Genomic DNA, 115343 nt, shown 5'->3' with positions numbered 1-115343 from the left:
GCGCGCGATGGCCGAGGCGTACCGCCAGCGCGACGCGATGCACCAGGTGCACGTCGATCCCCCGACCATCCCGTGGCGCGCGGTGGCCACCCGTGCCGCGTTGCTGCTCAACCAGCACGAGCTCGCGCTCGAACTGGCCGCCGAGCAGCTGGAGGTGGCGCGCAAGTGGGGTGCGGCGACCGAGGTCGGCGCCGCGCTGCGGTTGCTCGCGCACGCGGACCCGGACGCCCGGCTGGACCTGCTCACCGAGTCCGTGTCCGCGCTGCGGGAGTCGCCGTCCCGCCTGGAACTGGCCCGTTCGCTCGTCGACCTGGGCGAGGCGCTGCGGGTCGCGCGCCGCCGGACGGACGCGCGCGAGCCGTTGCACCAGGCGATCGACCTGGCCGAGAAGTGCGGCTCGGCGGTGCTGCGGACCCGCGCGGTCGAGGCGTTGGAGGCACTCGGCGACCGGCCGCGCCGACAGGTCGTGGTGGGGGCCGAGGCGCTGACCGCCTCCGAACGGCGGGTGGCCGACCTGGCCGCGGCGGGCCGGGCGAACCGGGAGATCGCGCAGGAGCTGTTCGTGACGCCGAAGACGGTCGAGAACCACCTCGGCCGGATCTACACGAAGCTCGGAATCGCAGGTCGCAAGGACCTGGCCGCCGTACTCGCCTAGAACAGAGCGACGTGGGGGTGTGCCTGATACACCCAACTTTCCCGCATGAGGGTTGAGGGATCTCCCCTCATGCCTTTGGGGGTCCGCCTCGACGAATCTTGTGTCACCGCAGGGGAAACACAGGAACTCGAAGGGGACACCGAAATGATCCGCAACGCTCTGATCGCCGCCGCCGCCCTGACCGCCGTCGTCGCCCCCGCCACCGCGGTGGCCGACCCGATCATCGGCACCCCGCCCCCGTGCGTCGGCGCCGCCGACCTGGTGGGCCCGGACTTCAACGTCAAGAAGTGCGGCGTCAGCGACGTGGACCAGCACCGCGCCGGCCTGGACAACAACGGCAACGCGTACTGCGGCCCGGCGTCGCTCTACAACGTCCTGCACTACTGGGGCCACGAGAAGGACGCGCCGGTCGGCTGGCTGACCACCAAGGTCGGCAACCTGAACCCGAAGGATCCCGCCGACTACAGCGTCATCACCAACTCGATCGGACGCATCGGCGTCGACGCGAAGTACGACGGCGGCACCAACCTCACGAACCTGCGCAAGGCGTGGGACATCGCCACCGCGCCGGCCCGCAACGCCGGGTGGACCACCTCCGCCGGTGCCGTGAGCACGCACGAGAACCCGGACTTCGCCGGCAACCTCGCGAAGAAGCTCAACGAGGGCCCGATCCAGCTCGTGTACGGCCGCTACAAGGCGGGCCCCACGACCGGTTCCCTGCAGCGCAGCGGTGGCCACATCGTCACGGTCGTGTCCGCGACCGGCTCGTTCGGCGGCAACACGATCCAGCTGAAGCTCGCCGACCCGGGCCGCGCGGGCGACAGCGGCGAGGGCAACTACCTCTACACCCAGTCCGCGTACGAGTCGCTCGACGTCACCCTGACCAAGCGTTCGATCAAGGAGTACGTGCCGGTCAAGGACGACGAGAACACCCGTGAGGACGAGTCGCTCGAGCCCGGCACCTACCGGACCGTGACGCGCTGGGAGCTCACCGGCCCGCGCTACGTCAGCGACACCACCCGTCAGATGGTCGAGGCCTTCAACTGGTTCGACATGGCCAAGTGAATCCTCGGTTAGGGAAGGGCCGCACCTCTTCAGGGGTGCGGCCCTTCGCCATAACCTGGTCCCATGCACAGCCGCGATCGGGAACGCACCCGCCGCCGGTTGCTGGACGCCGCGTTCGTCGAGTTCGCCGCCCACGGGATCGCCGGGGCGCGGATGGAGCGCATCGCCCGCATCGCCCGGTGCTCCGCGGGCCTCGCCTACAACTACTACGGCGGCAAGGACGAGTTGTTCGACGCCGTGCAGTCCGAGGTGGTGGGGGCGGCGGTGGTGGAGTTCGACGCCCGCGACCTGCCCGGCTACGCGGCCCGCCTGTACGACCTGCAGCACCGGCACCCCGAGTTCGCGCGGCTCGCGACGTGGCAACGGCTGGAGCGGCGCGGGTCGGTCAGCCGGGTCGCCGACGTCGAGGCGATCCGGGCGGCGCAGGAGGCGGGGACGGTGTCGGCGCGGTTCTCTGCCGAGCAGGTGTTGCAGCTGGTGCTGTCGGTGGCGGGGATGTGGTCCGGTGGGAGTGGGGCCGACCACCGGGAGCGGCGGCGGTGCGTGGAGGACGCGGTGCGGCGGCTGGTGGAGCCGTAGCCCGGTTCGATCACCGGAGCACCCGCTCACACGAGGTTAACCTGGACCTATGCGTGTTCTCGTGGTCGCCGCTCCCCTCCTGGGTCACGTCTTCCCGCTGGTCCCCCTGGCCCTGGCACTGCGCGAGCAGGGCCACGAGGTCGTGGTCGCGACCGGCGGCGAGGCGCTGCGGGTCCGCGAGTCCGGCCTGCCGGTCGAGGACGTCGTGCCGTCGAACGTCCGCTTCGGACCGATCGCCCTGCGCATCATGCTCGCGCATCCGTTGGTGGCCAAGAGGGAGCTGCGCGGCAGCGGCAGGCTCGACTTCGTGTCGCGGATGTTCAGTGCGGTCGGGGACGCGATGACCGCGCCGTTGCAGGCCTTCGCGCGGACGTGGCGGCCGGACGTCGTGGTGCACGAACCGCTCGCCGTCGCCGGGTCGACGCTGGGGGTGCCGTCGATCGTCCACGACGTGTCGGTCTTCGACGGACTGGTGCTGACGGCCGCGGTCGGTGCGCGGATGAAGGCCGAAGTGCGTTCTCCCGCAACGGTTCTGCGGACGGCGCCGGGCTCGCTCGCGCGGTTTCCCGGCGGGGTGCCGCTGCGGTTCGTGCCCTACAGCGGGGGCGGGGAGGTGCCGGGGTGGCTCGCGGAGCCGTCCGGCCGGCCGCGGATCCTCGTCAGCCGCAGCACCGCGCCCGGTCCCGGGTCCGGACGGATGATGGCGGCCGTGGTGGAGGTGGCCGAGCAGGTCGACGCCGAGTTCGTGCTCGTGCGGCCCGAGCGGGAGAGCGGGCTGCCGTCCAACGTCCGCGCGGTCGGGTGGGTGCCGATCCCGCGGGTGCTGCCGTTCTGCGACGGGATCGTGCACCACGGTGGCGCGGGGACGCTGCTCGGCTCGCTCGCGGCCGGGGTGCCCCAGCTCGTCGAGCCGGGACCCGGTGACCGGACCACGCACGCGACGGTGCTCACGGCGCGCGGGGCCGGGCTGCGGGCCGCGCCCCGCGAGATCACGGCGGCGCTGCTCACGCGGCTGATCGAGGACTCGGCGCTGCAGCGGGCCGCCGGCGAGGTGCGGGCCGAGATCGCGGCGATGCCGTCACCCGCCGAGGTGGCGGAACAGTGGGAAAGTCTCCCGCAAGAATAGAAGAAGACCTAATGTGGCCGGGTGCGCATTCTCTTCTCGAGCCTAGGCTCACACGGACACGTTTACCCGATACTTCCGCTCGCGATCGCCGCGCGAGCGCAAGGACATGACGTTCTCTACGCCGTCGACCCGGGATTCCACGCGACCGTGGAAAAGCTCGGGCTCACCGTGGTCGACGCGGGCATCAGCATCTGGGAGGCGTTCCGCCAGGCGAACGCCCTGCACGGCACGGCGGAGTTCCGCAGGGACATGCTGCGCCAGACCGCCGTGGACGCGTTCGGATCCGTGCTGCCCAGGGCCTTCGTGAACGATCTGGAACCGGTGCTCGAGCGGGACAAGCCGGACCTCGTCGTCTTCGAGCTCATCAACCCCGGCGCGGGCCTCGCGGCCATGCGGGCGGGCATCCCGGCGGTGTGCCACGGGTTCGGCAAGATGGACGAATCGCTTGTTCCGGAAGCCATGAGCGAACTGCTCCTCGAGTACGTCGCGGAACTCGGTATCACTTTGCCCGATGGGCACCATTACGGACTCGGATCGCCGTATATCGACGTCTTCCCGCCTTCTTTGCAGAACCTCGACTTTCTCTCGGACGTCGAGCGAATTCCGCTGCGGCCGGTTCCGTTCGCCGAACCGGACGAATTGCCCGAGTGGGTCGTCCGGCACGAGAAGCCGCTCGTCTACCTCACGTTCGGCACCGCGTTCTCGAACCCGGACGTGCTGCGGACCGCGGTCACCGGCCTGTCCGGGGTGGACGCCGAGGTGCTCGTCGCGACCGGGCCGCAGGTCGACCCGTCCGCGCTGACCGACGTGCCGGGCAACGTGCACGTGCTCCCGTGGGTGCCCCAGGCGGATCTGCTCGCGCACGCAGATCTCGTCGTGCACCACGGCGGCGCGGGCACGACGGTCGCCGCGATGACGAACGCCGTGCCCCAGCTCGTGCTGCCGCAGGGCGCCGACCAGTTCCGCAACGCCGAGATCGTCGAGGACACCCGGCTCGGCGGACGGCTCGTCGGCGAGGACTTCACCGCCGACGCGTTGCAGGAGCTGGCACGGAAGTTGTTGCAGGACAACGAGGTTCAGGCCGCCAACGCGAGGATCGCCGCCGAGATCGCGGCCATGCCGTCCCCGGACGACGTGGTGCCGAAGCTCGTCGAACTGGCCGGCTGACGGACGTGCGGACCGGTGCCTACTCGCTGGGCACCGGTTTGAGCGCCGCGACCGCCTCGTCGACGGAGTCGTAGAGCGCGAGGACGTCGGCCACACCGGTGACCTGCAACGGCCTCCTGACGGCCCGCTGCGGCGCCACGACGTGCAGCTTCTTGCCGCGCTCGTCGGCCATCTCGTGGGCGGAGATCAACGTGGAGATGCCGGTCGACCCGAAGAAGCTGACCAGCGTCAGGTCGGCGACCAGCGCGGGCCCCGCGGTGGTGAACCCGGCGCGCACGGCGTCCAGCACCTCGTCGGCCGTGTCGACGTCGATCTCCCCCTCGACCTCGACGACCACCACTCCGGCGACCTCGGCGGCACGCACCGTGAGCAGCGGCGATTCCTTGAACTCTTCTTCGTTCACCAGCACTCCCCGGTGGCCGAAGCGCACGAGACTCGGACTCCGAGCACGCTGCTGAACCCGGCTACATCCCCGACGTTACGGCCGTTGCTTCCACGCCACAACCTACCTGCTCGCCTACCTCCGGACGGCGGCGACCAGTCCGGTGACCCGGCAGGGGAAGGGGTGGTCCACAGTGGACACCGACGGTGACCGGGCGGCGCCGCTGGGCGCACTACGCCGTCAGCTCGCACCAGACCACCTTCTGACCAGCCAGTTCGACGACTCCCCAGCGGTCTGCGAGAACGGCGGCGAGGCGGCGGTGCGCCCGCGGCTCGGACCGCGCGTCGTCCACGACCTCGACGCGCACCCGATCGGTACCGGCCCGCAGGCGCACGACCGGGCGGCCGCCGTGCCGGACGGCGTCCGCGGCGAGCTCGTCGACGACCAGCACGACGTCCTCGTGACTGCCGCGGTAGCCGCAGGTGAGGACGGTGCGTCTGGCGAAGTCGCGGGCGAGGGCCACCCCGCCGCTCCGGTCGGTCTCCGGGAGGGAGAACACCGCTTCGGTGAGCGCGCTCGTGGCCACCGGACCACCGTGCCGCAGCGGAGGCCGTCGGGCAACCTCGGCGCCGGTCGTCAGCCGACGGCGTAGCGGAAGTTCCGCGCCCGCCCGACCACGAACGGGCGCACCGCGTCGAACACCTCTTCGTGCTGCTCCGCGACGCCGAGCCGCGGTGAGATGAGCTTGAGCAGGTGGGTGGCGCCGGCGCCCAGCGCTCCGCCGAGGGGCAGCAGTCCCAGGAAGGTCTCGGAGCTCTCCGCGATCTCCCTGGCCCGCTGCAGGGCGTCCAGCGGCAGCCCGTCCAGCAGCACGTTGTCGCCCTGGTAGGCGTGCGGCGGCAACGGCCTGCCCGCGGCCTGCGCGAACGGCTTCACGCCGAACTCCTCCTTCAGCACGGGCGCGACGCGGAGGTGCCCGATCTCGAACGGCCTGGTGCTCGCGAACGTGACGCGGACGACGTCGCCGAGGGTGGTGAGCGCCGGCGTGACGTGGCCGGGCAGGTCCCAGTCGTGGAACGCCGCGAAGACCGCCTCCGCGTGCCGGGCCTCGAAGAACATCTCGCCCGCGTGCACCTCGGGGATCGGCAGGAGCTCGAACTCCAGCGCGGTGATCACGTCACCGACCTGCTCGGTCCTGCGCACGCGGTCGCTCGCGAGGCCGAACTCCCTGGCCAGCACGCTGTACCCGCCACCGAGGGTGTAGCCGACCACGCCGACGTCGCTCGCGTCGCCGCTCAGCGGGGCGAGGCCGTGCGGCGCGGCCTGCTCGACCACCTGCTGCCACACCGCGCCCGCCTCGGCCCGTGCGGTGCGGGTCGAGGCGTCGACCTCGACCCCGTTGAGGCGCCGGGTGGAGATGAGGACGCCGGTGGTGGCGGTGGTGAGGCCGTGACCGGTGGCCTGTACGGCGTGGTCGAGGCCGCGGGCCTCGGCGTACTCGACGGCCTCCTCGACGTCCTGGACGCTCTCGACGGCGAAGACCACCTGCGGTTCGTGGCGGAGCCCGGTCTGGAAACCGCTGCGTTCCTCGTCGTAACCGGCGTCTCCGGGGCGGAAGATCTGCATGACTCCAGGGTCGTTCGCCTGCGGCTATATGTCCAAGATCTAGTTGTGCTCGTTCCTATAATCGTTGGTTATGGAGCTTCGGCAGCTGGAGTACTTCGTCGCGGTCGCGGAGTCGGGGTCGTTCACGCGGGCGGCGGAACGGGTGCACGTCGCGCAGCCCGGCGTCAGCGCGCAGGTCCGGCGGCTGGAGCGCGAGCTCGGGCACGACCTGCTGGACCGCTCCGGCCGCACCGTGACGCTGACCGACGTCGGCGCGGCGGTGCTGCCGCTCGCCCGCGCGGCGCTCGGGTCGGTGGAGTCGGCGCGGCGGACCGTGGAGGAGATGGCCGGTCTGGTGCGCGGCGCCGTGCGCGTCGGGATGGTCGTGTCGTGCGGGATCATGGACATGCCCGAGCTGCTGGCGGCGTTCCACGAGAGGTTCCCTGCCGTCGAGATCACGTTGGCGGAGGCCAACTCCGATGAGCTTGCCGCGTCCCTTGTGGACGGTTCACTGGACCTGGCGCTGATCGGGTACGCGGGTGCGGCACCGGCCGGGCTGGCCGTGCGCGTGCTGGCCGACGAACCGCTCGTGGCCGCTGTGACCGACACAGATCCCTGGCACGGCAGGGAGTCCGTGTCCGTGGACGAACTGCTGGAGCGCGGGCTGATCAGCCTGCCGCCGGGCACGGGCCTGCGCGGCGCGCTCGACGCCGCCTGCGGTGCCCGCCGGCCGCGGATCGCGTTCGAGGCGTCCGCACCCCCGATGGTGATCACGCTGGCGCGGCGCGGGCTCGGGCCGGCGGTCCTCGCGCTGTCCATGACCGAGGGCCTGCACGCCGTCCGGATCACCGACCCGGTCCCGCACAGCCGGCTCGCGTTCGCGTGGCGCGCCGAGGGTCCGCACAGCCCGGCCGCGCGGGCGTTGATCGGGCTCGCGGAAAACCGGGTGACAACGGTCTAGACCGCCTGTCACGATCGACGCATGTTCCTGACGGCTGAGCTCGACACGCACGCGGGTGTTCCCGCGGGTGCGCTCGCCGTCGCCTCGGCACAGCCGGCCGGCGCCCGACTCTGACCCTTCTCCAGTCCATCCTTCAGGACCGCTGGAGGAGGGTGGTAGCGGTCCGCGGTTCTGAGCCCTCCGCTGTTCCTCAGAGGAAATGGACATGAAGCAAGAGTTCGTGCGTGCCAAGCCGCACCTCAACATCGGCACCATGGGGCACGTCGACCACGGCAAGACCACGCTGACCGCGGCCATCACCAAGGTCCTGTCCGAAAAGGACCCTTCGGGCACGACCTTCACGGCGTTCGACCGGATCGACCGGGCGCCGGAGGAGCTGGCCCGCGGCATCACGATCAACATCGCGCACGTCGAGTACGAGACGCCGACGCGGCACTACGCGCACGTCGACATGCCCGGCCACGCCGACTACGTGAAGAACATGATCACGGGTGCGGCGCAGCTGGACGGCGCGATCCTCGTGGTGTCCGCGGAGGACGGCACGATGCCGCAGACGCGCGAGCACGTGGTGCTGGCGCACCGAGTGGGCGTGCCGCACGTGGTGGTGGCGCTGAACAAGGCCGACGCGGTGCACGACCCGGAGCTGCTCGACCTGGTGGAGCTGGAGATCCGCGACCTGCTCTCGCAGTACGGCTTCGACGGCGACGCCACCCCGGTCGTGCGGGTGTCCGGCCTGCGCGCGCTGCAGGGCGACCCGCGGTGGACGCAGTCGGTGGTCGACCTGCTCGACGCCGTGGACGCGCACGTCCCGGTGCCGGAGCGGGACGTCGCCGGCCCGTTCCTGATGCCGATCGAGAACGTGCTGACCATCACCGGTCGCGGCACGGTCGTGACCGGCGCGGTGGAGCGCGGCGTGCTCGGCCTCGGCGACACGGTCGAGGTGCTCGGTCTCGGTGCCACGGTCACCTCGGTGGCCACCGGCATCGAGACGTTCGGCAAGCCCATGCAGCAGGCCCGGGCGGGAGACAACGCCGCGATCCTGCTGCGCGGGGTGAAGCGCGGCGACGTCCGGCGCGGCCAGGTCCTGGCCCTGCCGGGCAGCGTCGCGCCGCACACCCGGTTCCGCGCGTCCGTGTACCTGCTCTCGCACGCCGAGGGCGGCAGGCACACGGGGATCGCGTCGAACTACCGCCCGCAGTTCCACTTCCGCACCGGCGACGTCGTCGGCGTGGTGGAGCTCGACAGGCCGCTGGCGCTGCCAGGTGACACCGTCGAGGTCGTGGTGGAGCTGGGCAAGGCGGTGGCGATGGACACCGGGCTGGGCTTCGCGATCCGCGAGGGCGGCAAGACCGTGGGTGCCGGCACGGTCGGCGAGATCCTCGCCTAGGCGGCGGTGACGGCCCGAGAAGGTGGTCGCGCTGCCTTGATGGGCGCGGCGGGACAACCCCTTTGTCCCGCCGCGCTCCGCTGTCCTAACCGGACCTGTCGCTCACCGAGTGCGGCGCGCCGACCGGCTTCGACTCGGGCGACCCGCGCTGCCGCAGGTACACGCTGAGGATCGCCATCGACGCGATCGCCAGGAACTCCGACTGCCAGTTCTGCAGCGACCGGTTCCAGAAGTCCGCGCTCAGGAAGTAGTCGAACAGCCCCATCTTCTCGGCCAGCGGGTCGGAGTTGTTGGCGTACCAGCCCGCGACCCACTGCATCGACCACGAGAAGAGGAACAGCACGAGCATCGCGAGCCCGAGCGACTTCGAGTAGAACGCGGTGCGCCAGCCGCCCGCCTTGGCCCACTTCGGCGAGTCCGGCTTCACGTACGCGCCGACCTGCTGTTCGCGATCGGTCTCCCGGCCGGCCTTCTCCGCGGGCTTCGACTCGGTCGAGCCGCGCTGGATCAGCCAGACGGTGGCGGTGACGTACAGGAAGAACTGCAGGTACTCGGACTGCCAGTTCTCCACCACATCGACCAGGAAGTCGGCGGAGAACAGGTACGACCCCAGGGACATCAGCGGCTGCCCCAGTGCGGCCTGACGCTCGTTGTAGTCGGCGTGGCCCGCGAAGAACTGGCCCACCAACGCCGCGAGGAACAACCCGCCGAAGACGAGCGTCAGGCTGTGCTCGCGCAGGAATCTCCTCATAGGAGCGGTTGCCCTGCGCGACAAGCATCAAACATCGATCAGCGGCACGACTTCCTTGGCCCAGAAGTCGAAGAACTCCTGCTGGTTCGGGCCGATCTGCTGCACGTAGACCTCGTCGAAGCCGGCGTCCGCGAACTCCTTGACCTTCTCCGCGTACTGCTCCGGGTCGGGGCCGCACGGCATCGACTTCCGGATCATCTCCGGCGTCACCAGCTCCGACGCCTGCTCGAAGTGCTTCGGCGTCGGCAGCACCTGGGCGAGCTCGCCGGGCAGGCCGTCGTTGGGCCACAACCGGTGCGCGGTCGCGACGGCCTCCTCCTCGGACTTCGCGTAGCAGACCTTCAGGCCGCTCTGCGCGGGGCCGCGGCCGCCCTCGGCGCGGTACTTCTCCACCAGCTCGCCGGCCGGGCCGACGCTCACGTAGCCGTCGCCGCAGCGGGCCGCGAGGCGCACCGCCTTCGGGCCGAACGCCGAGACGTAGATCGGCACCGGGCGTTCGGGCACGGTGTAGATGCGGGCGTTCTCGACGGTGTAGTGCTTGCCGTGGTGGGTGACCTCGTCGCCCTGGTGCAGGGTGCGGATGAGGCCGATCGCCTCCTCCAGCATCTCGAGCCGCACGTCGGCGGACGGCCAGCGGTCGCCCAGCACGTGCTCGTTCAGCGCCTCGCCGCTGCCGACGCCGAGCACGAACCTGCCCTCGGTCTGCACGGCGGCGGTGGCGGCGGCCTGCGCGATGACGGCCGGGTGGATCCGGACGGTCGGGCAGGTCACGGCCGTGGTGATCGGCAGCGAGACGGCCTCCGACAGCGCGCCGATCGTGCCCCACACGAACGGCGACTGGCCCTGCTCGCCGTTCCACGGGTGGAAGTGGTCGGAGATCCACAACGCCTCGAAGCCCTGTTCCTGGGCCATCCGAGCGTTCTCGACGAGCTCGCGCGGCCCGTGTTCTTCCGAGGAAAGGAAATAGCCCAGTTTCACGGCAGCAACTCCTGGATCTTGGTCTGCAGTCCGCGGCGCAACACGTCCCACGCGTCCGGATCGCCGCGCAGCACCGCCTCGGTCATGTCCTTGATCTGCTCGAACGTCGCGTGCGGCGGGATCGGCGGCACGTTCGGGTCGCAGTGCACGTCGAGCACCGTCGAGCCGTCGAACGCGAGCGCGGTCTCCCACGCGGTGGCGAGCTGTGCCGGGTCGTTGACCTCGATGCCCTGCAGGCCGATCGACCGCGCGAACGCCGCGTACGAGATGTCCGGCAGCGTCTGCGACTCCTCGAACTTCGGGGCGCCGCCCATCGCACGCAGCTCCCACGTGACCTGGTTGAGGTCGTTGTTGTGGAACACGCAGACGACGCAGCGGATGCCGTACCGCCGCAGCGTCAGCAGCTCCGCCATGCCGTTCATCTGCATCGCGCCGTCGCCGACCAGCGCGATCAGCGGCCGGTCCGGTTGCGCGAACGCGGCGCCCAGCGCGTACGGGACCGCGCAGCCCATCGTGGCGAGCGTGCCGGAGAGCGAGGACCGGACGTTGCCCCGGATCTTGAGCAGCCGCGCGTACCAGTTCGTCGCGGAACCGGAGTCCGCCGTGACGATCGCGTTGTGCGGCAGGCGTTTCGACAGCTCCGAGACGATCCGCATCGGGTTGACCGGGTCGGCCGGCACCTGCGCCTGCCGTTCGACGACCTCCCACCAGCGCTCGACGTCCGCCTCGATCTTCGCCCGCCACGAGCGGTCGGTCTTGTGCTCCAGCAACGGGATCAGCGCCCGCAGCGTCTCCCGCGCGTCGCCGACGAGGTTGACCTCGGTCGGGTAGCGCATGCCGATCGACCGGCCGTCGACGTCGATCTGGACACCCCGCGCCTTGCCGTACTGCGGCAGGAACTGCGAGTACGGGAAGTTCGAGCCGATGATCAGCAACCGGTCGCAGTCACGCATCATCTCGTAGGACGGCCTGGTGCCGAGCAGCCCGATCGACCCCGTCACGTACGGCAGGTCGTCCGCCAGCACGTCCTTGCCCAGCAACGCCTTCGCGACCCCGGCGCCGAGCAGCTCGGCGACGGCGTGCACCTCCTCGGCGGCCTCACGGGCGCCCTGCCCGATCAGGATCGCGACCTTCTCGCCGCTGTTGAGCACCTCGGCCGCGCGCCGCACGTCGTCCAGCGCCGGGACGACCGAGGAGGACGGGCGGGACGGCGGGCTCGACGGGATGTACTTGAACTCGTGCTTGGGTGCGGAGTACTCCTGCTCCTGCACGTCGTTCGGAATGATCACCACGGCCGGCGCGCGTTCGGCCTGGGCCGTGCGCATCGCCCGGTCCAGCGCGTTCGGCAACTGCTCGGGCACCGTGACGTCGATCAGGAACGAGGCGACGTCGCGGAACAGCGAGTGCAGGTCGACCTCCTGCTGGAAGCTGCCGCCCTGCGCGGTGCGGGCGGTCTGGCCCACGATCGCGACGACCGGCACGTGGTCGAGCTTCGCGTCGTAGAGGCCGTTGAGCAGGTGGATCGCCCCCGGCCCCGACGTCGCCAGGCAGACCCCCACGTCGCCGCTGAACTTGGCGAAGCCGACGGCGGCGAACGCGGCCATCTCCTCGTGGCGGGTCTGGATGAACCTCGGGTCGTTGTCGGCCTTGCCGAACGCCGCCACGATGCCGTTGATGCCGTCACCGGGGTAGGCGAAGACCTGCTTGACGCCCCAGTCGCGCAGGCGTTGGACGACGAAGTCCCCGACGGTCATCAGGATTTCCCTTCCAGCACGTAGACCGTGTAGGCGGAACGGATGATCGGCTGCGCGACGTTGCGGACCCGCACTCCACCGGGCGTCAGGCCCTGCTCGGTGCCGAAGTGCGCGTGCCCGTGCACCGCGAGGTCCGTGCCGGTGGCGTCGATGGCCTCGCCCAGCAGGTAGGAGCCGAGGAACGGGTAGATCTCCGGCGGCTCGCCGCGCAACGTGTCGGGCACCGGCGCGTAGTGCGTCAGCGCGACCTTGATGTCGGTGTCCAGTTCGGACAACGCGCCCTGGAGGTTCTCGGCGATGTCGCAGGTGTGCTGGATGAACGCCTTCATCTCGCGCTCGCCGAACGCGCTCCCGCACTTGCCCGCGAACCCGCCTCCGAAGCCCTTCACACCGGCGACGCCGATCGAGCAGCCGTTGACGCGGTGCGTGAACGTCGTGCCTTCCAGCACGTGGATGCCCTTGTCCTGCAACGTCTTCGTGACTTCGAGCGGCTTGTCGTCCTGGTGGTCGTGGTTGCCCAGCACGGCGACCACGGGCACCGGCAGGTCCGCGAACTCGTCCGCGACCACCTCGGCCTCGACGACCGTGCCGTGCCTCGTCAGGTCACCCGCCAGCAACAGGACGTCCGCGTGCTCGCCGACCTTCTCCAACGCCGGCCGCAGGTGCCCGCGCATGTCCTCGCCGAGGTGGATGTCCCCGACCGCCGCGACTCGGATCATCGCAGGTCCTCCTCACCCTCCGGTTCGCCCGCAGGTGTCACGCGCACGTCGTTGAAGATCGTTAGCTCGGGGGCGGCCTCGTGCAGGACCTCCTCCAGCGCGGCCCGGCGTTCGGCGCACGCCACGTCGCCGGAGAGCATCACGTGGTCACCGCGCACGGTGACGCGGACGCCCAGTTCGGCGGTGCGCGGGTCCTCCGCCACCGCCCTACGCAGATTTGCCGCCAGGTACTGCTCGGAACTCATGGCCCCTCCCGATGATGTCCAGGCGTTCGACGAGCATCAGGAACGCTTCCGCGTAGGGGGAGTTCTTGGTCTCCTCGCGCACCTGGTCCCAGTCGATCTGTTCTCGCAACGCGCGCGCGAACGGCAGCAGCTCGCTGAAGTCGCAGCGGTGGCCGTCCAGCACGAGCAGCTTGCTGCTCAGCACGAACGTCGCCGGCATGACCGGCAGCATGACCGAGCCGACGGGCATCTCCTCGGCCATCGCGAGGGTCTCGTCGGTCACCGGCCGCTCGTTGGGCCGGAACAGCAGGTCCACCAGCGAGTCGCCGTCGTAGACCTTCAGCAGCCAGTCCTCCGGCGGCTCGGCGCCGCGCAGTCCCGCGTCCACCAGCACCCGCACGGCCTCGGTGACGTCCTCCTCCTTCACCAGGAGGTCGACGTCGTGCTCACTCACGGGGCCGCCGCGCGCATAACCGGCGCACCCACCGGTCAGGGCGAACGGGATCTCCGCTCCGCGTAAGACCTTGGCGACCTTGGTCAACGTCATCAGCAGTTCGGCCTGCACGTCGCTCATGCACTCCGGGCTACCCGTCGGAACCCGGAGTGAACCTCAGTCCGTGGCGAGTCGCGCGTGGGTCTCGGTGTCGTAGCGGACGCCGTCGTAGAGCAGCCGGGCTCGTTCGACGCCCTCGACCGCGAACCCGGCGGCCTTCGCGACGCGGCAGGAGGCGATGTTGTCCGTGCGGTGCGCCAGTTCCAGGCGGAAGAGGCCGAGCTCGGCGAACGCGAACTCGCTGACGGCCCGGCAGGCCTGCGTCGCGAGGCCCTTGCCCCGCGCCTGCTCGCGCACCCAGTACGAGATCCACCCGGTCAGGTGGCGGCGTTCGACGCTCGACACGGCCACGTTGCCCACCGGCACGCCCTCGTGCAGCACGGCGAACGAGTAGGCGGTGTCGTCCTCGCGGCGGCCGGCGAGCAGCGCGATCCACTCCTGCGCGGCGTCGAGCGAGTCGATCCGGGTGGTGAACTGGCGGGCCATCATGCCCTCGCCCGCGGCCGCCAGGATGACCGGCGCGTCGTCGAGGGTCCAGGGTCGCAGCAGGGTCTCCACCCCCTCCACCTTCCGAATTCAGGTGGCGGACCGCAACTCGGAGGGCATCCCGCACGTCAGAAGGACAACGGACCTAGGGAGAGCAGATGGTGATCTTCGGCTGGCGGACGACGATCGAGCAGCTGCGGATGCTGACGCTGGTGTGCGGGCACTGCCACCACCAGTCGGCGCACAACCTGTTCCGGCGCTACACGAAGCCGACCATCTTCTTCATCCCGCTGTTCACGATCAGCAGCAGGTACGGGCTGCAGTGCACGTTCTGCGGCGTGTCCTACGACATCAGCAAGATGCACGCGCATCAGCTGGTCTGACAGGCGGCGCAGCCGGGCGCGTCCTCGTCGGTGGTGACGCGCCCGCACTCGGGGCAGATCAGCTCGAGAAGGCAGGCTGGCTCAGCTTCAGGGACACGACCGACGTCCACAGCCAGCCGATCGTCGCGACCACGTACAGCAGCACCGTGCCGCCGGGGTCGCCCAGGAACGCCATCGGCACCATCAGGAGCACGCCCGTCAGGCCGCTCATCACCGCGAGCCACCCTCCGAGCCTACGCGCGAACACGAAGCACGCCCCGATCCAGCCGATCATCGCGAGCCCGAACGCGGCGGCGTGCAGCGCGCCGTGCCACGACATCGAGGTAGGGGGCCCCTCGGGCGCGCCGGCCGGGAAGCCCATCGCCGGGTCGGCCACGAAGACGCCACCGAGGATCATCCCGACGCCCATCAGGCCGATCAGCCGCGCGCCCCACCTCGTGTGCCGGGCCATGCCCGTGGCCGCCACCAGGAACAGCGCGCCGCTGACCACGAAGTTCGCGATCTGGATCCAGCCGAGCGAGCCGAGGCTGAGCATGCTGAACGGGTGCCGCGCGAGGTCGAAGCCCTCGCGGGTGAACGCCTGGGCGTACCCGACGACCAGGTAGAGCGGACCGGCGACGACGCCGCAGACGATGCGGGACATGGGTTCCTCCAGGGGTTCGGGGTGTGGCGAGAACGGAACCACCGACAAGTTTTTTTGTCAAGACGAGTTGTGCTGTCTTGACGAAGAGATTCGTCGGGAGCAGGATGGGACCATCCACGCACCAGAACGGGAGAACTGATGGGCCACGAGTTCAAGAGCACCGACGAGATCGAGGTGCCCGCGTCCGTCGAGGACGTCTGGACGGCCATCGCGACCGGGCCCGGCATCGACTCGTGGTTCATGGGCCGCAACGAGGTGGCGGACGGCCAGGTCAGGATGGCGTTCGGCGGCTACCAGCCGACGAGCGAGATCACCGCGTCGGACCCGCTGCGCCGCTTCGCCCACGACAGCGGCAAGGCTCCCGACGGCCGGTTCATCGCCTACGAGTTCCTCGTCGAGGGCCGCGAGCACGCGAGCACGGTGCTGCGGATGGTCACCAGCGGCTTCCTGCCCGGCGACGACTGGGCCGACGAGTTCGAGGCGATGACGCTGGGCGGCGCGTTGTTCCGCGCCACGCTGGCCGAGTACCTCACCCACTTCGCCGGCCGCACGGCCCGTCCGCTCACGGTCTTCGGTCCGATGGTCACCGACTGGGACCAGGCCTGGAAGAAGCTCGACGCGGCGATCGCCGAGAGGCTGCCGGGCGCCGTCGAGTTCCACCGCAACGCCCACACGGTCGGCCTGCGCACCGAGCGCGGGATGTACCGGTTCATGCGAGGGTTCTCCGGGCCGGTCATCGCGGCACACCACGTCTTCGAGGGCGACGAGTCCGAACAGGACTGGCAGGACTTCCTCGACACCACCCTGGGAGAGCAGAAATGACCCGCTTCACGACTTCCGCCGACGGCACCGAGGTCGCCTACTCGATCACCGGTTCCGGCCCCGCGCTGGTCATCGTGGACGGCGCGATGTGCCACCGCATGTTCGGCCCGAGCACCGAACTCGCGTCCGTGCTGGACAAGAACTTCACGGTCTACACCTACGACCGGCGCGGCCGCGGCGAGACCGGCGACGGCGCGACGCCGTGGTCGCTGGAGCACGAGGTCGAGGACATCGACGCGGTGATCAAGGAGGCCGGCGGGTCGGCGTTCGTCTTCGGCGTCTCCTCCGGCGCGGTGCTGGCCCTCGAGGCCGCGTCCCGCCTGCCGGGGATCAGCCGGCTCGCGATCTACGAGGCACCGTTCGTCGTGGACGACACCTACCAGCCTCGTCCCGCCGACATCGTGCGGCAGATGGACGACATGCTGGCGCGCGGCGACCGCTCCGGGATGCTCTCGACGTTCATGAAGATGGTCGGCGTGCCCGGCTTCGGCCTCGCGATCATGAAGCTGACGCCGGTGTGGAAGAAGCTGAAGCCGGTCGCGCACACGCTGCGGTGGGACCTGCGCATCCTCGGTGACGACGGCCGGGGCACGCCGCTGCCGACCGACCGCTGGAAGGTCGAGGTGCCGACGCTCGCGATGGACGGCGGTAAGTCGCCCGAGTACCTCCGCAACGCGATGAAGAACGTCGCGCAGGTCGTGGGCGCCGACCACCGGACGCTGCCCGGTCAGACGCACATGTACAAGTCGTCGGTCATGGCGCCGGAGCTGGTGGAGTTCTTCTCGCGGGCCCAGCGCACGGCAGGCCCCATCGCGTAACCGGCGACCACGAAGAGCCCGCCGACCGCGAGCCACCCGACGGCACCCCAGCCGAGCACGACGGTGGTGAGCAGGGCGGGGCCGACCATGCGCGCGACAGCCGTTCCGGTCGCGAAGAAGCCCTGGTACTGGCCCTGCCGGTCGGCGGGCGCGAGGGAGAAGCTGATCTCCCACGCCCCGGAGGCGAGCATCATCTCGCCGAGGACCTGCAGCGCGGCGGCGGCGATCAGCAGTGCCGCCGCCGGCCAGGCGCCGAGGCCGAACGCCGTGGCGGCGAAGACCGCGCAGGACGCGAGCATGACCAGCCCGGCGTGCTCGACCAGCTTCGAGGCCTGCCGCAGGCCGGTGGCGCGGCGGGCGATCCGGACCTGGAACAGCACGACCGCCGCCGTGTTGAGGACCAGCAGGGCGGCCGCGAGCCACGTCGGCGCCTCGGTCCGCTGCACGATCCACAGCGGGATGATCAGGCTGAGCAGCGGCATGTAGAGCAGCATCACGGCGTTGATCAGCGTGATCAGGGCGTACGGGCGGTCCTTGAGCACGTCGAACCTGCCCTTCGCCTTCGTCATCGCGGTCTCCGGCAGTGTCGTCAGCACGGCCGCGGCGACGAGGAACGCCACGACGTCAAGGACGAACACGGCCGTGTAGGCGGCCTCGGTGCCGAGGTGCAGCGCGAACCCGCCCGCCGCGGCGCCGATCGCGATGCCCGCGTTGGCCGCCGACTGGATGCGCGCACGGGCCCGCGTGCGTTCGTCGGGCGTGGTGAGACCCGCGAGCAGCGCTTGCCGGGACGCCTGCAGGCCGCTCTGGAAGCTCGCGTACAGGCACATGACCACCACGAACGCGGCGAAGTTCCGGGTGAGGAGCAGGACGCCGATGCTCGCGGCCGTGGCGGTGGCGAGCACGACGGCGGTGGTGCGCGGGCCCAGCCGGTCGGCGAGGTGGCCGAGCCCGACGCCGGCGACCGCGCCGACACCCCACGCCAGGGTCAGCGCCAGGCCGACCCGCGCCGCGCTCAGGCCGACGACCTGCGTGAAGTAGAGCGCCGAGACGACGAGGAAGCCGCCGTCACCAATCGAGTTCGTCAGCTGCGCGTACGCGAGTCGCCTGGTCATGCTCTGACCGTAGGGCGGCGATTGGCCCTAACCTTGGGCCAAGGAAGTACTGCGTTTCTGGGCCAATTTCCCGCCGACCCAGGACACCGCGAAGGCCAGCAGCACGAAGACCACCGCGACGAACAGGCAGGTCAGGAACACGCTGCCGTACCCGCCCCGGCGCGGGTCGAGGAACGGGTACGGGTACCAGCCCACGATCGGCCCCCTGACCAGCGAGTACACCAGGTAGGCCAGCGGGAAGGCGAGCCAGGTCCACCACCGCCTGGTGCGCTCCGGCGCGAGCAACCACTCCGCGACGACGAGGATCGGCACGATGATGTGCAGCACCCAGTTCGCGTAGGCGGGCGTCTGCACGTCGATGCCCTGCAGCAGGAACGAGTACACGAGCCCGGTGGTGGCCATGTAGACCACCGCCGCACCCCTGAGCTGCGCCGACACCGGCCGGAAGACGCCGATCAGCGCCACCACCGCCGCGAACAGGTTCGAGAGGATGGTGAAGAAGCTGTAGTGGTTGGCCGGCTGGAACCGGTCCCCCAGCACGACCACCAGGTAGATCTCCGCTGAAAGAACCAGCAGGAACACGGCCATCCGGAGCAGCTTGATCACCAGGGAATTAGAACCCGGTTTCGTCAGGGGTGCATCCGGGCGCCCTTGAAGATCTTGTCGACGGCGTTCTTCTGGCCGTGCACCGCGATGCCGACCAGGTCGAGATCCGGCGTGTGCACCTTGCGGACGGCCGCGCGGTTGTCTGCGTCGTTGCCCGTGGCGAACAGGTCGGCGGTGAAGATCGCCATCACCTGGTCGCGGTTGAGGGCGCGTTCGTGGGCCTTCTTGAGCAGAGCGGCGTCGCCCTGGAGGACGACGACGGGCTGGCCGAACATCGGGAGGTAGCGCACGTCGTCGGCGTCCACGTAGGGCTCGCCCCGCAGCACCTCCGGGAGGCCGCTGACGAGGAAGGCGGTGACGTTCAGCGCCTGCCAGCCGGCCAGGTCGTCCCGCAGCAGCACAGCGATCTTGGTGTCGAACATGGACACCACGATCGTGGGCGACCGGGTGCACCGTCTTGTACGTTCCTGACATGAGCGTCACCGCGTGGAGACCGGCGGTGGACGGCATCAAGGAGGCCTTCCACGCGTCGTTCACCACGCACGTCTACCCGACGCACACGCACGACGCTTGGACGTTGATGGTGCTCGACACCGGTGCCGTCCGGTACGAGCTGGACCGCCACGAGCACGGCGCGCTCGTCTCCGGCGTCACGCTGTTGCCGCCGCACGTGCCGCACGACGGCCGGTCCGCGTACCCGACGGGGTTCCGCAAGCGCGTGCTGTACCTCGACGACTCCGCGCTGCCCGCCGAGCTGATCGGCAAGGCCGTCGACACACCGATGCTGCCCGATCCCCTGCTGCGCCAACGGATCCACCAGCTGCACCTGGTGCTGGACGAGCCGTTCGAAGCCGCCAGCCGGCTGTCGTTGATCACCGAACGGCTGCGGCACCACTTCGCGGGGACCTCGCCGGCCGTGCACGCCGACCCGACGCTCGCCGACCGGCTGCGGCAGCTGCTGGACGCGTCGCTGCCGTCCGGGATCACGCTGACCGAGGCCGCGGCCGAGCTGCGCACCAGTCCGACGCACCTCGTGCGGGCGTTCAGCCGCCGGTTCGGCTTCCCGCCGCACAAGTACCTGACCGCGCGCCGGGTGGACCTCGCGCGCGGCTTCCTGGTCGAGGGGCGGCCCGCGGCGGAGGCGGCGGTGCTGGCCGGGTTCCACGACCAGTCCCACCTCACGCGCCATTTCCGCCGTGTCCTGGGTACGAGTCCCGGACGCTTCGTACGCTGACACCGTGCAGGTCGGCATCCTCGGGCCCGTTGAGGCGCACTCCCCGGACGGCAAGATCGCGGTGGGTGGCCCGCGGCCGCGCACCCTGCTGGCACTGCTGGCGATCCGGGTGGGCGACATCGTCCCGCTCGACCGGCTGGTCGACGAGCTCTACGGCGCCGAGCCGCCGTCCGACGCCGCGAACGCCCTGCAGGGCCAGGTCTCCCGGCTGCGCCGGGCGCTCGGGGACGCGTCGCTGGTCGAGTTCCACCCGGCCGGGTACCGGCTCGCGCTGACCGCGGCCGACGTCGACGCGCACCGGTTCGCCGCACTGGCGGCGGAGGGCGGGCAGGCGCTGGAGCAGGGCGACCCGCGGGCGGCGGAATCCCTTCTGTCCGAAGCACTCGGGCTGTGGCGCGGCCCCGCGCTCGCCGACGTCGCCCTGCCCGGTCACGCGACCCGACTGGAACAGCAGCGGTCGGCGGCGTCGAGCTCGCTGGTCGCCGCGCGGATCCGGTTGGGCCGGGCCGACGTGGACGAGGTGCGGGAGCTCGTGCGGCAGCACCCGTTGGACGAACGGCTGCGCGGCTACCTGATGGAGGCGCTGCACCAGCAGGGCCGCCGGGCCGAGGCGTTGCAGGCGTTCGAGGACGCCCGCGAGGTGCTGGCCGACGAGCTGGGCACCGACCCATCGGCCGACCTGCGCGCGGTGCACCTGCGGATCCTGCGCGGCAGGGCACACCGCGAGCCGCCGGCGCAGCTGACGAGTTTCGTGGGCAGGGAACGGGAACTCGCGCGGATCGCCGCGCTCTCGGCCCGGCTCGTCACCCTCACCGGCCCCGGTGGCGCGGGCAAGACGAGGCTCGCGCTGCAGGCCGCCGGTCCGGGCGCGGTCTTCGTCGACCTGGCGCCCGCCAAGGACGTGGCCGCGGCGACGCTGCAGGCGTTGGGGCTGAAGGAGACCGTGCTGGAGCCGGAGGACCGGCTGACGCTGGCGTTGCGCGAGCGCGACGCGTTGCTGGTGCTGGACAACTGCGAGCACCTGGTGGAGCAGGCCGCCCGGCTGGCGCAGCACCTGCTGAGCACGTGCCCGTCCGTGCGCATCCTCGCCACGAGCCGGGAACCGCTCGGGATCACCGGCGAGACGCTGTGCCCGGTACCTCCGCTCGACCCGGAGCAGAGCGTGGCGTTGTTCACCGACCGCGCGCGGCTGGTCAACCCGGCGTTCGCGCGCGACCCGCACACCGTCGAGATCTGTCGCGAGCTCGACGGCCTGCCGCTCGCGATCGAACTGGCCGCCGCCCGCACCCGCACGTTGACGACGGCGGAGATCGCGGACCGCCTGAGCGACCGCTTCCGCCTGCTCACCAAGGGAAACCGCGCCGCCGCACCGCGCCACCAGACGTTGCGGGCGGTCGTGGAGTGGAGCTGGGACCTGCTGTCGCCGGAGGAACGCGACCTGGCCGCGTGTCTCGCGACGTTCAGCGGCGGCGCGACCCTGGAGGCCGTCGAGGAGGTCTGCGGACACGACCTCGAGACGCTGGACGCGTTGGTGGACAAGTCCTTGGTCGAGGCGGCGGACGGTCGCTACCGGATGCTGGCGACCATCCGCGAGTTCTGCGCGCGGCACAAGCGGGTCGACGCGGCCCACGCCACGTACTTCCGGGACCTGGCCCGCCGCGCGGATCCCGAGCTGCGCCAACGGGACCAGGTGCGGTGGTTCGACCGCCTGACCGCCGAGCACGCGAACCTGATGCAGGCGCTCGACTGGACCACGTCGCACGAGCCGGAGCAGGCGCTGCGGCTGGTGAGTGACCTGGCCTGGTACTGGTACGTGAAGGGCAGCCGCACGGAAGTCCAAGGCGTGGCGCGGAAACTGCTGGACGTCGTGACCGAACAGTCCACAGAGGAGTACGTCGTCCTGCTGGCACTGGCCGAACCCGAACGCGTGCCCGGCCGGTTCGCCGACCTGCGCGGCCCGATCAGGCAGCCGTTCGTGCTCATCGCGTGGGCCATGCTCTCCGGCCCGCCGGACCCGGCGAGCCCGCGCACCCCGTTGCAGGACGAGGTGGAGCGCAGCGACGACCCGTGGATCCAGGGCCTGATCGGCTTCAGCAACGCCTACCTGGCCTGGACCGCCGACGGCGACCGCGCGCGGGCGTTGCGGGAGTCGCGCAAGGCGTTGCGGCTGTTCGAGAATCTGGGCGAGCGCTGGGGATCGGCGCAGGTGCTGGACGTGCTGGCCACCCTGACAGAGGACCCGGCCGAGTCGCTCGCGCTGACCGACCAGGCACTGCGGGCCGTGGCCGAACTCGGGGCGCAGGAGGAGCTGGCGGAGCTGCGCGGCCGGCGTGCCGACCGGTTGCTCGACGTCGACGAGGCGCAGGCCGAGAGGGACTACCTGCAGGCGTTGGAACTGGCGACGCGGGCGGGGTTGTCCGCGACTCGGGCGCTCGCCCGCGTGGGGCTGGCCGAGATCGCGCGGCGGCGCGGGGAGCGTGGGCGGGCCGAGGAGTTGCTGCTGGAGGCGCGGGCGGAGCTCGGGTTCGGGTGGATGCACTCGTCGGCGAAGGAGCAGGTGGAGGCGGCGTTGCGCGACCTCGCGCGCGACGGGTGAGGTGGGGCGGGCGCTCGGGTTCCGGCGCGGGCCAGGCGCCTGGGCAGGACAGGCGCCTGGGCTCTGGGGCGATGCGGCGGTGTCGGGCCGCCGGCGCGGGCCGAGCGCCGCGGGCTCAGGTGCGGAGCGGGCGGTGCCGGGCACCGGTGCGGGCCGAGCGGTGCCCGGGCTCCGGTTTAGCGCGGGGGAGGTGTCCGGTGTGGACCGAGCGGTGTCCGGTGCGGTGCGGGTGGTGTCGGGACTCCGCCGCCGAAGCCCCGCCTTCCCACACCGCCGGCCGCACCAGCACAGCAGCCGGGCCGGCGCACCGGCCGAACCCGCGCACCAGCAGCGCCACCACCGACGGCAGCGGCGCCCTCCCGGTCCAGGCGGCGCCTACGACCCGCCCATCACCTTCAGCATCTGCTCGACCTGACCCTGCCGGGTGGTGGTCACCCGTTCCGCATAGGCCACGGTCTCCGGGTTCATGCCGTCCTTCTTCTCCGTCAGGGCCATCGCGACCCCGGCGCCCTGATGCCCGGCCATCAGGTTGAGGAACACGAGGTCGAACTCCGCCCCGCTCTTGTCCTTGGTCTCGTTGATGACCTTGTCGTCGAGCAGCGGCTGACCACCGTGCGCGGCGTGCAGGTCCGCGCCGCCGGTCTCCGGCTTGCCCCAGAGCTTGAGCCACGACTTGAGCATCGTGAGCTCCTCGCGCTGGGTCGAGTCGATCGCGGCCGCGAGGTCCTTCGCCTCCTGTTTGGTCGCCTTCGCCAGGCCCACCTGCGACAGGCTGATGCCCAGCTGCAGGTGGTCCACCATCATCTGCACGAACGTCACGTCCGCGTCGTTGAACCTCGCACTGGCGGCCGGAACGGGTGGTGCGGCGGTAGAAGCGCCGTGGCCGTGGGCTCCTTGGCCCTCCGGCACGACCGCCTCTCCGCCGCACCCCGCCAGCGCCAGGACCGCGACCGCGATCACCAGGCGCTTCATCGGATCAGATCTTCTCCCAGAGCGCCGCCACGTTCGGCGGTTCCCAGCCGGTCAGCGACGTGTGCGCCTGACGGCAGCGGTAGGTCGACCCGCCGTAGGTGACGGTCGAGCCGACCGCGTACGACGTGTTCGCCGCCCACGTGCCACCGGCCGGCGGCTGCTGCGGGGAGGTCGTGGTCGTCGTCGTGACCGGAGGGGGCGTCGTGGTCGAGCTGGTGGGCGGCGGAGTCGTGCCGCCGCCACCGGTGATGTTGAGGTCGATGCACGAGTAGAACGCGTTCACCGTGTCGCCGATGTTCCAGATCGCGTACAGCTTCTGGCGACCGGAGAACCCGCCGAGGTTGATGGTGTGCGTGGTCGGGTTGTTCGGCTGCGCGTTGTTGCCGGACACGTAACCGACGCGCGTGCCGCCGATGAAGTACTCGTAGTCGCGCGTCACGTGCCGGGCGGTGAAGGTCCACGTCAGAGACAGGGTCTGACCGGTGTTGGTGACCTTCCACGGCAGGCCGTCGTTGTCGAGCGGGGCGAACGCGCCGTTCGCACCGCTGCAGTTCTTCAGGCCCTTGGGGCCTTCGGCGCTCTGCGGCTCGTACTTGGCCTGGCCGCAGAGGTCGACGGAGACATCTCCCCTGGCGCACTGCGCCGAGCGGCTGGCGGGCGAGGACACGTAGCCGTGCGCACTCGCCGAACCCACCGGCGTGATCATGACGATCGCGGGGACAGCGGCCAGGACGAGCGCCGCCTTACGCATGATTTTCATTCGGTCCGAACTCCTTGGATCGTTCCCAAACGGGTGTGACCCGTAGGCAGGGGGCGGGAACCGGGAGCGTTCGCAATGCCGCTCGCCGATCCAGTTTCGGTCTGTGGTCTAGACCATAAACCGGTGTTCAGAAAGTGGTCAAGTGACCACTTAACACCAACGGAAATCGAGGCGCACCAACAAGTCCACTCACCCGCACTGGTATTACCCCTCCGCCATTCGGGTCACTGGACCAGACCAATCAGCCCACTGATTTGGAGTCGGCACACTCTGGGTAACCCCTGCGGTATGCGTGATTTCGACGAGCCCAGCAGGGCTTCCGGTCCCGGTGTCGTCGCCGACGGACCCGCCGGTGCCACCACAGTCCTCGTGATCGATCCAGCGGGCGAGGCCATCCACGACGAGATCCCCGCGACCTGGCGTCCGCTCACCGAACACGTGCGGATCGTGTGGCTGCGCGTGCCCGCCGCGCCGGGCTGGAAGTCCACAGTGGACGCCCTTCTCGCGCGACACCAGGACGACACCCGGACTGTGCTCGACGTCGTCACGAGCGGTCCCGTCGCCGCCGACGTCATCGATGTCGTGGCGGCCCACCCCGACCTCGTGCGCTCGGTCCTGCTGGTGGATCCCGAGGTGCCGGTGGAGGCCACGTTCGCGCAGGTCATCCACCACACCAACGACACGCCGGCGCCGTTGCCGCTCGGTCATCCCGACGTGGTCGGCGGCGTGCTGGCGGCACTGGAGCGGCACCGAACCAGTTAGGTTGCGAAACTTTCGCTGAACCGGACATCTCGGCCACCCGTATCCCTCGGCAGGGAACTCGTGACGGGAGGCTTCATGCGAGCGCGTCTGCTCATCATCGTGCTAGGGCTGCTTGCGCTGGCGGGCTGTTCGTCCGTCGGCGGCGGGAGCGGTTCCGCGGAACCGGCGGCCAACGAGGCGGACGCGACTTTCTCGTTGCGGATGATCCCGCACCACCGGCAGACGATCGAGATCGCCAAGGTCGCCGTGCAGAAGTCCAAGGACGAGTTCGTGGTCAACGTCGCCGAGAAGATCGCAACCGCCGAGGCGGGCGAGATCGAGCAGATGGCCACCTACCTGCGCAGCTGGAACATCCAGGTGCCCGGTGACGACGCCGGCGCCACGCACAAGATGGCCGGCATGATGACCGCCAAGGACGTCGAGGCGCTGAAGTCCGCCACGGGCAAGCAGTACGACGACCTCTTCCTCGCCACCCTCTCGCGCCACCTCCGCAGCGGCGTGGACATGGCGAAGGACGCCCAGGCCAAGGGCGAGCACATCGGCTCGAAGGCGCTGGCCGGCAAGATCATCGTGTCGCAGACCGAGGTGCTCGACCAGATCGCCGCCAAGCAGAAGTCCTGACACCGCATCAGTACCAGTCCCCGCACTACGCTCGCGCGCATGTACCCACAGGTGGAGCCTTACGCGCAGGGCATGCTCGACGTCGGCGACGGCCAGCTCGTGCACTGGGAAGCGAGCGGCAACCCCGAGGGCGAACCGGCCTGCGTCTTCCACGGCGGGCCGGGCTCCGGGTCCACGCCGCGCTGGCGGGAGGACTTCGACCCGGACCACTGGAACCTGGTGCTGTGGGACCAGCGCGGCGTCGGCCGGAGCACTCCGCCGGTCGCGGACCCGGCGACCAGCATGGAGCACAACACCACTCAGCACCTGATCGACGACGCCGAGAAGCTCCGCGAGCACCTCGGCATCGAGAAGTGGTTGCTGGTGGGCGGTTCCTGGGGCTCGACCCTGATCCTCGCCTACGCCGTCCAGCACCCCGAGAGGGTGAGCGGGATCATCATCCCCGCCGTGACGACGGGCCGTCCGGCGGAACTGGAGTGGATCACCCGCGGGCTCGCGATGTTCTTCCCCGACCACTTCGAGGCCTTCGTCGCCGGTGTCCCGGAGGCCGACCGCGACGGCAACCTCGCCTTGGCCTACAACAGGTTGCTCAACTCCCCCGACCCGGCGGTCCGCGAGAAGGCCGCCTGGGACTGGAGCAAGTGGGACCTGGCCACGATCACCGGCGGCGACAACGACTTCACCGGCACCCGGTACGCCGACCCGGTCACGCGCTACCGGCTCGCCCGGACCGTGACGCACTACTGGGGCAACGGGTGTTTCCTGGAGCCCGACCACATCCTCGACAACCTCCACCGGTTGCGGGACATCCCGGCCGTGCTCATCCACGGCCGCAACGACCTCGGCGGCCCGCTGCACACGGCGTGGGAGGTGGCGCGGCGGTGGCCCGGCGCCGAACTGGTCGTCCTGAACGACGCCGGGCACGTGATCATGGAGGGCAACAGCATGGACCGGGCCATCGCCGCTGCCGTCCAGAAGTTCCGCTAGGGAGCAGTGGGTCCGGATCGGTAGAGGTCCTCACCCGCCCAGCGGATCCGGTCGCTGAAGCCGAACCCCGGCGCCGCGGTGAAGTTCGCGGCGTCGTCGATCGAACCGGAGCCGGTGTACTTCGCGCGCAACGGGTACGGGAACACCGGCCGCGTGCGCACGACGTTGCCGTCCTGGTCCCGGCCCGTGGCGATGATCTTCGACGGCGCCTTCCCGCCCTCCACCCACGACACGAGTGCCTGCACCGGGTCGAAGTCGGTCAGGGTGTCGCCACCCGCGCAGTGCCACATCGACGGCACGACGAAAAGCCTTGCCCACGACGGGTTCTTGCCCCCGGTGAGGCGCTGCCAGTAGTCGAGCGTGCCCTCGAACGGGATGCCCTGGTCGCCCGCGCCGTGCCAGATGACGAGCTTGCCGCCGGCCCGCTGGAACGCCCGCAGGTCGAGCGAGAGCGAGTTCGCCTTGACGGTCTCCGGCACGAGGCGCCGGAACTCGCGGACGGTGAACTCGAACGACTCGAGCGACGAGTGCGGCCTGCCGATCGGGTAGACGAGGTGCTTCAGCGCGTTGTCCGCGAGCTCGGGAGCGACACCGCGGCCGAGACCGGGTGTCGGGTTGAGCCAGAACGTCCACGAGATCTCGGACCCGTACGGCTGCCCGCCGGGGTACAGGCGCACCCCGCCGTCGGACGGACCGGCGTAGAGGCGCCGCACGCGGGCGATCTCGTCGTCGGTCAGCTGTCCCGCGAGGGTGCCGGGGTCGAACCGGCACAGCCGCGGGTCCTCGATCTGGCCGTCCACCAGGCCGTCCAGCCCGTCGCACGCCGCCATCACCGCGTTGTGCAGCAGGAAGATCTTGTCGTTCGGGACGGTGTTGCGCGCGATCCACGCCTGGTAGCCGATCAGCGCGGTGTAGTAGGCACCCGGTGCGGCCGCGACGACGCCGTCGAAGTCGTGCGGGTAGCGCTGGGCGAGCAGCAGGCCCTCGCGGCCGCCGTTGGAGCAGCCGGAGAAGTACGACTTCGCCGGTGCTGTGCCGTAGAAGACCGAGATGATGTGCTTGGACACCTTCGACAGCGCGTGCGGCGCGTGGAAGAAGTAGTCGTCGCGGGCCTTCTGGTCGGAGATGGCCCACGTCGTGTCGAACGGGTTATCCGGCGGGGCCTGGTGCCCGTCGTCGGTCGCGGCCACGGCGGCGTCGCCGAAAGCGGGACCGCACCCGGCCGGGAAGGCCGGATCGCCGATGATTCCACAGAATCCGCCACAGCCGTACTGGACGTAGCGACCCTGATAACCGCGCACCGGCAGCTTCAGCTGGAAACCGATGTTCGGTTCGATCGTGCCGCGGACGTCGCAGAACTCCTTGTCACCGGCCACGACCGCCGCCGACGTCACGTGCGTGCGGGCGTCCGGGACGTCGAAGGTGCGCACCAGGTCGGCACACGAGCGGACCGGCCGGGACCCGGTGGTGGCGGTGGCGGGCGAGATCCCCGCCGCCACCGTCCCCAGAACCACCAAGAACAACAACAACTTTCGGTGCATGGCGTCCTTCCCCCTGATAGTCGGACGTACGGGGGAAGTCTTCCAGCTAACCGACGTGCACGCGTGGCCGTCGGGTCGGATCCGGCTCAGCCGAGCGGATGATCTCGCGTACGACCGGGGGTGTGTCGCCGCGTCCGAGGATCAGGTAGCGGAAGAGGTGTCCGAGCGGATTGCCCTCCGACCACTCGAAGTGCGCGTGCGGGATCACGCCGGTCGAGTCGCGCAACGCCAGCAGGATCGCCGCGATCGCGTTCGGCGCGGCCGGGGCCGAGGCGCGCAGGACGCGGTGGCCGTCGACCTCGACACCGGTCACGCACAGCACGTCGCTGAACGCCGACGGGTCGACGATGTCGATCTCCAGGAAGATCACGTCCGCCGTGCCCGGCACCGGGTTCATGCCGCGCTGCTCGGTCTCCTTCTCGTCGTACTCCGCCTTGTCACCTGCCTGGCGGCGGTTCGCGATCAACGTGATCCGGCCGTCGTTCGCGATCGTGTCGGTGATGAACCGGCGCGCGTTCTCGTCGAACTCCATCCGGTCGACGCGCAGCTCGGTGGTGCGCGAGATCCGCGACACCAGCGAGATCACCACGATGCCGAGGATGAAGCCGAACGAGATCGTGATGCCGTCCGGCTTCTCGATCACGTTCTCCACCAGCGCGTACAGCAGCACCAGCGTCAGCACGGCGAACCCGGTGCCGGCGCCGCGCTGCCTCTTGCGCCACGCGGACACCGTCACCGCGAACGACCCGGACACCATCATCGCGAGGATGCCGGTGGCGTACGCGCCGGCCTGCGCGTTCACGTCGGCGTCGAAGATGATCGTGATCACGATGCAGATGACCGTGTAGACGATCACGACCGGGCGGACGGCGCGACCCCACTCCGGCGCCATGCCGTACGACGGCAGGTAGCGCGGCACGATGTTGATCAGGCCGGCCATCGCGGAGGCGCCGGCGAACCACAGGATCAGGATGCTGCTGATGTCGTAGAGCGTCCCGAACACCTCGCCGAGCAGCTCGTGCGCCAGGTACGCGAGCGCGCGGCCGTTCGCGGGGCCACCGGGCGCGAACTTGTCCTGCGGCACCAGCACCGTCGTGATGAACGACGTCGCGACCAGGTAGACCGACATGATCAACGCGGCGGTCGTCAGCAGCTTGCGGGTGTTGCGCACCCGGCTCTCCAGGCGCTGCTCCGGCGTCTTCCCGTCCGCCGCGACCAGCGGCATCATGCTCACGCCGGTCTCGAACCCGGACAGACCGAGCACCAGCAACGGGAACGCGAGGATCGCCGGCCCGACCACCCCGAAGAACCCGTCGCCGTGCGCGCCGAGGGCGGCGATCCACCGGTCGAGCGCGTCGGGCGTCGCGAAGACCTCCACGAGGCCCACCACGGCCACGACGGCGTTCAGGGCGAGGAACACCGCCACCAACGGGATCGCGACGCCCACGGCCTCGCTGAAGCCCAGCAGGAACACGCCGCCGAGGATCAGCAGCAGCACGATCGTCACCCAGAGCTCGGCGCCGTGCAGCGCCTCGGGGACGTACGGGTTCTCCAGCGCGTGCACCGAGGCGTCGGCCGCGGACAGCGTGATCGTGATGATCCACGACGTCGCCACGAACCCGAGCAGCACCAGCACGAAGATCTTGCCGCGCCAGAACGGCAGCAGGTTCTCGAGCATCGCCACGGAGCCCTGTCCGTTCGGGCTCTCCTTCGCCACCCGCCGGTACATCGGCAGCATGCCGAGCAGCGTCAGCGCCACGATGAGCAACGTCGCGAGCGGGGAGAGCGCTCCCGCGGCCAGCGCGGCGATGCCCGGCAGGTACGACAGCGTGGAGAAGTAGTCGACGCCCGTGAGCGTCATGACCTTCCACCACGCGTGCGGCTTGGCGTGCGACTCGTGGCTCTCGGGGCCGGAGGGCGCCACGCGGTCCGCGAGCAGCCACCTGCCCAGCGAGCCGCCGGGCGGGTCCGGGCGTTCCGGACTCGGGACCTCGGCGGGGACGGCGAACTCCGTGCTCATGCGCGAAGCATGGCACGGTCAGTCCATCAAGGACGGAAGTCCGCCGGGAAACCGGCCTCCTGAATGGACAAACCGGACGGACGGAGCGTTCCGATGCTGCCCTGCGTGTGCAGGTCGAGGAACATGTCCACAACGTCCGGATCGAACTGTTCGCCCCGTCCTGCCCACAGTTCGCGTCGCGCGCGGTTCTCGTCCAGCGCTGTCTGATGTGGACGGTTCGACCGCATCGCGGCCCACGCCACGCACACCGACAGGATGCGCGCCTCCGGCCGGATGTCCGCGCCGCGCAACCCGTCCGGGTACCCGGCGCCGTCGTAGCGCTCGTGCTGCTGCCGGATCACGTGCGCCACGCCCGCGAACCCCGGCACCATCCGCGCGAGCCGGTAGCCGAAGTCGGGGTGCTGGCGCAGCAGCCGCCACTCCTCCTCGTTCAACGCGCCGGGCTTGGTCAGCACCACCTCGGGGATGATGACCTTGCCGATGTCGTGCAGGCGGCCGGCGAGCTGGGTGACCCTGATCGTGGGCGCGTCGAGCCCGAACTCCCCCGCGGCCACACCTGCCCAGCGCGACACCGAACGGCTGTGGTCGTAGCGGTGCAGCCAGCCGTCCACCCGGTCCGCGACCTGGCAGAGGAACTCCGCCATCGCGCCGTCGGTGTCCGGGTCGACCGCGGGCAGCGGCTCCGGGCCGACCGCGATCCTGTTGCGCCCCGCGGCTTTCGCCGCGTAGAGCGCGCGGTCCGCGATCACCACGATGTCGTCGGGACCGTCGCCGTGCGTCGGGAAGCTCGCCGAGCCCACCGACACCGTGACGAACAACGGGATGTCGTCGTTGCCCGCGTTGACCGGGATGGGTTTCTCGGCGACGCGTTCGCGCAGCCGGTTCGCGATCACGGACAGCCGGCCGGGACCGGCGTCCGGCACCAGCAGCGCGAACTCCTCGCCGCCGTACCGGGCGAGCACCTCACCGGCGCGGGACGCCGCGCGCAGCCGGGCGGCGACCTCCATCAGCACGTCGTCGCCCGCGGGGTGGCCGTAGTTGTCGTTGATCGACTTGAAGCGGTCGACGTCGATGATGAACACCGCGACCGACCCGTCGTTGCGGCGCGCCCGGGAGATCTCCAGCGGCAGCTGGGCCTCGAAGAACCGGCGGGTGTGCAGTCCGGTGAGGCTGTCCGTGATCGCGAGCTTGCGCTGGTCCGCGACCAGTCCGGCGAGGCGCGCGATGATCAGCAACGACAGCACGGCGCTGCCCACGGCGATCACCAGGACGTCCTGCGACGACTGGCCGACGTCGTGCACCAGCATCAGGACCGGCGCGGCGAGCACGGCGGAGCACAGCGCGATGATCCGGCCGCGGCTCAGGCCGACGTCCTTGACGTGCGCGCGGTCCACGAGCCGCGCCATCGTCGGGTGCAGCGCCGCCGCGCCCATGCACAGGTTCGCCGACAGCCAGATGGCGTCGAGGAAGTTGCCCGCGTGGTAGCTGCCGTCGAGCCGCTGCAGCACGTAGATCGTGTCCGCGGTCAGGATGCCGAGCAGGTTGCACGTCAGCAGGACGAACGCGCGCGGCCGGGGTCCGGCGCCGAAGATCAGCCGCAGCGCCACCACGAACAGCGCCAGGTCCATCATCGGGTAGCCGAGCGAGGCGATCTTCACCAGGACCGGTGAGGTGAGGCGCGCCTGCGGGCCGATCACGTAGAGCCACGACGCCATGCCCGCGACGACCGCGAGCACCGCGGCGTCGAGCAGGCTCGGCAGGTCGAGGCCCGGAGTGCGGCGCCGGATCAGCAGGATCACGCCCGCGACCATCAACGGGTAATGGCCGAGGTAGAAGATGTCGGCGTACGAGGGGTAAACCGTGTGGTCGAAGATGTAGTGCGATGCGTAGAACGTCAGGTCGGCGATCGCGTAAACGACCTGGCTGAGTGCGAGGAAGAGCCACGGCCGCCTCCACTGGGGACGGTTGCGCTTGACACCGGCGAATGTCGCGATGGCGGCGGAAGCGCTGATCGTGCAGTAGAGCACCACCCGTACCGTTTGCCCCGTTGTCCCGGCAGGGCTCACCGGGATCAGGTAGTAGAGACCCAGCAGCAGGTGACCTGCCACCAGGTACATCCACCACGCTCCGGTGCGGCCGGCACGGAAGATGGTCACACGAGACCCCTCGTTCTACGACATCGGTCGAGCCAGGTGATGATGCCCGACTCGGGATGATCGCGGCACCGTCGTTACTCCAATGAGGTGACCCACCATTACGGACGTCACCGGAAATCCCTGTTCTGTTTTCCACCCACCGCGACAGGTGGTGCCCCGCTCGATTTTCGCACGACTTTTCCCTGCTCGACGTCGATTCGTGCACCTTGTGCCACTGATATTTCCGACCTGCTGGTCGGCAAACAGGTTGCTCGACGTTCGTCGTTGACCGTTGCTGGTGTGCAAGTTGCGTGTGGATCAACGGACTATCGTGAGGTGGTGAACGACGTCCGGTTCGGGGTGCTGGGCCCGTTGCTCGTCACGCACGGGGGTCGCGAGGTCCGCGTTCCCGCAGGCCAGCCCCAGCAGGTGCTGGTGCTGCTGCTCCTGCACACCGGTCAGACCGTCAGCGTCGAGCACCTGATGTCGGTCCTGTGGGACGGCGATCCGCCGCTCAGCGCGCGCAAGGCCGTGCAGGTGCACGTGTCGCAGCTCCGCCGGGCACTGAAGGACCTGCCCGGCGTGTCGCTCGAGTGGGCGCGGCACGGGTACCGGCTCGACGTCCCCGCGCTGTCGCTCGACCTGCACCGCTTCCGCGCCGCCCGCGACCCCGACGAGGCGCTGGCGTGCTGGCGGGGACCGGCGCTGGCCGAGCTCACGACCGACACGCAGCTCGCGAGCCGGCTCGAGGAGGAGCGGCTGGGCGCGGTCGAGCGGAGCGTCGACAAGGCGATCAGGGCGGGCCGGCACCACGAGGTCCTCGGTGAGCTGACCGGGTACGTCGCCCAGCACCCGACCAGGGAACGGCTGCGCGGCGCGCTGATGGTCGCCCTGCACCGCAGCGGGCGCCAGGCGGACGCGCTGCGGTGCTACGACGAGGGCCGCCGGCTGCTGGCCGACGAGCTCGGGCTCGACCCGGGCCAGGAGCTCAGGGACCTGCACGCCGCGATCCTGCAGGGCGACGTCCCCGCCGTGCCGCGGGAGCTGCCCGCGACCCCCGACCCGTTCGTGGGACGGCGTGCGGAGATCGCGGCGATCACCGGCGCGCCGGACACCGTGATCGCCGTGCACGGACCGGGCGGTCAGGGCAAGAGCGCGCTCGCCGTCGCCGCCGCACACGAGATGGCCGAACTCTTCCCGGACGGACAGCTGTACGTCGACCTGCACGGCGCCACGCCCGGCCGTGCGCCGCTCTCCCCCGCCGAGGTGGTCCGCCGCTTCCTGCGCGCGCTCGGCACGCCGCCGCTGGCCGTGCCCACCGACGTCAGCGAGGCCGCCGCGCTCTACCGGTCGGCGCTCGCGCGGCGGAAAGTGCTGGTGCTGCTGGACAACGCGGTGGACGCGGCGCAGGTCGGCCCGCTGCTGCCGGGCGAACCGGGCTCCACCGTGCTCGTCACGAGCCGGCGGATGCTCGCGACGCTGAGCGCCCGGCACGTGCGGCTCGACCCGTTGCCCGAGGCCGACGCGCTGCGGGTGCTGGGCGACGACGGCGAGGCGGCGAAGCAGGTCGCGCGGGCGTGCGACCACCTGCCGCTCGCGCTCACGATCGCCGCCGCGCGGTTGCGGTCGCGGCCGGACTGGACGACGGAGACGTTGGCGAAGCGGCTGGCGGACCAGCGGCACCGCCTGGACGAGCTGGACTTCGACGACCTGGGGGTGCGGTCGAGCTTCCAGGTGGGCTTCGAGGGTCTCGGCGTCGCCTCCACCCGCGCGTTCACCCTGCTGTGCTGCCTGGCCGTGCCGACGGTCGGCGAGCCGGTGGCGCGGGCGTTGCTGGGCCAGGACGACGTGGACCGCGCACTGGACCCGTTGGTGGACGCGAGACTCGTGGAACCGTGCGGGCCGGAGCGGTACCGGGTGCACGACCTGCTGCGGTTGTTCGGCGCGGAGCAGGTCGACGGTGGGCGGCAGGAAGCACTCGTCCGCGCGTTCACGCACTACCGCTCCACACTCGCCGCGGCGTTGAAGAAGCTGCGCCCGCACGCTTACGGCGCGCTCACCCACTCGCCCGCCGGCGATGTCGACGAACCGTTGCGGTGGCTGACGGACGAGGCCGAGAACCTGCTGGCGGCAGCGCGGTCCGCCGTCGCCGACCCGGCGCTGGCCGAGCACGGGCTGGCCATCGCGCACATGCTCTACCCGCACCTGTTCAAGCAGGACAGAGTGGCGGACCTGGTGGAACTGGGCCGGATCGCGGACGAGGCCGCGCGCACGATCGGCACGTCGGACGCGGTCCAGACGGCGTTGCTCGTGCGGTCGGCCGCGAACCGGCGGATCGGGGCGTTCGAGATCGCCCTCGCCCAGTTGGAGGAGGTGCTGGAGGCTCGCGCGGCCGACCCGTTCGGACAGGGCCGCGCGCTCTCCGGCATCGGCACGATCCAGCGCGAACTGGGCGAGCTGGACGCCGCCACGGCGACGTTGACGCGGGCCGTGGAGCTGACCTCGGAGCACGGACCCGCTGGCGCGCAACGGGTTCCGCTGTCCGCCCTGGCCCAGGTGCACCAGGTCGCCGGACGGTACGAGCAGGCGCTCGACGCCGCGTCCGCGAGCCTCGCGCACGCCCGTGAGCACGGCGACGCGGCCGGGACGGCGTACGCGCTGGCGTCGCGGGGACAGGCGCTGTTCCAGCTCGGACGGCTGGCCGAGGCCGAGACCGCGCTGAGCGAGTGCATCGAGCTGTGCCGGGCGACGGGCGAGCACAACGACGAGTGGCAGGCGTTGCTGTGCCGCGCGGAAGTGTTGCTGGCTCTGGGAGAACCGGGTCTGGCCACAAAGGACGCCGAGCGCTGCCTGGAGATCACGAGCGCCCGTGGTGACCGTTACGGCGAAGGCGTCGCACACCTCGTGCTCGCCAAGGTGGACCCGGGAAAGCACGCGGACCGGGCGGCCGAACTGCTCGGCACACCCGGTCTGCGGAGGGACACCCTGCTGGACGGCCTGATCAGCTAGCTCAGCCGCAGTGCTCGAAGGCGCTGGTGTAGGTCGAGGTGCCGACCATGCCGCCCCACTTGACGCACTTGCCGGGCGCCTTCTTCTTCACGGGGCCGGCGTAGTAGCCGTAGTCACCGCGGTCGGTCGTGCGGGTCTCGCCCTGCACCTCGAGGAACGCGCCGACGTCGGACGCCGCGCCGATCTTGGTGGTCTTGATGGTGACGACGCAGTTGTAGCCGTTGGACGCGTTGTACAGCAGCGAGACGCGGCCGCCGGTCACGTTGGCGCCGTCGATCACCTTGTAGCCGTCGCCGCAGGCCTCTTCGGGGGTGTACGGGTTGGTGGTGCCACCGCCGCCGCACTTGTTGTTGGACTTGTAGTCCTTGGTGCCGTAGTAGAGGATCGTCGTCCCGGAGAACTTGATCTTCTGCGGCGTCCCGTTCAGCAGCTGCTCGAAGTGCAGGTGCGCACCGGTCGAGCCACCCGTGTTGCCGACGTTGCCGATGGTCTGGCCCTGCGCGACGCTCTGGCCGACCGAGACGCGCTGCGCGGACAGGTGGGCGTAGCGGGTGGTCCAGCCGCTGCCGTGGTCGATCTCGATCCAGCGGCCGTAGCTCGTGCTGCCCTCGTTGCGGACCTTGCTGACCGTGCCGGACGCGGACGCCACGACGGCGTCACCCTCGTCGGCGCTGCGGTTCAGGTCGATGGCGAGCTGCGGGCTGTGCCCGGTGCGGGTCTGGCCCGACCAGGTCTGGCCGCACGGGAACGGCAGCTCGAAGTTGGTGGCGGCGCTGGCCTGCGGACCGCCCAGCACGAGCACACCCAGGCCGATCGCGAGACCGGCGACCCCCGAGACGATTCTCTTGACGTTCATGGTTTTCCCCTCGTCATCCGAAGATCCGGTGGACCTTCGTGCACTGCGTTGCGTGAGTTCACTGATCCGAATGCTCGTGCCGTCACGTGGCGGCGAGGCTTCGAGAACCTTGGTGTCGCCCGAACAGAGGACGACATGCGTGGTCGAGTCGGCGCTCGTTCCCGGGTCAGTCGGTGATGTAGCCGGTCACGGTGTGTCCCCTCGACGAGCGCTCGACTTCATGGCACCGACTCTGCTCACCGCCGCTCACAGCGACCTGACAGGCGGAGTCGGTCAGGTGTCAGCGCGGTGTCAGGGCGGCAGGGCATCACGCGCGTCAGCGATCGGTGCGCGAGCGGTCAGCGGGGCCGGTCACGCTGGCGCCATGACGTGGTTGCGCAGGCCCTGGGTGGGCCCGTTGGCGTTCGTGGTGGTGGCGTTCGTGGCGTTCTCGCTGCCGCCCTACCTGACCGGTGATCGGCTGCAGGCCCGCGTGCAGTCGGACTGGGGACCGCACTACCCCCTGCTCGTGGTGCACGTCGTGTGCTCGTCGATCGCGATCGTCACTTGCGTGGTGCAGATCTGGCCGTGGTTCCGCTCCCGGTTCCCCGCGTGGCACCGCCGCCTCGGCCGCGTCTACGTGCTGGCGGGCGTGCTGCCCGCGGGCCTGTCCGGTCTGGTGATCGGCTGGATGACGCCGTTCGGCCCGGTGGCGATGGTCAGCAACGTGCTGCTCGCCGTGCTGTGGCTCGTCTTCACCGGGCTGGCGTGGCGTGCGGCGCGGCGGCGGCAGTTCCGCGACCACCGCAAGTGGATGATCCGCAGCTTCGTGCTGACCGTCTCGATCATCACGAACCGGATCTGGGGCGTGCTGGCGTTCGTGCTGCTGGCGGACCGGGTGCCGGAGGCGGAACTGCCCAACACGATCGCGGGGATCTCGACGTGGACGGGGTGGGTGGTGCCGTTGCTGCTGTCGCAGTGGTGGCTGGAGCGCAAGCCTCGGCGGAAGGCGCCGGCGACGTCACCGCGCGAGGCCGTCAGCGTGGGCTGACAAGCTGTTACGCGGCGACTACGGTCGGTCCGCATGAGGCTACTGCTCGCCGTCCTGATGATGGTCGTCCTCGCCCCGGTCGCCCACGCCGCACCGGCCACGCCGACTGCCCGCTGCGAGTTCGTCCCGACGCCGGAGAACCCGGCCGCCCGTCCCGTCCAGCCGCCGAACGCCGTGGTGCCCGCCCGCGGCACGGTCAAGGTCACCATCGTGACGAACTACGGCGTGGTGCTCGCGGACCTCGACCGCGCCAACGCCCCGTGCGGCGTCGAGAACTTCGCCCACCTGGCGCGGAGCTGGTTCTACACGATGACGCAGTGCTGGCGGCTGACCGACACCACGCGCCTCGGCGTGCTGCAGTGCGGTGACATCTACCGCGCCGAGGAGGGCGGGCCGGGGTACCGGTTCGCCGACGAGGTCACCGGCCGGGAGACCTACCCGCGCGGCACCATCGCGTACGGGAACCAGGGGCCGGGCACGAACGGCAGCGAGTTCTTCATCGTGCACTCGTTCGCCAACATCAAGCCGGTCTACACGGTCATGGGGCACGTCACGCACGGCATGGACACGCTCGACCGGATCGTGAAGGCCGGCATCGTGCCGCAGCCGGATGGGCTGCTCGACGGTGCGCCGAAGAAGCCGGTCCGAATCCTGCACGTGCTCGCGCGCTAGTTGCTCGTTTTCCGAATGGTCGCCGTTTTGTTGAAACGGCGACCATTTTGCTGTGCCGAAATTCCGGCGGGCGATCTCGATCACACGTCCTACCAGCGGATATTACCCCGAATGCACCATCATGAATTAAGGCGGATTTGATTCTCGCTGTGATCCCGCTCGCCCTCCGCAATCAATTCCGCAGCTCTCGCGCCTTCATCGCCTGAATGGCGGCTGTACCGCTCAGTAGCCTGATTTCCGGTCAAAGGAGGCACTGGAAGTGGTACCCGAGTTCGAGCCGGCTCGACTGGACGACGTCGACGACCTGCTCCGGCTCTACCGGCGGGCGCACGGCGCGAACTACCCCATCGCGATGGGCACCGATCCCGACGTCATGGCCCGCGAGATCGAGTGCGCGGACACCACGTGGCTGGTGTGGCGCCGGGGCGGCGAGGTCGTCGCGTCGATCACCGGGCACGTCGAGAGCGCGGACCGGCTCGGCAAGATCGCCGGGCTGGTCGTCGACCCCGCCGCGCAGGGCGGTGGCATCGCGCACCACGCGGTCGGGCAGATCACCGGCCTGATGCTCGCGAGCGGCGACGTCGACTCGGTCTACGGCACCGCACGCACGGTCCACCTCGCGCCGCAGCGGGTGTGCCTGCGCAACGGCTTCCGCCCGCTCGGGCTCGTGCCGAACCTGTTCCGGCACGCGCGGCGCGAGACGATGACGTTGCTGGCCAGGCACCGCGACGGCGTCCTGGAGCAGCGGGCCGAGGTGCACAAGGTGCCCGCGAGCCTGGAGAAGCTCGTCACGGCGATCGGCCTGCCGACGCTGCCGGAGTTCGTCGAGGACAACGGGTTCAGCGCGCGCGAGTCGTCACGGCTGGAGGTCGTCGAGGCGCCCCGGTTCGTCCAGCGGCACTTCGAGCGCACGATCAACGACCCGGCGCGGCGGTTCTACCCGTTGCACCGGCCGAACGTCCTGCTGGCCGACGAACGCGGCGAGCACCAGATCTACGGCCACCTCAACCGGCACGACGGCTACTGCACGATCTTCGGCGCCACGCCGAGTCCCCAGGCGCTGCTCCCGCACCTCGGCAGCGTGATCGACGCGCTGGCCGGGCTGGGCGCGCCGCACGTCGAGACGCTGGTGCCGCTGCACGAGTTCGACGAGCTGAGCGCGTTGCTGACGTTCGGTTTCCTGCCGGTGGCGCTGTACCCGGCGATGCGCAAGGACGGCGAGGTCTACCACGACTACGTCGTCATGGTGCACACCCCGCAGCCGCCGGACTTCCGCGGCCTCGCGATCGACGAGGCGTTCCGGCCGTTCACCGAGCAGTACATCGAGCTGTGGACGCAGAAGTTCCTCAACACCAACGGAGTCTTTCGAGCATGAACCCGCACTTAGGTCCGGCAACGGTGCCTGACCGATCGCTGCGCGCGGTCCAGGCGCTCTGCGACATCGCGGCGCCGTACGACCACGGCGACACCGACCTGTTCCTGGAGGCCATGAACGAGTCGAACCGCTGGCACGCGCAGCGCAACGAGTTCTTCCGCAGCCTGTGGAACGGCAAGCCGATCAAGGACATCACCGAGCAGCCGTTCGTGCACGCCAACTTCTTCAAGCTGCACGAGGTGTTGTCGGTGCCGCGCGGCGAGGTCGTCGTGCACGCCACCTCGTCCGGCACGACCGGGCAGAAGTCGCAGATGTTCTGGGACGCGTGGACCGTGCGGGCCGGTCAGCGGATGGTCGCGCGGATCTACGACCACAACGGGTTCATCACCCGCGAACCCGCGCACTACCTGATCAACCTGAACCAGCCGGCGCCGTCCGTTCAGCTCGGCAGCTCGTTCACCGGGCAGTTCATGACCGACTTCGCCCCGGTGGAGTCCGTGGACTACGGCCTCGCGCACACCGGCGCGGGCCACGAGTTCGACGCGTTCGGCAGCGTCCGCGCCCTGCGCCGGTTCGCGGAGAGCGGGCGCCCGGTGCGGATCTTCGGCTTCCCGGCGTTCCTGAGCTTCACCCTCGACCGGATGCGGGCGATGGGCGTGGAACCACTGCGCCTCAACGAACGGTCGATGGTGTGGTTCGGCGGCGGCTGGAAGGGCAACGCGGACAAGCAGATCTCCAAGGCCGAACTGCGCGCCAAGGTCACCGGGATGCTCGGCATCCCCGACGTGCGGATCCGCGACAGCTACGGCTCGGTCGAGCACTCGGTGCCGTACGTCGAGTGTGAGCGCCACAACCTGCACGTGCCGACGTGGTCGCGGGCGATCGTCCGGGACGTGCGGACGCTGGAACCGTTGCCGCACGGCGAGTCCGGCTACCTCCAGTTCCTCTCGCCCTACATCACCTCGTCCCCCGCGCAGAGCGTGCTGATGGGCGACCTCGCCGCGCTGCACGCGCCGCAGGAGTGCGGGTGCGGCACCGAGACCCCGTGGTTCGAGGTCCTCGGCCGCGCCGGCGTCTCCCGCAACCGCTCCTGCGCGATCGCCGCCGCGGAACTCCTGAAGGGCAAGGCATGAACCGGCACCTCTGGCAGGGCTCGTGGATCGACGACGCCGCCGCCGGTCCGCGCCTGGAGGCGTTGGACGACCTCACCCAGCAGATCATCTCCGGGCCGCCCCTCACCCCGCTCGTCGTGCTCGCGGCCGCCGAGAAGCTCGACCTCGAACGGCACCGCGCCGCACTGGTCGCCTGGGGGCTCGACTCGGCCGAGGTCGACGAGACGCTGGACGCCTTGCGCGACGCCCTGAGCCGGCCCGCGCTGGAACGCAAGCTCCTGCGCGAGCTCGGCTCGCTCGACCCGGCGCGGATGGTGCGCTTCGACTTCCGCACGCCGGTGTACGAGGCGTGGGTGCCGCTCGGCCTGCTCGCGCACGTCACGGCGGGCAACGCCCCGGCCGCCGGTGTGCTGAGCGCCGTCGAGGGCCTGCTGTCGGGCAACCTGAACGTCGTCAAGGTCGCGTCGGACGACTCGGGGTTCACGGCCGAGGTGCTGGCCCAGCTGGCGTCGCACGACGAGACGGGCCAGATCGCCGCACGGCTCGTCGTGCTGCACTTCTCGTCCTCGCGCACGGACTGGATGTCCCTCGTGCTCGGCGCGGCCGACGCCGTCGCGGTCTGGGGCGGCGAGGAGGCGATCGCCGGCGTCACCGAGCTGGCCAAGCCCGGCTCACGGGTGATCGACTGGGGACCGAAGCTGTCGTTCGCCTACCTGACGCGCGACTCGTGGTCCGATGTGGACGCTCTGAACGCGCTGGCGGTGGACGTCTGCCGGGTGGAGCAGCAGGCCTGTTCGAGCCCGCAGGTGGTCTACCTGGACACCGAGGACCCGGCGCAGGTCTTCGCGTTCGCCGAGCGCTTCGCCGCGGTGCTGGAACGCACCGGTCCGCCGACCCGCGAGCCGTCCCAGGCCGAGTGGGCGGAGATCACGAACACCGTGCTCGTCACGCGGCTGGAGGAGCACCTCGGGTTCACCAAGGTGCACTCCGGCGCGAACTGGCGTGTGCTGGCGGACGTGCGGTTCGCGCCGCGCACCTCCCCGCTGTTCCGGACGGTGTGGGTGAAGCCGTTGCCGCGCAAGCAGATCACCTCGGTGCTGCGGCCGATGCGGCGCTACCTGCAGACCGCGGGCCTCGCGGCGGACCGTCCCGACACCGCCGCCCTGGCGCGGGCGTTCGTGTCGGTCGGCGTGCAGCGGATCACGACGCTGGGCTCGATGCTCGGCGGCTACAGCGGCGAGCCGCACGACGGCGTGTACGCGTTGCAGCGCTACAGCAACAGGGTCTCCGTGCGGCTCGACGACAGGTTCGCCGAGGACGCCGCGCTGGACGACCTGACCGAGTCCCGGCAGCTCCCGGTCCCGCCGGTGCCGGTGACGCCCAAGTCGGACTTCGAGGTGCTGCAGGACCGCCCGGCGGACGTGTACTTCCGCAGCGGGGGCAGCTCCGGCGCCCCCAAGCTGTCCGCGTACACCTGGGAGGACTGGGACGAGCAGATGTGGGCAGGCGCGGAGGCGTTGCTCGCCACCGGGCTCGACCCGCGCCGCGACCGGATCATGAACCTGTTCTTCAACGGGCACATGTACGCGAGCTTCGTCAGCTTCTTCGCCGCGCTGGAGCGGATGAACGCGGTGCAGTTCCCGATGGGCGGCGAGTGGGGTCACCTCGACGCGATCGCCCAGGCCATCGTGGACAACCGCGTCGACACCCTGCTGACCGCGCCGTCGTTCGTGCAGCGGCTCTTCGCCGAGCACGGGCCGTTGCTGAAGGAGTACGGCGGTATCCGCAAGATCTTCTACGCGGGCGAGCACTTCGGGGAGGCCGCGGTCGCGCGGCTGCGGAACGAGTTCGGCATCGAGGTCATCCGTTCGGCGGCCTACGCGACCGTCGACGCCGGACCGGTCGGCTACCAGTGCCTCGCGTCGACCGGCAGGGTGCACCACCTGCTCACCGGCCTGCACACGCTGGAGATCCTCGACGAGGCGGACTCCCCCGCCGCGTCGGGCCGGTTGGTCGTCACCACGCACACCCGACGTGGTCAGCGGCTGGAGCGCTACGAGATCGGCGACCTGGGCCGCTGGGTGCCCGGCGACTGCCCGTGCGGCCGTCAGACCCCGCGGTTCGAGCTGCTCGGACGCACCGGTGACGTGTTCCGGGTCGCCGCGCAGACGTTGAACCACCGGCGGTTCCTCGCGATCTTGGAGGACGAGGGCTACTCGGGCGCGGTGCAGATCGAGCTGAACGAGAACCCGTCGGGCGAGGAACTGGTCCTGCGGCTGGAGCAGACGGCCACCTCCACGGCGGCCGCGGTGCTCGCGCGGTACCCCGAGGTCGCGGAGGCGGTCGAGAAGGACCGGCTGCTGACCGTGCGCGTCGAGACCGTCCCGCTCGCGGACTTCGCGCGCACCCGCAGCAGCGGCAAGCTGATCGCCGTCGTCGACCGCCGCGGCAGCAGGAGCGTGTGACCGATGTCCGTGCTCGACCTGATCTGCTACGCCCGCACGCACTCGCCGTTCTACCGGGACCTCTACCGCGGCTACGACTCCGCGACGCCGCTGGCCGGACTGCCGGTGGTCGACCAGGCCGCGTTCTGGGCCGCCAACACCGTCCGCGACAACCAGGTCCTGACCCGCGCCCACACCGACGGCGTGATCTTCAAGACCGGTGGCACCACCAAGGCGCCGCGCGTCTCGTTCTACACCAACGAGGAATGGGACGCGATGTGCCGCACGTACGCGGAGACCCTTCCCGCGGCGGGTCTGCGGCACGGCGACCGCATCGCGAACCTCTTCGCCGCCGGCGAGCTGTACTCGAGCTTCATCTTCGCGCTGAACTCGTTGCAGCACTCACCGATCGACCTGGTCCAGCTGCCGATCACCGGCAGCGCGCCGGTCGAGTTCACGCTCACCACCATGCAGGACTTCGACGCCACCGTCGTCGCGGGCTTCCCGACCACGCTCTGCCGCCTGGCCTCGCACGTCGTGTCCTCGACCGGCGCGCTGCCCTCCGTGCGGCTGGTCCTGTTCAGCGGTGAGGCCCTGTACGACGACCAGCGCGCGTTGCTCGCCGAGGCGTTCCCCGGCGCCGAGTTCCGGTCGTTCGTCTACGGCAGCGTCGACGGCGGCATCATCGGCACGGCGGTGCTGGGCAACGACGACCCGAGGGTGTTCAGATCCTTTGTGGACAGCTCGGTGCTGGAGATCGTCGACGCCGAGACCGGTGAGCCGATCACCGCGTCCGGCCGGCCGGGCCGGCTGCTGCAGACCGACCTCACCCGCAGGCTCCAGCCGATGATCCGCTACCCGGTCGGCGACCTGGCCGAGTGGGTCGACGCCGAGGACGGCATCTTCCGCCTGCTCGGCCGCGCCGACGAGGGCGCGCGGGTCGGCCCCGTGACGCTGCATCTGGACCACCTCCGCGCCGCCGTCGACCGCGCGGGCGTGCGCCACCGCGGCGTGCAGGTGGTGATCCGCCGGGTCGACGCCCGCGACCAGCTGGTGCTGCGCGTCGCCGGCCCCGAGCAGGACGTCACGGCGCTGCGGGACGAGGTGCACGTGATCAGTCCGCGCTTCGAGCTGCAGGTGGCGCGCGGTGTGGTCGCGCCGCTCGCCGTGGAGTGGGTCCCCGCGCTGGAGGTGAGCCCCCGCACAGGCAAGACCGTGCGGCTCCTCGACGAGCGCCCCCTGTAGTTAGTGTGGGCCGGTGCGAAAGATCCTGGTCATCGGTATCGGCGCGGGCAACCCCGACCACCTGACGGTGCAGGCCGTCAAGGCGCTGCAGACGGTCGACGTGTACTTCGTGCTGGACAAGGGTTCCGTGAAGCAGGAGCTCGTCGACCTGCGCGCGTCGATCCTGGCCGAGCACGTCACGCGCCCGTACCGCTGGGTCGAGGGCCGCGACCCCGACCGCGACCGGACCCCCGCCGACTACCGGGCGACGATCGACCAGTGGCGCCGCGACCGCGCGGACGTCGTCCAGGGCCTGCTCGCGGAACTGGGTCCCGACGAGGTCGGCGCCTTCCTGGTCTGGGGCGATCCGTCGCTCTACGACTCGACGCTGGCGATCCTCGACGACCTGCTGGCCCGCGGCGAGTCGTTCTCCGTCGAGGTCGTCCCCGGCGTGACGTCGGTGGCCGCCCTGACGGCGGGCCACCGCGTGGCGCTCAACCAGGTGGGCAAGCCGGTGCAGATCACGACCGGCCGCCGCCTGGCCGCCGGGTGGCCGTCCGATGTGGACGACGTGGCCGTGATGCTCGACGCCACGTACTCGTTCGAGGGCGTCGACGCGGACACGTGGATCTACTGGGGCGCGTACCTCGGGATGCCGGACGAGATCCTGGTGTCGGGCCGCGTCGGGGACGTGGCGGCGCAGATCCGCGAGGTGCGCGACGAGGCCCGTGCGCGCAAGGGCTGGATCATGGACACCTACCTGCTGCGCAGGCCCTGACCACTACTCCGCGATCAGCCGCTCGACCGAGCGGACGACGAGGTCGCGGTTCGCGTTCGGGGTGCTGAACCCCAGGATCGACATGTGCACGACCAGGTCCAGCAGGTCGGTGGCGTTGAACGCGACGGTGATCTTGCCGTCCAGCTGCGCCTGCCCGATGGCCTCGACCTTGTGCCGATGCGCCTCGACCTCCGGCTCGGGAACCGACTCGAAGCCGTTCTCCAGCCGGTGATAGGCCGCGAGCCGGAGCAGCCTCGGCTCCTCCTGGTACGCGTCGAACAGCCTGCCCGCGTAGCCCGGCAGGTCGTCCGGCGTGATCGGCACCGACCTGACGACGCGGTCGATCTGGATCTTCAGCAGCTCGTCGAACAGCCCCTCCTTGCTGTCGAAGTAGGCGTAGATCATCGCCTTGTTGCAGCCCGCCTTGGCCGCGATCCGGTCGACGCGCGCACCGGCGATGCCGTACTCGGCGAACTCGTCCAGTGCCGCTTCGAGCAGCTTCGCCTTGGTCGCCTCTTTGTCCCTCGCCACTCCCCCATCCTAACCAACCAGTTGGTCATAGCAACCAACCGTTTAGTTGACAGGCGGCCGCGAACGTGGTTGCCTGAGTCCTGTCAACCAAACAGTTAGTTAGTCCAGCCAACCGGTCAGTCAGGAGCAGGTCATGAAGGTCGCACTGGTCACGGGCGCGTCGTCGGGCATCGGCGAGTCGACGGCGGTCGCGCTGCACGAAGCGGGCTACACCGTCTACGCCGCGGCCCGGCGGGTGCAGCGGATGGAGGGCCTGGCCGCGCGGGGCATCCGGGTGCTGGAGATGGACGTGACGCGCGACGAGTCGATGGCCGAGGGCGTCAAGAAGATCGTCGCGGAGGCCGGGCGGATCGACGTGCTGGTCAACAACGCCGGCTACGGCTCGTACGGCGCGGTCGAGGACGTGCCGCTGGACGAGGCTCGCTACCAGTTCGAGGTCAACGTGTTCGGGTTGGCGCGACTGGTCCAGCTGGTGTCGCCGCACATGCGCGAGACCGGGAGCGGGCGGATCATCAACGTCTCGTCGATCGGCGGGCGGATCTACGAACCGCTCGGGGCCTGGTACCACTCGACGAAGTTCGCGGTGGAGGGGCTGAGCGACTCGCTGCGCCTCGAGCTGAAGCCGTTCGGCATCGACGTCGTGGTGATCCAGCCCGGCGGGATCAAGACCGAGTGGGGCGGCATCGCGGTCGAGAACCTGAAGAAGACGTCCGGCGGCGGCGCGTACGCGGGGCAGGTCAAGCAGCTGGCGGGGTTCTTCTCACAGATGGAGCGCGCGAGCGAGCCCAAGGTGATCGCGGACGTCATCGTGAAGGCCGCGCAGGCCCGCCGGCCGCGCACGCGGTACGCCGCCGGGTTCGGGGCGCGGCCGATCCTGTTCGCGCGCAGGGTGTTGTCCGACCGGGCGTTCGACGCGATGTTCCTCGGCGCGATGCGCCGGTTCGCCTAACGCCGGTTCCTACCGTCTGACCAGGTACCTTCGGTTCAGAACCACCGAGGGGAGTCGTGTGCACGAGGGGCTGTCGCCGGAAGCGGAGAAGCTCTACCTGGCGCTGCTGCGCGGAGACGCCGACAACGGGGCCGGCGGGGCGCGCGAGGAGCTCGAACGGCTCGGACTGATCCGCAACGACGACGTGCGCCCGCCCCGGTCGGCGCTGGTCGCGATCGCCACGAGCCACGAGGCCGCGGCCGTGCGGGCGCGCGAGACCGCGGAGGTGCTGGCCGCCGCGTACGCCGAGCGCGGCGCAAGGGAGGTCGACTTCGTCGAGGTCCTCAAGGACGCGGACGAGGTGATCAGCGCGTTCGAGCAGATGCAGAGCCAGGCGAAGTCCGAGATCCGGGCGCTCGACCCCGGTTCGTACCTGAGCCCGCAGCCGGAGGCGAGTCCCGCGCAGCCTCCGGCGCTGGCCCGCGGCATCGCCTACCGGGTGGTCTACGAGTCGGCGTTGCTGCAGACCGAACGCGGGCTCGCGTCGGTGCAGGAGAGCATCGCGGTCGGCGAGCAGGCGCGGACGTTCCCCGGTGTGCCGCTCAAGCTCGTGATCGCCGACTCGGACCGGGCGTTGATCGCGGTGCCGACCGTCACGGGCGGGAACGTGGTGGCGCTTCTCATTCACCCGTCCGTGCTACTGAGTGCGTTGATCGAGTTGTTCGAGGCGTTCTGGCGGATGGCGGTGTCGATCACGCCCGGCGGCCAGCAGGACACGCACCAGGAGCCGACCACGGCGACGCGCCGGTTGATGGCGCTGCTCAGCGCCGGTCTGACGGACGAGTCGATCGCGCGCGAGCTCGGCGTCAGCGAGCGCACGGTGCACCGCAGGGTCAGCCGGCTGCAGCAGTTGCTGGGTGCGCAGACCCGGTTCCAGCTCGGTGTCCAGGCATCACGCCGAGGTTGGCTCTAATCACGCCTGGTAATTGAGACGCTGATCTTCATCACTCTGTGAGCACGATCGGTGACGGTTTCCAGACATGGCGACTTTCTGCCATCACCCAGGAGTGTTAAACGCGGAGTTTTCCCCTTCTCCTTTGTCGCAAGCGCGGTCTCACCCAGGCCGTGCGGGGGCAGGAAGGGATCCACAGTGCGGAAGTACTTCAGAGGCGGCATCGCCGCGGTCACAGGGGCGTTGATCGCAACGAGCATCGTGCTCACGCCGGCGGCGAACGCGGCCGCCAAGCAGGACCCGGACACGCAGGCTCTGGCCGGCGCGCTCGCGACGCAGAAGGTCACCTGGGAGGAGTGCACCTTCCCCGGCGTCGCACCGGAGACCGTCGCCAAGTTCAAGACCGTCAAGGGCCTCGCCTGCGCGACCATCCAGGTCCCGCGCGACTGGCACAACCCGGCCGACGGCAACACGATCGGCATCCGCGTCTCGAAGACCGAGACCGCCTACAAGGGCACCAGCCGCCAGGGCATCGCGCTGGTCAACCCCGGTGGCCCCGGCGGCTCCGGCCTGCCGTGGGGTGCCGCCATGGCCCTGCGCGCGCCGGTCCTCGCCGGCCAGTACGACTTCATCGGCTTCGACCCGCGCGGTGTCGGCCTCTCCACGCCGCTCACCTGCAGCTACACCGTGCCGAGCAGCACCGACATCAACGTGATCAACAAGGCGAAGGTCGACGGCTGCCGCGCGAACCCGCTGACGCCGTTCATCACGACCGAGCAGACCGCGTACGACATGGACTTCATCCGCGTCGTCCTGGGCGAGAAGAAGACCTCGTACATCGGTTACTCCTACGGCACGTGGCTCGGCACCTGGTACGCCGCGACGTTCCCGAGCAAGGCGCACCGCTTCCTGCTCGACTCCGCGGTCGACGCCTCGCAGACCACCCTCGAGAACACCTGGGACCTACAGCCGCGTACGCGCGACCGCCAGTTCCAGGAGGCGCTGCTGCCGTACATGGCGCGCAACGACGCCGAGTACGGCCAGGGCACGGACCCGATGGAGATCCGCCGCAACTGGGAGAAGGTCGGCGGCACCCGTGAGTTCGTGGGTCAGCTGTTCGTCGCGTGGTTCGTGATCCCGGCCATGTACGACACCTCGCAGTACCCGACCGCCGCCGCCGCGGTGTCCGCCGTGATCGGCACGCCGGCCACCGGCACCGACTCGGAGAAGGTCGAGCAGATCGTCGCGAAGATGCTGACGGTCCCGGGCCTGTCCGCCGAGAACACGGCGTTCATCGCGAAGGCCAAGGACAACGCGCTCGCCGCGATCGCCAAGAAGGAGCGCGTCGCGGTGAAGACCACGACCGCCGCCGCCGAGGTCGAGACCTGGGACGCGACGTTCGAGGCGATCCGCTGCCAGGACGGTCAGTGGAACCAGAACCTGCACTACTGGAACTACTGGCTGGCCGACCTGACCGTGAACGCGCCGTTCATCGCGCCGTTCATGTCGACGCCGCTGTGCGCCTACTGGCCGACGAAGAACGCGATGCCGAAGCCGGACAAGAAGACGTTCCCGCGTCTGCTCGTCGCACAGTCCGAACTGGACGCCGCCACCGCCTACGAGGGTGGACTCGCCACCGCGAAGGCGCTGCCGAACGCCAAGATGATCAGCGTCGACAACGAGGGCTCGCACGGCCTGTTCCCGTACAACACGGACTGCGTCGACGACCCGATCACGTTCTTCTTCCAGACCGGTGCGACCCCGCGCAAGCAGTTCACTGGCTGCCAGGCGCTCCCGCTGCCCGGTGAGGACAAGACGTTCGACGTCGGCGGCAAGCTGACCAACGGCAAGGTGAAGATCAAGATGATCACGCCCGCCGTCAAGGAGGCCAACAAGATCGTCAAGGACCTGCTGAGCGGGTCCTCGACGGCGGCGGCCGACGAGTCGGGCATGCCGGCCAACCTGTAACACCCGTTGAGAGCTGCGGCCCCCGGCACGATGTGCCGGGGGCCGTTTCCATCGGCGCTAGAGGTAGTCCCACCAGAACGGGATGGACTTCCGCGCGAAGCGGTTGTCACGCACGGGGTTCCCGAACTCCTGGTCGACGTAGTCGGCCAGGTCGAGGCCGTAGATGACGATGTCCGTCCCCCACGCGGACAGGACCGGGAAGCCGGACGTGCCCCGGCCCGCGGGCAGGAACCGGTGGCCGTAGACGGGGACCAGCCTCGGGACATCCCGCATCGCCCTGCGCGCCAAGGCCACCGCGTCGTCGGACGAGGTCGGCCGTTCGCCCCAGATCGCGTTCCAGTGGTCGCCGCTCCGCACCTCGTCGAGGATCCGCACGACTGGGTAGTCCACGCGTCTGCGGAGCTGATCCGGATCGCCGTCACGCCATTCCGGCCACGGCTGCGTCCAGGTGTGGATGACGCCTTCCTCCGGCTCGAAGGGCGTGTTGACCGGCAGTCCGGCCGCGAGGAACGCGCGGTGGTCGTCGGCGAACTCGAAGCCGTGCTCGGCCTCGATGGCGGCGAACTCCGCGTCGGTCAAGCCCGGCGCGATCTCGCAGCAGTTCAGCTCGGCCAGGCGGCGCGCGGCCGCGATCCCCAGTTCCCCACCACTCTTCACAAGCGGGATGGTAGAGAGATCCGCTAGCGCTGCCACCACTTCTTGCGGACGACGTCGATGATGACGCACGTGATGTTGTCCGGGCCGCCGTTGCCGTTCGCCAGTGCGACCAGCTGCCAGGCGGCCTCCGTGCCGTCCTCTGTGGACAGCAGGATCTCGTGGACCTCTTCGAGGTCGGTGTAGTCGGTGAGGCCGTCGCTGCAGAGCAGGTAGCGGTCCTCGACCTTCGCCTGGTGCCACGAGAGGTCCGGCTCGTGCGAGTTGCCGGACTGCAGGGCGCGCAGCACGTACGCGCGGCGCGGGTGGACCAGTGCCTCCTCCGGCGTCATGCGGCCGGCGTCGACCAGGGCCTGGACCATGGTGTGGTCGTGGGAGAGCTGGCGGAGCTCGCCCTCCCGGACCAGGTACGCGCGGGAGTCGCCGATGTGCGCGAGCTGGAACGCGAGGCCCTCCCAGCGGATGGCCGTCAGCGTGGTGCCGGCGCCCTGGGGCGTCTCGGCGTCGAGCCTGCGCGCGATCTCGGCCACCGCCGGGCCCAGGTCGCCCTGCCAGTCCGCGAGGACGTTGACCGCGAGCGCGCTGGCCACCTCACCGTGCTCGTGGCCGCCCATGCCGTCCGCCACCGCTTGGAGGTCCGGGCGGACGTAGACCGAGTCCTCGTTGTGCTCGCGGACGAGCCCAGGATCGGTCGCCACGGCGATGCGCAGCTCGTGTGTCATGTCATCAGTAGACCAGTTGTGAAGTCACTTCACAAGCAATACGGTTGTGAACCATGGATGAGACTGTCAACGCCGGTGACATAGCGCGCCTCGCCGACGTGGGGCGGGCGGCCGTGTCGAACTGGCGGCGGCGGTTCGAGGACTTCCCGTCGCCGGTCGGCGGGACCGCCTCCAGTCCGTTGTACCTGCTGCGGGACGTGGAGTCATGGCTTCGGCGCAACGGGAAGCCGTTCCGCGTCTCACCGGCCGAGCGGTTGTGGACGCAGCTGCGCACCGTCGACGACCTGAAGCTCGGCGAGGCGCTGGCCGCCGTCGAGGCGGACGAGCGGACGTTCGAGTTCCTGCACCAGCGCTACCTGGAAGCCCACTCGCGGCTGCTCAACCCCACTCCGCCCGAGGTCGTCGAGGTCGTGCTGGCCACGACGGACGGCGACACGGTGATCGACCCGGCGTGCGGCACGGGGAGCCTGCTGAAGGCGTCGAAGGCCCGCAACAAGATCGGGCAGGAGCTCGACCCGGTGTCCGCGGTCATCGCCCGGCGCCGGATGCCGCACGCGCAGATCTACACCGGAGACTCGTTGCGGCACAACGGGGTCCAGGAGAAGGCGGACGCGGTGGTGTGCGACCCGCCGTGGCACGACCGGACGTGGGGCCACGAGGAGCTGGTCGGCGATGCCCGCTGGGTGTACGGCCTGCCACCCCGCTCCGAACCGGAGCTCGCCTGGCTGCAACACGCCCTGTCGCTGGCGAAGCCGGGCGGCCTGGTGGCGGTGCTGCTGCCGTCGGCCGCGGCGTCGCGCCGTCCGGGCAAGCGCATCCGCGGCAACCTCCTGCGCGCGGGCGCCGTGCGCGGCGTGATGACGGTGCAGCCGGGCCGCGACCTGTGGCTGCTGCGCAACCCGATCGGCCGCGCACCGGAACACATCGCGCTGCTCGAGACCCCCGGCCCGCTCGACCCGAACACGCGCGTCATCGACCTGCTGGACGACGACGTCGACCTGAGCCCGGCCCGCCGCAGCGGCACCGACGCCTCCGCCTACCTGACGGCGCAGCCGACGTTCGCCTTGCCTCCACTGCCTGGCCTGCGAGACCAGCCACCTCCCCCGATGACGACCATCGGCGAACTGGTCCGCGCCGGCGCCGGCACGCACGTCGTCACGTCCCCGACCGGCGCCACGTACGAGATCGATCCGCGCAAGGTGGACCCGGACTTCCTGGAGGGGGTGCTGCGCGCGGCGTTCGCCAGGACCCCGACCGGCTCGACCCGCCTGGACGTCCGCCGCACCCAGGTCCCGTCCCTCCCGATGGCCGACCAACAACGGTACGGAGCAGCGTTCGCGCAGCTCAAGGCCCTGGAAGCAGGCCTGGAGGAGGCCGCCGAGCTGGTCCGTCTGGGCTATCATGGACTGCTGAGCGGGCAGATCAGGCCGACGTGACCAGGCAAGGTTCACCCGATCGAGATGTCCTGAAACGCTGTTACCAATCCCTCGCGTACGAGGAAGCGCGCGGGGCCAGCGAACAGGTCGTGGCGGTTAGGCTGCGCTGGTGCTGATCGCCGACCGCTACGAGATCGACGACCTGCCGCTGGGACGGGGCGGCATGGGAGCCGTGCACAAGGGCCGGGACCTGCGCCTGGACCGCCGCGTGGCGGTCAAGCTGCTGCGCCTGCCGGGCAGCGACGACGAGGTGGCGCAACGCTTCGCGCGCGAAGCGAGGATCGTGGCCAGGCTCGAGCACCCCGGCGTGCCGGTCCTGTACGACTTCGGGACGTTCGAGCAGCGCCTGTTCCAGGTCATGCAGTTCGTCGACGGCGTCACGGTCGACGAACTGGTCGGCGAGTTCGGCCCGCTCCCCGAAGCCTGGGCCGCGAACATCGCCGCCCAGACCGCCGCGGTCCTCGCCGCCGCGCACGACCACGGCATCTGCCACCGCGACCTCAAGCCCACCAACCTCATGCTGGGCCCGGACGGCGCCGTGAAGGTCCTGGACTTCGGCCTCGCCCTCCTGCGCGAGAGCGACGTGGCACCGTTCAGCCGGGCCGGCCAGATCCTCGGCACCCCCAGCTACATGGCGCCCGAGCAGATCCAGCGCGGCACCGCCGAACCCCGCAGCGACCTGTACGCGTTGGGGTGCGTGCTGCACGAGATGCTGACGGGCGAACAACTCTTCACCGGCCCGACGGCCTACGCGGTGTTCGACAAGCACGTGAAGGAGCCGCCGCGGCCGGCGCCGGGAGCGCTCGACCCGCTGGTGCAACGCTTGCTGGCCAAGGAACCGGAGGGGCGGCCGAGGACCGCGCTGGAGGTTTTCGGGGAGCTGCAGGGGTTTGCGCAGGATCCGCCGGCGTTGCCCGGGTTCGTGCGGGACGGGTCGACGGCGATGTACTCGAGTGTGCAGGTCAGGCCTGGGTTCGGGGCGGCTCGGGGTGGTCTGGAGCGGGCGGATCGGGCTGGGGCTCGCTGCACGCCCTAGTGGTGTGGGCGCGGTGAACGCGGCGTGGCCGGCGAGGTGGGGCGACGGTGCCCTGGTCGGCGAGGTGGGATGAGGGGCGGCGGGGCGGCGGGGCGGCGGGGCGGCGGGGCGGCGGGGCGGCGGGGCGGCGGACGCATCGTGGCTGGCCGGGTGCGGCGGGCGCCGTGGCTGGCGACGCGGTTGGCAGAGCGGCGGGCGCGGCGAACGCGATGCGGTTGGCGATGCGGTTGGCAGCGCGGCGGGCGCGGCGAACGCGATGCGGTTGGCGATGCGGTTGGCAGCGCGGCGGGCGCGGCGAACGCGATGCGGTTGGCAGAGCGGCGGGCGCGGCGAACGCGATGCGGTTGGCAGAGTGGCGGGCGCGGCGAACGCGGCCGGCCGGCGGAACACCGCGGTGAAAGCGGCTCGGTCGGCAGCGCAGCCCGGTTGACAGCAACCGCCGCAAAGGCGCCGCGGCCGCGCAGCGGTGCAGCGAGCCCGCGATCGGTGCCGCGCCGCTGAGCAGGTGCGCCGCGGCGCCGGTCAAGCCGGTATCCGGTTCACCTCGTGATCCCCCGTCGCCCACAGGTGCTGCACCGCGTAAGCCCTCCAAGGCCGCCAAGCCTCCGCCCGCCGCACCAGCGCCGCAGGCGTCGACGGCAACCCCAAAGCCTCGGCAGCCAGCCGAATGCCGAGATCCGAAGGCAGGAACGCGTCCGGATCCCCCAAAGCGCGCATCAGGATCGTCTCGACGGTCCACGGACCGAACCCCGGCAACGACGAAAGCCATTCGCGCGCAACGGTCCGGTCCGCGCCGGCGGACAGGTCCAAACCGGACTCCAGGGCTTCCAGCAGCGCGGCCATGGTGCGGCGGCGGGATTGGGGTACGGCGAGGGCTGAGACGTCGAACGACAGCGGGAACGCGCGCAGGTCGCCCACCGGGGTGCCGAAGGCGGCTACCAGGCGGGCGGCGTGGGTGCGGGCCGCCTTCGTCGAGACCTGCTGGCCCAGGACTGCTCGGATGGCGAACTCGGCGCCGTCGACCGTGCGCGGGACTCGGCGGCCTGGGGCGGCGGAAACCAGTGGCGCCAAAAGAGGGTCTGCGGAGAGTGCCGCATCAACTGTTAATGGATCGGCGTCCAGGTCCAACAGGAAGCGGCAAAGGTCTAGAGCAGTGGCCAAATCGCCGGCATCGGCCAGTTCCAGGGTGCAGGCGATGTGGTCGGGGAACGGTTGTAAAGAGGCTGTGCCGAAACCGCAGGGAAGTCGCAAGGTTCGCCGGTAGACGCCGTCTCGCCACTCCTCGACGCCCGGTACGGCGGTGGCGATGAGGTGGCCGAACAGGTTGTCGGGACAAAGGGGTGGTTGAAAGGGCAAGCGTTTCGAGAAGGTGGCCGGCGGCATACCGGCCAGCATGACGCCATTCCTACCGAGACGCTGGCGGGAAAGCGACATCATTCCGGACGGGGCCAACCGGGTGACCTGCTTCGCGGCGCGAAAATCCGTGGCTAGGCTGGCCTTCGCGCCGTTGCAGCAGTTGTCGGGTTCAGCATGGAAGGGCGGCGTCGCGTGCGATGAGAGCGGCCTGGACGCGGTTGTCGCACCGGAGTTTCGTCAGCAGTCGGCTGACGTGGGCCTTGATCGCCCCTTCTGAGAGGTACATGAGCCGTGCGATCCGTGCATTCGCCATGCCCTGCGCCAGGTACACCAGCACTTCCTGCTCGCGTCGGGTGAGCAGGCTGATGCGGCTGCGTGCGGCGTCACGGCGTTCCGAGTCGGCGCCGGTGAAGTGGTCGATCAACGCTCGGGTGGCGGACGGCGAGAGCATCGCCTCTCCGGCGGCCACCGCGCGGACGGCCTTCACGAGGGCGTCCGGTTCGCCGTTCTTGAACAGGAATCCGGCGGCGCCGGCGCGCAGGGCGGGGAAGAGCATCTCCTCGGTCTGCTGGGTGCACAGCATGATCACCTGCGTGCCCGGCACGTGCCTGCGCACCATCCGGACCGCCGCGAGGCCCTCCATGCCGGGCATGGACGCGTCCATCAGCAGCACCTGCGGGCGTTGGCGTCGCGCCAGTTCGAGGGCCGCGCCTCCGTCGCCTGCCTCGCCGACCACGACGACGTTGCCCGAACGCTCCAGCACGCCGCGGACGCCCGTGCGGATCAGGACCTCGTCGTCGGCGATGCCGACGGTGATCGTGCGGGGCTTGTCCACCAGTTGCAGACCTGCGCTCGCCCACGAGGTGCTCGTCGTCAACGTCATGCGCACTCCCTGTCAGACCGGACCAGTCACCAGTTTGTTCCCGAACGAGGACTACTGGAAGGCAGGCATAACGAAGAGGTTGCGAACCGTCTCGCGCAGGCGAAGGCGTAACGGGTCGCACGTATCAGGTCACAGCACACGACCTGCGAGAACGCCGCACCGAGACAGCACCGGCCTGGCGTTACGGCTTGAGGAGAGGGACTGATGACAACCACCGGGAGTTGCGCGTCGTGTGGCGGCACGATGCCTCCCGCCACCTCCGAGCAACGCAGGTCCTACTGCTCCAACGCCTGCCGCCAACGGGCGTACCGCCGCCGGGTCACCGTGTCCTCGACCGCCCCCGCGACCAGGCAGAACCTGCGCGTGCTCTCGAACCTGCCCGCGGCGCGCGACACGTTCGTCGGCCGCCAGCAGGAGCTGTCGAAGCTCGACCAGCTGTTGCGCCGGCACCGTCTCGTCACGCTCGTCGGTGGTGCGGGTGCGGGCAAGACGAGGCTCGCGCTGGAGGCCGCCGGCCGGCTGCGGCGCGGGCGGACGGACCGGGTGCTCCTGGTCGCGCTGGGCGAGATCACCGCTGCCCGAGACGTCATGCCGGCCCTCGCTGACGCGCTCGGAGTGACCGCGGTGACCGACGAACCGTTGCGCGACACCGTCGTCGAGACGCTCGTGAACATGAAGGTGGTCGTGGTCCTCGACAACTGCGAGCACCTCCTCGACACGTGCGCGGAGCTGACCGACACGCTGCTCAGCCGCTGCCCCGGCGTCCGGGTGCTCGCGACGTCGCGCGAGGCGCTGTGGATCACCGGCGAGGTGAGCTTCCACGTCGAGGGCCTGCCGGTGCCGTCGACGGACCGCGACCTCGTCACGACGGCGGCGCCGCGGTCGGAGGCCGTGCGGCTGTTCGTGGACCGCGCTCGCGAGCGCAAGCCCGACTTCCGGCTGACCGTCGACAACACCGCCGCCGTCGCGTTGCTGTGCGCGCGGCTCGAAGGCATGCCGCTCGCGATCGAGCTGGCCGCGCGCTGGGTGCAGCTGTTGCCGGTCGCGGACATCTGCGACCGCATGGACGAGCCGCTCGAACTGCTGACGCTGGGGTGCCGCAAGTCGCCGTCGCGGCAGAGCTCGTTGCGGGAGGCCATCGACTGGAGCTACCAGCTGCTGCGGCCGGACGAGCAGTTCGCGTTGCGGCGGCTGTCGGTCTTCGACGGCGGTTTCGACCTGGCCGCGGCCAACGAGGTCTGCTCGTCGGAGCGGTCGGCCGAGCCCGTGCTGGACGTGCTGTCGCGGTTGCAGGCGAAGTCGTTGCTGGCGGCCATCCCCGGCACGACGCGGTTCCGGCAGCTGGAGACGATCCGGTTGCACGCCAGGGAGAAGCTGCTGGCGGCGGGTGAACTGGACGTCGCCTACGAGGCGCTCGCCCGCTGGTTCACCGACCTGTCGGACGTGATGGTCACCGCGCCGCTGTCGATGTCCGCGGACGTGCAGCACAAGCTCGACAACCACGTCGACAGCCTGCTCGGCACGGTCGAGTGGGCGGCCGACCGCCGGGACGAACGGCTGCTGCTGCTCACCTCGGCCCTCGCGGACTGCACCGCGCGCCGCGGCAGGCTCGGCCAGGCGCGGGTGATGCTGCGGGACGCGCTGCGGCGACCGTCCACCCGGGACGACTACCGCTGCGTCGCGCTGAACCACGCCGCGCGGTTCGCGGCCGAGCAGGGCGATCACGGCGAGGCCGTAGAACTGTCGGCCGAGGCGTCCCGGCTGGTGCGGCGGATCGGGCACCCCGCGCTGGTGATGAGCAGCCGCAGCACGCTCGCCGCGGTGCAGCAGTCGTCCGGCGAGTGGGAGGCGTCGGATGTGAGCAACACGGAGTGCTTGAGGGTCGCGGAACTGCTGGGTGAGCCGTTGGCCCGTGCGACGGCGTTGGTCGATCTGGCACGCACGGAGCTGTCGCTGGGCAAGCACGAACGCGCCGAGAAGAACGTCATGTCGGCGTTGCCCATCTCACGCGCGTCAGGTGTTCCCGCGCGCATTGCTTCGGCGTTGAACACGCGCGGTGCGGTCGCATTGGTGCAGGGCGACCTCGACGAGGCCACCCACGCTTTCCAGGAAGCGTTGCGGATGGACGGACTCAACCCTTTGACCGCTCCCGACGCGTTGGAAGGTCTCGCCGTGGTCGCGTTGACGCGCGGTCAGGCCGAGCGCGCGCTACGGCTCGAAGCGACCGGACGGGCCATGCGCCGCTCTGTCGGCGTGGTGCCGAACCCGTTCTGGGCGGAGAAAGTCGCTGGAGCCATGCGAACCGCACGGCTGATGCTGTCCGTTGCGCGCGCTGAAGCCGCCTCCACGCCGTTGACCGCCACAGAGACCGAGGCGTTCATCCAGGACGAGGTGTGGCTGGACCGCACGGAGGCCGCGTTCGACTCGTTGGACGATCACGAACGGCGTGTGGTCGCGCTGCTCTCCACGGGCCTCACGAACCAGCAGATCGCGAACCGCCTCAACGTGTCCGTGCGGACCGTGGCGTCGCGGCTGCAACGCTTGCGGGACAAGCTCGGGCTGCAGAGCCGGGAGGACATCGCGGCCTGGGGTGCGGAACGCGCTATCGGCTGAGCGCGTAGACGTTCACCCACAACCGGCAGATCTCCTTCGCCGCCACGCGGGCGTCGGGCACCACGCGGGCGGCCAGCGCCAGCACCTCGGTGTCCCGCGCGGTGGCGGCGCCGGGGATCGCGAGCACGGTCAGCCCTGCGGCGTGTGCGGACCGGATGCCGGAGCGCGAGTCCTCGACCGCCAGGCACTGGGCGGGGTCGAGACCGAGCTTGCGCGCGGCGAGCAGGTACGGGTCCGGCGCGGGCTTGGCGTTGACAACGTCGTCACCCGTCACGATGGCCTCCACGTGCCGCCGCAGCCCGGACGCCGACGCCACCGCCCGCACGTACCGGCGGGGCGCCGTCGACACGAGTCCCACGGGCCCGAGCTCCGCTGCCTGGGCGACGAGCTCGGCGGCGCCGGGCATCATCCCGAACGCGCCGCGCGTGACCGCGTCGACCATGCCGTCCACGCACTCCGGTGACGAGCGCTCGGGCGTGCGGCCGTGGCGCGCGGTGACGGCACCGACCACCTCCTGCCACGTGCCGGCGCTGTCGACGAGGGTGCCGTCGAGGTCGAAGATCGTCGCGAGGAGGGTCACGTCCCCATCGTCGGCTCGGGCGCGGGCGGAATGCGCGGCGGACCACTCGGTTCTACCCGAACGTGCGACCGCGGCCGAGCCCACGCCACGAGGAAACCCTTTGACGCAGAACGAAGTCGTGACCGTCCATTGTGAGCGGTCGCTCTGCTGGAACTCGACCGCGAGATCCACCGCGCGCAACCTTAAAAATAGTTAATCAAGTAGACCGAACCGAGACATTCCGGGCCTACTAAATCGTTTTCGGACTGCTCCATTCGAGTGACGGCAGAGGTCTAGACCTTGACCTTCGAGTGGTCTAAACCACATCGTTCCGGTACCCCCTGCGACTGAGGAGACCGATGTCCAAGTTCCGATGGCATCTAGCTGCTCTCTTCGCGGCCCTGTCCGCGTTGGTCCTCGGAATCGTCGTCGTGCCCGCCGCGAGCGGTGCCGGTGGCGTTTCCGCCACGTTCTCCAAGGGTTCGGACTGGGGAACGGGCTTCGAGGGCAAGTACACGATCAAGAACAACAGCGCGGCGGCCCTGACGTCGTGGACCGTGGAGTTCACGCTCCCGGCCAACCACCGGGTCACCTCGCTGTGGGACGGCTCGTACACGACGAGCGGCCAGACCGTCACGGTCAAGAACACCTGGAACGGCAGCATCGGTGTCGGCGGGTCGGTGAGCTTCGGCTTCAACGGCGCGTACACCGGCACGTTCGGTGCGCCGACCAACTGCAAGCTCAACGGTGGCTCGTGTGAGGCCGGCGGGACCAACCCGACGACCACCACGACGATGTCGACCACGACGTCGACGACCACCACGACGACGACCACGACGGGCAACCCGCAGCCCGGTGGCAAGATCAACCTCGGCTACTTCACCGAGTGGGGCACCTACCCGGCGAAGAACTACCTGCCGAAGAACATCGACACCTCCGGCACGGCCGCGAACATCACGCACATCAACTACTCGTTCGGCAACGTGACCGGCGGCAAGTGCGTGATCGGCGAGTCGTTCCCGGCGATCGAGAAGTCGTACACGGCGGCCGAGTCGGTCGACGGTGTGGCGGACGTGTGGGACGCGCCGGTGCGCGGTGCGTTCAACCAGCTGCTGAAGCTGAAGAAGAAGTACCCGCACATCAAGATCCTGTACTCCTTCGGTGGCTGGACCTGGTCCGGCGGCTTCGCCGAGGCGTCGAGGAACGCGGGTGCGTTCGCGGACTCCTGCTACAACCTGCTCGAGGACCCGCGCTGGGCGAACCTGTTCGACGGCATCGACATCGACTGGGAGTACCCGAACGCCTGTGGTCTCACCTGCGACACCAGCGGCTTCGACTCCTACCGGATCCTGATGCAGAAGCTGCGTGAGCGCTTCGGCCCGAACTACCTGGTCACCTCGGCGATCACCGCCGACGGCACCAACGGCGGCAAGATCGACGCCGCGGACTACAAGGGCGCCGCGCAGTACGTCGACTGGTACAACGTCATGACGTACGACTACTTCGGCGCCTGGGCCGCCCAGGGCCCGACGGCTCCGCACTCGGCGCTGACGAACTACGCTGGCATCCCGACCGCCGGCTTCTACTCCGACGCGGCGATCCAGAAGCTGAAGGGCAAGGGCGTCGCGTCCAACAAGCTCCTGCTCGGCATCGGCTTCTACGGCCGCGGCTGGACGGGTGTGACGCAGGCTGCTCCTGGCGGCACGGCGACCGGCCCCGCGCCGGGCATCGAGCCGGGCATCCAGGACTACAAGGTGCTCAAGAACTCGTGCCCGTCCAACGGCACGGTCGCGGGCACGGCGTACGCCAAGTGCGGTGACCAGTGGTGGAGCTACGACACCCCGGCCACCATCAACGGCAAGATGGGGTATGCGAAGACCCAGGGTCTCGGTGGCGCCTTCTTCTGGGAGATGTCCGGAGACACCACGAACGGTGAGTTGGTCGCAGCGATGAAGAACGGTCTCAACTAGTTCTTCTAGAACGCCGGGAGGGGAGCTGGGTCAACCCAGCTCCCCTTTTGCGTTGCCTAGCAGAAGACCTCGGTCAGGATCTTGTTGAAGGCCTCACCGGGGTCGCCCTCGGTGGGGCCGCTGGTCGCGCTGAGCTCGAAGCGCTTCTTGCTGTCCGGCGTCGTCAGCAGCTGCGACGAGTAGCCGGGGATGCCGCCGCCGTGGCCCCACACCTTCGTGCCGCACGGCAGGGTCTCGACCTGCAGCCCGAGTCCGTAGCCGGGGCTGACGGCCGTGGTCTTGCTGATCTCGGCCTGCTGTGCGGGCCGCAACAGCTTGCCGCTCGACAGCGCGGTGACGAACGTGTCGAGGTCCTTGGTCGTCGAGATCATCTCGCCCGCCGCCCAGGCGACCGACGGGTTGATGCGGGTGATGTCGGACGGCTTGCCGGCGACCGTCCAGTACCCGTGGGCGTGCGGGCCCTTGATGTTCGGGTTGTCCCCGGGCACCTCGGTGTCGTTCAGGCGCAACGGCTTCAGGATCCGCTGCTCGACGGCCTTCTCGTAGGGCCTGCCGGTCAGCTTCTCGATCAGCAGGCCGGCGACGACGTAGTTGGTGTTGGAGTAGCTCCACTGCGTGCCGGGATCGAAGTCGAGCGGCCTCGACGTCGCGAGCGCGAGGAGCTCCTGCGGTGACCAGTGCTTGTAGCGGATCTTCTCGAACTCGTCCGGGCTGAGCGGCAACGCGTTGGTGTAGTTGAAGAGCCCGCTCGTGTGCTGCAGGACCTGGCGGACGGTGATGCGCCCGTCGACCAGGCCGGGCAGGTAGCGGACGACCGGCGCGTCCAGGTCCACCTTCCCCTCGCCCGCGAGCTGCAGCAGCACCGTCGACACGAACGTCTTGGTGATGCTGCCGACGCGGAAGCGGCCGTTGTCCGGCACCGGCCTGTCGCTGTTCAGCTCGGCCTTGCCGGAGGTGGCGGTGAAGCGCTGCCGCCCGTCCGTGACCCTCGCCTGCACGCCGAGCGCCGCCCCGCTCTGCGTTACCTGGTCCAGAGCCTGCTGGATCACCTTGCGGTCGACGCTCGACGTGTCCGCCGACGCGACTCCCCCGGTGGTCAGTGCCAGCAGGCTCGCGGCGGTGACTGTGGCTACCAATCGTTTCCCCATGCGTCCCAGCTAATCGAGGAACCGGGGTGGGCCGCATCCTCCTCAGGTCGCACGGAGTCCCTAGGGGTTTTGCTGAGAGTCGTCAGCAGAAGATCTCGTTGATCAGCTTGGCGTACGCGTTCGTCGGATCGCCGGTACCGACGCCAGAGCTGATCGAGAGCTCCACCCGGCGCTGGAAGTCCGGGGTGGAGTAGGCATAGGTCGCGAAGCCGGGGACACCGCCGGGGTGCCCGATGATCGTGGTGCCGCACGGGGCCTTCTCCACGAAGACGCCGAGACCGTAGTCGGTGCTCACCGAGGTCGTCCTGGTCAGTTCGGCCTGCTGGGCGGGCTCGAGCAGCCTGCCCCCGAGCAACGCGGCGTAGAAGGCGTTGAGGTCGCGGGTGGTCGTGATGACGTCACCGGCGGCCCAGAAGACCGACGGGTTCCAGCGCGTGGTGTCGACCGGTTGCCCGTTCACGATGCCGTAGGAGTGGGCGTGCGGTCCGCGGATCTCCACGTCGTCGCCCGGGAACGTGGTGTCGTCGAGGCGCAACGGCTTCAGCACCCGCTGGGCGACGGCCTTCTCGTAGGGCCTGCCGGTGATCTTCTCGATGAGAAGGCCGAGGACGACGTAGTTGGTGTTGGAGTAGTTCCACTTCGTGCCCGGCTCGAAGTCGAGCGGCTCCGCGGTGGCGATGGCGACGAGTTCCTCCGGCTGCCACCGCCGGAACCTAATGGGCTCGAAGCCCTGCGGGTCGAACGAGAGCGCGTTGGTGTAGTTGAAGAGCCCACCGGTCATCTGGAGCAGGTGGCGGACGGTGATCCGGCTGTCGACCAGGCCGGGCAGGTACCGGACGACCGGCGCGTCCAGGTCGAGCCTCCCCTCGCCCGCGAGCTGCAGCACGACGGTCGACGTGAAGGACTTGGTGATGCTGCCGGCGCGGAACCGGCCGTTCGGCGGCACCGGGCGCGGGGAGTTCCTCTCGGCGGTTCCGGACCGCGCGGTGAAGCGGGTCCGGCCGTCCGTGACGTGCGCCTGAGTGCCCTGGGCGACTCCGATGGCGGCGAGTTCGTCCAGCCCTTCCTGGACGATCCGGCGGTCGACAGCGGTGTCGTCGGCGACCGCGGTCCCGGTGAAGAGCAGGCTGAACGCGGCGGCGGTGGCCAGTAAACGTGTCCCCATGGCCCCACAACGCGTCAGTAGGGGCGTTTCGCTGCCTTCATGGCCGAAACGAGCATGGGACGCACTTTCGGCCAATGCACGTCCTGCTGGCACGAGAACGGCGGCAGGAACCCACCGCACCTGCCGGAGTTCGTGCCGATCTCCCAGACGAAGCTCGGCACGCCCAGGTCGTCGTACACCCAGTCGTCGGTCGCGCCGGAGGCGTTGTACAGCACCTCACCGGGCTGGCCGGCCTTGAAGCCCGACAGCGCGGCCATGTCGTTCGCCATCTTGCGCAGGGCGGCGTCGTTGCCGGTCTTCTGCGTGCTCCAGCCCCACGGGAAGAGCACGTAGTTGCCGTAGCTGTGCATGGAGATCACGGCGCCGGTGGTGTCGGCGGAGGCGGCCGCGGTGTCGCCGGGTGCGCGGGTGTCGCGGTAGAGCTTGCGCCACAACGCTTCCAGCGCCTGGACCTCGACCTCGCTGTCGGCGCGCACGCCGCGGTAGGTCTCGCTGCACTTGTTCGTGGACGAGCCGACCTCGCCCCAGTGCGAGCCCGCGTTGCGGTTCAGGTCGACGCCGCGCGGGCCGGAGGTGCAGGTGCCGTTGGCGTTCTTGCGCTGCAGCACGGGTGAGTCGCCGCCGGACTCGACGATCTCGACGCCGTCCGGGTTGGCGATCGGGACGACCCAGACCTCCAGGTCGGTGAGCATCGCGGTGAGGTCGGAGCCGACCAGGTCGTCGACGAACCGCCACGCCATGTCGCCGGTGGTGATCTCGCGGGCGTGCAGCTGGCCCATCACGAACAGGCGCGGCTTCGGGGCGGTCGGCGTCAACGCGCAGTCGCCGGGGGTCTTCCGCGTGATGCAGACGGCTTTGAGGTCGTACCCGCCGCTGCCCTGGGTCTTGCGCCACGAGTCGCCGTAGTCGACGACGGTCGCGAGGTCGGGGTGCGCCCGCGCGACCTCGTCGAGGTGGGCGTACTGCGCGGCGAGGGTGCGGTAGCCGCCGTAGTACGTCGGGTCCGCGAGCGAGCGCGGCTCCCACCGCGGCGGCGGCATCGTCTTCTCGACGGTGGACGGGAACCCGTCCGCGCGGAGTTTCCCGGACGTCCGCCGGTCGCCGAGGACGAACAGGTCGTCGCCGTCGCGCTGTTCCAGCACGTCGTAGCCGAGGCCCAGCAACCGTTGCGCGGAATCACCCTTCGGGGCGGGCACGCGCAGCACGAACGTCTCTTGTGGACCTTCCGCGGGGGCGGGCGCGGGGCTGAGCAGGAGGGCCAGGCAGGCGAGCAGGGCGACGGCGGTCCGCATGATCGTCGATCATGGGCCGTTCGGCCGATCATCGCCAGTCCGTTCGACCGACCGGATGATTACCGTCCGGTTTTTGGGACGCGCGAACCGCCCACTTGGCGCGCTGTGACGAAAATCAATACCATTTGGGTCAGCACCGCAGCGGTTATTGTGCAGTGAGGCCGAAACCGACTCGACGGACAGCGAGGTTCGCCCACGACCAAGTCTGAGCAGAAGCGGGAGTCCCAGCCATGGATCATCTCTACAACGACGGTGTCGCCGAGATCTCCTTCCCCTGGCGCGGTTCTCTCGCGGACGACGACGAGGGTCTGGAGCCTGTGATCGTCCGCAGCCTGGACTGACGAAACCGCTCTCACGCGGTCCGCAGCCGGTGGGCCAGCGCCGTGTGGCGGCGGCCCGCCCCGACCGTGCGCACCGCCTGGCCGATCGCGCGCTTGCTGCCCACCAGCACGACGAGCTTCTTGGCGCGCGTGACCGCGGTGTAGAGCAGGTTGCGCTGCAGCATCATCCACGCGCTGGTCGTGATCGGGATGACCACGCACGGGTACTCGCTGCCCTGGGAGCGGTGGATCGTCATCGCGTAGGCGTGGCTGAGCTCGTCGAGCTCGGAGAACTCGTAGTCGACCTCTTCGTCCTCGTCGGTGCGGATGGTGAGCTTCTGCTCGACGGTGTCGAGGCCGATGACGACGCCGAGGGTGCCGTTGAAGACGCCGTTGCGGCCCTTGTCGTAGTTGTTGCGGATCTGGGTGACCTTGTCGCCGAGCTTGAACACCCTGCCGCCGAAGCGCTTCTCGGGCAGGTTGTCGCGTGACGGCGTGAGGGCCTCCTGCAGCACGGTGTTGAGCGCGCCCGCGCCGGCCGGGCCGCGGTGCATCGGGGCGAGCACCTGCACGTCCTTGCGCGGGTCGAGGCGGAACTTGCGCGGGATGCGGTTCGCGACCACGTCCACGGTCAGCGCGGCCGCGTCCTCGGCCTCGTCGGTGCTGAAGAGGAAGAAGTCCGGGAGTCCCTGCACGATCGGGTAGTCGCCGCTGTTGATGCGGTGCGCGTTCGTGACGACGCCGGACTCCTGGGCCTGGCGGAAGATGTGCGTCAGGCGGACGTTCGGGACCGGGCTGCCCTGCGCCAGCACGTCCCGCAGCACCTCCCCCGCGCCGACGGACGGGAGCTGGTCGACGTCGCCGACGAGCAGCAGGTGCGCGCCGGGCGGGACGGCCTTCACGAGCTTGTTCGCGAGCAGCAGGTCGAGCATCGAGGCCTCGTCGACGACCACGAGGTCGGCGTCGAGCGGGTGGTCGCGGTCGTACACCGCGTCGCCGCCGGGCTTGAGCTCGAGCAGGCGGTGGACGGTGCGGGCCTCGTGGCCGGTCAGCTCGGTGAGGCGCTTCGCCGCCCGTCCGGTCGGGGCGGCCAGCACGATCTTGGCGCGCTTGGCCTGGGCGAGGCGGACGATCGAGCGGACCGTGAAGCTCTTGCCGCAGCCGGGACCGCCGGTCAGGACGGCGACCTTCTGCGTCAGGGCGAGCTTCACCGCCTCCGCCTGGTGCTCCTCGAGGTCGGTGCCGAGCCAGGCGAGGGCCTTGTCCCAGTCGACGGTCGCGAAGCTCGGCATGCGGTCGGTGTCGGCGTGCAGGAGTCGTTTGAGCTGCGCGGCCATCGAGATCTCCGCGCGGTGGAACGGGACCAGGTAGATCGCGATCTCGTCGTCCGGCAGCTCCTCGCGGACCACACCCTCCTCCTCGACGAGCTCCGCGAGGCAGTCGATGACCAGGCCGGTGTCGACCTGGAGGATCTTGATGGCGTCCGCGATGAGGGCCTGTTCGGGCAGGTAGCAGTTGCCGTTGGTGGTGGCCTCGGAGAGCGTGAACTGCAGGCCCGCCTTGACCCGTTGCGGGCTGTCGTGCGGGATGCCGACGGCCTTCGCGATCACGTCGGCGGTGCGGAAGCCGATGCCCCAGACGTCGGCGGCGAGGCGGTACGGCTCGTTCCGGACGACCTCGATGGCCTGGTCCGCGTACTGCTTGTAGACGCGGACGGCGAGGCTGGTGGAGACGCCGACGCCCTGGAGGAAGACCATGACCTCCTTGATGGCCTTCTGCTCCTCCCAGGCGTCCGCGATGAGCTTGGTGCGCTTGGGGCCGAGCTTCGGGACCTCGATGAGCCGTTGCGGCTCGTTCTCGATGACGTCCAGCGCGTCCACGCCGAAGTGCGTGACGATCCGGTCCGCGAGCACCGGGCCGATGCCCTTGATCAGGCCGGAGCCGAGGTAGCGGCGGATGCCCTGGATCGTCGCGGGCAGGACCGTCGTGTAGTCGTCGACGTGGAACTGCTTGCCGTACTGCGGGTGCGAGCCCCACGTGCCGCGCATGCGGATGGACTCGCCCGGCTGCGCGCCGAGCAGCGCGCCGACGACCGTGACCAGGTCGCCGCGGCCGGTGTCGACCTTCGCGACGGTGTAGCCGTTGTCCTCGTTGGCGTAGGTGATCCTCTCCAGGACCGCTTCGAGGACGTTCATGTCGAGAACCTACCTCGCGCTTCTGCACACGATCTTCACAACTTGTCCCGGCGTCCTCCACGTCGTACCCATAAAGTCGCCGTCATGACAGGTCAGCGCAGGGTGCTCGTCGTGGAGGACGACATCACGATCGCCGAGTCCGTGGCCGCGCGGCTGCGGGCGGAGGGGTTCGAGGTGGCGGTGGCGCACGACGGGCCGTCCGGAGTGGCCTCCGCGGCTGCTTTCCTGCCGGACCTGGTGGTTCTCGACGTGATGCTGCCGGGGTACGACGGGCTCGAGGTGTGCCGGCGGATCCAGGCGTCGCGGTCGGTGCCGGTGCTGATGCTGACCGCGCGGGGGGACGAGACCGACCTGCTGGTCGGGCTCGCCGTGGGGGCGGACGACTACCTGACCAAGCCGTTCTCGATGCGCGAGCTGGCGGCACGCGTGCACGTGCTGCTGCGGCGGGTGTCGAGGTCGGTGTCGTCCCGGTCGCTGGAGCTGGGCGACCTGCTGATCGACCTGTCCTCGCGGCGGGTGTCGCGGTCCGGCGTCGAGGCGCACCTGACGCCCACCGAGTACGACCTGCTGGTGTTCCTCGCCGAACGCCCGTCCGCCGTGCAGGCGCGGGAACGGCTGCTGGCGGAGGCGTGCGGGTGGCACGAGGGCGCGTCGTCGCGGACGGTGGACTCGCACGTGAAGGCGCTGCGGCGCAAGCTCGGTGCCGACCTGATCCGGACCGTGCACGGGATCGGGTACGCGCTGGAGGTACCGCGGCAGGTGGCGCCGTGAGGCGTTTGCTGGAGGTCTTGGACATGCTGCCGCGTCCGCTGGACTCGGTGCGGTCGATCAAGCTCAAGCTCGGCATCGTGATCGTGGTGTCCGGGTGCGTCTCGTTCGCCTACTTCCGATACGTGACGGGGTGGCTGCCGCCGCGGACGACCCTGATCGCGCTGGTCCTGGGCCTGCTGACCTCGCAGCTGCTCGCACACGGCATGACCTCGCCGCTGCGCGAGATGACCTCGGCCGCCCGGTCGATGGCGTCCGGGGACTACTCGCGGTCGGTCCGGGCGACGTCGTCGGACGAGGTGGGCCAGCTCGCCGAGGCGTTCACGGTGATGGCGTCCGACCTCGCCGCCGCCGACCAGCAGCGGCGGGAGCTGATCGCGAACGTGTCGCACGAGCTGCGGACGCCGATCTCGGCGCTGCAGGCCGTGCTGGAGAACGTGGTCGACGGGGTGGCGGAGGCGGACTCGCAGACGATGAAGACCGCTCTCGCCCAGACCGAACGGCTCGGGCGACTGGTCACCGAGCTGCTCGACCTGTCGAAGATCGACGCCGGCGTGCTCTCGCTGAACCGCGAGACGTTGTCGGTCTCGTCCCTGGTCGCCGACGTGGTGGCCGAGGCGGCGGTGGCGGCTCCTGCGGCGTCGTTCTCGATCGACGTGGCCGGGGACCTGACGGTCCTGGCCGACGGGGAGCGGCTGCACCAGGTGCTGGTGAACCTGGTGGACAACGCGGCCCGGCACGGACCCACCGGGGGGTTGGTGTCCGTCGCCGGGTACGCGTCCGCGTCCGGTGTGGTGCTGGAGGTGCGGGACGAGGGGCCGGGCATCGCGCCGGCCGACCGGTCCCGGATCTTCGAGAGGTTCACCCGAGGGGAGAGGGCGGGCGGTGGCGGGACCGGGCTCGGGCTCGCCATCGCCCGGTGGGTGGTGGACCTGCACGGCGGGACGATCGCCGTGGTGGATCCCGGGTCGTGCATCCGGGTGACGTTGCCTCGCTGACTTAAGCCTCTTACTGACTCTGGTCCGCACCGGCTTGGCTGGTGCGGCGGTGAAGCGCGCCCGTTTTCGGGCTTGGGAGAGAGACGATGACTGACTCGACTGACATGCCTGGGGAGAAGGCCTCGCCCGAGGGGAAGGCGGCTCGGGGGCGGTACCGGCACCTGCGGAAGGTGGGGTACCGGCCGGTGGCGGGGAAGCCCGGCGGTGACGAGGAGCCGGCTGGGCTGAAGGCTGAGGCCTCGAAGGAGGAGCCGGACGCTGTGGAGGCAGGCTCTCGCAGGGGTACCCCCGAGTCGGGAACCCCCACCGTTGAACCTAGCGGCGAGGTCCGACAAGATCGGCCGGCGAGCGAGGGCCAGGCGGCGGCTTCGGAACAGGAGCCGGCCAAGGCCGGGGGCGCGGACAAGCCGGTGGCCGCGGCGAAGGCCGAGAGCGTGGCCAAGCCGGTGGCCGAGAAGCCCGCCTCCCCGCTGCCCACCCCACCCGTCCAGCCCGCCGAGGTCGTCACCGCCACCCTCCCCCCACCGTCGCCGTGGCAGGGCCCACCCCGCTACCCCGCCGGAGCCGCCGCCACGACCGCCCCCGGCGTCCCCTTCCTGCCCTGGTGGCGCCCACCCACGACGGGCGCGCCGGCCAAGGCCATGCTCGCGGGTCTCGTCGCGGGTCTCGGCGGTGCGTTCCTCGCCGTGCCGAACAACGGCGTCGGCTGGTTCCTGGCCGGCCTGGTGGGGGTCGGTGCCGTGCTGTTCTTCGCGGGCAAGCCGACGGTCGAACGGGCGCTGTGGCTGGCCGCGGCTCTCGCGTTCCTCGCGATGGGGTTCCTGCGGGCCGCGGAGTGGATCTTCCCGCTGAGCCTGCTGGCCTCGATGCTGTGCGGGTCGATCGCCATGGGCGGTGGGCGGTCGGTCAAGGGGCTCGTGTTCGGCGCGGTCGGGGTCGGGCTGGGGGCGTTCCGGTCGATTCCGTGGGTGGCCAAGGGGTTCCGGCGGCGGGGGCCGATCGGGATCCGGCCGTTCATCTCGGTCGGTGTGGCGTTGGTGCTGTTGCTGGTGTTCGGGTCGTTGCTCGCCGGGGCGGACAAGGGGTTCAGCGACTTCCTCGAGGGGCTGGTGCCCGAGCTCGACGTCGACGACTACGTGCAGCAGGTATTCTTCGGCGGTGTCGCGGCGCTCGGGGCGCTCGGCGCCTGTTACCTGGTGGCGGCGCCGCCGGAGATCGACGAGGACGCCGCGGGCAAGCCGGGGTCGTTGCGGCTCAAGGACTACGGGTTGCCGGTCGGCGTGCTCGTGGTGTTGTTCACCGGATTTGTGGGGACGCAGCTCGCGGTGTTGTTCGGTGGCGAGGCGTACGTGATGAAGACGGCGGGCGTGACGTTCGCCGAGTACGCGCGGTCCGGGTTCTGGCAGCTGCTGTGGGTCACGATCCTCACGCTCGGCGTGATCGCCGGTGTCGCGCGGTTCGCGGTGAAGAAGACGCAGCGGGACCAGTTGTGGCTGCGGGTCCTGCTCGGTTCGCTGGCTGTTCTCACACTTGTCATCGTGGCGAGTGCCCTCAGTCGCATGTGGTTCTACCAGCAGGCGTACGGGTGGACGGTGCTGCGGCTGCTCGTCGCGTCGTGCGAGGTGTGGCTGGCGGTCGTGTACCTGATGGTCATCGCGAGTGGGATCTCGTTGCGCGCCAACTGGTTGCCCAAGGCGATCGTCGCCACCGGCACCGGGTTCTTCCTCGCGGTGGTGGCGATGAACCCCGAACGGGTGGTCGCCGACTACAACGTGTCGCGGTTCGAGGCCACCAAGAAGATCGACACGTACTACCTGTCGCAGCTGTCCGAGGACGCGGTGCCCGCGCTGGTGCGGTTGCCGGAGTACGAGCGCTCGTGTTCCCTGCGGTGGGTCAAGAACCGCACGCCGGAGAAGGACTGGCGGGAGTGGAACCTCGCCCGCCACAACGCTCGCAAGTCACTCGAAAGTGTTGCGGTGACTGAGGTCACCTGTGAGAGCGGGTACTTCAGCGAGAGGTAATTCGTTACGCCACTGTAAAGTTGCTCGGCTACCAGTTGCCGAGAGGGTGAGAAGTGACGCACAAGTGACGATCGCGGCTGAACCCGTTGTCCTCCCATCGATGTTCACCGCAGGGCAGGCGCCGACACCGCGCACCCTCCTGGACATCCTGCGCGCGAGTGCCGAAGAGCACCCGAACGCGCTGGCCGTCGACGACGGCACCACCGCGCTGAGTTACCGCGCACTGATCACGGAAGTACTGGAACTCAAGGAGAAGCTGGCCGCCGAGGGCATCGGGGTCGGCGACCGGGTCGGCATCCGCGTGCCGTCCGGCACCGTCGACCTCTACGTCTCGATCCTCGCGACCATCGCGGCCGGCGCGGCCTACGTGCCCGTCGACTTCGAGGACCCCGACGAGCGCGCCGAGCTCGTTTTCGGTGAGGCACAAGTGAGTGCCGTGCTGGGCGAGGGCCGTTCCCTTGTCCCGCACGGGACCCCGCTCGGCGTGCCCGGCGAACCCGGCCTGGACAACGACGCGTGGATCATCTTCACGTCCGGGTCCACCGGCAAGCCCAAGGGCGTCGCCGTCACGCACCGCAGCGCCGCCGCGTTCGTGGACGCCGAGGCGGGCCTGTTCCTGCGGGACGAGCCGATCGGTCCCGAGGACCGCGTGCTGGCGGGCCTCTCGGTCGCGTTCGACGCCTCCTGCGAGGAGATGTGGCTCGCGTGGCGCTACGGCGCCTGCCTGGTGCCCGCGCCGCGCTCGCTGGTGCGCACGGGCATGGACCTGGGGCCGTGGCTCGTCGAGCAGGAGATCACCGTCGTCTCCACGGTGCCGACGCTGGCCGCGCTGTGGCCGGTCGAGGCACTGGACGACGTCCGGTTGCTGATCTTCGGCGGCGAGGCCTGCCCGCCCGAGCTGGCCGAACGGCTCGCCGTCCCCGGCCGCGAGGTCTGGAACACCTACGGGCCGACCGAGGCCACCGTCGTCGCCTGCGCCGCGCAGATGACCGGCACCGGTCCCGTGCGCATCGGCCTGCCGCTCGACGGCTGGGAGCTCGTCGTCGTGGACGCCCGCGGCGAGGTCGTGCCCATGGGCGAGTCCGGCGAGCTGGTCATCGGCGGTGTCGGCCTCGCGCGCTACCTCGACGAGGCCAAGGACGCCGAGAAGTACGCGCCGCTGCCCTCGATGGGCTGGGACCGCGCGTACCGCAGCGGCGACATGGTCCGCGCCGAGCCGGAGGGCCTCGTGTTCCTCGGCCGCGCGGACGAGCAGATCAAGCTCGGCGGCCGCCGCATCGAGCTGGGCGAGGTGGACGCCGCGCTGGCCGCGCTGCCGGGCATCGCCGGTGCCGCCGCGGCCGTCCGCACCACGCGGGGCGGCAACCAGATCCTCGTCGGCTACGTCGTGGTCGACGGCGAGTTCGACCAGGAGGCCGCCGTCGAGCGCCTCCGGTCCGAGCTGCCCGCCGCGCTCGTCCCGCTGATCGCCGTCGTCGACACGCTGCCGACGCGCACGTCCGGCAAGGTCGACCGCGCCGCACTGCCGTGGCCGCTCGAGTCGATGGACACCGCGGACGTGGTGTTCAGCGGGCTCGAGGGCTGGCTCGCGGAGCAGTGGTCCTCCGTGCTGGGGTCGGGTCCGGCGTCCGAGGACGCGAACTTCTTCGCCTCCGGCGGCAGCTCGCTCGGCGCGGCCCAGCTGGTCTCGCTGATCCGCACGCGCTACCCGAGCACGTCGGTCCAGGACGTCTACCAGAACCCCACGCTGTACAAGCTCGCGCGCAGGCTCGAGTCGTACGGCGAGACGGCCGAGGTGCGCGAGGTCGCGCCGACGCCCCGCTGGACCGGCGTCGTGCAGACGCTGCTGATGGTCCCTCTGCTCACCGTCGCGGGCGCGCGGTACGTCGTGGCCCTCACGGCGCTGTCGAACGTGCTGGGCTGGACGTCCGTGTCGTGGTGGTGGGTCGCCGCGGGCTTCGTGGCGTTCCTCAGCCCCGCCGGCCGTCTGGCGATCTCCGCCGGTGGCGCGCGGCTGCTGCTGCGCGGCGTGAAGCCCGGTGCGTACCCGCGCGGCGGCTCCGTCCACTTGCGACTGTGGACCGCCGAGATGCTGGCGCAGATGTCGCGCGCCACCGAACTTTCCGGCTCGTGGGTCACGCACTACGCGCGGGCGCTGGGCGCGCGGATCGGTGAAGGCGCCGACCTGCACTCGCTGCCGCCCGTCACGGGCATGCTGAAGGTCGGGCGCGGCGCCGCCGTCGAACCCGAGGTCGACCTGTCCGGCTGGTGGCTCGACGGCGACCGGCTGCGCATCGGCCGCGTCCGGATCGGCGCGGGCGCGACCGTCGGTGCGCGCAGCACGCTGTTCCCCGGCGCGCGGATCGGCAAGAGGGCCGAGGTGGCGCCCGGTTCGGGTGTCCGCGGCTCGGTGCCGACCGGGCAGCGCTGGGCGGGCGTCCCGGCGATCCGCGAGGGCAAGGCGGCGCGCTCGTACCCGTCACGGCGTCCGGAGCGGTCGCGCTTCTGGAACCTGATGTACGGCGTCTCGTCCGGCCTGCTGGGCGCGTTGCCGCTGCTCGCGGCGGTCCCGGCCCTGCTGTACGTGCTGCGCCGGCCCGTCACGCTGACGTCGGCGCTGTGGGACGTGCCGGTCGCCTCCGCGATCTGGTTCGGCTCGTACGCGCTGATCGTGCTGGTCGCGGTGCGCCTGCTGGGCATCGGCATGCGCGAGGGCCACTACCCCGTGCACAGCCGCGTGGCGTGGGCCGCGTGGACCACCGAGCGGTTGATGAACAACGCGCGCTCGGCCCTGTTCCCGCTGTACGCGTCGCTGTTCACGCCGGTGTGGCTGCGCCTGCTCGGCATGAAGGTCGGGCGCCGCGTCGAGGCCTCGACCGTCGTGGCGCTGCCGAAGATGACCCGCGTGGGCGACGGCGCGTTCCTCGCCGACGACACGATGGTCGCGTCGTACGAACTGGGCGGCGGCTGGCTGCGCATCGCCACGGCCCGTGTGGGCAAGCGGGCGTTCCTGGGCAACTCGGGCATGACCGCGCCCGGTCGCGCGGTGCCGAAGGGCGGCCTCGTCGGCGTGCTGTCGGCCGCTCCGAAACGCGCGAAGGCCGGGTCGTCGTACCTGGGCATGCCGCCGATGAAGCTGCCGCGCGCCGCCGAGGTGTCGGACCAGTCCCGCACGTTCGACCCGCCGAAGCACCTGATGTGGGCACGGGCGCTGGTCGAGCTGTGCCGGTTCGTGCCGGTGATGCTGAACGTCGCGCTGGTCGTGCTGGTGCTGTTCGCGCTGAAGGAGTTCGGCATCTGGGCCTCCGGCCTCGTGCTGCTCGGCGCGGGTGTCCTGGCCTGCCTGGTCGCGGTCGTCGCCAAGTGGACGCTCGTGGGCCGGTTCAAGACGCGGGAGTACCCGCTGTGGTCGGCGTTCGTGTGGCGCAACGAGCTGGCGGACACGTTCGTCGAGGTGCTCGCGGTGCCGTGGCTGATCGGGTTCTCCGGCGGCACACCGATCATGAACCTGTGGCTGCGCTCGCTGGGCGCGTCCGTGGGCCGCGGCGTGTGGTGCGAGTCGTACTGGCTGCCCGAGGCGGACCTGGTCCGGCTGGGCGCCGGCGCGACGGTGAACCGGGGCTGCGTCGTGCAGACGCACCTGTTCCACGACCGGATCCTGCGGATGGACCGGGTGGAGCTGGGTGCGGGGTCCACTTTGGGCCCGCACGGCATCGTGCTGCCGGGCGCGTCGATCGGCGACCACACGACGATCGGACCCGCCTCGCTCGTCATGCGCGGAGAGGATGTACCGTCGGGAACCCGTTGGCTGGGCAACCCGATCTCCGCGTGGACATGAGCTTCTCCGTACACCATTACGCGCTAGAGCTTGACTACAAGCCGCACTCCGCGCGCCTCTCGGGGCGCGCGGTGCTGCAGGCTTCCTGCGCCACTCCCCTGTCGTCGTTCTCGCTGTCCTTCGGCTCCCTGAGGATCTCGAAGCTGCTGGTCAACGGCAGGCCGGCGCGGTACGGGCACGCCGGTGGCGTCCTGAACGTCCGGGCGGCCGTGCGCGGGGCCTTCACGGTGGAGGTGCGGTACTCGGGCACACCCCGGCCGATCTCCACGCCGGAGTGGGGCGACCTGGGCTGGGACGAGCTCACGGACGGCTCGATCGTGGCCTCGCAGCCGATCGGCGCGCCGTCGTGGTTCCCGTGCCTCGACGTACCGTCGTCGAAGGCCTCGTACCACCTGGAGGTCACCGCGCCCTCGCCGTACACGGTGGTGTGCAACGGGGTGCTGGTGGACGGCAAGGTCTCCGGCAGCACGACCCGCTGGACGTACTCGATGGCCTCCCCGATGGCGACCTACCTGGCGACCGTCCAGATCGGACAGTACGTCGAGGCGCTGCCGGGCGTGTGGGCGCCGTCGCGGCTGAAGCGGTTGGTGGCACACGACTTCGGCCGGCAGAACCAGATGATCGAGCTGTTCTCGTCGCTCTTCGGTCCGTACCCGTTCGCCCGCTACTCGGTCGTGGTGACCGACGACGCGCTGGACGTTCCCGTCGAGGCGCAGGGGCATTCGACGTTCGGTGCCAACCACGTGGACGGGCGCCGGGGTGCGGAACGGCTGGTGGCGCACGAGCTCGCGCACCAGTGGTTCGGCAACTCGGTCGGCATCGCCGACTGGGAGCACATCTGGCTCAACGAGGGCTTCGCCTGCTACTCGGAGTGGTTGTGGTCCGAGGCGTCCGGCGGCCGGTCCGCGGACGCGTGCGCGGCCGGGGCCAGGGACCTGCTGCGCAGGCTGCCGCAGAACCTCGTGATCGGACGGCCGCCGCGCGCCGACTGGTTCGACGACCGGGTCTACAAGCGCGGTGCGCTCACGTTGCACGCGCTGCGCCGCGAGATGGGCGACGACTCGTTCTTCGCGCTGCTGCGGGAGTGGTGCGCGCGCCACCGGCACGGCGTGGTGACGACCGAGGACTTCATCTCCTTGGCCGGGCACCGGGACCTGCTCGACCGCTGGCTGTTCAAGCCCGAACTGCCTCGCTAGTCCACTTCCAGACGAGCGGCGGCCGGCCTCCCTTGGGCAGCGCCGCGGCGTGCTCGCTGGTGCGTCCGAGCCCTGGCACGCGGTCCATCGTGCGGCCGAGGTTCGCCGGGTAGGGCCGGTCGCCGGTGAGCGACTCGGTCACGTCCAGCGCCTGCGCCGTCGTGAACTCCCGCCCGAGCAGCCCCGCCGTGAACGGCACGTCGCGCCACAGCTTGTCGGCCAGCAGCGGCCGGCAGTCGGCGACGATCCGGTCGTGGTCGAACGCGAGCGGCGGCACGGCGTCGAGCCGGTTCCAGACCGCCACCTCCCCGGTCGGCCCGGTCACCGTGGCCCAGAGCGCGATCGACAGCGTCGGGCCGCGCGGGTCGCGGGAGGGCTCGTCGAACGTGGCGAGCTGACCGGTCGCCGTCACGGACTCCTGCGCGAGCCCCAGCTTGCCCGTGACGGCTCTGGTGGTCGCGTCGCGCAGCCGTTCGCCCCGGCCGAGCAGGACGCCGGGCAGGGCCAGCTCGCCCGCGAACGGCTCCTGTTCGCGCGGTGCCACCCCCACGAGCACCGCGCGCGCCTCCGGATCAAACCGGAGCACGATCACGTCCACCGACACCAACGTCGACTCGATCATGTCGTCGATTCTCCCGCACCACGTAGTCCGCCCTGGTCGCGCCCGCCCCGGTGACGAGCACGCCGACGCCGAGCAACTCCTCCAGGTACGCCACGGGATCAGGCATGTCCTCCAGCCCCTGTCCGGTGGCGACCATGGTTTCGCGGGCGTCCAGGTGGGTCACGGCGAGCCCGTCCACGCCCCCGCAGCACGCCACGGCGTAGCGGAGCAGGTTCGCGTCCAGGTGCCCGGCCCGCCACGCGCCCTGGAACTCCCCCGTGCCGTTGTGCCGCTCCGGGAACCGGGCGAGCACCGCCGGGTCCTCGGTCGGCAGCGGGCCCGCGCCGTGCCGCGTCTGGTAGGTCCTGGTCACGCCGAGCACCCGTGCCGGTCGTCCGCGCAGCAGCTCCCGCGCGTTGCGCGGCACGACCGTCGACCAGGTGGTGTGCGGGTGGAAGCCGTAGGTCTCGTCGAGGAGCACCCCCTGTGCCCCCTCGAAGACGACCCGCCCGGAGTCGAACATCCCGTCGTCGCCGGGGATGATTCGGACGGCGTCGGCGAACGCGCGGTAGAGCCCGACCAGCTCGTCCACGTTCGGACCGGCACCGATCAGCGGCTCGTAGAACCTCGCGAGCGCGTCCAGCTTGCGCCTCAGTGCCGCGGGGTCGAGGCAGTCGCCGACCCTGGGAGCCGGGCCGGGCTCGCCGAGCACCTGCTGCCCTTCGACGACGTCTCCCGCTTTCGCCCCGGACAGCAGGCCGTACCAGGCGGTCTCGCCGATGCCCTTGCCGCACGAGCCGTGCCGGCCGTCGCCTCTGGCGCGTTCCCTCGCCCGGTTCGCGGCGACGTGGAACGGCGTGGTGAGCAGCGCTCCCGCGTCGATCGACATGAGCGACAACGGGTTCGCGACACCGAGCGCCTCCAGCTCGCGCGACTCGGTGGCCAGCGCGATCGGTTCGACGAGCACGTACCGCGACAGCCGGGTCGGCACGCCCGCGAGCGTGCCCGACCCGAACTGGCTGAACGTGTGGTGCCGGCCGTCGGCGATCACGTTGTGCGCGGCCTGCGCGCCGCCGTTGAACCGCACGACGGCCGACACGCTCCCGTCCGCGCACAACGCGTCGACGACGGCACCCTTGCCCTCGTCGCCGAACCCGAGCCCGACGACGATCACGTGGTCGTTCATCAGCTCAGCGCCACGTCGTCGGGCCCGTCGATGCCGCGCGGGGCGGCCACGACAGCGCGCTTGCCCGAGCCGACGGCGACCAGCGCCTTGCCGACGGCCTTGCTCTCGGCGGCCGAACCGATCTCGGCGAGGTCCACCAGCGCCTGGTCGAGGTCGACAACCTGCTCCTCCATGCCGATCGTCGCGGCGATGAGCTCGCACACCGCGCCGGGGTCGTCCAGCTTGAGGAAGTTCTGCCCGAGGATGGCCCGCCAGTGCTCACCGATGGCGTCGTCGTTGTAGTACGACGACTGGTTGGGCAGGATGAAGTAGACGTGCCACTTGCGGGCGAGCTCGCGGTACACCGACACGGGGTCGATGTCCTGCCGGACGTCGTCGCCGATAACCCGGCGGATGTGCCGGGCCTCCAGCCGCGGCTTGTTCAGCTCGTCGCCGATGATGAACAGGTAGCCCTTGCGGCCGCGCTTCTGCCACGCGTCGCTGACCACGTGCCGTGCGACGAAATACGCGGCGAGCTCGTACGACTCGCTCTTCTGCCCGCCGCCGTTGCCTTCGAGGAAGATGTCGCGCAGCTGCTCGTCCATGCGGTTGTCCGACTCGAACTGACCGACCTGCAACGGCACCCGGTCGCTGTCCGCGTCCCCGATCCCGCCGAACATCAGCTGCGGGTCCGCGAGATATCCTTTACGCTGCAACAAACCGTGCAGCTTACCGAGCTTGCCCTGCATGATCCGCGGCACGCTGCCCATCGAGCCGGTCACGTCGAACAGCACCGCGATCGGTGTCGAGTCGGCGTGGTCGGGCGAGTCGCGGCACTCGCGGTGCGCGACGTTCAGCGGGTCGAGGCTCGGCGCGGCCTTCCACTCCGAGGCGGGCGTCGACTTGACCGCGGCGGTGTAGCCGAAGTCCGCGATCCCCTTGGCCGCGCGGAAGGTCTTCGCCGCGGCGTAGGCGTTGTCGTCCCACTTGCCGTGTCCCATGGTCATTCTCCTGTCCGGGGAAGTGTGAACGGGCGGAAAACCCTTGGCCCGTAGAGTTCTTCGAGCAGTTCGTCGTACTCGTCGATCAGGTCGGAGGCGTCCGGCCGGCGTTCCGGGCGGTCCTGCGTGCAGCCTCTAGCGAAGGCGATCTGCCGTTTTTCCTTGGTGTTCAGCAGTTCGAGCATCAGCATGTGTGCCATGTGGACGTCCGAGGCGGCGGTGACCGGTTTTTGCTCTTGGACTTCCGGCGGGTAGGCGATGGTCTTGCTGGTCGCGAGAAGTCGTTGGCCCGTCTCGACAGCGAACGACCAGCCGGCCAGCACGATGCCGTGCTGTTCGGGGTGCACCAGCACGTTCTCGGCGGTGACGGCCCCGTGCACCAGTCCGATCTGGTGGGCGCCGGCCAACGCCTTGAGCAGCCGGCGGTGCATCCACGCGTAGTCGCGCCCGTCCAGTCCGTCCGGGTAGGCGTTCCGGACTTCCTTGAGCGTGACGAAGCCTTCTCGTAGCGGGTCGAGCACCGTGAACGCTCTGCTGCCCTTGGCCACGTCTCCGGAGGTGTCGAGGAGGCGCGGGTAGAAGGGGCGCAGCCACTGGTTGCGGTCGGTGAAGCGTTCGAGCCGGCGCAGGGCGTGCCACTCGCCGTGCAGCAGCGGGTTGAGCGCGGGGTTGCGCACCACCTTGACGACGTGCGGCCCTTCGGCCTCGTAGAGGTTGGCGATGCTGCCCTTCGCGAACGGCTCGCCTATGCGGTAGGTCCCGGTTCTGGTTTTGAGCGTGACCCGGACTTCGTTGGTCCACTCGTGGTGCAGGCGGGTGAGGTTCGCCGACGCGGCGTGGGCTCGGGTGTCGGCGGGTCCGACCACGTCGGGGTGCAGCACCGAGGCCAGCGCGTGGTAGCGGCGTTTCGCCTGTTTGCGCTGGTCCGGGTCGGTGCTGCGCGGCCCGAACAGGTCTTCGGCCGACCTGGCGCTCTCGACCAGGCTCAGGGCCTCCGCTGCAGTGAACATGGTTTGAGTCTTACAGACTCAAACCCAGGATGCAAGGAGGTTGACACCGCAACACTGCACAGCAGCAGTCGTGGCTACAGCGCACTACCGACACGGATGCGGTGACCAGCGAAGACTCAGAGGCCTTCACTGGTCACCACGATCGACTCAGGCAGACCCTTCGATCCGGATCTCGTCAAAAACCGGGCGCCAAGTCTCATGGCCGAAGTGCGCACGCACCGCCATCTCGACCAGCGCGGGTGAGTACGACGAATAGTTGGGCAGACGTTCCGCTTCGGCTGCGGTCAGGGACCTTCCCATGCTTCCGTCGAGGTGCTGCTCGTAGAAGGCACCATCACCCGCCTGAACCTTGTACCGAGGAAGGCGAAGCTCGATCTCCGGGCTCCACTCTCCCACCAAGGACCACTGTCCATCGATCAGCCGTAGATCCATGGTCACCGCGAGAAAGATCGGAGCGGCCCTGTCCAGGACATCTAGATCGATCTCACGCACCGACTTCAGCGACTCCGCATACACAGCAATCAGAACGTTGCCGCCCAGCACACGCACGACCCGTCCGAGCACGAAGGATTCGCCGTCAATAGGGACGGTGAACACGTCGCCCTGCTTATACCTCACGGACATGAGACATCACCTCCAGCTGCCCGATAACGCTTTTCACTCATCTGAACCCTGTCGTTCACCAGAACGCTACCAGGAATTGTTCTCTTGCCGCCTCCCGCACGCATCCAGCTCTCTTCCAGAACATCGAGCGGCGTGCCGCTTGGCGCCCGTCCGAGCACCGTGAACGTGAATGAAGCGTTGGGGTGATCCCTAGCATGCTCGCGCTGGCGCTTGAGGTAACGGCTCCAGTTCTTGGCTTGTCCCACGTACTCGTCGCCGGTGATTCGGTCCGTGCGCAGGTAGACGACCCCGTCAGTCGGCGAGGGCGGTGGCGGCGGGGTGTTGTGCACCAACACCGGAGTTTCTCCGGCGAGTACATAATATGTGAAGACATTGGCAACAGAGAGGTTGTAGGTGCGAAGTTCGGCACGGAAGTGACGCACCGCCGACACGACCACCCGGCCGTTCTCCGGCGTGTTCAGCTGATCGCCGACCGTCAGGTCACCCGCATCAACCCAGGCTCGCTCATCCACGAGATAGAACGGGTGGTGCGCGGTCGTCCTCACCTTTCGCTCACCGGATGAACCGGCGACTTCCAGATCGACGTAGTCCTTGTCGGCGTCGGTGACGTGAACGAAAACGACCTCGTTCTGTTCGGTGTGGTCGCTCTCCGGGTCGCTGTTCGCGACCTGATCGCCGACCTTGACCTCGTCGATCCGCTTCGTGGAGCCGTCTGCCATCAACACCAGCGTTTCGCCGACGAAGCTGTTCGGCACCGGACAGGACCCGCTGCTCTTCCTGCCAGGCGAACGCGGCCCCTTGGTGTCCATCGCTGCGTTGACCTGAGCCTCGGGCCCGTCGTTCATCGCGATCAACAACCCGACGGCCATGGAAGCGACCGCACAAGGCGCAAACCTGTTGCACACGAAGTGGAACGCCATCTCGAGGATGGCCTTGCCGACAGAGTTCGGCTCAAGCAACCCCATCGCGTCGGCGGCACTGCAGAAGTCCCGGTCCGCAGCACTAGCCCGCTGACAGGACTGCTTAGCCCACGCCTCGACACCTTCCAGGTAGTCGTTGTGGCCGAAGGTGCCGTAGACGACGCGGCTGTTGAGCTCCTTCAACGTGGGCACTCGCCGGCCGCCGATCGTCGGCTGCTTCGTCGTGTCCTCGTTGCGACCCGTGCGGATCTGGTGCGAGAGGTCGACTTCCTCCTTGGAGCGGCAGGAGCCGGTCGGGTCGTACGAGCAACCAACGCCATGGTGGTTGCCGATCTGCATGTCCGAGTACTCACAGGCGTCGCAGAACAGGCCGGACGGGTCCGCGAACGTGGTCGGGTTGTTGTTCGCGTAGGTGTAACCGGTCCAGGTCTGCGGGGCGGTGAGGTCGAGCAGCGGGTCCACCGAGATGAAACGGCCGGTCGACGCGTCGTACTTGCGGGCGCCGATGTCCGTCAGGCCCGTAACGGTGGAGACCGGCTTGTCGAGGAAGCCACGACCAGACGGCCATGGGCCACCGGTGATCTCGCCCAGCACGTTGCCGTACGGGTCTGACGCGCGGCGGGTGACGTCGCGCGAGACCGAGTCGACGGTCAGCTGGCCGGTCTGGTGGAGGTCGGACACCTCGAACTTGAAGTTGCCGCCGGCGATGCGCATGCCGACCTTGGTGCCGTTGTGCGCGTAGTAGCGGGTGCCGGTGACGATGCCGGACTCGTGGTTGCGGACGAGATCCTGGCCCGGGGCGAACAGGGTGGTCTTGTCCGGATCGCGGCGGATCAGCTGGTCGCCGTTGGCGTCGTAGATGTACGACGTCGTGCCTTCCGGCGCAGTGACGGACTTCAGCCTGCTCGAGTAGTCCCAGTCGAGGGTTTGGACGCCTGTGGGCAGAGTGCGCGTCTTGGTGTTGCCCGAGGCGTCGTAGGTGTACGAGGTTCCGTCGGAGGTGCTCGTCAGCGAGTGCGGACGGGCGGTGCCTGCGGCCGGGTAGTCGTACGTGGTGGTCTTGTCCGGCTGGCCCGCGGTCAGGCTGTGCGCGACCTGGGTCTTGCGCAGGCCGGTCGGCTCGAACGTCCACGAGTGCCAGTACGGCGACAGGGTGCCGAGGGTCAGTTTCGACGCCGCGGTGGCGCAGGCGTCGGTCGACGTCCTAGCCTCGGTGAGGCGTTGCAGCGCGTCGTAGGCGAAGCACTGCGAACGGACACCGCGGTCGCCCTGGTTGTTGATCTGCTTGAGCAGGTTGCCCGCGTGGTCGTAGCTGTACGTGGTCTCGTCGATCAACGGTGACGGCCCGCCGGAGAGCTTCGTGAGTGCCAGGCGGCGGGTGTGGGCGTCGTAGTCGAAGGACAGGTCGGTGGCCGCGTTGTTGGCGCCCAGCACGTACTTCAGCGGTTCGCCGAACGGCGTGTAGGTGGACGCGGAGACGTAGGCGTTGTAGCCCTCGGTCTTCTCCGGCAGGCCGTACTTCGTGTACGACGTGGCGATCGGGACTCCGGGAAGCCCGCCCTTCGCCGGCAGCGTCAGGGTCTTCGGCAGGCCGGTCGTCGTGTAAGCGGTCTTCGTCGTGTACGTACCGGCCAGGCCGTGCTCCGACGTCGGAACGCGCAGGATCAGGTCGGTCACGTTGCCGGCGCCGTCGTAGGCGCTGGGGCCGGAGTCGAAGTTGCCGTTCGCCGTGTACCTGGTGTTGTAGAACGGAAGTCCGACACCGTTGGTAGCACCGTCGTACCGCCACTGCGCGAGCATTGCGCCGGTCTTGGAGTCGGCGCGCTCGACCGTCCTGCGGCCGAGTTCGTCGTACTCGTAGAACAACTTCTGGCCGGCGGCGTTGCTGGTCGACTCGATCTGGCCGAGCGCGTCGTAGGTGGTGCTCACCGTGCCCGCGTCGGGGTCGGTCTGGCTGACGATGCGGCCACGCAGGTCGTGGGTGAACGACCACTCGTTGCCGGCCGTGTCCTTGATCTGGTCCAGGAGGCCGTTCGCGGTGTACCGGCGAGTGGTCGCCTGGAAGGCGCCGCCGGAGACGACGGACCCGTTGACGGCGGGCGCGGTCGTGTACTGACGGGTCTCCACGACCTGGCCGCGGGCGTCGTTGAGCTGCTCGTTGATCACGCCACCGGTCGGCGGGAACGTCGTGGTGCGGTCACCGCCGTAGACGGTCTTGGTCTGTTCGACCGCCGTGAGGCCCTTGTAGGACGTGGCCTGCACGCCGCGACCGGAGCCGTCGAACTGGGTAATGGTGCGGTTGTCGACGGATGCCTCAGCGACGTCGACGAGCGTCGTGCTCGGGGCGCCCGCGACGAGGTAGTTGTTGTTGCTCGACACCGCCCAGCCGTGCGAGTCGTAGAACGTCTCGCTGACCACGCGATTGGCCGATCCGTCGAGCGCCTCCGACTGCGTCTGACGCGATTGACCGAACGCGTCGAAGAGGCTGACCGCCGTCACGTAGTTCTTGCTGGTGCCGTTGTCGACGAGCGCCTTCGACGTGACCGCGAGCGGCCCGTCGGAGCGCAGCAGGTACTCGTACTTCACGGACGGATCGCTGATCGCCCTGGCCTGGCCCGGATTCCACAACGCGGTCAGCCGGCCGAGCGCGTCGTAGGTCGCCTCGGTGACGCGGTTGCCCACGTCGGTGGTCTTGACGGTGGCGTTGCGCGACGGCTCGAACTCGACGGTGCTGGTCTGGTTCTTCGCGTTGACGGAGACGATCTTCGACAGGCGCCCGCCGTCGGCCGGGGTGTAGCTGGTGACGGTGGTGCGGTTGAACGCGTCGACGGTCTTGCTGGGCCGGCCCGACGAGTCGTAGGTGACGGTGGCGCTCGGCTGGTATGTGAGCGAGCCGTCGGTGGCGCGCACCGCCTCCGCGGTGCTGGTCGGGTTGCCCACGCCGGGCATCGCGCCGAGGGTGGCCGAACCGTCGAAGTAGGTGCGCACGCGCTTGGTGACCGGTCCCGGCTCAACGCCGTCCGCCGGGCAGGCCTGCTGGGACTGGGTGACCTCGTAGATCCGGTCGCGGATACCGAGTGCGAGGTTCTCTGCGAACTTGCTGGTCGTGCAGAGGTCCGGGAGACCATCGGCGGAGTCGGTCTTCGCGACCACGCGGCCCAGGGCGTCGTGCCGGTTGACCGTCGACGCCTTCTTCTGCCCGCCTGCGGCGAGGTAGGTGATGGACTCGGTGCCGGCGACCTCGACGACGTTGGCGGTCAGCGGGTCCAGACCGCGGCGAACGCGGCTCGCAGTCGGGGTGCCGACCACGGTCTGGGTGGAGAAGCTCGACGACAGGCGCGTGCCGCCGTCTCCGTCGAAGACCTCTTCCTCGCGCACGGTGCCGGCGAAGAGGTTGTTGTCCACAACGGACTGTCCACGGGAGTCGGTGATGTTGCCGCCCATGCCGCGGTAGAACGTCGACCGGGTCAGGGTCTCCTTCTCCGGGCCATCGCCGTCGCCCTTGAGAACCTCGGCCTTCCCGTAGCCGCGGAACTGTCCGTACGTGCGGTGTTCGGCCTTGACGAGCTCGTTGTCGTCGAAGTGCCAGGCCGGCGTGCCCAGATAGCGGTACGTCGTGACCTGCTGCGGGGAGACCGGCCGGGGCGGAGTGTCACCGACCCTGTTGCTGTCCTCGACGACGACCTTGCGCACGACGTACTTGTGGAACAGGTCGAGCACGGGGTCGCTGTTGAACGGCATCGTCCAGTACACCGGGTAGCAGAGCCGGTCGTTCTGGGCGAAGTTCGTCGGGTAGCTGGTCGCGGTGCAGTCCGGGTCGCTGTAGGTGACGTTGATCCGGCCGCCGGTGTCGGTGTTGACCTTCGTGAGTCGCCAGTGGAAGTACGCGCCCATCGAGTTGTAGCCCTCGACGCGGTTCGCGAGCGCCTGGCTCTCGAACGTGATGAGCGGCATGGCGATCGACGTGCCGTCCGGGTGGTGTCCGGTGCGCTTGATCGAATCGAGCCGCAGTTCCTTGTCCGCCAGCTCGGGGTAGGTCTGCCCCAGTTCGAACACGTCCACCGGCTTCGTCGTGCCGCCGACGGTGTACTGAGTGGTGATCTTCGTCAGGCGCTGGGTGGAGAAGAACGACGGTCCGTGGTTCTCACACGTCGCACCCTGCTTGCAGATCTGGTCCTGGGGCAGGTCCGGCCAGTACTTGGCCTTGGACTCGTCGAGCTGCCCGAGGTCGCAGTTGTAGCCGTCGGCCGGGACGCATCGGGCGGCAGGCGCGAACACGATCTGGTTCGGCGCGGGCGAGGTGTAGATGGAACCGCCGACCTTGCGCAGGCCGTAGTCGATGCGGCTCAGAACACCGCCGCGGGTGTACTCGACACCCGTGTTCTTGCCATTGGCGCCGTAGAAGTTCGTCTCGGGGGTGTAGTAGTACGAGCTGACGTTGCCGTGCGGGTCCTCGACGAAGTCGAGCATCCAGCGCCAGCCACGCTTGCACCACGAGTCGGCGAAAGTGGCTCGGTAGCAGCTGTCTCCGGCCTTCGGGTAGTAGACCGGCACGCCCCAGGCGGACTTGGTCTCCTCCTGGCCGTTGTAGCCGTCACCCCGGTTGCGGCCGAAGTAGTAGCTCACGCCGTCGGTCGTGGTGACCTTCCAGTGCTCGCCCTCGGCAAGGCCGTTGTTCGCACCCTGCACGAGTTGCACCTTGGCACCGTGGTCACCCGAGGTGCGCCAGACGCCCGTGTTGTCGTCACGCACGAGTTGGTTGGACTGACCGCCCAGGTTCATCGTGACGACGTGTCCCTGCCAGCAGTTGTCCGCTGTCTGCTGAGCCTGCGGGAGCGTCTTGTCGTCACCGCACGGCTTGTACGAGCGCTCGATGAAGCCGGGGGTGTAGTCCCAGCCCTGGCCGATCCACGACGCCTGGCCGTTCGTGGCGGACGTCCTTCCGTCCACACTGGACGAGTTGTAGGCAAGCGACAACTTCGGAGCAACCTTGCCCGAGGCGGGAGCCGGCACGTCGATCGGGTAGGACCAGCTGAACGAACCCGTGCCGGGGGACACGGACCAGTTGCCGGCAGGGCCGAGCGAGCTCGCTTTGAACGTGCCCTGCGGGCCGGACTGGTCCGCTACCGCAGCGAGGAGCATCGGCTCGGCGGGGACATCGGCGGAGACGGTGCGCTTGGCGCGGTCGTTGTGCGACGGGATGCGTTCCTGGACGCGGCACTCGGGGCGGTCCGGAGTGGTCAGTGCACAGGCCGGCAGCCTGGCCAGGCCCAGGCGTGAACCGAAGGAACCGCCGATCGCCTTGTCGAACTCCGCATAGGAAAGACCCACTGAGAGTGGGTCTTCCTCGCGCTTGGCTGCGCCGGTCGGGCGGACTTCAAGCACGACACCGGAGACACCGGCCTTGCGGCTCTGCTCCTGGTCGATCACCGTCACCGCGACGACCTGTGGTTTTCCGGACTTCTTCGCGACGGTGACTGGGGTCTTCGCGACCTGACGAGGGGTGCTCGTGGCCAGCACGGTGCCGCGGGCGCCCGAGGGCCAGCGCGCGTCGCGCAGCTCGCCGTTCTCTGGCGCGGGAGGCTCCTCCCGTTGTGCCACGGGGAGATCGACGTGGTCGAGCACGCGTGCGGAAGCGGTGCCCGTCTCCTGCGTCGACGACCTGGTCACCGTGATGGCCACAGCGGTCGAGGACAGGATGGCGAGCACCGCGAGAAGTGCGATCCTGGTTCGATTGCGTCTGCGTCTCAGGCCCGATCCGGCCGATTCAGAACGCGCGAAATCTCCGTCCGACACGTACACCCCCCAGCGCACTGGCACCCCGCACGGAGTACCGCGACCGGGACTGTAAGCCAGCGACCGCCGGTTCGGAAAGAGGCATTTCAGATGTTGCCTGCCACGTCACCCGAGTGGCCAACATCCCTCTGGCCTCTGAAGCTCCACGGAGTTATCGTGCGCCTCGCTCGCATCTCGCGAGTCGTCAGACCTGGGGGGTTGTACAAGTGCGTCCAAAATCGCTCTCTGCGAGAGGGTCCAGAACCCGGCTCGCTGCGGCAGTGCTCGCCACAGCGATGACGTTGAGCCTTACCCAACCTGCGATGGCGGCGCCACGGCCTGAGCAGACCGCGCCGCAGCCTGTCGCCGCGTCGCCGGGCGAGGCGAACGCTGCAGCTGAGGCTCAGCGCACCAGCCAGCCCGTGGAGATCCCCGAAAAGACGACGGAGAGCTCCGTCGTACGCGCCAATCCCGACGGCACGAGGACGCTCAGCGTCCACAACCAACCAGTTCGAGTGAAGCGCGACGGGAGATGGATCCCAACGGACAACTCACTCACGCAGCGGGCAGATGGCCGGATCACCCCTAAAGCGTCTACTTCGGACTTGACGTTCTCGAATGGTGGTGACGGTCCGCTTGCGACATTGAAAGACGGTGACAAGTCAGTCTCGCTCAACTGGGACACACCGTTGCCCAAGCCCGTCCTCGAGGGGGATTCGGCTACCTATGCGGGAGTTCTTCCCGGCGTCGATCTCAAGGTCAAGGCGAACAACCTGGGCTACTCGCACGTCCTCGTCGTACACAACGCGGAAGCCGCCGCCAACCCCGAGCTGGCCACCATCAGGTACCGACTCTCGGGCAAGGGGGTCCAGCTTTCCGAGTCGAACGATCTGCTGAAGGCAAGCGACAGCAACGGGAAAGTCACCTTCGGTGGCTCGTCACCGATCATGTGGGACTCCTCCAGGGCGGGAAAACCCGGTTCGGTGAAGGAGATCGATCCCGTCAACGGCAAGGTCTCCAAGTTGGACGTGACGGCAAAGCCCGCGGACGACGGTTCCACCGAGGTGGAGATCAAGCCGGCACCAGACGCGCTGACCGGTCCTGATGTGAAGTACCCGGTCTACATCGACCCGCCTCTGTCCAAGAACCGGACGAACTGGGTCACTGTCACCAGCGCGGGCTGGAAGACCTGGAACACCTCGGACTGGGCAAAGGTCGGCTACTGCGACAAAGGTCGCGACAGCTTGTGCGGAACGCAGAGTTTCAAGGCCAGGTCCTACTTCGACTTCCCGGTGAGCGAGCTCAACCACCGCTTCGGCTACGAGGCCACGATCTTCGACGCCGGCTTCTGGGTGACCCAGGCGCACGCCGCCACGGGTTGTACCGCGCAGCCGACCGTCGCGATGATCGGATCTGGCATCAACTCCGGAACCGTGTGGCCGGGGCCCGCCAGCACTGTCGACATCGACACCAAGTGGTCCAACGCCGGTGACCAGTGCGGTGGTGCGCGCGAGGTGGAATTCGAGGTCGAGGGCGTGGCGAGGGACGCGGCTCGGTGGGACTACCAGTGGCTCAACCTCGGTCTGCGGGCTCCCGACTACGAGAACACGATGGACCACTGGAAGCGGTTCGGAAACAACCCGCGACTGGACATCAAGTTCTCCTTCCGGCCGCAGAACCCGAAGCCCTATTCGGTCAGCAACGCTGTGATCTGCAACGGTTCGGTGTTCACCCCTGACTCACGTCCCACTGTCTCGTCGACGATGGAAGACAGCAACAACCCACCGCTCAAGCTGAACCTGTACCACGACATCCGCAACGAAGCCGGGACCCCCGTCTCCCAAACCACGATCCCCACGGAGATTTCCTCAGGTGCGGTCGGCAGCTTCCAGAGTGACAACACTCTGGCCGATGGACGATACAAGTTCAAGGCCTGGGGCGTGAACCTCTACCCTGGTCAACCGGGCTACTCCCTGAAGTCGGATGATTCTCCTTTCTACGACTTCAACGTCCGTGCCGCCCCGATCACCCAAGTTCCCACCATCACCGGCGATGACTACGAGCGCGGCTATTGGTCACGACCGCAGAACCAGCCGGGCAAGTTCACCTTCAACGCGAACGGCGCCAAGTACCTGGCTGGCTTCTCCTACACCTTCGCCGGTGCCGGAACCGCGACCCTGCCGTCCACAACGGACTGCGATTACAACCGAACGTTCTCCAACGGTGGTTGGGTCGCTGCCTCCGGTGGTACCGCGTCCATCACAGTGCCCTCGAACCTCACACCCGGTCGGCACACGCTGCACGTGCGCAGCTTCGACGAAGCACACAAGCTCTCGCCCGAGTCGCAGGCGTTCGAGTTCTACGTCTCGCCCGCGTTCGTGACACCGGCGCCGACCGCGAAGTACGAGTTCGAGAACACCCCTGACGTGTACTCGCCGGAGTCCCAGGGGATGGAGTTCAACTTCGTTTCGGACGCTGCGGCGTCAGGCGGCAAGTACCTGTCGATGCAGTCCACCACAGATGGCGCGTGGGCGACATTCGCCTTCCGGGTGCCTGCCAACGGCGACTACGACGTCACCGCAGGTCTGATGAACAGCACGACCTCATGGCCAGATCAGCTCACCTTCGCCCTCGATGGGACCCCTGTGAGCAAGCCGTTCATCTCCAGTTCGACGACACCCCGGTACGACAAGCAGAAGCTCGCAGGTATCCAGCTGACCGAGGGATGGCACCAGCTCAAGGTGACCATGAACAAGAAGGCCGGCTCGACCGCGACCACCTTTAAAGCCGGGTTCGATTTTCTCGAACTCTCGCCGACCGTCAAGCTCGACGCCGAGACCATGCCGGTCCTGGCCTCCGACAAGCCGATGAACCACATGCCCGACTGTTGTGGTCCCGCCTGGAACAGCGGCGCACAACGCCGCTTCGACAACGACGAGCTCGGCAAGTCTTTCACCCTGGAGTTCAGCACGCCGATCGAAGCCGACTACTCCGTCGGACTCGGCATGACCGCGGCGTTCCACTACGGCAACTTCACGGTGAAGATCGACGACAAGCCGATCGGCAAGACGGACAACTCTCCTGTAAACGGCTACGACCCCAACGCTGTGGCGAAGTTCGTGCCTCTCAACGGTGTGCACCTCACCGCAGGCAAACACAGGATCACCTTCACCGCGGTGGGCACCGATCCGAACTCGACGCACGCCCGATACCGGATCGGCCTCGACTACCTGACGTTCCTGCCGATCAACAACGTCGTGGCGTCGAGCTTCACCGACGCCATGAACAACAGGGGCATCGGCAACGACACCGGTCCTACCGCGGCGCTGGACTACGTGAACTCAGGCCTGTCGATCGAGGCCATGGCCGCCGCCGGTCTCGCCCCTGGTTCCGTCCTGACCGTCAACGGCGCGACGTTCACGATGCCGGCGCGCAACTCCACCACCGGGAACGACAACGTCGTGGCGATCGGCCAGACCATCCCGTTCCCCGCCACTCAGCAGGTGAAGGCGAATTCGGTCGGGCTGCTCGTGCTCAGCACGGCAGGTGAGACACCCGCGAGCAACGCGACAATCACGTACACCGACGGCACCACCTCGGATCCGACGATGCCGTTGATCGGCGACTGGACCGCCGCTCCCAAGCAGGTCGATGAAATCGTGCTGCCCTATTGGAAGGTCCTCAGCGCTGTCGACCGCAGCCGGCGGCCCGTGATCAGGCCGGTGTTCCTGCCCACGGATCCGAACAAGACGTTGAAGTCGATCACCCTGCCGAACTCCGGCGCGAGTTTGATGCCCGGTGTGGGAACGACTTCACTGCACGTCCTCGCGATGGCGCCCAGGCCGGTGGACGTCGGCTGGGTCGGCACCTGGGCAGCGCCCGCCGACGGGGCCGTCGTCCCGCCGGACGGTCACTGGTTCACCGACAGGACGCTGCGCACGGTGCTGAAGCCGACCGTGCGGGGAGCACAAGTACGCGTCAAGTTCTCCAATGTGGGCAACGACTCCCCTGTCCAGATCGGCGCGGCCTCGGTGGCCGCTCAGTCGGGCACGGAAGCGGCGACGGTAGGCACGCCGACCACGTTGAAGTTCGCGGGCAACTCCGGAACCACCCTGGCCGCAGGTGCGGAGATCTACAGCGACCCGATCGCGATGCCGTCCGGCGGCAACGGCAACCTCGTGGTGAGCCTCCACATCCCCACTGGCACCACGCTGGCACCAGTGCACGGAGGAGCATCGGCGCCGACGTTCTTGGCGTGGAACAACAACGTCACCGACTCCACGGGAACGCCGTTCGCCACTACGTTGACGGGCAGCTATTTCGTGTCCTCCGTCGACGTGTCCACGACGGACGCCGGTCACGGCACCGTGGTGGTGCTGGGCGATTCCCTGTCTGCGACCGCACCTCCGGGCTCGGCGCAGCGCGATACGTGGGTCGACCTCCTGCCCGGCAAGCTGAACTCGGTCGGACAGGCGTTGCCAGGCGGCCTGGTGAACGCGAGCCGAGCGGGCGTGCAGGACGTAGCGCGGTGGAAGCTGAACGACAACAGCGGTGTCGTGGCTCAGGACTCGAGCGGTAACTTCCCCGCCACGGCGAGCGGCAACGTTATGTTCAGCCCGGACCACAACGGCAGCGTCCTGCTGAGCGGCAGCGGTGCATCGCTCGCGACGAGCGGGAAGGTGCTCGACACGACGAGGAACTTCAGCGTGTCGGCCTGGGTGAAGACCCGTTCCCTGTCCACCGCCCAGACCGCGGTGAGCCAGGAGGGCACCGCCGCCGACGGCTTCGCCCTGCACTACAACCCGGCGACCAAGCGATGGACGTTCACACTCCGCGGTGCTGACAGCACCACCACGCCGTGGGTCAAGGACGTACCGGCCTGGGGTGAGGCGACGCTGGACTGGACGCACCTCACCGCGACGTTCGACGCGGAGACGAGAACAGCCAGGCTGTTCGTCAACGGGGTGCTCAACGGAGCGGCCTACGACGTCGTCCCGTTCGCCGCCACCGGGAAGTTCGTGATCGGCCGGTCCCGGTCGAACGCGAACGCCGTGAACTGGTTCAACGGCTTCGTCTCTGACGTGCGGGCGCACCAGCGCACCCTGTCGCCGAACGACACGCTCCTGTCCGTGCAGCAGCCGACCACGGCGGCGCCGTTCCCGAACACGGGTGTGCTGCTCGGGCCCGACTACAAGACCGAGATCGAGCGTTCGGTGCTCAGTTCGGCGAACGCTCGGACGGCGTTGGTGGCGCTCGGCAGCACGGAGATCCTCCGGGGGCAGTCCGCTGACCAGGTCCGCGCCACGCTCACCGACCTGATCAACTCACGCACCGGGTTGAAGAAGCAGCTCAGACAGGACGGTACGGCGCTGCACGTGGTGTTGACGACGATCCCGCCGCTCGGGCTCGCCGCCGACGACCAGCGTGAAGTGCAGCGGCGGCAGCTCAACGCCGACATGCTGGTGAACTACCGCAACTACGACGCCGACCACATTGTCGACTTCGACGCCGCAGTGCGCGACTCGGGTGACGTGGGCAAGGTGGCTGCGGGGTACCTGACGAACGGGGCGCCCAACAACGCCTACCACGGCAGGCTGGCCGAGTACCTGGCCGAGGCGGTGAACGACTTCCCGCCGAGGGCCGAGCTCTGAGGTAGTGCGAACGGGGCGGACAGCTGCGGCTGTCCGCCCCGTTCGCGTGAGCGGGCTCATGGTGTTCCTCCTCGAACCCTCCGGGTACCCGCTCTCGATACCCGGAGGGAGGAAACGTGCTGTTCGTCGTCATGGGCTGCTCGGTGGCCTTCGCACTGCTCGTGGTGGAGGTGGTCCACCGGCTGGTCCGCCGCTTCCCCCACACCGGCCGGATGTACCGCCCCGGCCAGGTGTTCGGCGCCTTGCTGGCCGCCCAGATAAGCCTCAGCGCCTACCCCGTTGACGCGCCGGTCACGTTGCACGTCCTGGGGATCGCGCTGATCCTGGCCGGCGCCTGGTTGTTGTCCGCGTTGATCAGCACGTTGGTGGACGTGTCGCTGTCGCGGATCCGCACGGACGTCACGGACAACCGGCATGCGCGGCGGGTGCACACGCAGGTCGTGCTGGTGCGGCGGCTGGTGTTGGTGGTCATCGGAGTGCTGGCCGTGGGCGCGATCCTGATGACGTTTCCCGGTGCTCGCGCTGTCGGGTCCACTGTGCTCGCTTCCGCTGCCGTTATCGGTGCGGTGGCGGCGTTCTCCGCGCAGTCGTTGCTGGGCAACCTGATCTCGGGGTTGCAGATCGCGTTCAGCGACGCGGTGCGGCTCGACGACGTCGTGGTGGTCGAGGGTGAGTGGGGGCGGGTCGAGGACGTCACGCTGACGTACGTGGTGCTGCACCTGTGGGACGACCGGAGGATGGTGTTGCCGACCTCGTACTTCCTGAAGACGCCGTTCGAGAACTGGACGCGCACCCAGTCCGCGTTGCTGGGGACCGTGGAGCTCGACCTCGACTGGACGGTGCCGGTGGAGGCGATGCGACAGGAGATGCGGTCCATGCTGGAGGGCAGCGACCTCTGGGACGGGCGGGTGTCGGTCCTGCAGGTCACGCAGGCGACGCAGGGGTTCGTGCGGTTGCGTGCGCTGGTGAGTGCGGCGGACGCCGGGAAGCTCTGGGATCTGCGGTGCCTGACTCGCGAGCATCTGGTGGACTGGGTGCAGCGTCAGCACGGTGGTGCGTTGCCGCAGGTCAGGACGAAGGCGGTGACCGCGGTGAAGCGGGCGCAGCCCACTGGCGACCAGCACACGGACGCGCGCGTGTTCGGTGAGAGCGCGGACGGGGCGTTGCGGGAGCAAGCGTTTGCGGGGCCTAAGCCGTAGAGCGGTCCACGATCTCCGCGATGAGGCCTCGGCAGCGTGCGATCTCGGCCGCCTGGGCGTCCAGTCTGGCCACCTCGGTGCGCAACGTCGCCATCAGGTCGTCGCACGGGTCCAGGCGCGGTGAGGCGTCCACGACGCACGGGAGCAGCCGCGCGATGGTGGCGACCGGCAGGCCCACGTTCAGCAGCGCCTTGATGCGCCGCACGGTCTCGACGTCGGCCGGTGAGTACACGCGGTAGCCGTTCGGCGAACGGGCCGAGGTGAGCAGGCCGCACTTCTCGTAGTGGCGGACGGAACGGGCGGAGACGCCGCACGCGGCGGCCAGTTCACCGATCAACACGTCTTGACCTTGACACTGGTGTCAAGCCCTACGTTCGGCGGCATGAACGTGATCTTGCACGGTGCGCAGAGCACCGCGGCCGACTGGACGCAGGTCAAGGCACTGCTGGAGCCGGCAGAGGTACCGGAGAGGCGCGGCCGCAACGGCGTGCCGCTGCCTGCGGACTACAGCTTGCGCACCGAGATCGACGACCTGCACGCCGTGCTCGACCGGCACGAGCGGCCGACCCTGTTCGGGCACAGCTACGGCGGTCTCGTCGCGCTGCTCACGGCGCAGGAACGCGACGACCTCGACGGTCTGGTGCTGTACGAGCCCGCGATCGGACTGGACGTCGCGGTGGTGGCGAGGTTCCAGCAGGCCCTGGAGGCGGGCGACCGCGACCTCGCGCTGGAGATCATGGTCCGCGACCTCGCGGGCGAACCCGTCTTCCGCGACACCGCGCCGCAGCGGTGGATCGAGGCGCAGGAGCTGCTCGACTCGACGTCGCTCGAGCTGCAGGCCGTCGTCGGCTACCGGTACGAGCCGCCGAAGCTGGACATCCCGGTCACGGTGATCGTCGGCGAGCACACGGACCACCTGTTCGGGCCGGCGGCGCGGGACGTCGCGCGCGACACCGGTGGCACCGTCGTCACGATCGAAGGCGCAGGTCACGTGGCTCATCTGACGCACCCGGAACTTCTCGCCGAGATCGTTGCAACCGTCCGCTGAGACCGTTCCGTCCTAGCCACATGAGAAGACCGCTCGCCGTCGCGTTCTGCGCGCTGGCTCTCGGCAGCTGTGGTACGAACGGGTCTCCAACCGTGCCCTTGGCGGAGGTGCCCACCGTGTCCTCAGCGAAACCGGACAAGCTCCGGGTCGAGCAGGCGAAGCGCGACGGCCACCTCACAGTGCCACTGATGATCTCCGTGCAGCCGGGACGCGACGAGGAGGTCGAGCAGGCACTGGAGAGGCTGGGCGCGACCGTCGAGTCGCGGGATCCCAGAATCGGCTACCTGCGCGCCGAGATGCCGGTCGACAAGGTGGAAGACGCGTATCTGATCATCGGCGTGTCCAAGGTGGACTTGGACGAGCCTCTGCACAACAGGCTGCCGGAACCGTAGAAAGCCCCAGAATCTCGTGGATTCTGGGGCTTTCTACGTCTAACCGACTGACTAGCTGACTGCCTGGATGATCACGGCGCCGCCACCCACGAGGGTGTTGTCCGACGTGCGCACCTCGAGCTCACCGCGCAGCACGCGGCCGGCACCGGGCTGGCCCAGCGGCGTGATGACGCCCGTGGTGTTCCACGACGCACCGGCGGCGCGGTCGGCGTTGCTGTCCGCGACGGTCAGCGTGCCGAGACCGGCGGCGGTGTAGACGTCGAAGTAGTCGTAGGCCGTGGTGCCCGCGGGCACCGCGTAACCGTCGACCACCGCGAGCCAGTTGCCGGCGGCGGGGTTGGTGATGGTCACCGACTCCTCGGAGTCGGCGTCCGCCGCCTGTCCGGCGAGGACGCAGCTGCCCGACGTGCAGTTGTAGACGGACAGGTCGAGGTCAGCGCCCTGGTCGGCGGTGTTGCCGATGGTGACGGTGAGCCGCGACGAGCCGGCCTGGACGGCGATCGGGTACTGCTGGGACGCGAGGTTCGCGATCGTCGGGCGGTCCGTCTTGGCACTGCCGACCGGGCCCGCCGCGAGCCGGCCGTTGAAGACGGCCTGCGTGTTCGTGACGGTGTAGTTGCGCTCGACCGGCGCACCCAGGGCCGCGGACGCGATGACGTCCGGGTTCGGGCTGACCGACGTGCCGAGCACGGACGCGGTCACCGAGTACGGCGCCACGTCGGCGTCGGAGGTGCGGCGCGCCTCGATCACGATCTCCCACACACCGGCCATCGGGTTCGCGACCGTGCGGCTGGTGGGGGTGCCACCGGCACAGCCGGCGCCCGCGTCCGGGTTGTAGCAGTTGGTGGACGAGTTGACGTCGAAGCCGACGCCCTGCGGGGTGTAGCGCAGGAAGCGCACCTGGCCCTTGCCCGCCTCGGCGCCACCGGCGGCCATGTCGACCTTCAGCGCGCTCGTGCCCTTGGGCACGTTCACGAAGAGGCTGGTCGACTGGTTGCGCGCGATCGTGCCCGACTTGGTGACCGAGAACTTGTTGGCGGCGTTGAAGTTCTCCGCCGCGAACACGGTGTTCAGGGTCTGCTGGTCGACGCCGGGGGTCTCCGGGTTGTCGAGCTGCAGCACGGCGCTGTGCACGCCCGCGGTCTTCGCCTTGACCTTGACCGGGAACAGCACCGGCGTGTTCAGCGGCAGGCGGACCTTCTTCGCCGCCGTGAACGTGCCGTCGTTGCCCTTCCAGGACACGTTGTAGGTCTCGTCGTCGTGGCCCGTGGTGCGGGTCAGCGTGTAGGTGCGGGTGTACTCCTGGCCCGCGGTCACGCCTTCGCGGTCGTGGATGCCGACACCGACGTTCGGGGTGGCCAGCAGTCCACTGAGGACGGTGTTGACCGGCACGGACGTGGTGACCTGGTCCGGGGTGGAGTGCTTGTCCAGCAGGTTCCACGCCGCGTTGGTGTTGAACAGACCCGCGCCCTGCTCGTAGGCACCGAGGGTGCTCACGTAGGAGGCGCTGCGCTGGATCGCGTAGCGCAGCTCGGCGCTGGTCGGCCGCTGGCCGTTGTGCGTGGCCTTGAAGGCGCTCACGAGGAGCGCGGCGGCACCGGTCGCCTGCGGGGCGGCCATCGACGTGCCGTTGAACTGCGAGTAGCCGGCGGGGAGGGCGTAGGTGCCCGCCACGGGGCCACCGGGCTGCCAGCGCGGCGTGGTGGAGATCGCCGAACCGGGCGCGACGATGTTCGGCTTGAAGCCGCCGTCCTCACGCGGGCCGCGCGACGAGAAGCCGTGCAGGTTCTGCTTCTGCGCGGTCTTCGAGCCGTAGTTGGAGAGCCAGGTCTCCTTGGTGATGTAGGAACCGACGCTCACCGCGTCCGTGGCGACCGACGGGTCACCGACGGTGTTGGCGCCCGCGCCCGAGTTGCCCGCCGAGATGAACAGCTGGACGTTGTACTCGTTGATCGTGCGGTTGTAGAGCTCCGCACGGGCGTTGTTGCCGTCGTTGAGGGCCGGGAGGCCACCGATGGAGATGTTCACGACGTCGGCGCCGTTGCGCGCGGCGTAGAGGACACCGTCGATGAGGCCGGAGCTGGTGCAGGACGGCGTGGAGAGGCAGGCCTTGATGGCGATCAGCTTCGCGCCGGGGGCCGCACCTGCCATCTTGCCGTCGAACATCTTGTGGGCGGCGGTGATGCCGGCGACGTGCGTGCCGTGCGCGGCGCCCGAGATGCCGAGGTTGACGTACGGGGTGCCCGCGTTGTCGTAGATCGAGCGGTCGGTCTGCACGACGAACGCGATGCGGTCGATGACCGGGGTCGCGGGGTTGTCGACACCGAAGTAGCCGACGTCCTGCTTGACCTTGTAGTCGATCATGCGCTTGTTGTTGGTGAAGTCGCCGTCACCGTCGACGTCGACGAAGACTTCCTTCGTCGTGATGTCCTGGATGACACCGAAGGCGTCCGTGCGGTCGCCGTCGCGGTTGATGTCGCCGCCGGTCTCGCTGTTGGACAGGTTCAGGTCGCCCGCGGTCTCGCGGAAGAGACCGAACGAGTAGGGGCCACCGGTCGCCGGGGCGGTCCACTCGCGGCCGCTGTCGGTGAACTTGCCGACCTTGCCGGTCTTGGTCATGGTGACCCAAGTGCCGTCGCCGGAGTTCGTGGCGTTCGCGTTGTACCAGTCGATGATCTTGCGCTCACCGGTGCTGGTCGTCTGCAGGGCCGGGGTGTCCAGGTCGATGCCGGAGTCGATCACGGCGATCGTGGTGCCGCGGCCGTCCCACTTCGGGTGCGCGGTGGCGAACTGCGCCGCCTGCGTGTCCTGCGTCGGCATGTACGGGTTGGTGCGCGAGGTCTTCGCGTCCGGCGCCTTCTGCGGGGCCGGCTGCTCCATGCCCTGCGGACGCGGGTCGTCGAGCGCGACCAGTCCGTCGACGTCCACGGTGCTGACCGACTTGAGCTTGGCGGCCTTCTCCGCGTTCTCGCGCGGGATGGTCACCTTGACGTAGTCGACGTCCTTCTCGGTCTTCTGGACCGTGGCGCCGAGCGCCTTGAGGTCGTTGACCGCGGCGTCGGTCTTGCCGTCCTCGGCGGCGACCAGCAGGTCGACGGTCGGCTTGCCCTCCTGGGCGGCCTGTTCGACGAGTGCGCGGTCCTGCTTGTCCAGCTGCTTGTCAGCGGCCGGCTGCTGCTGCGGTGCGTTCTGCGCGATGGCAGGGGTGGCGGCGAAGCCGAACCCGGTAGTGCCCAGCACCGCGGTCAGCAAGACCGTGCCGGTGCGGCGTCTCCAGTTCTTCACGGCGCATGTGCCCTTCGTGGGGTAAAGAGTGCTCCGAAGCACATCTCTTCGCCTCGCGAGGGGCAATCGTCGGAACAGCCCAATTGTTGTTTCCACATTGGACTGTTCAGCGGCTTGTTTTGGCGCGCTTTTAGTGCTGCGCGTTTCCCATTGGCTTTAGAACGAGCAACCGCCCTCCAGTCAAGAGCTGATGGAGGGGAATGTCAAGGGCTCCGTCAACGGTGAACGACCTTGCCGTGTAACAGCTTCCCGTCACCGGACGATGGATTGATCGCTATTCCCGCCCATTAGCTCGCGCAATCTCGACCGCAGGCGACCGACGATCCCCTGCGGCGCGGCGAGAGCTTTGGGCTGCGCTCCGCACTTGTGACAGGTTTTGCGGTGCCCGGCGAGCGCCCGCTGGAGTTCCGTCACGTGCTTCGCGGTCCGTTCGGGCACGGAGTCCTTCTTGACCGACCACAGGCTGAGCTCGGTGAGCACGTGCCTGCCCCGGTGGAGCCGGAGCGTCGGCGCGATGGTGTGGAAGAAGACCAGGTTCCGGCGCCGCTGCGGCTCGACCGCCTCGACGTCGCACCACTCGATCGTCTGCTGCCGGTCGATCCCGTGGGACGTGATGCCCTCGTCGGTCAGCTTCACGCCGAGGTGCACGGTCTGCCAGGCGACGGTCGCGCCCATGAGGAACCACAGACCGCCGAACACGTACGCGTACCAAGGGCCTTCCTTGGCCGCGAGCGGACCGATGGCGGCCACGGCGATGCCGAGGCCGAACAGGACCCATCTCCACCTGGTGTGCATGTCTCCCTCCTGTTTACCCGAATTCGGGGTCTAGCATTGTTCGGTGCCCAACGAGGACGGCCGGATGCCGGTGCGCGCGGAACACCGCGAGCTGCCCGCCGTTCCGGCCGACCCGGTGGACCAGGTGGTCACCGGGGCGATCCCGGAACCGTCCCTCCACTTCCAAACGCCTGCGGCGCTCGATCTGTTGAACGAGCGCGTGTGCGTCGTCACGGGGCCGCGCGGGGTGGGCAAGACCCAGGTGGCCGCGGCCTACGCCAAGCGACGGGAGCGGGACGGCTGGCTGGTCGCGTGGATCGCCGCGGAGACCCCCGCGCTGATCGAGGCGGGGATGGTCGAACTGGCCGACGCGCTGGGCCTGTACCGGCCCGAGGACCCGACCGGCCTGGTCGTCGCACGGGTGCGCAACCACCTGCGAGCCCGGACCGGGCCGGCACTGCTGGTGTTCGACAACGCCGAGTCGCTGGACGAAATCCGGCCGCACCTGCCGACCGGCGGCACCTGCCAGGTGGTGGTCACCAGCACCGTGCGCGGTTCGGAGCTCGGGGTCGACGTCCCGGTGGAGCTCTTCTCCCCAGAGGCGTCGTCCCGCTTCTTGCGCGAGGCCACCGGGATCGACGCCGACGCGTCCGAGCTCGCCGCCGAACTCGGACACCTGCCGCTGGCACTGGCCCAGGCCGCGTCGCGCATCCGGCGGTCGTCGTGGAGTTTCGCGCGGTACCTGGAGGAGTTCCGGACCTTCCCGGCGGTGGAGAACCTCGTGCGCCACAACGGGGACCGGCACCCGCTCAGTGCCGCCACCGCGATTCGGCTCGCGCTGGAACCGTTCCGGGACAGCGAACTCGTCCACGTGCTGTCGGTGCTGTCCCCGGACGGCGTGCCGCGACGGCTGCTCGGCGACGACGGTGCGCTGGTGGACCTGCACGAGGCGTCGCTCGTGGAGTTCGCCGGCGGCTCGGCGGTGCGGATGCACCGCTTGGTGCAGCGTGTGATCCGCGACCAGGGCGACTGGGTGGCGCTCGGCGCGAAGCTGCTCCTCGACCACTGCGAGTTCGGCGACCTCTGGCCGCGGCGGCACTCCGGCGATGAGCTCGTCCGGCAGATCGAGGCGTTGTGGGCCAACACCGACGAGCGCCAGGTGACCAAGCCGGTGCTGCTCCTGCGGATGTGGGAGGCGGGTTTCCTCGGCAGCACCGCCCGTTCCACCCAGGCCTGCGCGATCGCGGAGGAGGTGTACGCGGTGGGTCTCGCCCGGCTCGGCGACGACGTGGACTTCCTCCTCGCCGCACGCCAGGTCGCCGCGATGACCGGCTCCGAGGACCTGCTGGACCGGTTGCGCGGCGACCTCGCCGACAGCCGGGTGGAGTACGGCGCGGACCACCCTGCCGCACTCGGCTCCGCGAGGGTCCTCGGCCAGTACTGCCTGAGGACCGGCCAGGCCCCGGAAGCCGTCGCCGTGCTCGAGTCCGCACTCGAACCGTGGCGGGACCGGCCGCTCGACGACGACGTGCACTTCGGCGCGTTGGACGACCTCGCGCACGCCTACTCGCTCGCGGGTCGCGCCGAGGACGCGGTGACCGTGCTGGAGCAGTCCCTCGCCGCGAGACCCGGGGTGCTCTACACGCTCTCGGTGCTCGGCGTGGCGTACGGAATGCTCAACCGCTTCGAGGACCAGCGCAGGGTGTGCGAGGAGGTGTGGGACGGGTACCGGCGCACCGAAGGTCCCGACCACCCCCTGACCCTGTTCGCCGGCGGCAAGCTCGGCACGGCCCTCTTCATGGCCGGCGAGCCCGAACTGGCGCGCAGCCTGCTCCTGGTCGTGTGCGCCATCGCGACCGAGCTGTTCGGACCCGATCACCTGATCGTCACCACCGCGCGAGGGGCGCTCCAGATCATTCGGGACGCCTGACACCCGATCAGGCGCTACCTTGCGCCCATGGACCTGAAGCCGGTCGCCGACGAGCTCTACGGCCTGCCTCCGAAGGACTTCACCGCGGCCCGCAACGCCGCCGCCAAGCAGGCCGGCGACAAGGACCTCGCCAGGGCCATCCAGGAGCTCCGCAAGCCCACCGTGGGGGCCTGGGCGGTCAACAAGCTCGTCCGGGACGCCCCGGAGGGCCTGGAGGAGGCGCTGGGCCTCTCCACGGCGGAGCTGACCATGCGCGAGCTCGGCCGCAAGCGCAAGGAGCTGATGGAGGCGCTGGTCTACCGCACGCTGGAGCTGACCGGGCCGCTCGCGGACGACGCCGTCACGCAGGTCCGCAACACGTTGACGGCCGCGATGGCCGACCCGGAGTCCGCCGAGCAGGTGCGCGCCGGGCACCTCACCAAGGGCCTCGAGTACTCGGGGTTCGGGTTCGCGCTGCCCGCGCCCGAACCGGTGCCGGACGGGGAGGACGCGCTCGCCCGCAAGCGGCGGGAACGGCAGGAGCGCAAGCGGGCCGAGGCGCAGCAGGCGCTGGACGAGGCCGAGCAGGCCCTCGGCGAGGCGCAGGCCGACCAGCTGGCCGCGCAACGGGCGTTCGATCGTGCTGCGGAGCGGCTGGAGGATGCCAAACGGGTGACGTCGGCGGCGGAGAAGGCCCGCAAGGCCGCTGAGCGGAAACTCAGCGACCTGAACTAGAGCGGTCGAGCGGTCCCCACTCGGTGGAGTGCTGGGCGTCCACCAGCGCGATGCACTCGCGCAGCGCGCTGTCGGCCACCCACGCCAGCGGTTCCGCGCAGCGGACCAGCGGCTCGTTGTCCGGGCCCCGGCCCACCTCCTCGCCGCGCAGCACCCAGGCGCGGACGTCCGAGCCCCGCAGCTCGCGCAGGTGCCGGTAGTCGAACAGTCGGCGGGCCACCCACAGCTCGCGCGAGCGGTCGTCCCACCACGGCTCGACGCGCAGCGGCGACGCGGAGAGGCCCGGCAGTTCCACGCCGGTCAACGAGTCGCGCGACCGCGACACGGCGTCCGCCTCCGGGCCCCTCGACCAACGCACGTAGACGTCGTCCGCGACGAGCCGGACGAGCTCGGCGAGGGTGGTGATCGTGGGCAGCCGGTCGGGCACGTGAAGTGACGTACCCTGCCGAACCTGAAGGAAACCTGAAGGAATTGAGCCTGGTCACAGTGAAAGCCGACCGGAACACAGAGGTCCGGTTGTACGTTCAACAAAGTGGTTGGCCGCCGGCGCTCGAGCTGCAGGCCGGGGCGATCCGACACCCCCAGGTCGGAGAAGCCCTTCCGCAGGCGTTGCGTGCTCGCGCCGTGCGGTCGACCCAGCCGTCGACCGGCACTCCGGTAAACCCCCCTCACCGGTAGTGGCGGTCGGCGGCGCCCTCTACAGGTTGTACTGGTCGTGGCGCTCGTAGAACGCGACCAGTTCCTCCGGTGAGAGCCCCTTCGCGGCGCCGACCTCCAGGAAGAAGTTCTCGCGGGCGATCCCCGGCGAGAAGAGGATCAGCATCCGGACGGGCGCGTCGCTGTCGTTGCGGAACGCGTGCGGGCGGTCCGGCGGCACGTACAGGAAGTCGCCCTCGCCGCCCTTGATCCACTCCTCGCCGTCGAGCAGCGTGATCTCGCCCTCGAGGACGTAGAACGACTCGGAGAACGTCTTGTGGAAGTGCGGGCGGGCGCCCGGCTGCCGGGCCTCCATCCGCCACTCGAACAGGCCGAACTCGCCGTTCGTCACCGATCCCGGTGCCACGAAACGAGCGGTCTTGGTGGTGAAACCCACCTCGGAAACCGGCCGGAAAGTCATTCCCGTCCCCCAAAGAAGTGAAGTTTGCTCAGATCTCGTGCGCGGCCAGGACCCGTCCTAAACTCGGCCGATGGCACATGACGCGGATGTCATCGTCGTCGGCGCGGGCCTCGCAGGTCTCGTCGCGACCGCAGAGCTCGCGGACGCGGGCCGCAAGGTCATCCTCCTCGATCAGGAGCCGGAAGCGTCGCTCGGCGGCCAGGCGTGGTGGTCGTTCGGCGGGTTGTTCCTGGTCGACACCCCCGAGCAGCGCCGGTTGCGGGTCAAGGACTCGCACGACCTGGCGCTGCAGGACTGGATGGGCTCGGCGGCGTTCGACCGCGACGAGGACCACTGGCCCCGGCTGTGGGCGCAGGCCTACGTGGACTTCGCCGCCGGCGAGAAGCGCTCGTGGCTGCACAACATGGGCGTCCGCTGGTTCCCGTTCGTGCAGTGGGCGGAGCGCGGCGGCTACCTCGCGGACGGGCACGGCAACTCGGTGCCGCGCTTCCACGTCACCTGGGGCACCGGGCCGGGCGTCGTCGAGCCGTTCGAACGGCGCGTGCGCGAGGGCGTCGCGAAAGGGCTCGTGACGCTGCGGTTCCGCCACAAGGTCACGGCCATCAGCATCACCGACGGCGTGTGCGACGGCGTGTCCGGCGACGTGCTGGAGCCGTCCTCGGTGCAGCGCGCCGAACCGAGCTCGCGGACGGTCGTCGGCGACTTCGCGTTCAGGGCGCAGGCCGTGATCGTCACGTCCGGCGGCATCGGCGGCAACCACGAGCTGGTGCGCCGGAACTGGCCGGAGCGCATGGGCACGCCACCGAAGTTCATGCTCGCGGGCGTGCCGGACTTCGTGGACGGCTCGATGCTCGAGATCACGCAGAAGGCCGGCGGCGCGATCATCAACGCCGACCGCATGTGGCACTACCCCGAGGGCATCGCGAACTACGCGCCCGTGTGGTCGCGCCACGGCATCCGCATCCTGCCCGGCCCGTCGCCGCTGTGGCTCGACGCGGACGGCAGGCGCCTGCCGATCCCGCTGTTCCCCGGCTTCGACGCGCTGGGAGCGTTGCAGCACATCACCTCGCACGGCCACGAGCACTCGTGGTTCGTGCTGAACAAGCGGATCATCGGCAAGGAGTTCGCGCTGTCGGGCTCCGAGCAGAACCCGGACCTGACCGGCAAGGACACGCGCGCGGTGCTGAAGCGCGCGCTGCCGGGAGCGGTGGCGCCCGTGGAGGCGTTCGCGCAGAAGTCCAAGGAGTTCATCCAGGCGGGCACGGTCGCGGACCTCGCCCGCGGCATGAACGCGCTCACCGGCGACTCGCGCATCGACGCGGCCGCGCTGGAGAAGACGATCGTCGAACGTGACCGCCAGGTCACCGCGGGGCTGAGCAAGGACGCGCAGGTGAACGCGATCCGCCAGACCCGGAACTTCCTGACGGACAAGCTGATCCGCGTCGTCGAGCCGCACCGGCTGCTCGACCCGAAGGCGGGTCCGCTGATCGCCGTGCGGCTCTCGGTGCTCACCCGCAAGACGTTGGGCGGCCTGCACACCGACCTGTCGTCGCGCGTGCTCGACACGTCGGGCGCGGTGCTGCCCGGCCTGTACGCCGCCGGTGAGGCCGCCGGGTTCGGCGGCGGGGGCGTGCACGGCTACCGGGCGCTCGAGGGCACGTTCCTCGGCGGCTGCCTGTTCTCCGGCCGCGTCGCCGGGCGGTCGGCGGCGGACGCGGTCAAGTAGCTCCCGCGTGGTGGACGCGGGTTGACGGTCCCCCGGCTTGCGGCTGTGCTGGGAGGCATGACGCAGATCGGTGTTCTGGTCGGCAACCCGCGGCCCGCCTCGCGCACGTTGCAGGCGGCCCTGGCCCTGCGCGAGGCCGTCGCCTCGACCCTGGGCGTGCCCGTCGACGGGCCTGTCATCGAGGCGGCGGAGCTCGCCCCCGCCGTCTTCACCGAGCCGGACACGATCAAGGCCGCGCTGCAGGCGCTCGGCCAGGCCGACGTCCTGGTGGTCGCGACGCCGACGTACAAGGCCGCGTATACCGGTCTGCTGAAGGCGGTGCTGGACCAGGCGCCACCGGGGTGGCTGCGCGGCAAGTTGGTGGTGCCGCTGCAGATCGCGGCCGCCGACAAGCACGCGCTCGCCGTCGAGGTGCACCTGCGGCCGGTGCTCGCCGAGCTCGGCGCCGTGGTGCCCCAGGCCGTCTTCCTCAACGAGGCCGCGCTGCCGGCCGACGCCGCGGACTTCGACCTCGACGCCCTGAAGGTGCTGCGGTGAAGGAACAGCTGCGCAACGCGTTGAAGCACCACGCCCAGGCCGTCACGATCGTCACGGCCACCGGGTCCGACGGTCCGGTGGGCACGACGGTGTCGTCGTTCACGTCCGTCTCGTTCGAGCCGCCGCTGGTCGTCGTGTGGATCGGCGAGGGCGCGTCGGTGTGGCCGGTGCTGCGGACCGCGCCGCTGTTCGCCGTGCACCTGCTGCACGCCGAGCAGACCGGGCTCGCGGACCTGTTCGCCACCAAGGGCGTCGACCGGTTCGGGCCGGGAACGCGGTGGCAGCACGACGACGACGGCGTGCCCGTTCTGCTGGACGCACCCGTGCGGCTGCGCTGCCGCACCGCGCGCCGGATCGCCGTCGGCGACCACATCGCGCTCGTCGGTGAGCCGCTCGACATCACGCACGCGGACATCGCCGCGCCCCTGGTGCGGCACCAGGGGCGCTACACCTCAGTCGCCTAGCTGGTCCAGCAACGCCCTGGCGATCACGTCGTTCTGCCGGAACGCCGGGGCGTTCGTGTTCGGCCGCGCGAACGCCGCGAACGCCTTCCCCGTCGTGTACGGCCCCACGGCGAACCGCACGGGGTCCTCCTCGCCGGCCTCGTTGACCAGACGCCCCACCGGCGACACCCGCACGAGCCCGGCCTCGTCCTCCGACACGTCCCCGACCGCGCGCAACGACCGCAGCACCGGGTCGGCCGTGCGCGACAGCGCGTGCGTCGGCAGCCGGGCCTCGATCAACCCGTTGGCGCGCACCACGTCCGGCGTGGTCGCGCTGCCGGCCACGAACGCGTCGTCCTCCGCCTCGACCCACATGTCCGCGCCGAGGAACCGCACGATGCCCGCGCGGGACAACGCGAGCAGCTCCTCCAGCCGGTCCGGCGGCGGGCCGGACGCGAGGTAGCTGAAGTAGCCGTGCCACCAGCCGTCGAACGGCATCAGGCCCGCCAGCTGGCCGTAGACCGACAGCAGGGCGAGGAACGCGCCCAGATCGGCGCTGTACCGAGGATCCGAACGCCGGGCGACGTCCGCCTCGACGTAGGCGCGCAGGTGCTCCTGGAACTCCTCGGCGGCCGCGAAGGTGGTGCCCGTCAACGGCCGGTCGAGCCGTTCGAAGTCGATGCGGTCGGCCGGGTCGGGCACGGCGAGCTCCTCCAGCTCGCGCATCTCGGCGCTGTACCAGGGAAGCACGGTGAACGACGCCGCGAACTCGACGAACGGCATGCGCACCAGTGAGGGGTGGCCGGTGAAGAGCTCGTGGTAGTGGCCCCAGGCGATCTCCTTGGCCATCAACGGCCACACGTCGGCGCGGAAGTCCAGCTCTCGCCCCTTCAGCTCGTCCGCGACGAAGAACCGCGGCAGCGCGGGCCGCGTTCCCTGCAACCGGTAGCCGGTCTTCGAGTGGTACGGCACCCCGCGCCGCGACCCCACGTACAGCGTCGGTTCCGAGCCCGAAGGCACGTAGGAGAGGCCTTCCGGGCCGCGGACGTACCGACCGCCGCGTCCCTCGGTCAGCAGCACCATGAGATCGATGAACGCGAGTCCGAACCCGCGCAGCACGACGTCTCCGCGCACGGCCGACAGGTCCGCGTCCGCGGAGTACAGCGGTGGCACGTAGACGAGGCCGTGCTCCGCCGCGTGCTCGGCGAGCTTGCGGTGCTCGGGCTCGGGTTCCGCGTCGAGGTGGCCGAGCGCCAGCACGAGCACGTCGGCGTTCAGGGACTCCCCGTTGTCGAGCCAGACCCACGTGCCGACGACCTTCAGCGCCTTCGCCTGATGCACGGTGACAGAGATGCTCGGAGGCAGAGATTTCCGCACGTGGTCGAAGAACCACTCCAGGTACCCGCTCTGCACCTGCCGGGACGGGAACGACGTCGGGTCGACGTCGGTCCACTCCGCCAGCGACGGGCCGGGGCGGACCGGACCGAGGCCGTCGAACGACGAGTCGGTGAAGACCGTCACGTCCTCGGCCATGGAGTTCATGCGCAGCAAGGGGGACTGGGCGTGCCGCCACACCCGTCCCGCGCCCGGCGGGAACGGGTCGACGACGTGCACGGCCAGCGGCACCGTCGGCGACTGGGCGGCGATGCGTTCGAGCAGGCCGGCGGCACGGGGTCCGCCACCGATCACGACGAGTGAGCGCATGCGCGTCTTTCCGTTGGAGGGCAACGAGAAACGAGCCGCGCCCCTCAACGCGAACACCACCACGGTACCCCGCGTGTGCAAGCAAATCCCGCACTGTGGACGTCGTTGCACCCGGCCATCCCGAGGTGTGCACTCGAAGGGCGTCTCCCTCAACGCACACCTCACTCCCACTACCAGTTCTGGGGAATCGGTCATGCCAGTTGAGTTTCTCGGGATCGCCGCCACGAACGACGGCTCCGAAACGACGCCGCGCTCGTCCAGCGGCGCGTTCGACAAGGACTACACGCTCCGGCTCGCCAGGGCGCACGAGGAGCACGGCTGGGACCGCGTGCTGTTCGCCTACGGGTCGGGCGCGCCGGAACCGTCGGCGGCGGCCGCCTACCTCGCGACCAAGCTCGACAAGCTGCAGATCCTGCTGGCGCACCGGCCGAACGTCAGCTACCCGACGTTCGCCGCCAAGACGTTCGCGACGCTCGACCAGATCAGCGACGGCCGGCTGACCGTGCACTTCATCACCGGCGGCACCGACCACGAGCAGCAGCGCGAGGGCGACTACCTCACCAAGGACCAGCGCTACTCCCGCACCCGCGAGTACATCCAGATCGTCAAGAAGGCGTGGACGAGCAGGTCCGCGTTCGACCACGACGGCGAGCACTACCACTTCGCGGACTTCGTGAGCGACGTCTTCCCCGTGCAGCAGCCACGCCCGAACGTGTCGTTCGGCGGCTCCTCCCCCGCGGCCTACGCGGCGGGCGGCGCGGAGGCCGACATCTTCTGCCTGTGGGGCGAGCCGCTGGCCGAGACCGCGCAGCAGATCGAGTCGGTGAAGCAGGCCGCGAAGGACGCCGGGCGCACGGACGTCCCCCGCATCCAGGTCGCGTTCCGGCCGATCATCGCGCCGACCGAGGAACTGGCCTGGGAGAAGGCCCACCGGACGGTCGAGCGGATCGAGGCGCGCAAGGCGAACGGGCCGTTGAGCCGCCGCCACTCCCTCACCAACCCGGAGAACACCGGCTCGCAGCGACTCCTGGCCGTCGCGGAGCGCGGTGAGCGGTTCGACCGGGCACTGTGGACGCCGACCGCGAAGGCGACGGGCGGCGCGGGCAACTCCAACGCGCTGGTCGGCACCCCGGAGACGGTCGCGCAGGCGCTGCTCGACTACTACGACCTCGGCGTCGACATCCTGTCCGCGCGCGGCTACGACCTGCTCGACGACGCGATCGACTTCGGCCGGTACGTGATCCCGATCGTGCGCGAAGAGGTCGCCAAGCGCGACCGGGCCAACCCCGCATGACAACTCTCGAGGTGCGCCGCGTCCGGCAGTCGGATCCGGAGGCGGCGCCGTTGGTCGCCGAACTGACCCACGAATACACGACTCGCTACGGGCCGATGGGCGCAGAGGAGATGCGGCGACCGGCGGACGTGTTCGAACCGCCGAACGGACAGTTCCTGCTCCTGGTCGAATCGGGCGAAGCGGTCGCGGGTGGTGCGTTCATGCGGTACGACGACGAAACCGCGGAGATGAAGAGGATCTGGACGCATTCCCGACACCGCCGGCGCGGATTGGCGCGAAGGGTTCTCGTGGAACTCGAGAACGAGGCCAGAACGTTTGGGTACAGCAGGATCTACCTGACGACGGGGCCGCGCCAGCCCGAGGCGAAAGGGTTGTACCTCGCGACCGGTTACACACCGTTGTTCGATGTTGAGACAGACCCCCTGACAATTGGCCCGCTGGCCTTCAGCAAGGTGATTCATTAGTTCAAACGAGTGAATTAGGGGCAGATCCGTCGATTCCTGACCGGGTTTCGAGGTTCGGTTGGACAGGTTATGACTGATCAGTAAGCTTGCCCGTTGGACCCACTCCTGGTGGTGGTACCGCGTCAAGCGATCGAAGCAGATCTTCCCGGTCCCACGAATTGGCCACCCGAGCTGAATGAACATGGTCGACAGCCGAGAGCCCGCCGCCGCCTGGGCAGCGGCGATCTCCACCACCCTCGTCGCGCACTACACGCGCGAGAAGCTCGTGCAGCTGCTCGTCACCTACGTCGAGCAGTTGCACAGCGGTGGCGTCGACGAGGCACGGCAGGTGGGCCGGTCCATGGTCGAGCGCGACTTCATCGCCTCGGCCACCCTGGAGCAGTCCCTCACGGTCCTGAGCGAGCGCACCAGGACCACGCCCGCGCAGCTGGCCGCGCTCGCCGCCGGGTACGCGGAAGGGCTGCGCGACCGCACGCTCGACCAGCAGGAGCTCACCCGCACGGCCGCGATCAACACGATGCGCCGGGCCGAGGCGGCGGTCCGGGCGAGCGAGGCCAAGTTCCGGGCGGTCTTCGAGAGCTCCGCGTTCGGCATCGTCGTGAGCGACCTCAAGGGCGAGATCATCGACGTCAACGAGGCGTTGCTCGCGATGCTCGACTACAAGCACGAGGACGTCCGCCGGATGAGCGGCCGCGACCTCGTGCACCCGGACGACCGGGCGGGGCTGCGAGAGCTCACCGTCGCGCTGATCGCGTCCGAGCACGACAACGTCCGCGTCGAGAAGCGGATGGTGCGCAGCGACGGCGAGACGATCCAGACGCACATGGCGATCTCGGTGGTGCGCGAGCAGGACGGCACGCCGCCGTACCTCGTCACGATGATCGAGAACATGAGCGAGATGCGCGCGCTGCAGTCGCAGCTCGTCCGCCAGAGCCTCAACGACGTGCAGACCGGCCTGCCGAACCGCGCGCAGTTCCTCGGCTGGCTCGAGGGCGCCGTCGGGTCGAAGGGGCCGGAGACGCTCGCGCTCGTGCAGGTCGACATCGACGGGTTCCGCGGCATCAACGACGCGTTCGGGCACCAGACCGGCAACCGGGTGCTGATGCACGTCGCGACGCAGCTGCGGGCGGTGTTCGGCGAGGAGGTCGCCAGGGTCGCGCGGATCGGCGAGGACGAGTTCGGCGTCCTGATCAGGGACCCGGAGACCACGACCGCGGTGATCGCGCTGGTCGACGAGTTCACGGCGCTGCTGGAGGAGCCGATCTGGATCGACGGCCACGGCGTCGGCGTGACGACCAGCGTCGGCATCGTCCCGCGCACGGCCCGCGGCGGTGACGCGGCGGACCTGCTGCGCGCGGCCGACGTGACGGTCACGTGGGCCAAGCGCGACGGCAAGGCGCAGTGGGCGTTGTACGACCGCGAACGCGACCAGCTCGACAAGGAGCGGTACGCGCTCGCGGCGTCGATCCCGGGCGCGCTGGAGGAGGACCAGTTCCGCATCGACTACGTGCCGGTCCGGTCGCTGGCGGACTCCTCGGTGCTCGCGCTGGAAGCCAAGATCGTCTGGGACCACCCTTCGCGGGGCGTGCTGTGCCCCGAGATGTTCCTGGGCCAGGCCACCGGCAACGGCATGATCGTGCGGCTCGCGCGCTGGGCGTTCGAGGAGGCGTGCGCGCAGCTGAGCGAGTGGCACCGGGCGCTCGGCTCCCGGACGCCGCAGCTGACGGTCGACCTGCCCCTGCGGCTCTGCCAGGAGCCCGAGCTCGTCGCCGAGGTGGTCCGCGTGCTGGAGCGGACGGGGCTGCCCGCGTCGTTGCTGCGCTTCGAGCTGCACGAGCAGGTGCCCCCGTCGCTGAACGACGACCAGCTCGAGGAGCTCACGATCCTCACCGAACACGGCATCGGCCTGGTGGTCGACCAGGTGAGCGGCGGCAACGTCGGCGTCGGCCGGCTGCGCGTGCTGCCGTGGAGCGGCCTGAAGTTCAACAGCGCCGTCGCCCACGCCTTCGGCACCGACGCGACCCGCATGGAGGAGACCGCCGCGGTCGCCCTGCTGCGGTGGGCGGCGATGCTGCGGCTGCCGCTGTACGCCGACGGGGTGCGCACCGAGGGCGAGGCGTCGCGGCTCGCCGAGCTGGGCGTGACGGGAGCGCAGGGACCGCTCTTCGGCCACGCGCTGTCGGCCTCAGAGGTCTCCCAGCTGCTTCTCAGCTAGTTCTTATCAGGGTTTTCGAGGGTTTCGGCACAGGTTGCTCACAAGGTCGGGGTCCATCGTGGAGTCATGACCGAGCAGAGCTTCCCCGCCATGAGCGGGTCACTGGTGGAACCGCAGCCCGCCGTTACCCCGGCGCCGAAGTTCTGGCGCCGCACGGCCCCCATGCTCACCGCCGCGGCACTCGTCGCGGGCCTCTTCGGCGGCGTCACCGGAGCGGTGATCGCCCAGCCCGACTCGCCCGCCGCCTCGTCCTCCGTCACCGCGCAGACGATCTCCAACACGTCCACACTGGACTGGAGCGGCGTCGCGTCGAACGTGCTGCCCTCGGTGGTGCAGGTCAACGTCGGCAACGGCCTCGGCTCCGGCGTGATCCTCTCCGCCGACGGCAAGATCCTCACCAACAACCACGTCATCGCCGCGGCCGGCGGCCAGATCACCGTGAAGTTCAACGACGGCCGCGAACTCCCCGCCACCGTCGTCAACGCCGACGCCACCTCGGACCTCGCCGTGCTGCAGGTGTCCGGCGCCTCGGGCCTCACCCCGATCAAGTGGGCGGACTCGGACTCGGTGAAGGTCGGCGACGCGGTGATGGCCATCGGCTCGCCGTCCGGGCTGCAGGGCACCGTGACGACCGGCATCGTGTCCGCTCTAGACCGCAAGGTGACCGTGCCGGGCGAGACCCGTCGCTCGCAACCGGTGTCGTACCAGGCGATCCAGACCGACGCTTCGATCAACCCCGGCAACTCCGGTGGCGCGCTGGTGAACGCCGCGGGTGAGCTGATCGGGATCAACTCGGCGATCTACTCGCCGGCGTCGAGCAGCGGGGAGGCCGGGAGCGTGGGGATCGGGTTCGCGATCCCGTCCAACACGGCCAAGCAGATCGTGGGTCAGTTGAGCTGACAGCTCTCGGAACTCAGGGCCGCGGCACCGTGCCGCGGCCCTTCGTCACGTGGTCCAGAGGGCGGAGATCGGCAGGCAGGTCATCCCGTTGCCGAAGCTTCCCGCCACCACCTCATCGCACTGATCGACTGCACATCTGCCGAACCTCTGACTGCACATCTGCCGAGTCGGCGACTGCAGATCTGCCGAAGATCAGGACAGCCAGTCCGGGCGCAACGGCATGTGCGACGTCGTCCCGTCCAGCCTCACCCCGAGGATCTGGTGCAGCTGGATGTTGTTGCGGTCGAACCCGAGCCGCGACGCCGCCAGGTACAGCCGCCACACCCGAGCGCGCGCCTCCCCGACCTCCTCCACCGCCTCGTCCCAGTGCGCCTCCAGGTTGCGGCCCCAGGCGGCGAGGGTGAGGGCGTAGTGCTCGCGGATGTTCTCCTCGTGCCGCACCTCGAACCCCGCGTCGTGCATCTGCGAGACGAGGTGGCCCGGCCCGACGAGTTCGCCGTCCGGGAACACGTACCGGTTGATGAACGGGCCGGACAGCGCCTTCTGCTTGTTGTCCGGACGGGTGATGCAGTGGTTGAGCAGGCGGCCGCCCGGCTTGAGCTTGCGGTACAGCGCCGAGAAGTACGCCGGGAGCTGCGCCTTGCCGATGTGCTCGGTCAGGCCGATGGACGACACCGCGTCGAAGCCCGTCTCGCGGACGTCGCGGTAGTCGAGGTGGCGCACCTCGGCCAGGTCCGAGAGGCCCGCCTCGACGATGGCCTTCTGCGCGTACTCGGCCTGGTTGCGCGACAACGTGACGCCGATGGCGCGCACGCCGTACTCGCGGGCGGCGTGCATGACCATCCCGCCCCAGCCGCAGCCGACGTCGAGCAGTCTCATGCCGGGCTTCAAGCCCAGCTTGCGGGCGACCAAGTCGTGCTTCTCGAACTGGGCTTGTTCCAAAGTGGACTCGACAGTCGGGTACACCGCGCAGGTGTAGGCCATGGACGGGCCGAGGACCCACTCGTAGAACTGGTTCGAGACGTCGTAGTGGTGGGCGATGGCCTGCGAGTCGCGGGCCTTCGAGTGCCGCAGGCCGTGCAGTCTCGTCTCCTGCGGCGGCGGGGTCACCTTGTGCGCGAGCCGTATTCGGCCGAGGAAGCGGAGCAGCTCCACCCGTTGCAGCACGGGCAGTGCGCGCAGCGAGAAGTCGGACAGCTGGGAGAGGCCGGCGTGCACGTCGCCGAGGATCTCCAGCTGGCCCGTCACGTAGGCGCGGGCGAGGCCCAGCTCACCCGGCGCGGAAGCCAGGTAGGACAGGGCTTCCGGCGATTTGATGTCGATGGACACCGGCGCCGACGTCGGCCCGGCGGTACTGCCGTCGTAGGCCTGGAAGCGGACGTCGTCGCCGCCCGTGATGCGCTGGAAAATGGAGGCCAACAGCATTCATCGTCCCCTGACACACTTGGCGTACAGATCAGGCAGGCGGTTCGTCTGGTCGTACCGGGCCTTCACGGACCGGTAGTGCGAACCGTTGTAGTGCCGCCAGAACTCGTCCTCGGTGTAGTAGGAGTCCGAGTACAGCGACTTGTGGCCGCCCAGCCGCGCCACCTCGCGCTCGATCAGCCGGTTGCGGTCACCCATCTTCTCCCCCGGACGCACCGGGACCTCCGACCAGAAGCCGACGTTCACGTACAGCGTGTCCGCGTCCATCGGGTAGAGCGGCCAGCCCGTGCTGTCGCGCAGGCGGACCGGGCACAGCCACACCGGCGCGATGCCGATCTCGCGGTCGAAGAAGTCGAGGAAGTCGGCTAGTCCCCCCACCGGGATCTCGACGTCCTGGATCACCGGCTCGACGTCCGTGCGCGGCCGCAGCTGCCGGTGCTTGGCGACGAGCTTCCGGTACACGTCCGAACGCAGGTAGCGCTTCGGCCACATGCGACGGACGACCGGGTTCTGCGCGCCGAACGCCCGCGAGCACCAGAACCAGTCGGTGTCCCAGCGCCACAGGTAGTCGTGGATCGTCAGGTGGTCCGTGCGGCGCTTCTGGATGGACCGGTAGTAGATCTGGTTGCCGGTGTAGTCCGACGTGTAGGGCGCGATGTCCGCGTAGTGGCCCAGCGTCAGGTACATCTCGCCGCGGGAGAACACGGTGCCGTCGACGAAGTCCGCCGAGCCGTCCTCGCAGACCTTCTCGATGACGGCAGCGCACTCCTCGAACGACCCGAACGGCACGTGCCGCAGCCGGACGTACTGGCGCACCGGTTCCAGCTCGATCTCCAGCCGCAGCGCGTACCCCAGCGTCCCGTAGGAGTTGGGGAAGGCGCGGAACAGGTCGTCGTCCGGCTTCGCGACGACCACCTCGCCGTCGCCGGTGAGGATCTCCAGCTCCCGCACGGACTCGTGCGGCAGCCCGTTGCGGAAGGAGGTGGACTCGATGCCCAGACCCGCTACCGCTCCGCCGATGGTGATGGTCTTGAGCTGCGGCACCACCAACGGCATGAGGCCGTGGGGAAGTGTCGCGGCGACGAGGTTCTCGTAGGTGGTCATGCCCTGCACCTGTGCGGTGCGTCCGACCGGGTCCACGGACAGGACCTGGTCGAACCTGCCGACGTCGAGTCCGCCGGCCTGGTCGGCCCGGAACCGGAAGAGGTTCGACGTCTTCTTCGCGAGCCGCACTGGCGCACCTTCGCGCATCGCGGCGTACTGCGCGCTCAGCGCAGCCACGGCCGAGCTGTGCCCATGGTCACTCACGGGTTCGACGTTATTCCTCGTCACCGCAGTTGTCGCGCCCAAAAGCCCGAATGGGCCAGCGATCTTCCGCGGCACCCTGTCCGAAGTTACTTGCGAGTAGTAACGTGCGGGGCATGGCAACGCACGAGGTGACCAACCAGGTTCCGCCGCTGAGCGGTCACGACGTCGCGGACGACCCCGCCCTGCTCAGCTGGGTCGACGACGCCGAACTGCACGACCTCGGCAGGCTCGCGGGCAGCCACGAGTGGCAGGAGCGCGGCAGGCTCGCAAACGCTTACCCGCCGGTGCTGCACACCCACGACCGGGTCGGGAACCGGATCGACGAGGTCGAGTTCCACCCCGCCTGGCACGAACTGATGAACGTGGCCGTTACGCACGGATTGCACGCCTATGTCGACGGTGCGCATTTGCAGCGGGCAGCCAAGTTCTACGTCTGGTCCCAGGTCGAGGCGGGCCACGGATGTCCGATTTCGATGACTTACGCTGCAGTGCCCGCTTTGCGCGCCGAGCCGGGACTGGCCGATAGTTACGAACCCCTTCTCACCGCTCGGAACTACGACTTCGGGCTGCGTGCCCCGCTGACCAAGCAGGGCCTGATCGCCGGCATGTCGATGACGGAGAAGCAGGGCGGGTCGGACGTCCGCGCGAACACCACCACCGCTCGG

At 69.6% G+C, this 115343-nt stretch carries 92 protein-coding genes and 1 pseudogene (2 of these 93 cut by a window edge); 49 read left to right on the top strand and 44 right to left on the bottom strand.

Translation table 11 applies throughout. From position 1 onward, the window contains the following. The 5 genes from ABZX02_RS03365 to ABZX02_RS03345 all read left to right on the top strand — a co-directional run. A protein-coding gene (locus tag ABZX02_RS03365) for an AAA family ATPase (protein WP_355294494.1) crosses the window boundary here: on the top strand, window positions 1-655 show its final stretch. It extends 2105 nt beyond the left edge of the window; only the last 655 of its 2760 coding nucleotides appear in the window; the start codon falls outside the window, past its left edge; the stop codon is at window positions 653-655. Window positions 656-799: 144 nt separating this feature from the next. Further along, a complete protein-coding gene (locus tag ABZX02_RS03360; RefSeq protein WP_355294493.1) occupies window positions 800-1720 on the top strand; it encodes a hypothetical protein in 921 nt (306 codons plus the stop codon). A gap of 63 nt (window positions 1721-1783) precedes the next feature. Continuing rightward, window positions 1784-2299 carry a TetR family transcriptional regulator gene (locus ABZX02_RS03355; protein WP_355294492.1) on the top strand — a complete coding sequence of 172 codons (516 nt, stop codon included), beginning with the start codon at window positions 1784-1786 and terminating at the stop codon, window positions 2297-2299. A 49-nt stretch (window positions 2300-2348) separates the two neighbouring features. Continuing rightward, on the top strand, window positions 2349-3425 hold the full coding sequence (locus tag ABZX02_RS03350; protein ID WP_355294491.1) for a nucleotide disphospho-sugar-binding domain-containing protein: 1077 nt from the start codon (window positions 2349-2351) through the stop codon (window positions 3423-3425). A gap of 21 nt (window positions 3426-3446) precedes the next feature. Beyond that, window positions 3447-4592, top strand: a complete 1146-nt coding sequence (locus ABZX02_RS03345) for a glycosyltransferase (RefSeq protein ID WP_355294490.1) — start codon at window positions 3447-3449, stop codon at window positions 4590-4592. A 19-nt stretch (window positions 4593-4611) separates the two neighbouring features. On the opposite strand, the gene ABZX02_RS03340 is transcribed toward ABZX02_RS03345, so the two are convergent. The 3 genes from ABZX02_RS03340 to ABZX02_RS03330 form a co-directional block, all read right to left on the bottom strand. Continuing rightward, the gene (locus ABZX02_RS03340) at window positions 4612-4995 is read right to left on the bottom strand and encodes an STAS domain-containing protein (protein ID WP_355294489.1); all 384 of its coding nucleotides are present in this window, start codon (window positions 4993-4995) and stop codon (window positions 4612-4614) included. Window positions 4996-5206: 211 nt separating this feature from the next. Continuing rightward, a complete protein-coding gene (locus ABZX02_RS03335; protein WP_355294488.1) occupies window positions 5207-5560 on the bottom strand; it encodes an ATP-binding protein in 354 nt (117 codons plus the stop codon). A gap of 50 nt (window positions 5561-5610) precedes the next feature. Next, the gene (locus ABZX02_RS03330; RefSeq protein ID WP_355294487.1) at window positions 5611-6600 is read right to left on the bottom strand and encodes an FAD-dependent oxidoreductase; all 990 of its coding nucleotides are present in this window, start codon (window positions 6598-6600) and stop codon (window positions 5611-5613) included. 70 nt (window positions 6601-6670) lie between these two features. On the opposite strand from ABZX02_RS03330, the gene ABZX02_RS03325 reads away from it, so the two are divergent. Together ABZX02_RS03325 and tuf are read left to right on the top strand one after the other, a co-directional pair. Beyond that, window positions 6671-7540, top strand: coding sequence for a LysR substrate-binding domain-containing protein (locus tag ABZX02_RS03325; RefSeq protein WP_355294486.1), 870 nt, complete (start codon window positions 6671-6673; stop codon window positions 7538-7540). 205 nt (window positions 7541-7745) lie between these two features. Then, complete coding sequence (gene tuf / locus ABZX02_RS03320) at window positions 7746-8927, top strand: elongation factor Tu (protein ID WP_355294485.1); 1182 nt, start codon at window positions 7746-7748, stop codon at window positions 8925-8927. An 85-nt stretch (window positions 8928-9012) separates the two neighbouring features. On the opposite strand, the gene ABZX02_RS03315 is transcribed toward tuf, so the two are convergent. From ABZX02_RS03315 to ABZX02_RS03285, 7 genes are read right to left on the bottom strand one after another with little or no spacing between them, the layout of a single operon-like run. Beyond that, complete coding sequence (locus ABZX02_RS03315) at window positions 9013-9678, bottom strand: DUF6766 family protein (protein ID WP_355294484.1); 666 nt, start codon at window positions 9676-9678, stop codon at window positions 9013-9015. Window positions 9679-9705: 27 nt separating this feature from the next. Continuing rightward, window positions 9706-10656, bottom strand: coding sequence for a TIGR03557 family F420-dependent LLM class oxidoreductase (locus ABZX02_RS03310; protein WP_355294483.1), 951 nt, complete (start codon window positions 10654-10656; stop codon window positions 9706-9708). Continuing rightward, window positions 10653-12416: a thiamine pyrophosphate-requiring protein gene (locus tag ABZX02_RS03305; protein ID WP_355294994.1), complete on the bottom strand. Its 1764-nt coding sequence runs from the start codon at window positions 12414-12416 to the stop codon at window positions 10653-10655. The genes ABZX02_RS03310 and ABZX02_RS03305 overlap by 4 nt, the downstream gene beginning before the upstream one ends. Continuing rightward, entirely contained in the window at window positions 12410-13129 is a 720-nt protein-coding gene (locus ABZX02_RS03300) for a metallophosphoesterase (RefSeq protein ID WP_355294482.1), read from the bottom strand. The genes ABZX02_RS03305 and ABZX02_RS03300 overlap by 7 nt, the downstream gene beginning before the upstream one ends. Then, window positions 13126-13374 (bottom strand): BON domain-containing protein, encoded by a 249-nt coding sequence (locus ABZX02_RS03295; protein WP_030476731.1) that lies wholly within the window; start codon window positions 13372-13374, stop codon window positions 13126-13128. The genes ABZX02_RS03300 and ABZX02_RS03295 overlap by 4 nt, the downstream gene beginning before the upstream one ends. Then, complete coding sequence (locus tag ABZX02_RS03290; protein ID WP_355294481.1) at window positions 13337-13927, bottom strand: hypothetical protein; 591 nt, start codon at window positions 13925-13927, stop codon at window positions 13337-13339. The genes ABZX02_RS03295 and ABZX02_RS03290 overlap by 38 nt, the downstream gene beginning before the upstream one ends. A 36-nt stretch (window positions 13928-13963) precedes the next feature. Further along, window positions 13964-14464, bottom strand: coding sequence for a GNAT family N-acetyltransferase (locus ABZX02_RS03285; RefSeq protein ID WP_355294480.1), 501 nt, complete (start codon window positions 14462-14464; stop codon window positions 13964-13966). 86 nt (window positions 14465-14550) lie between these two features. Between ABZX02_RS03285 and ABZX02_RS03280 the strand changes: the two genes are divergently transcribed. Then, window positions 14551-14775 carry a zinc-ribbon domain-containing protein gene (locus tag ABZX02_RS03280; RefSeq protein WP_319966184.1) on the top strand — a complete coding sequence of 75 codons (225 nt, stop codon included), beginning with the start codon at window positions 14551-14553 and terminating at the stop codon, window positions 14773-14775. Between the two features lie 58 nt (window positions 14776-14833). Here ABZX02_RS03280 and ABZX02_RS03275 read toward each other — a convergent pair whose 3' ends face one another. Beyond that, on the bottom strand, window positions 14834-15418 hold the full coding sequence (locus tag ABZX02_RS03275) for a DUF998 domain-containing protein (RefSeq protein ID WP_355294479.1): 585 nt from the start codon (window positions 15416-15418) through the stop codon (window positions 14834-14836). Window positions 15419-15556: 138 nt separating this feature from the next. Here ABZX02_RS03275 and ABZX02_RS03270 point away from each other — a divergent pair, with 138 nt between their 5' ends. Beyond that, window positions 15557-16240 (top strand): SRPBCC domain-containing protein, encoded by a 684-nt coding sequence (locus ABZX02_RS03270; protein WP_355294478.1) that lies wholly within the window; start codon window positions 15557-15559, stop codon window positions 16238-16240. Next, the gene (locus tag ABZX02_RS03265) at window positions 16237-17058 is read left to right on the top strand and encodes an alpha/beta hydrolase (RefSeq protein ID WP_355294477.1); all 822 of its coding nucleotides are present in this window, start codon (window positions 16237-16239) and stop codon (window positions 17056-17058) included. The genes ABZX02_RS03270 and ABZX02_RS03265 overlap by 4 nt, the downstream gene beginning before the upstream one ends. Here the strand turns inward: ABZX02_RS03265 and ABZX02_RS03260 are convergent. From ABZX02_RS03260 to ABZX02_RS03250, 3 genes are read right to left on the bottom strand one after another with little or no spacing between them, the layout of a single operon-like run. After that, complete coding sequence (locus ABZX02_RS03260) at window positions 16968-18173, bottom strand: MFS transporter (protein ID WP_355294476.1); 1206 nt, start codon at window positions 18171-18173, stop codon at window positions 16968-16970. The genes ABZX02_RS03265 and ABZX02_RS03260 overlap by 91 nt on opposite strands. 27 nt (window positions 18174-18200) lie before the next feature. Continuing rightward, the gene (locus ABZX02_RS03255) at window positions 18201-18779 is read right to left on the bottom strand and encodes a Pr6Pr family membrane protein (protein ID WP_355294475.1); all 579 of its coding nucleotides are present in this window, start codon (window positions 18777-18779) and stop codon (window positions 18201-18203) included. A 23-nt stretch (window positions 18780-18802) separates the two neighbouring features. Next, window positions 18803-19201, bottom strand: a complete 399-nt coding sequence (locus tag ABZX02_RS03250; RefSeq protein WP_355294474.1) for a DUF2000 domain-containing protein — start codon at window positions 19199-19201, stop codon at window positions 18803-18805. Window positions 19202-19251: 50 nt separating this feature from the next. On the opposite strand from ABZX02_RS03250, the gene ABZX02_RS03245 reads away from it, so the two are divergent. Together ABZX02_RS03245 and ABZX02_RS03240 are read left to right on the top strand one after the other, a co-directional pair. Further along, complete coding sequence (locus tag ABZX02_RS03245) at window positions 19252-20013, top strand: AraC family transcriptional regulator (protein ID WP_355294473.1); 762 nt, start codon at window positions 19252-19254, stop codon at window positions 20011-20013. 4 nt (window positions 20014-20017) lie between these two features. Continuing rightward, window positions 20018-22609, top strand: coding sequence for a BTAD domain-containing putative transcriptional regulator (locus ABZX02_RS03240; protein WP_355294472.1), 2592 nt, complete (start codon window positions 20018-20020; stop codon window positions 22607-22609). 375 nt (window positions 22610-22984) lie between these two features. Here ABZX02_RS03240 and ABZX02_RS03235 read toward each other — a convergent pair whose 3' ends face one another. Together ABZX02_RS03235 and ABZX02_RS03230 are read right to left on the bottom strand one after the other, a co-directional pair. Beyond that, entirely contained in the window at window positions 22985-23581 is a 597-nt protein-coding gene (locus ABZX02_RS03235) for a DUF305 domain-containing protein (RefSeq protein WP_355294471.1), read from the bottom strand. Between the two features lie 4 nt (window positions 23582-23585). Beyond that, window positions 23586-24341, bottom strand: coding sequence for a lytic polysaccharide monooxygenase (locus ABZX02_RS03230; RefSeq protein ID WP_355294470.1), 756 nt, complete (start codon window positions 24339-24341; stop codon window positions 23586-23588). Between the two features lie 288 nt (window positions 24342-24629). Between ABZX02_RS03230 and ABZX02_RS03225 the strand changes: the two genes are divergently transcribed. From ABZX02_RS03225 to pip, 3 genes are all read left to right on the top strand, one after another. Continuing rightward, window positions 24630-25103 (top strand): hypothetical protein, encoded by a 474-nt coding sequence (locus tag ABZX02_RS03225; RefSeq protein ID WP_355294469.1) that lies wholly within the window; start codon window positions 24630-24632, stop codon window positions 25101-25103. Window positions 25104-25178: 75 nt separating this feature from the next. After that, a complete protein-coding gene (locus ABZX02_RS03220) occupies window positions 25179-25724 on the top strand; it encodes a DUF305 domain-containing protein (RefSeq protein ID WP_355294468.1) in 546 nt (181 codons plus the stop codon). 39 nt (window positions 25725-25763) lie between these two features. Further along, complete coding sequence (pip, locus tag ABZX02_RS03215; RefSeq protein ID WP_355294467.1) at window positions 25764-26711, top strand: prolyl aminopeptidase; 948 nt, start codon at window positions 25764-25766, stop codon at window positions 26709-26711. Here pip and ABZX02_RS03210 read toward each other — a convergent pair. From ABZX02_RS03210 to ABZX02_RS03200, 3 genes are read right to left on the bottom strand one after another with little or no spacing between them, the layout of a single operon-like run. Beyond that, a complete protein-coding gene (locus ABZX02_RS03210) occupies window positions 26708-28252 on the bottom strand; it encodes a tannase/feruloyl esterase family alpha/beta hydrolase (protein ID WP_355294466.1) in 1545 nt (514 codons plus the stop codon). The two genes, pip and ABZX02_RS03210, sit on opposite strands and share 4 nt — an antisense overlap. Window positions 28253-28298: 46 nt before the next feature. Continuing rightward, on the bottom strand, window positions 28299-30272 hold the full coding sequence (locus ABZX02_RS03205) for an amino acid transporter (protein ID WP_355294465.1): 1974 nt from the start codon (window positions 30270-30272) through the stop codon (window positions 28299-28301). Between the two features lie 26 nt (window positions 30273-30298). After that, window positions 30299-32428 carry a diguanylate cyclase gene (locus ABZX02_RS03200; RefSeq protein ID WP_355294464.1) on the bottom strand — a complete coding sequence of 710 codons (2130 nt, stop codon included), beginning with the start codon at window positions 32426-32428 and terminating at the stop codon, window positions 30299-30301. A 318-nt stretch (window positions 32429-32746) separates the two neighbouring features. On the opposite strand from ABZX02_RS03200, the gene ABZX02_RS03195 reads away from it, so the two are divergent. Next, complete coding sequence (locus ABZX02_RS03195; RefSeq protein ID WP_355294463.1) at window positions 32747-35416, top strand: BTAD domain-containing putative transcriptional regulator; 2670 nt, start codon at window positions 32747-32749, stop codon at window positions 35414-35416. 1 nt (window position 35417) lies between these two features. Here the strand turns inward: ABZX02_RS03195 and ABZX02_RS03190 are convergent, their stop codons facing one another. Beyond that, window positions 35418-36272 carry a M23 family metallopeptidase gene (locus ABZX02_RS03190; RefSeq protein WP_355294462.1) on the bottom strand — a complete coding sequence of 285 codons (855 nt, stop codon included), beginning with the start codon at window positions 36270-36272 and terminating at the stop codon, window positions 35418-35420. 364 nt (window positions 36273-36636) lie between these two features. On the opposite strand from ABZX02_RS03190, the gene ABZX02_RS03185 reads away from it, so the two are divergent. The 7 genes from ABZX02_RS03185 (at window position 36637) to cobF (ending at window position 44907) form a co-directional block, all read left to right on the top strand. Beyond that, a complete protein-coding gene (locus tag ABZX02_RS03185) occupies window positions 36637-37302 on the top strand; it encodes a DUF2306 domain-containing protein (RefSeq protein ID WP_355294461.1) in 666 nt (221 codons plus the stop codon). A gap of 33 nt (window positions 37303-37335) precedes the next feature. Next, window positions 37336-37974, top strand: a complete 639-nt coding sequence (locus ABZX02_RS03180; protein ID WP_355294460.1) for a peptidylprolyl isomerase — start codon at window positions 37336-37338, stop codon at window positions 37972-37974. A gap of 259 nt (window positions 37975-38233) precedes the next feature. Next, the gene (locus ABZX02_RS03175) at window positions 38234-39349 is read left to right on the top strand and encodes a GNAT family N-acetyltransferase (RefSeq protein WP_355294459.1); all 1116 of its coding nucleotides are present in this window, start codon (window positions 38234-38236) and stop codon (window positions 39347-39349) included. Between the two features lie 23 nt (window positions 39350-39372). Then, on the top strand, window positions 39373-40482 hold the full coding sequence (locus ABZX02_RS03170; RefSeq protein WP_355294458.1) for a hypothetical protein: 1110 nt from the start codon (window positions 39373-39375) through the stop codon (window positions 40480-40482). Continuing rightward, the gene (locus ABZX02_RS03165; RefSeq protein ID WP_355294457.1) at window positions 40479-42926 is read left to right on the top strand and encodes an acyl-CoA reductase; all 2448 of its coding nucleotides are present in this window, start codon (window positions 40479-40481) and stop codon (window positions 42924-42926) included. The genes ABZX02_RS03170 and ABZX02_RS03165 overlap by 4 nt, the downstream gene beginning before the upstream one ends. Window positions 42927-42929: 3 nt before the next feature. Continuing rightward, window positions 42930-44150: a phenylacetate--CoA ligase family protein gene (locus ABZX02_RS03160; RefSeq protein ID WP_355294456.1), complete on the top strand. Its 1221-nt coding sequence runs from the start codon at window positions 42930-42932 to the stop codon at window positions 44148-44150. Between the two features lie 13 nt (window positions 44151-44163). Then, window positions 44164-44907, top strand: a complete 744-nt coding sequence (gene cobF, locus ABZX02_RS03155) for a precorrin-6A synthase (deacetylating) (protein WP_355294455.1) — start codon at window positions 44164-44166, stop codon at window positions 44905-44907. A 3-nt stretch (window positions 44908-44910) separates the two neighbouring features. Here cobF and ABZX02_RS03150 read toward each other — a convergent pair whose 3' ends face one another. After that, complete coding sequence (locus ABZX02_RS03150) at window positions 44911-45438, bottom strand: TetR family transcriptional regulator (RefSeq protein ID WP_355294454.1); 528 nt, start codon at window positions 45436-45438, stop codon at window positions 44911-44913. A 133-nt stretch (window positions 45439-45571) separates the two neighbouring features. Between ABZX02_RS03150 and ABZX02_RS03145 the strand changes: the two genes are divergently transcribed. From ABZX02_RS03145 to ABZX02_RS03135, 3 genes are all read left to right on the top strand, one after another. Continuing rightward, entirely contained in the window at window positions 45572-46387 is an 816-nt protein-coding gene (locus ABZX02_RS03145) for an oxidoreductase (RefSeq protein WP_355294453.1), read from the top strand. 58 nt (window positions 46388-46445) lie between these two features. After that, window positions 46446-47339 carry a helix-turn-helix transcriptional regulator gene (locus ABZX02_RS03140; protein ID WP_355294452.1) on the top strand — a complete coding sequence of 298 codons (894 nt, stop codon included), beginning with the start codon at window positions 46446-46448 and terminating at the stop codon, window positions 47337-47339. A 177-nt stretch (window positions 47340-47516) separates the two neighbouring features. Continuing rightward, window positions 47517-49286: an alpha/beta hydrolase gene (locus ABZX02_RS03135; RefSeq protein ID WP_355294451.1), complete on the top strand. Its 1770-nt coding sequence runs from the start codon at window positions 47517-47519 to the stop codon at window positions 49284-49286. A gap of 57 nt (window positions 49287-49343) precedes the next feature. Here ABZX02_RS03135 and ABZX02_RS03130 read toward each other — a convergent pair whose 3' ends face one another. Both ABZX02_RS03130 and ABZX02_RS03125 read right to left on the bottom strand, forming a co-directional pair. Then, window positions 49344-49943: a hypothetical protein gene (locus tag ABZX02_RS03130; RefSeq protein WP_355294450.1), complete on the bottom strand. Its 600-nt coding sequence runs from the start codon at window positions 49941-49943 to the stop codon at window positions 49344-49346. Between the two features lie 23 nt (window positions 49944-49966). Next, window positions 49967-50662, bottom strand: coding sequence for a protein phosphatase 2C domain-containing protein (locus tag ABZX02_RS03125; protein ID WP_355294449.1), 696 nt, complete (start codon window positions 50660-50662; stop codon window positions 49967-49969). Window positions 50663-50715: 53 nt separating this feature from the next. Here ABZX02_RS03125 and ABZX02_RS03120 point away from each other — a divergent pair, with 53 nt between their 5' ends. Next, entirely contained in the window at window positions 50716-52098 is a 1383-nt protein-coding gene (locus tag ABZX02_RS03120) for an N-6 DNA methylase (RefSeq protein ID WP_355294448.1), read from the top strand. 109 nt (window positions 52099-52207) lie between these two features. Continuing rightward, a complete protein-coding gene (locus ABZX02_RS03115; RefSeq protein WP_355294447.1) occupies window positions 52208-53134 on the top strand; it encodes a serine/threonine-protein kinase in 927 nt (308 codons plus the stop codon). A 522-nt stretch (window positions 53135-53656) separates the two neighbouring features. Here ABZX02_RS03115 and ABZX02_RS03110 read toward each other — a convergent pair. Further along, a pseudogene (locus ABZX02_RS03110) lies at window positions 53657-54505 on the bottom strand (AlkA N-terminal domain-containing protein); the annotation flags it as partial. Between the two features lie 154 nt (window positions 54506-54659). After that, window positions 54660-55373: a response regulator transcription factor gene (locus tag ABZX02_RS03105; protein ID WP_355294446.1), complete on the bottom strand. Its 714-nt coding sequence runs from the start codon at window positions 55371-55373 to the stop codon at window positions 54660-54662. A 204-nt stretch (window positions 55374-55577) separates the two neighbouring features. Here ABZX02_RS03105 and ABZX02_RS03100 point away from each other — a divergent pair, with 204 nt between their 5' ends. After that, window positions 55578-57986, top strand: coding sequence for a LuxR C-terminal-related transcriptional regulator (locus tag ABZX02_RS03100; RefSeq protein ID WP_355294445.1), 2409 nt, complete (start codon window positions 55578-55580; stop codon window positions 57984-57986). Here the strand turns inward: ABZX02_RS03100 and ABZX02_RS03095 are convergent. Continuing rightward, window positions 57976-58566, bottom strand: a complete 591-nt coding sequence (locus tag ABZX02_RS03095) for an HAD-IA family hydrolase (protein WP_355294444.1) — start codon at window positions 58564-58566, stop codon at window positions 57976-57978. The two genes, ABZX02_RS03100 and ABZX02_RS03095, sit on opposite strands and share 11 nt — an antisense overlap. 338 nt (window positions 58567-58904) lie before the next feature. Here ABZX02_RS03095 and ABZX02_RS03090 point away from each other — a divergent pair, with 338 nt between their 5' ends. Then, window positions 58905-60515: a glycosyl hydrolase family 18 protein gene (locus ABZX02_RS03090; RefSeq protein WP_355294443.1), complete on the top strand. Its 1611-nt coding sequence runs from the start codon at window positions 58905-58907 to the stop codon at window positions 60513-60515. A 56-nt stretch (window positions 60516-60571) separates the two neighbouring features. On the opposite strand, the gene ABZX02_RS03085 is transcribed toward ABZX02_RS03090, so the two are convergent. From ABZX02_RS03085 to ABZX02_RS03070, 4 genes are all read right to left on the bottom strand, one after another. Beyond that, window positions 60572-61663: a serine hydrolase domain-containing protein gene (locus ABZX02_RS03085; RefSeq protein WP_355294442.1), complete on the bottom strand. Its 1092-nt coding sequence runs from the start codon at window positions 61661-61663 to the stop codon at window positions 60572-60574. Window positions 61664-61745: 82 nt separating this feature from the next. Beyond that, a complete protein-coding gene (locus ABZX02_RS03080; protein WP_355294441.1) occupies window positions 61746-62828 on the bottom strand; it encodes a serine hydrolase domain-containing protein in 1083 nt (360 codons plus the stop codon). 14 nt (window positions 62829-62842) lie between these two features. After that, entirely contained in the window at window positions 62843-64120 is a 1278-nt protein-coding gene (locus tag ABZX02_RS03075; RefSeq protein ID WP_355294440.1) for a M14 family zinc carboxypeptidase, read from the bottom strand. A gap of 352 nt (window positions 64121-64472) precedes the next feature. Beyond that, entirely contained in the window at window positions 64473-66635 is a 2163-nt protein-coding gene (locus ABZX02_RS03070; protein WP_355294439.1) for an ATP-dependent RecD-like DNA helicase, read from the bottom strand. Window positions 66636-66719: 84 nt separating this feature from the next. On the opposite strand from ABZX02_RS03070, the gene ABZX02_RS03065 reads away from it, so the two are divergent. The 5 genes from ABZX02_RS03065 (at window position 66720) to ABZX02_RS03045 (ending at window position 75456) form a co-directional block, all read left to right on the top strand. Beyond that, on the top strand, window positions 66720-67406 hold the full coding sequence (locus tag ABZX02_RS03065; protein ID WP_355294438.1) for a response regulator transcription factor: 687 nt from the start codon (window positions 66720-66722) through the stop codon (window positions 67404-67406). 23 nt (window positions 67407-67429) lie between these two features. After that, window positions 67430-68401 (top strand): HAMP domain-containing sensor histidine kinase, encoded by a 972-nt coding sequence (locus ABZX02_RS03060; RefSeq protein ID WP_355294992.1) that lies wholly within the window; start codon window positions 67430-67432, stop codon window positions 68399-68401. Between the two features lie 86 nt (window positions 68402-68487). Next, window positions 68488-70422, top strand: coding sequence for a DUF4153 domain-containing protein (locus ABZX02_RS03055; protein ID WP_355294437.1), 1935 nt, complete (start codon window positions 68488-68490; stop codon window positions 70420-70422). Window positions 70423-70522: 100 nt separating this feature from the next. Then, window positions 70523-74260, top strand: coding sequence for a Pls/PosA family non-ribosomal peptide synthetase (locus tag ABZX02_RS03050; RefSeq protein WP_355294436.1), 3738 nt, complete (start codon window positions 70523-70525; stop codon window positions 74258-74260). Then, the gene (locus ABZX02_RS03045; RefSeq protein ID WP_355294435.1) at window positions 74257-75456 is read left to right on the top strand and encodes a M1 family metallopeptidase; all 1200 of its coding nucleotides are present in this window, start codon (window positions 74257-74259) and stop codon (window positions 75454-75456) included. The genes ABZX02_RS03050 and ABZX02_RS03045 overlap by 4 nt, the downstream gene beginning before the upstream one ends. Here the strand turns inward: ABZX02_RS03045 and ABZX02_RS03040 are convergent. From ABZX02_RS03040 to ABZX02_RS03015, 6 genes are all read right to left on the bottom strand, one after another. Continuing rightward, complete coding sequence (locus ABZX02_RS03040) at window positions 75434-76078, bottom strand: NUDIX hydrolase (protein ID WP_355294434.1); 645 nt, start codon at window positions 76076-76078, stop codon at window positions 75434-75436. The genes ABZX02_RS03045 and ABZX02_RS03040 overlap by 23 nt on opposite strands. Further along, complete coding sequence (locus ABZX02_RS03035; protein ID WP_355294433.1) at window positions 76029-77243, bottom strand: adenylosuccinate synthetase; 1215 nt, start codon at window positions 77241-77243, stop codon at window positions 76029-76031. The genes ABZX02_RS03040 and ABZX02_RS03035 overlap by 50 nt, the downstream gene beginning before the upstream one ends. Then, on the bottom strand, window positions 77243-78223 hold the full coding sequence (locus tag ABZX02_RS03030; protein ID WP_355294432.1) for a hypothetical protein: 981 nt from the start codon (window positions 78221-78223) through the stop codon (window positions 77243-77245). Before ABZX02_RS03030 ends, ABZX02_RS03035 begins: the two co-directional genes overlap by 1 nt. A 2-nt stretch (window positions 78224-78225) precedes the next feature. Continuing rightward, on the bottom strand, window positions 78226-79233 hold the full coding sequence (locus ABZX02_RS03025; RefSeq protein ID WP_355294431.1) for an adenylate cyclase: 1008 nt from the start codon (window positions 79231-79233) through the stop codon (window positions 78226-78228). A 147-nt stretch (window positions 79234-79380) separates the two neighbouring features. Next, on the bottom strand, window positions 79381-79830 hold the full coding sequence (locus ABZX02_RS03020; RefSeq protein ID WP_355294430.1) for an Imm26 family immunity protein: 450 nt from the start codon (window positions 79828-79830) through the stop codon (window positions 79381-79383). Between the two features lie 17 nt (window positions 79831-79847). Further along, window positions 79848-86486 (bottom strand): polymorphic toxin-type HINT domain-containing protein, encoded by a 6639-nt coding sequence (locus ABZX02_RS03015; RefSeq protein ID WP_355294429.1) that lies wholly within the window; start codon window positions 86484-86486, stop codon window positions 79848-79850. 8 nt (window positions 86487-86494) lie between these two features. Here ABZX02_RS03015 and ABZX02_RS03010 point away from each other — a divergent pair, with 8 nt between their 5' ends. Both ABZX02_RS03010 and ABZX02_RS03005 read left to right on the top strand, forming a co-directional pair. Beyond that, a complete protein-coding gene (locus ABZX02_RS03010; protein ID WP_355294428.1) occupies window positions 86495-92203 on the top strand; it encodes a LamG-like jellyroll fold domain-containing protein in 5709 nt (1902 codons plus the stop codon). 116 nt (window positions 92204-92319) lie between these two features. Next, window positions 92320-93402 carry a mechanosensitive ion channel domain-containing protein gene (locus ABZX02_RS03005; protein ID WP_355294427.1) on the top strand — a complete coding sequence of 361 codons (1083 nt, stop codon included), beginning with the start codon at window positions 92320-92322 and terminating at the stop codon, window positions 93400-93402. Here the strand turns inward: ABZX02_RS03005 and ABZX02_RS03000 are convergent. Further along, window positions 93392-93742 carry a MerR family transcriptional regulator gene (locus ABZX02_RS03000; protein ID WP_355294426.1) on the bottom strand — a complete coding sequence of 117 codons (351 nt, stop codon included), beginning with the start codon at window positions 93740-93742 and terminating at the stop codon, window positions 93392-93394. The genes ABZX02_RS03005 and ABZX02_RS03000 overlap by 11 nt on opposite strands. A gap of 42 nt (window positions 93743-93784) precedes the next feature. On the opposite strand from ABZX02_RS03000, the gene ABZX02_RS02995 reads away from it, so the two are divergent. Together ABZX02_RS02995 and ABZX02_RS02990 are read left to right on the top strand one after the other, a co-directional pair. Then, the gene (locus tag ABZX02_RS02995; RefSeq protein ID WP_355294425.1) at window positions 93785-94450 is read left to right on the top strand and encodes an alpha/beta hydrolase; all 666 of its coding nucleotides are present in this window, start codon (window positions 93785-93787) and stop codon (window positions 94448-94450) included. Window positions 94451-94566: 116 nt separating this feature from the next. After that, window positions 94567-94842: a hypothetical protein gene (locus ABZX02_RS02990; RefSeq protein WP_355294424.1), complete on the top strand. Its 276-nt coding sequence runs from the start codon at window positions 94567-94569 to the stop codon at window positions 94840-94842. Between the two features lie 51 nt (window positions 94843-94893). Here ABZX02_RS02990 and ABZX02_RS02985 read toward each other — a convergent pair whose 3' ends face one another. Both ABZX02_RS02985 and ABZX02_RS02980 read right to left on the bottom strand, forming a co-directional pair. Further along, window positions 94894-98127, bottom strand: coding sequence for a S8 family serine peptidase (locus tag ABZX02_RS02985; RefSeq protein WP_355294423.1), 3234 nt, complete (start codon window positions 98125-98127; stop codon window positions 94894-94896). Between the two features lie 252 nt (window positions 98128-98379). Further along, entirely contained in the window at window positions 98380-98922 is a 543-nt protein-coding gene (locus ABZX02_RS02980; RefSeq protein ID WP_355294422.1) for a hypothetical protein, read from the bottom strand. A gap of 43 nt (window positions 98923-98965) precedes the next feature. Between ABZX02_RS02980 and ABZX02_RS02975 the strand changes: the two genes are divergently transcribed. Then, window positions 98966-100831: a tetratricopeptide repeat protein gene (locus ABZX02_RS02975; protein ID WP_355294421.1), complete on the top strand. Its 1866-nt coding sequence runs from the start codon at window positions 98966-98968 to the stop codon at window positions 100829-100831. Between the two features lie 27 nt (window positions 100832-100858). Beyond that, window positions 100859-101545 (top strand): hypothetical protein, encoded by a 687-nt coding sequence (locus ABZX02_RS02970; RefSeq protein WP_355294420.1) that lies wholly within the window; start codon window positions 100859-100861, stop codon window positions 101543-101545. On the opposite strand, the gene ABZX02_RS02965 is transcribed toward ABZX02_RS02970, so the two are convergent. Both ABZX02_RS02965 and ABZX02_RS02960 read right to left on the bottom strand, forming a co-directional pair. Then, window positions 101529-101972, bottom strand: a complete 444-nt coding sequence (locus ABZX02_RS02965) for a DUF6098 family protein (protein WP_355294419.1) — start codon at window positions 101970-101972, stop codon at window positions 101529-101531. The genes ABZX02_RS02970 and ABZX02_RS02965 overlap by 17 nt on opposite strands. Before the next feature lie 270 nt (window positions 101973-102242). Then, window positions 102243-102638 carry a cupin domain-containing protein gene (locus ABZX02_RS02960; protein ID WP_355294418.1) on the bottom strand — a complete coding sequence of 132 codons (396 nt, stop codon included), beginning with the start codon at window positions 102636-102638 and terminating at the stop codon, window positions 102243-102245. A gap of 94 nt (window positions 102639-102732) precedes the next feature. On the opposite strand from ABZX02_RS02960, the gene ABZX02_RS02955 reads away from it, so the two are divergent. From ABZX02_RS02955 to ABZX02_RS02945, 3 genes are read left to right on the top strand one after another with little or no spacing between them, the layout of a single operon-like run. Then, window positions 102733-104388 carry an FAD-binding dehydrogenase gene (locus ABZX02_RS02955; protein WP_355294417.1) on the top strand — a complete coding sequence of 552 codons (1656 nt, stop codon included), beginning with the start codon at window positions 102733-102735 and terminating at the stop codon, window positions 104386-104388. 57 nt (window positions 104389-104445) lie between these two features. Next, window positions 104446-104925 carry an NAD(P)H-dependent oxidoreductase gene (locus tag ABZX02_RS02950; protein WP_355294416.1) on the top strand — a complete coding sequence of 160 codons (480 nt, stop codon included), beginning with the start codon at window positions 104446-104448 and terminating at the stop codon, window positions 104923-104925. Continuing rightward, window positions 104922-105389 carry a flavin reductase family protein gene (locus tag ABZX02_RS02945; protein ID WP_355294415.1) on the top strand — a complete coding sequence of 156 codons (468 nt, stop codon included), beginning with the start codon at window positions 104922-104924 and terminating at the stop codon, window positions 105387-105389. Before ABZX02_RS02950 ends, ABZX02_RS02945 begins: the two co-directional genes overlap by 4 nt. Here the strand turns inward: ABZX02_RS02945 and ABZX02_RS02940 are convergent. Continuing rightward, window positions 105378-107072 (bottom strand): FAD/NAD(P)-binding protein, encoded by a 1695-nt coding sequence (locus ABZX02_RS02940; protein WP_355294414.1) that lies wholly within the window; start codon window positions 107070-107072, stop codon window positions 105378-105380. The two genes, ABZX02_RS02945 and ABZX02_RS02940, sit on opposite strands and share 12 nt — an antisense overlap. Before the next feature lie 193 nt (window positions 107073-107265). Here ABZX02_RS02940 and ABZX02_RS02935 point away from each other — a divergent pair, with 193 nt between their 5' ends. From ABZX02_RS02935 to ABZX02_RS02920, 4 genes are all read left to right on the top strand, one after another. Next, window positions 107266-108366, top strand: coding sequence for an LLM class flavin-dependent oxidoreductase (locus ABZX02_RS02935; protein WP_355294413.1), 1101 nt, complete (start codon window positions 107266-107268; stop codon window positions 108364-108366). Next, complete coding sequence (locus ABZX02_RS02930; protein ID WP_355294412.1) at window positions 108363-108830, top strand: GNAT family N-acetyltransferase; 468 nt, start codon at window positions 108363-108365, stop codon at window positions 108828-108830. Before ABZX02_RS02935 ends, ABZX02_RS02930 begins: the two co-directional genes overlap by 4 nt. A gap of 181 nt (window positions 108831-109011) precedes the next feature. Continuing rightward, window positions 109012-111045, top strand: a complete 2034-nt coding sequence (locus ABZX02_RS02925; protein WP_355294411.1) for an EAL domain-containing protein — start codon at window positions 109012-109014, stop codon at window positions 111043-111045. Window positions 111046-111111: 66 nt separating this feature from the next. Continuing rightward, window positions 111112-111945: a trypsin-like peptidase domain-containing protein gene (locus ABZX02_RS02920; protein ID WP_355294410.1), complete on the top strand. Its 834-nt coding sequence runs from the start codon at window positions 111112-111114 to the stop codon at window positions 111943-111945. A 192-nt stretch (window positions 111946-112137) separates the two neighbouring features. On the opposite strand, the gene ABZX02_RS02915 is transcribed toward ABZX02_RS02920, so the two are convergent. Together ABZX02_RS02915 and ABZX02_RS02910 are read right to left on the bottom strand one after the other, a co-directional pair. Then, window positions 112138-113370, bottom strand: coding sequence for a cyclopropane-fatty-acyl-phospholipid synthase family protein (locus ABZX02_RS02915; RefSeq protein ID WP_355294409.1), 1233 nt, complete (start codon window positions 113368-113370; stop codon window positions 112138-112140). After that, entirely contained in the window at window positions 113371-114621 is a 1251-nt protein-coding gene (locus ABZX02_RS02910) for an FAD-binding oxidoreductase (protein WP_355294990.1), read from the bottom strand. It abuts the gene before it with no gap. A gap of 170 nt (window positions 114622-114791) precedes the next feature. Between ABZX02_RS02910 and ABZX02_RS02905 the strand changes: the two genes are divergently transcribed. Further along, a protein-coding gene (locus ABZX02_RS02905; RefSeq protein ID WP_355294408.1) for an acyl-CoA dehydrogenase family protein crosses the window boundary here: on the top strand, window positions 114792-115343 show its beginning. 984 nt of this gene lie beyond the right edge of the window; only the first 552 of its 1536 coding nucleotides appear in the window; it begins with the start codon at window positions 114792-114794; the stop codon falls past the right edge of the window.

The sequence above is a fragment of the Lentzea sp. NPDC003310 genome (assembly GCF_040610935.1).
Taxonomy (GTDB): Bacteria; Actinomycetota; Actinomycetes; order Mycobacteriales; family Pseudonocardiaceae; genus Lentzea.
The sequence above is the reverse complement of the archived record's forward strand: the minus strand, read 5'-3'. Positions and strand labels throughout refer to the sequence as shown.

Bases quoted from the DNA above. Each gene is read 5' to 3' on its own strand.
- ABZX02_RS03230 (WP_355294470.1), bottom strand. From the start codon at position 24,341: ATGAAAATCATGCGTAAGGCGGCGCTCGTCCTGGCCGCTGTCCCCGCG.
- ABZX02_RS02955 (WP_355294417.1), top strand. From the start codon at position 102,733: ATGGCACATGACGCGGATGTCATCGTCGTCGGCGCGGGCCTCGCAGGT.
- ABZX02_RS02940 (WP_355294414.1), bottom strand. From the start codon at position 107,072: ATGCGCTCACTCGTCGTGATCGGTGGCGGACCCCGTGCCGCCGGCCTG.
- ABZX02_RS03030 (WP_355294432.1), bottom strand. From the start codon at position 78,223: ATGGGACACGGCAAGTGGGACGACAACGCCTACGCCGCGGCGAAGACC.
- ABZX02_RS03205 (WP_355294465.1), bottom strand. From the start codon at position 30,272: ATGAGCACGGAGTTCGCCGTCCCCGCCGAGGTCCCGAGTCCGGAACGC.
- ABZX02_RS03360 (WP_355294493.1), top strand. From the start codon at position 800: ATGATCCGCAACGCTCTGATCGCCGCCGCCGCCCTGACCGCCGTCGTC.
- ABZX02_RS03350 (WP_355294491.1), top strand. From the start codon at position 2,349: ATGCGTGTTCTCGTGGTCGCCGCTCCCCTCCTGGGTCACGTCTTCCCG.
- ABZX02_RS03290 (WP_355294481.1), bottom strand. From the start codon at position 13,927: ATGAGCGACGTGCAGGCCGAACTGCTGATGACGTTGACCAAGGTCGCC.
- ABZX02_RS02980 (WP_355294422.1), bottom strand. From the start codon at position 98,922: ATGCACACCAGGTGGAGATGGGTCCTGTTCGGCCTCGGCATCGCCGTG.
- ABZX02_RS03235 (WP_355294471.1), bottom strand. From the start codon at position 23,581: ATGAAGCGCCTGGTGATCGCGGTCGCGGTCCTGGCGCTGGCGGGGTGC.
- ABZX02_RS03060 (WP_355294992.1), top strand. From the start codon at position 67,430: ATGCTGCCGCGTCCGCTGGACTCGGTGCGGTCGATCAAGCTCAAGCTC.
- ABZX02_RS02950 (WP_355294416.1), top strand. From the start codon at position 104,446: ATGACGCAGATCGGTGTTCTGGTCGGCAACCCGCGGCCCGCCTCGCGC.
- ABZX02_RS03070 (WP_355294439.1), bottom strand. From the start codon at position 66,635: ATGAACGTCCTCGAAGCGGTCCTGGAGAGGATCACCTACGCCAACGAG.
- ABZX02_RS03050 (WP_355294436.1), top strand. From the start codon at position 70,523: ATGTTCACCGCAGGGCAGGCGCCGACACCGCGCACCCTCCTGGACATC.
- ABZX02_RS02920 (WP_355294410.1), top strand. From the start codon at position 111,112: ATGACCGAGCAGAGCTTCCCCGCCATGAGCGGGTCACTGGTGGAACCG.
- ABZX02_RS03260 (WP_355294476.1), bottom strand. From the start codon at position 18,173: ATGACCAGGCGACTCGCGTACGCGCAGCTGACGAACTCGATTGGTGAC.
- ABZX02_RS03055 (WP_355294437.1), top strand. From the start codon at position 68,488: ATGACTGACTCGACTGACATGCCTGGGGAGAAGGCCTCGCCCGAGGGG.
- ABZX02_RS03295 (WP_030476731.1), bottom strand. From the start codon at position 13,374: ATGAGTTCCGAGCAGTACCTGGCGGCAAATCTGCGTAGGGCGGTGGCG.
- ABZX02_RS02935 (WP_355294413.1), top strand. From the start codon at position 107,266: ATGCCAGTTGAGTTTCTCGGGATCGCCGCCACGAACGACGGCTCCGAA.
- ABZX02_RS03125 (WP_355294449.1), bottom strand. From the start codon at position 50,662: ATGACACACGAGCTGCGCATCGCCGTGGCGACCGATCCTGGGCTCGTC.
- ABZX02_RS03185 (WP_355294461.1), top strand. From the start codon at position 36,637: ATGACGTGGTTGCGCAGGCCCTGGGTGGGCCCGTTGGCGTTCGTGGTG.
- ABZX02_RS03355 (WP_355294492.1), top strand. From the start codon at position 1,784: ATGCACAGCCGCGATCGGGAACGCACCCGCCGCCGGTTGCTGGACGCC.
- ABZX02_RS03190 (WP_355294462.1), bottom strand. From the start codon at position 36,272: ATGAACGTCAAGAGAATCGTCTCGGGGGTCGCCGGTCTCGCGATCGGC.
- ABZX02_RS02910 (WP_355294990.1), bottom strand. From the start codon at position 114,621: ATGCGCGAAGGTGCGCCAGTGCGGCTCGCGAAGAAGACGTCGAACCTC.
- ABZX02_RS03045 (WP_355294435.1), top strand. From the start codon at position 74,257: ATGAGCTTCTCCGTACACCATTACGCGCTAGAGCTTGACTACAAGCCG.
- ABZX02_RS03040 (WP_355294434.1), bottom strand. From the start codon at position 76,078: ATGATCGAGTCGACGTTGGTGTCGGTGGACGTGATCGTGCTCCGGTTT.
- ABZX02_RS03330 (WP_355294487.1), bottom strand. From the start codon at position 6,600: ATGCAGATCTTCCGCCCCGGAGACGCCGGTTACGACGAGGAACGCAGC.
- pip (WP_355294467.1), top strand. From the start codon at position 25,764: ATGTACCCACAGGTGGAGCCTTACGCGCAGGGCATGCTCGACGTCGGC.
- ABZX02_RS02930 (WP_355294412.1), top strand. From the start codon at position 108,363: ATGACAACTCTCGAGGTGCGCCGCGTCCGGCAGTCGGATCCGGAGGCG.
- ABZX02_RS03100 (WP_355294445.1), top strand. From the start codon at position 55,578: ATGACAACCACCGGGAGTTGCGCGTCGTGTGGCGGCACGATGCCTCCC.
- ABZX02_RS03165 (WP_355294457.1), top strand. From the start codon at position 40,479: ATGAACCGGCACCTCTGGCAGGGCTCGTGGATCGACGACGCCGCCGCC.
- ABZX02_RS03250 (WP_355294474.1), bottom strand. From the start codon at position 19,201: ATGTTCGACACCAAGATCGCTGTGCTGCTGCGGGACGACCTGGCCGGC.
- ABZX02_RS03245 (WP_355294473.1), top strand. From the start codon at position 19,252: ATGAGCGTCACCGCGTGGAGACCGGCGGTGGACGGCATCAAGGAGGCC.
- ABZX02_RS02915 (WP_355294409.1), bottom strand. From the start codon at position 113,370: ATGCTGTTGGCCTCCATTTTCCAGCGCATCACGGGCGGCGACGACGTC.
- ABZX02_RS03210 (WP_355294466.1), bottom strand. From the start codon at position 28,252: ATGCACCGAAAGTTGTTGTTGTTCTTGGTGGTTCTGGGGACGGTGGCG.
- ABZX02_RS03080 (WP_355294441.1), bottom strand. From the start codon at position 62,828: ATGGGGACACGTTTACTGGCCACCGCCGCCGCGTTCAGCCTGCTCTTC.
- ABZX02_RS03145 (WP_355294453.1), top strand. From the start codon at position 45,572: ATGAAGGTCGCACTGGTCACGGGCGCGTCGTCGGGCATCGGCGAGTCG.
- ABZX02_RS03315 (WP_355294484.1), bottom strand. From the start codon at position 9,678: ATGAGGAGATTCCTGCGCGAGCACAGCCTGACGCTCGTCTTCGGCGGG.
- ABZX02_RS03025 (WP_355294431.1), bottom strand. From the start codon at position 79,233: ATGTTCACTGCAGCGGAGGCCCTGAGCCTGGTCGAGAGCGCCAGGTCG.
- ABZX02_RS02970 (WP_355294420.1), top strand. From the start codon at position 100,859: ATGGACCTGAAGCCGGTCGCCGACGAGCTCTACGGCCTGCCTCCGAAG.
- ABZX02_RS03265 (WP_355294477.1), top strand. From the start codon at position 16,237: ATGACCCGCTTCACGACTTCCGCCGACGGCACCGAGGTCGCCTACTCG.
- ABZX02_RS03275 (WP_355294479.1), bottom strand. From the start codon at position 15,418: ATGTCCCGCATCGTCTGCGGCGTCGTCGCCGGTCCGCTCTACCTGGTC.
- ABZX02_RS03270 (WP_355294478.1), top strand. From the start codon at position 15,557: ATGGGCCACGAGTTCAAGAGCACCGACGAGATCGAGGTGCCCGCGTCC.
- ABZX02_RS02925 (WP_355294411.1), top strand. From the start codon at position 109,012: ATGGTCGACAGCCGAGAGCCCGCCGCCGCCTGGGCAGCGGCGATCTCC.
- ABZX02_RS03180 (WP_355294460.1), top strand. From the start codon at position 37,336: ATGAGGCTACTGCTCGCCGTCCTGATGATGGTCGTCCTCGCCCCGGTC.
- ABZX02_RS03065 (WP_355294438.1), top strand. From the start codon at position 66,720: ATGACAGGTCAGCGCAGGGTGCTCGTCGTGGAGGACGACATCACGATC.
- ABZX02_RS03105 (WP_355294446.1), bottom strand. From the start codon at position 55,373: ATGACGTTGACGACGAGCACCTCGTGGGCGAGCGCAGGTCTGCAACTG.
- ABZX02_RS03160 (WP_355294456.1), top strand. From the start codon at position 42,930: ATGTCCGTGCTCGACCTGATCTGCTACGCCCGCACGCACTCGCCGTTC.
- ABZX02_RS03300 (WP_355294482.1), bottom strand. From the start codon at position 13,129: ATGATCCGAGTCGCGGCGGTCGGGGACATCCACCTCGGCGAGGACATG.
- ABZX02_RS03280 (WP_319966184.1), top strand. From the start codon at position 14,551: ATGGTGATCTTCGGCTGGCGGACGACGATCGAGCAGCTGCGGATGCTG.
- ABZX02_RS03325 (WP_355294486.1), top strand. From the start codon at position 6,671: ATGGAGCTTCGGCAGCTGGAGTACTTCGTCGCGGTCGCGGAGTCGGGG.
- ABZX02_RS03075 (WP_355294440.1), bottom strand. From the start codon at position 64,120: ATGCGGACCGCCGTCGCCCTGCTCGCCTGCCTGGCCCTCCTGCTCAGC.
- ABZX02_RS03120 (WP_355294448.1), top strand. From the start codon at position 50,716: ATGGATGAGACTGTCAACGCCGGTGACATAGCGCGCCTCGCCGACGTG.
- ABZX02_RS03220 (WP_355294468.1), top strand. From the start codon at position 25,179: ATGCGAGCGCGTCTGCTCATCATCGTGCTAGGGCTGCTTGCGCTGGCG.
- ABZX02_RS03085 (WP_355294442.1), bottom strand. From the start codon at position 61,663: ATGGGGAAACGATTGGTAGCCACAGTCACCGCCGCGAGCCTGCTGGCA.
- ABZX02_RS03225 (WP_355294469.1), top strand. From the start codon at position 24,630: ATGCGTGATTTCGACGAGCCCAGCAGGGCTTCCGGTCCCGGTGTCGTC.
- ABZX02_RS02995 (WP_355294425.1), top strand. From the start codon at position 93,785: ATGAACGTGATCTTGCACGGTGCGCAGAGCACCGCGGCCGACTGGACG.
- ABZX02_RS03035 (WP_355294433.1), bottom strand. From the start codon at position 77,243: ATGAACGACCACGTGATCGTCGTCGGGCTCGGGTTCGGCGACGAGGGC.
- ABZX02_RS03090 (WP_355294443.1), top strand. From the start codon at position 58,905: ATGTCCAAGTTCCGATGGCATCTAGCTGCTCTCTTCGCGGCCCTGTCC.
- tuf (WP_355294485.1), top strand. From the start codon at position 7,746: ATGAAGCAAGAGTTCGTGCGTGCCAAGCCGCACCTCAACATCGGCACC.